At 62.8% G+C, this 109,487-nt stretch carries 115 protein-coding genes and 1 tRNA gene (1 of these 116 running past the window's edge); 60 read left to right on the top strand and 56 right to left on the bottom strand.

What is annotated here, in order from left to right; translation table 11 throughout:
• Nucleotides 1–56 precede the first annotated feature (56 nt).
• The 6 genes from P1M51_RS01715 to P1M51_RS01740 all read left to right on the top strand — a co-directional run bounded on the left by P1M51_RS01715 (nucleotide 57) and on the right by P1M51_RS01740 (nucleotide 7,784).
• Nucleotides 57–1,625 carry a hypothetical protein gene (locus tag P1M51_RS01715; protein ID WP_276246462.1) on the top strand — a complete coding sequence of 523 codons (1,569 nt, stop codon included), beginning with the start codon at nucleotides 57–59 and terminating at the stop codon, nucleotides 1,623–1,625.
• Between the two features lie 69 nt (nucleotides 1,626–1,694).
• Nucleotides 1,695–2,609 (top strand): hypothetical protein, encoded by a 915-nt coding sequence (locus tag P1M51_RS01720; protein ID WP_276246463.1) that lies wholly within the window; start codon nucleotides 1,695–1,697, stop codon nucleotides 2,607–2,609.
• Between the two features lie 162 nt (nucleotides 2,610–2,771).
• Entirely contained in the window at nucleotides 2,772–5,096 is a 2,325-nt protein-coding gene (locus tag P1M51_RS01725; RefSeq protein ID WP_276246464.1) for a polysaccharide biosynthesis C-terminal domain-containing protein, read from the top strand.
• Nucleotides 5,096–6,160: a DUF1616 domain-containing protein gene (locus P1M51_RS01730; protein ID WP_276246465.1), complete on the top strand. Its 1,065-nt coding sequence runs from the start codon at nucleotides 5,096–5,098 to the stop codon at nucleotides 6,158–6,160. Before P1M51_RS01725 ends, P1M51_RS01730 begins: the two co-directional genes overlap by 1 nt.
• Entirely contained in the window at nucleotides 6,160–6,735 is a 576-nt protein-coding gene (locus P1M51_RS01735; RefSeq protein ID WP_276246466.1) for a metal-dependent hydrolase, read from the top strand. The genes P1M51_RS01730 and P1M51_RS01735 overlap by 1 nt, the downstream gene beginning before the upstream one ends.
• A gap of 50 nt (nucleotides 6,736–6,785) precedes the next feature.
• Complete coding sequence (locus tag P1M51_RS01740; protein ID WP_276246467.1) at nucleotides 6,786–7,784, top strand: glycosyltransferase family A protein; 999 nt, start codon at nucleotides 6,786–6,788, stop codon at nucleotides 7,782–7,784.
• A gap of 6 nt (nucleotides 7,785–7,790) precedes the next feature.
• Here the strand turns inward: P1M51_RS01740 and P1M51_RS01745 are convergent, their stop codons facing one another.
• On the bottom strand, nucleotides 7,791–8,432 hold the full coding sequence (locus P1M51_RS01745; protein ID WP_276246468.1) for an HAD family hydrolase: 642 nt from the start codon (nucleotides 8,430–8,432) through the stop codon (nucleotides 7,791–7,793).
• Between the two features lie 81 nt (nucleotides 8,433–8,513).
• Here P1M51_RS01745 and P1M51_RS01750 point away from each other — a divergent pair, with 81 nt between their 5' ends.
• Nucleotides 8,514–9,563 (top strand): hypothetical protein, encoded by a 1,050-nt coding sequence (locus P1M51_RS01750; RefSeq protein ID WP_276274803.1) that lies wholly within the window; start codon nucleotides 8,514–8,516, stop codon nucleotides 9,561–9,563.
• Between the two features lie 109 nt (nucleotides 9,564–9,672).
• The gene (locus P1M51_RS01755) at nucleotides 9,673–10,707 is read left to right on the top strand and encodes a hypothetical protein (protein WP_276246470.1); all 1,035 of its coding nucleotides are present in this window, start codon (nucleotides 9,673–9,675) and stop codon (nucleotides 10,705–10,707) included.
• A gap of 33 nt (nucleotides 10,708–10,740) precedes the next feature.
• Here P1M51_RS01755 and P1M51_RS01760 read toward each other — a convergent pair whose 3' ends face one another.
• Genes P1M51_RS01760 through P1M51_RS01780 form a run of 5 tightly spaced genes read right to left on the bottom strand, consistent with a single transcriptional unit; the run spans nucleotide 10,741 to nucleotide 17,020 of the window.
• A complete protein-coding gene (locus P1M51_RS01760; protein ID WP_276246471.1) occupies nucleotides 10,741–12,726 on the bottom strand; it encodes a DUF2206 domain-containing protein in 1,986 nt (661 codons plus the stop codon).
• Complete coding sequence (locus P1M51_RS01765; RefSeq protein ID WP_276246472.1) at nucleotides 12,719–13,648, bottom strand: glycosyltransferase; 930 nt, start codon at nucleotides 13,646–13,648, stop codon at nucleotides 12,719–12,721. Before P1M51_RS01765 ends, P1M51_RS01760 begins: the two co-directional genes overlap by 8 nt.
• Nucleotides 13,645–14,664 carry a DUF354 domain-containing protein gene (locus P1M51_RS01770; RefSeq protein WP_276246473.1) on the bottom strand — a complete coding sequence of 340 codons (1,020 nt, stop codon included), beginning with the start codon at nucleotides 14,662–14,664 and terminating at the stop codon, nucleotides 13,645–13,647. Before P1M51_RS01770 ends, P1M51_RS01765 begins: the two co-directional genes overlap by 4 nt.
• On the bottom strand, nucleotides 14,664–15,668 hold the full coding sequence (locus P1M51_RS01775) for a glycosyltransferase family 2 protein (RefSeq protein WP_276246474.1): 1,005 nt from the start codon (nucleotides 15,666–15,668) through the stop codon (nucleotides 14,664–14,666). The genes P1M51_RS01770 and P1M51_RS01775 overlap by 1 nt, the downstream gene beginning before the upstream one ends.
• Before the next feature lie 2 nt (nucleotides 15,669–15,670).
• A complete protein-coding gene (locus P1M51_RS01780) occupies nucleotides 15,671–17,020 on the bottom strand; it encodes a nucleotide sugar dehydrogenase (protein ID WP_276246475.1) in 1,350 nt (449 codons plus the stop codon).
• A 428-nt stretch (nucleotides 17,021–17,448) separates the two neighbouring features.
• Here P1M51_RS01780 and P1M51_RS01785 point away from each other — a divergent pair, with 428 nt between their 5' ends.
• From P1M51_RS01785 to P1M51_RS01800, 4 genes are all read left to right on the top strand, one after another.
• Nucleotides 17,449–18,087 carry a hypothetical protein gene (locus tag P1M51_RS01785; protein WP_276246476.1) on the top strand — a complete coding sequence of 213 codons (639 nt, stop codon included), beginning with the start codon at nucleotides 17,449–17,451 and terminating at the stop codon, nucleotides 18,085–18,087.
• A 377-nt stretch (nucleotides 18,088–18,464) separates the two neighbouring features.
• A complete protein-coding gene (locus P1M51_RS01790) occupies nucleotides 18,465–19,898 on the top strand; it encodes a hypothetical protein (RefSeq protein ID WP_276246477.1) in 1,434 nt (477 codons plus the stop codon).
• A 320-nt stretch (nucleotides 19,899–20,218) separates the two neighbouring features.
• Complete coding sequence (gene glmS, locus P1M51_RS01795; RefSeq protein ID WP_276246478.1) at nucleotides 20,219–22,036, top strand: glutamine--fructose-6-phosphate transaminase (isomerizing); 1,818 nt, start codon at nucleotides 20,219–20,221, stop codon at nucleotides 22,034–22,036.
• A 27-nt stretch (nucleotides 22,037–22,063) separates the two neighbouring features.
• Nucleotides 22,064–23,752, top strand: a complete 1,689-nt coding sequence (locus P1M51_RS01800; RefSeq protein ID WP_276246479.1) for an asparagine synthase-related protein — start codon at nucleotides 22,064–22,066, stop codon at nucleotides 23,750–23,752.
• 24 nt (nucleotides 23,753–23,776) lie between these two features.
• Here P1M51_RS01800 and P1M51_RS01805 read toward each other — a convergent pair whose 3' ends face one another.
• From P1M51_RS01805 to P1M51_RS01830, 6 genes are all read right to left on the bottom strand, one after another.
• Nucleotides 23,777–24,226: a pyridoxamine 5'-phosphate oxidase family protein gene (locus P1M51_RS01805; RefSeq protein WP_276246480.1), complete on the bottom strand. Its 450-nt coding sequence runs from the start codon at nucleotides 24,224–24,226 to the stop codon at nucleotides 23,777–23,779.
• Nucleotides 24,223–24,660 (bottom strand): universal stress protein, encoded by a 438-nt coding sequence (locus tag P1M51_RS01810; RefSeq protein WP_276246481.1) that lies wholly within the window; start codon nucleotides 24,658–24,660, stop codon nucleotides 24,223–24,225. The genes P1M51_RS01805 and P1M51_RS01810 overlap by 4 nt, the downstream gene beginning before the upstream one ends.
• Nucleotides 24,661–24,702: 42 nt before the next feature.
• The gene (locus P1M51_RS01815; protein WP_276246482.1) at nucleotides 24,703–24,903 is read right to left on the bottom strand and encodes a hypothetical protein; all 201 of its coding nucleotides are present in this window, start codon (nucleotides 24,901–24,903) and stop codon (nucleotides 24,703–24,705) included.
• A gap of 46 nt (nucleotides 24,904–24,949) precedes the next feature.
• Nucleotides 24,950–25,267 carry a cupin domain-containing protein gene (locus tag P1M51_RS01820; RefSeq protein ID WP_276246483.1) on the bottom strand — a complete coding sequence of 106 codons (318 nt, stop codon included), beginning with the start codon at nucleotides 25,265–25,267 and terminating at the stop codon, nucleotides 24,950–24,952.
• 378 nt (nucleotides 25,268–25,645) lie between these two features.
• A tRNA-Ile gene (locus P1M51_RS01825) sits at nucleotides 25,646–25,719 on the bottom strand.
• Between the two features lie 58 nt (nucleotides 25,720–25,777).
• Nucleotides 25,778–26,302 carry an FxsA family protein gene (locus P1M51_RS01830; RefSeq protein ID WP_276246484.1) on the bottom strand — a complete coding sequence of 175 codons (525 nt, stop codon included), beginning with the start codon at nucleotides 26,300–26,302 and terminating at the stop codon, nucleotides 25,778–25,780.
• 76 nt (nucleotides 26,303–26,378) lie between these two features.
• Between P1M51_RS01830 and P1M51_RS01835 the strand changes: the two genes are divergently transcribed.
• Together P1M51_RS01835 and P1M51_RS01840 are read left to right on the top strand one after the other, a co-directional pair.
• Nucleotides 26,379–27,995 (top strand): DUF255 domain-containing protein, encoded by a 1,617-nt coding sequence (locus P1M51_RS01835; RefSeq protein ID WP_276246485.1) that lies wholly within the window; start codon nucleotides 26,379–26,381, stop codon nucleotides 27,993–27,995.
• Between the two features lie 59 nt (nucleotides 27,996–28,054).
• The gene (locus P1M51_RS01840) at nucleotides 28,055–28,858 is read left to right on the top strand and encodes a TrmB family transcriptional regulator (protein WP_276246486.1); all 804 of its coding nucleotides are present in this window, start codon (nucleotides 28,055–28,057) and stop codon (nucleotides 28,856–28,858) included.
• Here the strand turns inward: P1M51_RS01840 and mptA are convergent.
• Together mptA and P1M51_RS01850 are read right to left on the bottom strand one after the other, a co-directional pair.
• On the bottom strand, nucleotides 28,855–29,793 hold the full coding sequence (mptA, locus tag P1M51_RS01845; protein WP_276246487.1) for a GTP cyclohydrolase MptA: 939 nt from the start codon (nucleotides 29,791–29,793) through the stop codon (nucleotides 28,855–28,857). The genes P1M51_RS01840 and mptA overlap by 4 nt on opposite strands.
• Nucleotides 29,794–29,843: 50 nt before the next feature.
• Nucleotides 29,844–30,668: an NAD(+)/NADH kinase gene (locus P1M51_RS01850; RefSeq protein WP_276246488.1), complete on the bottom strand. Its 825-nt coding sequence runs from the start codon at nucleotides 30,666–30,668 to the stop codon at nucleotides 29,844–29,846.
• 111 nt (nucleotides 30,669–30,779) lie between these two features.
• Between P1M51_RS01850 and P1M51_RS01855 the strand changes: the two genes are divergently transcribed.
• The 3 genes from P1M51_RS01855 to P1M51_RS01865 all read left to right on the top strand — a co-directional run bounded on the left by P1M51_RS01855 (nucleotide 30,780) and on the right by P1M51_RS01865 (nucleotide 33,090).
• Nucleotides 30,780–31,865, top strand: coding sequence for a KaiC domain-containing protein (locus P1M51_RS01855; RefSeq protein WP_276246489.1), 1,086 nt, complete (start codon nucleotides 30,780–30,782; stop codon nucleotides 31,863–31,865).
• A gap of 199 nt (nucleotides 31,866–32,064) precedes the next feature.
• Nucleotides 32,065–32,499, top strand: coding sequence for a hypothetical protein (locus tag P1M51_RS01860; protein ID WP_276246490.1), 435 nt, complete (start codon nucleotides 32,065–32,067; stop codon nucleotides 32,497–32,499).
• A gap of 126 nt (nucleotides 32,500–32,625) precedes the next feature.
• A complete protein-coding gene (locus P1M51_RS01865) occupies nucleotides 32,626–33,090 on the top strand; it encodes an ester cyclase (protein WP_276246491.1) in 465 nt (154 codons plus the stop codon).
• A 9-nt stretch (nucleotides 33,091–33,099) separates the two neighbouring features.
• Here the strand turns inward: P1M51_RS01865 and P1M51_RS01870 are convergent, their stop codons facing one another.
• Both P1M51_RS01870 and P1M51_RS01875 read right to left on the bottom strand, forming a co-directional pair.
• Entirely contained in the window at nucleotides 33,100–33,528 is a 429-nt protein-coding gene (locus P1M51_RS01870; protein ID WP_276246492.1) for a universal stress protein, read from the bottom strand.
• Nucleotides 33,529–33,571: 43 nt separating this feature from the next.
• Nucleotides 33,572–35,362: an ATP-binding protein gene (locus tag P1M51_RS01875; protein ID WP_276246493.1), complete on the bottom strand. Its 1,791-nt coding sequence runs from the start codon at nucleotides 35,360–35,362 to the stop codon at nucleotides 33,572–33,574.
• A 79-nt stretch (nucleotides 35,363–35,441) separates the two neighbouring features.
• Between P1M51_RS01875 and P1M51_RS01880 the strand changes: the two genes are divergently transcribed.
• A complete protein-coding gene (locus tag P1M51_RS01880; protein ID WP_276246494.1) occupies nucleotides 35,442–35,783 on the top strand; it encodes a hypothetical protein in 342 nt (113 codons plus the stop codon).
• Here P1M51_RS01880 and P1M51_RS01885 read toward each other — a convergent pair.
• Nucleotides 35,777–37,015 (bottom strand): DNA double-strand break repair nuclease NurA, encoded by a 1,239-nt coding sequence (locus P1M51_RS01885; RefSeq protein ID WP_276246495.1) that lies wholly within the window; start codon nucleotides 37,013–37,015, stop codon nucleotides 35,777–35,779. The two genes, P1M51_RS01880 and P1M51_RS01885, sit on opposite strands and share 7 nt — an antisense overlap.
• Before the next feature lie 43 nt (nucleotides 37,016–37,058).
• Nucleotides 37,059–37,973 (bottom strand): sodium:calcium antiporter, encoded by a 915-nt coding sequence (locus P1M51_RS01890; protein WP_276246496.1) that lies wholly within the window; start codon nucleotides 37,971–37,973, stop codon nucleotides 37,059–37,061.
• A gap of 95 nt (nucleotides 37,974–38,068) precedes the next feature.
• Here P1M51_RS01890 and gpmI point away from each other — a divergent pair, with 95 nt between their 5' ends.
• Entirely contained in the window at nucleotides 38,069–39,583 is a 1,515-nt protein-coding gene (gene gpmI / locus P1M51_RS01895) for a 2,3-bisphosphoglycerate-independent phosphoglycerate mutase (RefSeq protein ID WP_276246497.1), read from the top strand.
• On the opposite strand, the gene P1M51_RS01900 is transcribed toward gpmI, so the two are convergent.
• The 3 genes from P1M51_RS01900 to P1M51_RS01910 form a co-directional block, all read right to left on the bottom strand.
• The gene (locus P1M51_RS01900; RefSeq protein ID WP_276246498.1) at nucleotides 39,584–40,792 is read right to left on the bottom strand and encodes a hypothetical protein; all 1,209 of its coding nucleotides are present in this window, start codon (nucleotides 40,790–40,792) and stop codon (nucleotides 39,584–39,586) included.
• A gap of 79 nt (nucleotides 40,793–40,871) precedes the next feature.
• Complete coding sequence (locus P1M51_RS01905; protein ID WP_276246499.1) at nucleotides 40,872–42,401, bottom strand: amidohydrolase; 1,530 nt, start codon at nucleotides 42,399–42,401, stop codon at nucleotides 40,872–40,874.
• 37 nt (nucleotides 42,402–42,438) lie between these two features.
• Nucleotides 42,439–42,945 carry a GNAT family N-acetyltransferase gene (locus P1M51_RS01910; RefSeq protein ID WP_276246500.1) on the bottom strand — a complete coding sequence of 169 codons (507 nt, stop codon included), beginning with the start codon at nucleotides 42,943–42,945 and terminating at the stop codon, nucleotides 42,439–42,441.
• Between the two features lie 80 nt (nucleotides 42,946–43,025).
• On the opposite strand from P1M51_RS01910, the gene hmgA reads away from it, so the two are divergent.
• Nucleotides 43,026–44,237 carry a hydroxymethylglutaryl-CoA reductase (NADPH) gene (gene hmgA / locus P1M51_RS01915; protein ID WP_276246501.1) on the top strand — a complete coding sequence of 404 codons (1,212 nt, stop codon included), beginning with the start codon at nucleotides 43,026–43,028 and terminating at the stop codon, nucleotides 44,235–44,237.
• Nucleotides 44,238–44,349: 112 nt separating this feature from the next.
• Complete coding sequence (locus P1M51_RS01920; protein ID WP_276246502.1) at nucleotides 44,350–44,478, top strand: hypothetical protein; 129 nt, start codon at nucleotides 44,350–44,352, stop codon at nucleotides 44,476–44,478.
• Here the strand turns inward: P1M51_RS01920 and P1M51_RS01925 are convergent.
• Complete coding sequence (locus P1M51_RS01925; protein ID WP_276246503.1) at nucleotides 44,473–44,994, bottom strand: DUF5817 domain-containing protein; 522 nt, start codon at nucleotides 44,992–44,994, stop codon at nucleotides 44,473–44,475. The genes P1M51_RS01920 and P1M51_RS01925 overlap by 6 nt on opposite strands.
• Before the next feature lie 78 nt (nucleotides 44,995–45,072).
• Between P1M51_RS01925 and P1M51_RS01930 the strand changes: the two genes are divergently transcribed.
• Nucleotides 45,073–45,414 (top strand): cupin domain-containing protein, encoded by a 342-nt coding sequence (locus tag P1M51_RS01930; RefSeq protein WP_276246504.1) that lies wholly within the window; start codon nucleotides 45,073–45,075, stop codon nucleotides 45,412–45,414.
• Between the two features lie 158 nt (nucleotides 45,415–45,572).
• Here P1M51_RS01930 and icd read toward each other — a convergent pair whose 3' ends face one another.
• On the bottom strand, nucleotides 45,573–46,826 hold the full coding sequence (gene icd, locus P1M51_RS01935) for an isocitrate dehydrogenase (NADP(+)) (protein WP_276246505.1): 1,254 nt from the start codon (nucleotides 46,824–46,826) through the stop codon (nucleotides 45,573–45,575).
• Nucleotides 46,827–47,006: 180 nt separating this feature from the next.
• Between icd and P1M51_RS01940 the strand changes: the two genes are divergently transcribed.
• From P1M51_RS01940 to map, 3 genes are all read left to right on the top strand, one after another.
• Nucleotides 47,007–47,900 carry an isoaspartyl peptidase/L-asparaginase gene (locus tag P1M51_RS01940; protein ID WP_276246506.1) on the top strand — a complete coding sequence of 298 codons (894 nt, stop codon included), beginning with the start codon at nucleotides 47,007–47,009 and terminating at the stop codon, nucleotides 47,898–47,900.
• Nucleotides 47,901–48,024: 124 nt separating this feature from the next.
• Entirely contained in the window at nucleotides 48,025–48,147 is a 123-nt protein-coding gene (locus tag P1M51_RS01945) for a hypothetical protein (protein WP_276274804.1), read from the top strand.
• A 37-nt stretch (nucleotides 48,148–48,184) separates the two neighbouring features.
• Complete coding sequence (gene map / locus P1M51_RS01950) at nucleotides 48,185–49,075, top strand: type II methionyl aminopeptidase (protein ID WP_276246507.1); 891 nt, start codon at nucleotides 48,185–48,187, stop codon at nucleotides 49,073–49,075.
• 58 nt (nucleotides 49,076–49,133) lie between these two features.
• Here the strand turns inward: map and P1M51_RS01955 are convergent, their stop codons facing one another.
• Complete coding sequence (locus P1M51_RS01955; protein ID WP_276246508.1) at nucleotides 49,134–49,334, bottom strand: hypothetical protein; 201 nt, start codon at nucleotides 49,332–49,334, stop codon at nucleotides 49,134–49,136.
• A gap of 280 nt (nucleotides 49,335–49,614) precedes the next feature.
• Between P1M51_RS01955 and P1M51_RS01960 the strand changes: the two genes are divergently transcribed.
• Complete coding sequence (locus P1M51_RS01960; protein ID WP_276246509.1) at nucleotides 49,615–50,157, top strand: HIT domain-containing protein; 543 nt, start codon at nucleotides 49,615–49,617, stop codon at nucleotides 50,155–50,157.
• Between the two features lie 54 nt (nucleotides 50,158–50,211).
• Complete coding sequence (locus P1M51_RS01965; protein ID WP_276246510.1) at nucleotides 50,212–51,141, top strand: cation diffusion facilitator family transporter; 930 nt, start codon at nucleotides 50,212–50,214, stop codon at nucleotides 51,139–51,141.
• Between the two features lie 12 nt (nucleotides 51,142–51,153).
• Here P1M51_RS01965 and P1M51_RS01970 read toward each other — a convergent pair whose 3' ends face one another.
• Nucleotides 51,154–52,407 (bottom strand): tRNA (N(6)-L-threonylcarbamoyladenosine(37)-C(2))-methylthiotransferase, encoded by a 1,254-nt coding sequence (locus P1M51_RS01970; RefSeq protein ID WP_276246511.1) that lies wholly within the window; start codon nucleotides 52,405–52,407, stop codon nucleotides 51,154–51,156.
• 57 nt (nucleotides 52,408–52,464) lie between these two features.
• Nucleotides 52,465–53,613 carry a thiolase family protein gene (locus P1M51_RS01975; protein WP_276246512.1) on the bottom strand — a complete coding sequence of 383 codons (1,149 nt, stop codon included), beginning with the start codon at nucleotides 53,611–53,613 and terminating at the stop codon, nucleotides 52,465–52,467.
• A gap of 259 nt (nucleotides 53,614–53,872) precedes the next feature.
• Between P1M51_RS01975 and P1M51_RS01980 the strand changes: the two genes are divergently transcribed.
• Nucleotides 53,873–54,142 (top strand): hypothetical protein, encoded by a 270-nt coding sequence (locus P1M51_RS01980; protein ID WP_276246513.1) that lies wholly within the window; start codon nucleotides 53,873–53,875, stop codon nucleotides 54,140–54,142.
• Between the two features lie 19 nt (nucleotides 54,143–54,161).
• Here P1M51_RS01980 and deoC read toward each other — a convergent pair whose 3' ends face one another.
• Nucleotides 54,162–54,806, bottom strand: a complete 645-nt coding sequence (gene deoC / locus P1M51_RS01985) for a deoxyribose-phosphate aldolase (RefSeq protein WP_276246514.1) — start codon at nucleotides 54,804–54,806, stop codon at nucleotides 54,162–54,164.
• A gap of 72 nt (nucleotides 54,807–54,878) precedes the next feature.
• Between deoC and P1M51_RS01990 the strand changes: the two genes are divergently transcribed.
• The 5 genes from P1M51_RS01990 to P1M51_RS02010 are packed head-to-tail and all read left to right on the top strand — an operon-like array spanning nucleotide 54,879 to nucleotide 59,907.
• Nucleotides 54,879–55,838, top strand: coding sequence for a ribose 1,5-bisphosphate isomerase (locus tag P1M51_RS01990; RefSeq protein ID WP_276246515.1), 960 nt, complete (start codon nucleotides 54,879–54,881; stop codon nucleotides 55,836–55,838).
• A gap of 42 nt (nucleotides 55,839–55,880) precedes the next feature.
• Nucleotides 55,881–56,705: a DUF63 family protein gene (locus P1M51_RS01995; protein ID WP_276246516.1), complete on the top strand. Its 825-nt coding sequence runs from the start codon at nucleotides 55,881–55,883 to the stop codon at nucleotides 56,703–56,705.
• A gap of 39 nt (nucleotides 56,706–56,744) precedes the next feature.
• The gene (locus P1M51_RS02000) at nucleotides 56,745–57,620 is read left to right on the top strand and encodes a carbohydrate kinase family protein (protein WP_276246517.1); all 876 of its coding nucleotides are present in this window, start codon (nucleotides 56,745–56,747) and stop codon (nucleotides 57,618–57,620) included.
• A 39-nt stretch (nucleotides 57,621–57,659) separates the two neighbouring features.
• Nucleotides 57,660–58,385 carry a nucleoside phosphorylase gene (locus P1M51_RS02005; protein ID WP_276246518.1) on the top strand — a complete coding sequence of 242 codons (726 nt, stop codon included), beginning with the start codon at nucleotides 57,660–57,662 and terminating at the stop codon, nucleotides 58,383–58,385.
• A gap of 37 nt (nucleotides 58,386–58,422) precedes the next feature.
• A complete protein-coding gene (locus P1M51_RS02010) occupies nucleotides 58,423–59,907 on the top strand; it encodes an HPP family protein (protein WP_276246519.1) in 1,485 nt (494 codons plus the stop codon).
• Here P1M51_RS02010 and P1M51_RS02015 read toward each other — a convergent pair.
• A complete protein-coding gene (locus P1M51_RS02015; protein ID WP_276246520.1) occupies nucleotides 59,904–61,073 on the bottom strand; it encodes an NAD-binding protein in 1,170 nt (389 codons plus the stop codon). The genes P1M51_RS02010 and P1M51_RS02015 overlap by 4 nt on opposite strands.
• Nucleotides 61,074–61,196: 123 nt before the next feature.
• Here P1M51_RS02015 and P1M51_RS02020 point away from each other — a divergent pair, with 123 nt between their 5' ends.
• Genes P1M51_RS02020 through P1M51_RS02030 form a run of 3 tightly spaced genes read left to right on the top strand, consistent with a single transcriptional unit; the run spans nucleotide 61,197 to nucleotide 63,923 of the window.
• Nucleotides 61,197–62,444: a potassium channel family protein gene (locus P1M51_RS02020; protein WP_276246521.1), complete on the top strand. Its 1,248-nt coding sequence runs from the start codon at nucleotides 61,197–61,199 to the stop codon at nucleotides 62,442–62,444.
• Entirely contained in the window at nucleotides 62,441–63,601 is a 1,161-nt protein-coding gene (locus P1M51_RS02025) for a TrkA C-terminal domain-containing protein (RefSeq protein WP_276246522.1), read from the top strand. The genes P1M51_RS02020 and P1M51_RS02025 overlap by 4 nt, the downstream gene beginning before the upstream one ends.
• 43 nt (nucleotides 63,602–63,644) lie before the next feature.
• A complete protein-coding gene (locus tag P1M51_RS02030) occupies nucleotides 63,645–63,923 on the top strand; it encodes a ubiquitin-like small modifier protein 1 (RefSeq protein WP_276246523.1) in 279 nt (92 codons plus the stop codon).
• Here the strand turns inward: P1M51_RS02030 and P1M51_RS02035 are convergent.
• Nucleotides 63,910–64,815, bottom strand: coding sequence for a GNAT family N-acetyltransferase (locus tag P1M51_RS02035; RefSeq protein WP_276246524.1), 906 nt, complete (start codon nucleotides 64,813–64,815; stop codon nucleotides 63,910–63,912). The two genes, P1M51_RS02030 and P1M51_RS02035, sit on opposite strands and share 14 nt — an antisense overlap.
• Nucleotides 64,806–66,047 (bottom strand): Glu-tRNA(Gln) amidotransferase subunit GatD, encoded by a 1,242-nt coding sequence (gatD, locus tag P1M51_RS02040; protein WP_276246525.1) that lies wholly within the window; start codon nucleotides 66,045–66,047, stop codon nucleotides 64,806–64,808. The genes P1M51_RS02035 and gatD overlap by 10 nt, the downstream gene beginning before the upstream one ends.
• An 86-nt stretch (nucleotides 66,048–66,133) precedes the next feature.
• On the opposite strand from gatD, the gene P1M51_RS02045 reads away from it, so the two are divergent.
• A complete protein-coding gene (locus P1M51_RS02045; RefSeq protein ID WP_276246526.1) occupies nucleotides 66,134–66,610 on the top strand; it encodes a hypothetical protein in 477 nt (158 codons plus the stop codon).
• Here the strand turns inward: P1M51_RS02045 and P1M51_RS02050 are convergent.
• Nucleotides 66,607–67,269, bottom strand: coding sequence for a metalloregulator ArsR/SmtB family transcription factor (locus P1M51_RS02050; protein WP_276246527.1), 663 nt, complete (start codon nucleotides 67,267–67,269; stop codon nucleotides 66,607–66,609). The genes P1M51_RS02045 and P1M51_RS02050 overlap by 4 nt on opposite strands.
• 615 nt (nucleotides 67,270–67,884) lie before the next feature.
• Between P1M51_RS02050 and P1M51_RS02055 the strand changes: the two genes are divergently transcribed.
• A complete protein-coding gene (locus P1M51_RS02055; protein WP_276246528.1) occupies nucleotides 67,885–68,694 on the top strand; it encodes a helix-turn-helix domain-containing protein in 810 nt (269 codons plus the stop codon).
• Between the two features lie 53 nt (nucleotides 68,695–68,747).
• On the opposite strand, the gene P1M51_RS02060 is transcribed toward P1M51_RS02055, so the two are convergent.
• Nucleotides 68,748–69,368 carry a DUF1405 domain-containing protein gene (locus tag P1M51_RS02060; RefSeq protein WP_276246529.1) on the bottom strand — a complete coding sequence of 207 codons (621 nt, stop codon included), beginning with the start codon at nucleotides 69,366–69,368 and terminating at the stop codon, nucleotides 68,748–68,750.
• A 115-nt stretch (nucleotides 69,369–69,483) separates the two neighbouring features.
• On the opposite strand from P1M51_RS02060, the gene P1M51_RS02065 reads away from it, so the two are divergent.
• The 5 genes from P1M51_RS02065 to P1M51_RS02085 all read left to right on the top strand — a co-directional run bounded on the left by P1M51_RS02065 (nucleotide 69,484) and on the right by P1M51_RS02085 (nucleotide 74,054).
• Nucleotides 69,484–69,825, top strand: coding sequence for a DUF5802 family protein (locus P1M51_RS02065; protein ID WP_276248455.1), 342 nt, complete (start codon nucleotides 69,484–69,486; stop codon nucleotides 69,823–69,825).
• A gap of 31 nt (nucleotides 69,826–69,856) precedes the next feature.
• Nucleotides 69,857–70,741, top strand: coding sequence for a Vms1/Ankzf1 family peptidyl-tRNA hydrolase (locus tag P1M51_RS02070; protein ID WP_276246530.1), 885 nt, complete (start codon nucleotides 69,857–69,859; stop codon nucleotides 70,739–70,741).
• Nucleotides 70,742–70,789: 48 nt separating this feature from the next.
• A complete protein-coding gene (locus P1M51_RS02075; RefSeq protein ID WP_276246531.1) occupies nucleotides 70,790–71,806 on the top strand; it encodes a DUF1611 domain-containing protein in 1,017 nt (338 codons plus the stop codon).
• Nucleotides 71,803–72,840 (top strand): dipeptide epimerase, encoded by a 1,038-nt coding sequence (locus tag P1M51_RS02080; RefSeq protein WP_276246532.1) that lies wholly within the window; start codon nucleotides 71,803–71,805, stop codon nucleotides 72,838–72,840. The genes P1M51_RS02075 and P1M51_RS02080 overlap by 4 nt, the downstream gene beginning before the upstream one ends.
• 197 nt (nucleotides 72,841–73,037) lie before the next feature.
• The gene (locus P1M51_RS02085; RefSeq protein ID WP_276246533.1) at nucleotides 73,038–74,054 is read left to right on the top strand and encodes an NAD(P)-dependent oxidoreductase; all 1,017 of its coding nucleotides are present in this window, start codon (nucleotides 73,038–73,040) and stop codon (nucleotides 74,052–74,054) included.
• 9 nt (nucleotides 74,055–74,063) lie between these two features.
• Here the strand turns inward: P1M51_RS02085 and P1M51_RS02090 are convergent, their stop codons facing one another.
• The gene (locus P1M51_RS02090) at nucleotides 74,064–75,899 is read right to left on the bottom strand and encodes a threonine--tRNA ligase (protein ID WP_276246534.1); all 1,836 of its coding nucleotides are present in this window, start codon (nucleotides 75,897–75,899) and stop codon (nucleotides 74,064–74,066) included.
• A gap of 228 nt (nucleotides 75,900–76,127) precedes the next feature.
• Between P1M51_RS02090 and thrS the strand changes: the two genes are divergently transcribed.
• On the top strand, nucleotides 76,128–78,050 hold the full coding sequence (gene thrS / locus P1M51_RS02095) for a threonine--tRNA ligase (protein ID WP_276246535.1): 1,923 nt from the start codon (nucleotides 76,128–76,130) through the stop codon (nucleotides 78,048–78,050).
• Nucleotides 78,051–78,132: 82 nt separating this feature from the next.
• Nucleotides 78,133–78,594 carry a hypothetical protein gene (locus P1M51_RS02100; RefSeq protein ID WP_276246536.1) on the top strand — a complete coding sequence of 154 codons (462 nt, stop codon included), beginning with the start codon at nucleotides 78,133–78,135 and terminating at the stop codon, nucleotides 78,592–78,594.
• Nucleotides 78,595–78,637: 43 nt separating this feature from the next.
• Here the strand turns inward: P1M51_RS02100 and P1M51_RS02105 are convergent, their stop codons facing one another.
• Nucleotides 78,638–79,675: a hypothetical protein gene (locus tag P1M51_RS02105; RefSeq protein WP_276246537.1), complete on the bottom strand. Its 1,038-nt coding sequence runs from the start codon at nucleotides 79,673–79,675 to the stop codon at nucleotides 78,638–78,640.
• Between the two features lie 45 nt (nucleotides 79,676–79,720).
• On the bottom strand, nucleotides 79,721–80,539 hold the full coding sequence (locus P1M51_RS02110) for a PspA/IM30 family protein (protein WP_276246538.1): 819 nt from the start codon (nucleotides 80,537–80,539) through the stop codon (nucleotides 79,721–79,723).
• Between the two features lie 55 nt (nucleotides 80,540–80,594).
• On the opposite strand from P1M51_RS02110, the gene P1M51_RS02115 reads away from it, so the two are divergent.
• The 4 genes from P1M51_RS02115 to P1M51_RS02130 all read left to right on the top strand — a co-directional run bounded on the left by P1M51_RS02115 (nucleotide 80,595) and on the right by P1M51_RS02130 (nucleotide 84,134).
• Complete coding sequence (locus P1M51_RS02115) at nucleotides 80,595–81,191, top strand: alpha/beta hydrolase (protein WP_276246539.1); 597 nt, start codon at nucleotides 80,595–80,597, stop codon at nucleotides 81,189–81,191.
• 68 nt (nucleotides 81,192–81,259) lie between these two features.
• The gene (locus P1M51_RS02120; protein ID WP_276274805.1) at nucleotides 81,260–82,900 is read left to right on the top strand and encodes a CTP synthase; all 1,641 of its coding nucleotides are present in this window, start codon (nucleotides 81,260–81,262) and stop codon (nucleotides 82,898–82,900) included.
• Nucleotides 82,900–83,817 carry a glutamine-hydrolyzing GMP synthase gene (gene guaA, locus P1M51_RS02125; RefSeq protein WP_276274806.1) on the top strand — a complete coding sequence of 306 codons (918 nt, stop codon included), beginning with the start codon at nucleotides 82,900–82,902 and terminating at the stop codon, nucleotides 83,815–83,817. The genes P1M51_RS02120 and guaA overlap by 1 nt, the downstream gene beginning before the upstream one ends.
• Complete coding sequence (locus P1M51_RS02130) at nucleotides 83,817–84,134, top strand: CTP synthetase (RefSeq protein WP_276246542.1); 318 nt, start codon at nucleotides 83,817–83,819, stop codon at nucleotides 84,132–84,134. Before guaA ends, P1M51_RS02130 begins: the two co-directional genes overlap by 1 nt.
• A 12-nt stretch (nucleotides 84,135–84,146) precedes the next feature.
• Here P1M51_RS02130 and P1M51_RS02135 read toward each other — a convergent pair whose 3' ends face one another.
• The gene (locus P1M51_RS02135; protein WP_276246543.1) at nucleotides 84,147–84,818 is read right to left on the bottom strand and encodes an MBL fold metallo-hydrolase; all 672 of its coding nucleotides are present in this window, start codon (nucleotides 84,816–84,818) and stop codon (nucleotides 84,147–84,149) included.
• Nucleotides 84,819–84,908: 90 nt separating this feature from the next.
• On the opposite strand from P1M51_RS02135, the gene P1M51_RS02140 reads away from it, so the two are divergent.
• Nucleotides 84,909–85,358 carry a pyridoxamine 5'-phosphate oxidase family protein gene (locus P1M51_RS02140; protein ID WP_276246544.1) on the top strand — a complete coding sequence of 150 codons (450 nt, stop codon included), beginning with the start codon at nucleotides 84,909–84,911 and terminating at the stop codon, nucleotides 85,356–85,358.
• On the opposite strand, the gene P1M51_RS02145 is transcribed toward P1M51_RS02140, so the two are convergent.
• Nucleotides 85,355–86,173, bottom strand: coding sequence for an aldo/keto reductase (locus tag P1M51_RS02145; protein ID WP_276246545.1), 819 nt, complete (start codon nucleotides 86,171–86,173; stop codon nucleotides 85,355–85,357). The two genes, P1M51_RS02140 and P1M51_RS02145, sit on opposite strands and share 4 nt — an antisense overlap.
• 101 nt (nucleotides 86,174–86,274) lie before the next feature.
• Between P1M51_RS02145 and P1M51_RS02150 the strand changes: the two genes are divergently transcribed.
• A complete protein-coding gene (locus tag P1M51_RS02150; RefSeq protein ID WP_276246546.1) occupies nucleotides 86,275–86,592 on the top strand; it encodes a cupin domain-containing protein in 318 nt (105 codons plus the stop codon).
• Here the strand turns inward: P1M51_RS02150 and P1M51_RS02155 are convergent.
• Entirely contained in the window at nucleotides 86,589–87,287 is a 699-nt protein-coding gene (locus P1M51_RS02155; protein WP_276246547.1) for a 5-formyltetrahydrofolate cyclo-ligase, read from the bottom strand. The genes P1M51_RS02150 and P1M51_RS02155 overlap by 4 nt on opposite strands.
• Before the next feature lie 45 nt (nucleotides 87,288–87,332).
• The gene (locus P1M51_RS02160; RefSeq protein ID WP_276246548.1) at nucleotides 87,333–87,815 is read right to left on the bottom strand and encodes an SRPBCC family protein; all 483 of its coding nucleotides are present in this window, start codon (nucleotides 87,813–87,815) and stop codon (nucleotides 87,333–87,335) included.
• Nucleotides 87,816–87,959: 144 nt separating this feature from the next.
• Here P1M51_RS02160 and P1M51_RS02165 point away from each other — a divergent pair, with 144 nt between their 5' ends.
• On the top strand, nucleotides 87,960–88,409 hold the full coding sequence (locus P1M51_RS02165; protein ID WP_276246549.1) for a DUF6884 domain-containing protein: 450 nt from the start codon (nucleotides 87,960–87,962) through the stop codon (nucleotides 88,407–88,409).
• Between the two features lie 5 nt (nucleotides 88,410–88,414).
• Here the strand turns inward: P1M51_RS02165 and P1M51_RS02170 are convergent, their stop codons facing one another.
• The 3 genes from P1M51_RS02170 to P1M51_RS02180 all read right to left on the bottom strand — a co-directional run bounded on the left by P1M51_RS02170 (nucleotide 88,415) and on the right by P1M51_RS02180 (nucleotide 90,092).
• The gene (locus P1M51_RS02170; RefSeq protein WP_276246550.1) at nucleotides 88,415–89,059 is read right to left on the bottom strand and encodes a molybdenum cofactor biosynthesis protein B; all 645 of its coding nucleotides are present in this window, start codon (nucleotides 89,057–89,059) and stop codon (nucleotides 88,415–88,417) included.
• A gap of 51 nt (nucleotides 89,060–89,110) precedes the next feature.
• Nucleotides 89,111–89,557 carry an ester cyclase gene (locus P1M51_RS02175; protein WP_276246551.1) on the bottom strand — a complete coding sequence of 149 codons (447 nt, stop codon included), beginning with the start codon at nucleotides 89,555–89,557 and terminating at the stop codon, nucleotides 89,111–89,113.
• Between the two features lie 88 nt (nucleotides 89,558–89,645).
• Nucleotides 89,646–90,092: an ester cyclase gene (locus tag P1M51_RS02180; RefSeq protein ID WP_276246552.1), complete on the bottom strand. Its 447-nt coding sequence runs from the start codon at nucleotides 90,090–90,092 to the stop codon at nucleotides 89,646–89,648.
• A gap of 137 nt (nucleotides 90,093–90,229) precedes the next feature.
• On the opposite strand from P1M51_RS02180, the gene P1M51_RS02185 reads away from it, so the two are divergent.
• Nucleotides 90,230–91,273: a zinc-binding dehydrogenase gene (locus tag P1M51_RS02185; protein ID WP_276246553.1), complete on the top strand. Its 1,044-nt coding sequence runs from the start codon at nucleotides 90,230–90,232 to the stop codon at nucleotides 91,271–91,273.
• A complete protein-coding gene (locus P1M51_RS02190) occupies nucleotides 91,273–91,557 on the top strand; it encodes a hypothetical protein (RefSeq protein WP_276246554.1) in 285 nt (94 codons plus the stop codon). The genes P1M51_RS02185 and P1M51_RS02190 overlap by 1 nt, the downstream gene beginning before the upstream one ends.
• Here P1M51_RS02190 and P1M51_RS02195 read toward each other — a convergent pair whose 3' ends face one another.
• Nucleotides 91,558–93,141, bottom strand: coding sequence for an acetolactate synthase large subunit (locus P1M51_RS02195; RefSeq protein ID WP_276274807.1), 1,584 nt, complete (start codon nucleotides 93,139–93,141; stop codon nucleotides 91,558–91,560).
• 99 nt (nucleotides 93,142–93,240) lie between these two features.
• Between P1M51_RS02195 and P1M51_RS02200 the strand changes: the two genes are divergently transcribed.
• On the top strand, nucleotides 93,241–93,354 hold the full coding sequence (locus P1M51_RS02200; protein WP_276246556.1) for a rubrerythrin-like domain-containing protein: 114 nt from the start codon (nucleotides 93,241–93,243) through the stop codon (nucleotides 93,352–93,354).
• A gap of 31 nt (nucleotides 93,355–93,385) precedes the next feature.
• On the opposite strand, the gene P1M51_RS02205 is transcribed toward P1M51_RS02200, so the two are convergent.
• From P1M51_RS02205 to P1M51_RS02225, 5 genes are all read right to left on the bottom strand, one after another.
• Complete coding sequence (locus P1M51_RS02205) at nucleotides 93,386–94,783, bottom strand: NAD-dependent succinate-semialdehyde dehydrogenase (RefSeq protein WP_276246557.1); 1,398 nt, start codon at nucleotides 94,781–94,783, stop codon at nucleotides 93,386–93,388.
• 56 nt (nucleotides 94,784–94,839) lie between these two features.
• A complete protein-coding gene (locus P1M51_RS02210; RefSeq protein WP_276246558.1) occupies nucleotides 94,840–95,541 on the bottom strand; it encodes an SDR family NAD(P)-dependent oxidoreductase in 702 nt (233 codons plus the stop codon).
• A gap of 172 nt (nucleotides 95,542–95,713) precedes the next feature.
• Nucleotides 95,714–96,307: an NUDIX domain-containing protein gene (locus P1M51_RS02215; RefSeq protein ID WP_276246559.1), complete on the bottom strand. Its 594-nt coding sequence runs from the start codon at nucleotides 96,305–96,307 to the stop codon at nucleotides 95,714–95,716.
• Nucleotides 96,308–96,330: 23 nt separating this feature from the next.
• Nucleotides 96,331–97,263, bottom strand: coding sequence for a diacylglycerol kinase family protein (locus P1M51_RS02220; protein ID WP_276246560.1), 933 nt, complete (start codon nucleotides 97,261–97,263; stop codon nucleotides 96,331–96,333).
• Nucleotides 97,264–97,446: 183 nt separating this feature from the next.
• Nucleotides 97,447–98,343 (bottom strand): diacylglycerol kinase family protein, encoded by an 897-nt coding sequence (locus P1M51_RS02225; RefSeq protein WP_276246561.1) that lies wholly within the window; start codon nucleotides 98,341–98,343, stop codon nucleotides 97,447–97,449.
• Between the two features lie 54 nt (nucleotides 98,344–98,397).
• Between P1M51_RS02225 and P1M51_RS02230 the strand changes: the two genes are divergently transcribed.
• Nucleotides 98,398–99,105 carry a CehA/McbA family metallohydrolase gene (locus P1M51_RS02230; RefSeq protein ID WP_276246562.1) on the top strand — a complete coding sequence of 236 codons (708 nt, stop codon included), beginning with the start codon at nucleotides 98,398–98,400 and terminating at the stop codon, nucleotides 99,103–99,105.
• On the opposite strand, the gene P1M51_RS02235 is transcribed toward P1M51_RS02230, so the two are convergent.
• Nucleotides 99,102–99,515: an Lrp/AsnC family transcriptional regulator gene (locus P1M51_RS02235; protein WP_276246563.1), complete on the bottom strand. Its 414-nt coding sequence runs from the start codon at nucleotides 99,513–99,515 to the stop codon at nucleotides 99,102–99,104. The two genes, P1M51_RS02230 and P1M51_RS02235, sit on opposite strands and share 4 nt — an antisense overlap.
• A 104-nt stretch (nucleotides 99,516–99,619) precedes the next feature.
• On the opposite strand from P1M51_RS02235, the gene carA reads away from it, so the two are divergent.
• Together carA and P1M51_RS02245 are read left to right on the top strand one after the other, a co-directional pair.
• Nucleotides 99,620–100,690 (top strand): glutamine-hydrolyzing carbamoyl-phosphate synthase small subunit, encoded by a 1,071-nt coding sequence (gene carA / locus P1M51_RS02240; RefSeq protein ID WP_276246564.1) that lies wholly within the window; start codon nucleotides 99,620–99,622, stop codon nucleotides 100,688–100,690.
• Between the two features lie 105 nt (nucleotides 100,691–100,795).
• Complete coding sequence (locus P1M51_RS02245; protein ID WP_276246565.1) at nucleotides 100,796–101,707, top strand: prenyltransferase; 912 nt, start codon at nucleotides 100,796–100,798, stop codon at nucleotides 101,705–101,707.
• Here P1M51_RS02245 and P1M51_RS02250 read toward each other — a convergent pair.
• The 4 genes from P1M51_RS02250 to P1M51_RS02265 all read right to left on the bottom strand — a co-directional run bounded on the left by P1M51_RS02250 (nucleotide 101,701) and on the right by P1M51_RS02265 (nucleotide 106,527).
• Nucleotides 101,701–102,411, bottom strand: coding sequence for a DUF547 domain-containing protein (locus P1M51_RS02250; RefSeq protein WP_276246566.1), 711 nt, complete (start codon nucleotides 102,409–102,411; stop codon nucleotides 101,701–101,703). The two genes, P1M51_RS02245 and P1M51_RS02250, sit on opposite strands and share 7 nt — an antisense overlap.
• Nucleotides 102,412–102,451: 40 nt before the next feature.
• Nucleotides 102,452–105,538 carry a carbamoyl-phosphate synthase large subunit gene (carB, locus tag P1M51_RS02255; RefSeq protein WP_276274808.1) on the bottom strand — a complete coding sequence of 1,029 codons (3,087 nt, stop codon included), beginning with the start codon at nucleotides 105,536–105,538 and terminating at the stop codon, nucleotides 102,452–102,454.
• Between the two features lie 134 nt (nucleotides 105,539–105,672).
• Nucleotides 105,673–105,900: a hypothetical protein gene (locus P1M51_RS02260; protein WP_276246568.1), complete on the bottom strand. Its 228-nt coding sequence runs from the start codon at nucleotides 105,898–105,900 to the stop codon at nucleotides 105,673–105,675.
• A gap of 96 nt (nucleotides 105,901–105,996) precedes the next feature.
• A complete protein-coding gene (locus tag P1M51_RS02265; protein WP_276246569.1) occupies nucleotides 105,997–106,527 on the bottom strand; it encodes a DUF5815 family protein in 531 nt (176 codons plus the stop codon).
• Between the two features lie 91 nt (nucleotides 106,528–106,618).
• Here P1M51_RS02265 and P1M51_RS02270 point away from each other — a divergent pair, with 91 nt between their 5' ends.
• Nucleotides 106,619–106,885 (top strand): hypothetical protein, encoded by a 267-nt coding sequence (locus P1M51_RS02270; protein ID WP_276246570.1) that lies wholly within the window; start codon nucleotides 106,619–106,621, stop codon nucleotides 106,883–106,885.
• A 4-nt stretch (nucleotides 106,886–106,889) separates the two neighbouring features.
• Here the strand turns inward: P1M51_RS02270 and P1M51_RS02275 are convergent, their stop codons facing one another.
• The 3 genes from P1M51_RS02275 to P1M51_RS02285 are packed head-to-tail and all read right to left on the bottom strand — an operon-like array spanning nucleotide 106,890 to nucleotide 108,835.
• Entirely contained in the window at nucleotides 106,890–107,081 is a 192-nt protein-coding gene (locus P1M51_RS02275; RefSeq protein WP_276246571.1) for a hypothetical protein, read from the bottom strand.
• 38 nt (nucleotides 107,082–107,119) lie between these two features.
• On the bottom strand, nucleotides 107,120–107,527 hold the full coding sequence (locus P1M51_RS02280) for a hypothetical protein (RefSeq protein ID WP_369685077.1): 408 nt from the start codon (nucleotides 107,525–107,527) through the stop codon (nucleotides 107,120–107,122).
• Nucleotides 107,528–107,572: 45 nt separating this feature from the next.
• Nucleotides 107,573–108,835, bottom strand: coding sequence for an NAD(P)/FAD-dependent oxidoreductase (locus tag P1M51_RS02285; RefSeq protein ID WP_276246573.1), 1,263 nt, complete (start codon nucleotides 108,833–108,835; stop codon nucleotides 107,573–107,575).
• Between the two features lie 121 nt (nucleotides 108,836–108,956).
• On the opposite strand from P1M51_RS02285, the gene P1M51_RS02290 reads away from it, so the two are divergent.
• Nucleotides 108,957–109,487, top strand: the 5' portion of a protein-coding gene (locus P1M51_RS02290; RefSeq protein WP_276246574.1) for a DUF6149 family protein. The gene runs 60 nt beyond the window's last position; only the first 531 of its 591 coding nucleotides appear in the window; it begins with the start codon at nucleotides 108,957–108,959; the stop codon falls past the right edge of the window.

A 109,487-nucleotide genomic window follows, 5' to 3' on the forward strand; every position in this document is an offset into this window, starting at 1 on the left:
CTGCTCCACTCATACAGCATCTAGCAGTCCGGAAAGCAATCATCTACGGGTTATCAATGACCACGCGCGACACGAACCACACAGCCGACACGACTCACGAATCGAACGACTCCCACACGAAACTTGGCCGACGAACCTTCCTTGGTGCGGTCGGGGCAACCGCAGCCGGCGCTTCGCTTCTTGCAACGGGAACCGCACGCGCTCACGACCACTGGGACGACGACTACGACCGTGTCATCGACATGGTCGAAGATGCGGGAGCCGACAACACAGGTAACGAATCGATTACCCCGAAACTCGAACAGTACGCGGCGAACGACACCTTACTCAAATTCCCACCAGGTCGGTACTTCATGGACTCGCAGTTCCGGTTTACCGACTTCCGGCACTTCGGGATGATGGGCGACGACGCGACGCTCGTCCCGGCGAACTACCACAACTTCGACGGGCCACAGTATCGCCTGTTCCGCCTCGGCGTCGATTACGACCCCGGCGTCGACCTCCGAATCCAGGGGTTCGACGTCGACCTGCGGGCGGACGATACCGGCATCCGCGTCATCGAAGCACAGGTCAAAGATGGGCTGTTCGTCGACGACATCACCGTCGTCGGCCAGCACGACTCGGGGACGTACGGCCCCGGCCTGTTCAACGTCCTCGACCCGGACGGCAAGGGTATGGTAAAGCGGTTCCGCGCCAACTACGGTGGGGCGTTCTCCGCGAACACGCCAGGCGACATCTGGCGCGGCCCATCCGGTCTCATGACCACCCGCCAGCACAAAGGCCAAATCGAGTACAAAGACTGCGAACTGGATGACTGGCCAGATAACGGCCTTTACGCCCTGACGAACGGGCGAGTCATCGTCAACGGCGGGCGCTACGCCAACAGCGAGGCGGCGAGCATCCGTCTCGGCGGGACGAACAATCTCGTCACGGGGGCGCGAATCGTCGTGAACAAACAGCGTCCAGAGAACCAGAACCAGCGTGGCATCCGCCTCGACGAAGGACCGGGGAACGCCGTCGTCAACACCGACATCATCCTCGACCGGCCGAACGGCCACGCTATCACCGTGATGAACGACTGTGAGGACGCGTACCTGCGAAACCTCGACATCAGAATCGGCAACGAAATCAACCACGGCATCGTCGTCCAGTCGAAAGCCGGGCCGACGAAAATTCTCCGTTCCGACATCAACATCAACCGCGGTGGCAACGCGATTCAAATCAACGGTGACAACGCCGGCAAAGTCCACTGTGAGTATCTCGACATCACGGGGGAGGCAGACGGCGATTCTTGGCGACACGCGATTCGCTGCAACCGCAACGACTGCGAGTTCCGCGTCGTCAACGTGAACCAGCAGGGGACGAACAAGCGCCGTGCGATAGTGATAAACGGCAACGACAACCTCGTCTACCGCGGGAAACAGACCGCGACGCACATCCCAATCGTCGTAAACGGCGAGGGAACGTGGATTGAGCGCATCGACTCCCAGTCCTCCGAGGACCAGCGCGCAGCGAAACTGAACGACCAGAGTTCGAACGTGACCCTGAAACACAGTCACATCAAGCGAGGCATCTGGGACAAGGGCTGTGACGGACTGCGAATGTACGGCAACGACACCAGCTAACACGGCCCTTCCGGTTTCACCTCGTTTATGCGGCGAATAAGAAAGGTGGTCGCTAGAACAGTCCCCACTATGCAGAAGTCCGCACTGACGAACCGCATCCGACGCGGCCTGAACGAGCCCCATCTGGTCGTCCGTGAGTTGAACAAGTACTACTACCGCTCGCGAAAGCGCAAGGGCAAGAACGTCGGCGTCGAGATGTTCGAGGAGGACTGGGACAACCTCATCATTCTGGACGCGTGTCGCTACGACACCTTCGCCCAGCGCCATACCCTCCCCGGCACGCTGGAGCAGAAGAAGTCGAAGGTCAGTTCCACCATCGAGTGGCTCGACACCTATCTCGACGGCGCAGACCTGCGTGACACGGTGTACGTCACCGCGAACCCACAGCTCTATCGCAAGCGCGACCGCGTGGACGTCCAGTTCCACGCCGTCGAACACATCTGGCAAGACGACGGCTGGGACGACGAGTTCCGCACCGTCCGCCCCGAAACCGTCGCAGACCGGATGAAACAGGCCGCAGAGAAGTACCCCAACAAGAAGATTGTCGGCCACTTCATCCAGCCCCACTACCCGTTCATCGGCGAGACGGGACAGGAGCACATGGACTTGGACAGCCTCGACTTCTGGAATCGCGTGCTGAACGGCGAGGTCACGCTCGACGACGAAATCCTCTGGCAGGCCTACGAGGAGAACTTCGACATCTGTATGCCAATCGTCGAAGACCTGCTCGAAACGCTCCAGGGCAAGACCGTCGTCACGGCAGACCACGCCGAGATGATCGGCGAGCGCTCCTCGCCCATCCCGATGAAGGAGTACGGCCACCCCACCGAACTCCACACGCCCGAACTCACCACGATTCCGTGGCACACCTACCAGAACGGGGAGCGAAAAGAGGTTACCGTCGGCGACAGTGATGAAGAGAGCGCCCGCGAAGAGACGGCAGATGTTGTCGAACAGCGGCTACAAGACCTCGGCTACGCGTAACCCCCTATTACTTTAGGGAGGCCCCTAAGGGGCAACCGCCCAACCTTAACCCCCGTATAATAAACACCCCGTGAATACAAGCGAGAAGCGAATGACCCCTGGCGTCCGCCGAACCAGTGTGCGGGCCCACCTCGAAGACCCCACCGTAACGAAGGTGATATCGTGCAACGCAGCATCCTGAGCGGCTTTCTCTCGGTTTTCGGCTCCAAGGTCTTCATCCTGATATTGGGCCTTGTTACCACGCCTATCCTCTACCGGCTGATGGGACCCGCCGAGTACGGTGAGTACGCGTTCGTGCTCTCGATTTTCATGATGTTCATGATCTTCGTGAGCTCGGGCGTGGCTGACGGGGTCCGCAAGTACATCCCCGAGGAACGCCCTATCCAAAACTGGAGTGGCCACGTCATCGGCTTCTACTTCCGAATGGGGCTCATCCTCGCGCTCGGTGGCGGCGGCCTCCTCGTCCTGTTCGCCGAGAGCGGCCTCGTCGGCCGCTTCTTTGGTGACGACCTCGTTCCGTACTTCTACGTCCTCGCGCTCCTCGTGTTCGTCGCGCAGTTCCGGACGTTCGTTCGCCGGACGCTCATGGGATTCGGCCTCGAGAAGTACTCAGAACCGCTCAAAATCCTCTACGAAGTCTCGTTCGTCGCCATCGCTATTCCGGCTGTCTACTACGGCTATGGTGTGATGGGCGCACTCGGTGGGCAGGTGCTCGCGAGTGCGATAGTGATGTTCATCGGGTTCATCGTCGTCCATCGGAAGAGTTCGTTGGTGTACGCCGTTCGGCGCGCGCCGGAGGGCTTCCCGTGGCGGGAACTGGTCGCGTTCAACTCGCTGTCTATCGTGCTCATCTTCTGTCTGATGTCTCTCTACCACATCGACATTCTCCTGCTCGGTGCACTGACAACCAGTACAGACGTGGGCCACTACAAGGCGGCGCTCAAGCTCGCCGAGTTCCTGTGGTTCGTCCCAACCTCGATACAGATGGTGTTCGTACACTCGACCTCGAAACTGTGGTCGCAAGGCCGGACTGGACAGATTTCCGAACTCGCGGCTCGCGCGACGCGTTACACACTGCTCCTGACCGCCGTCATGGCGCTCGGGCTGTACTCCATCGCGCACATCGCGGTTCCGGTGTACTTCGGTTCCGAGGCGACACCAGCGGTCGAACCGCTGTTGCTCCTCCTGCCCGGGGCACTCGGCTTCGCGGTTGCCCGCCCCATCCTCGCCATCGGCCAGGGGAAAGGCGACCTGAAACTCCCGATTCTCGCCACGGCGTCGGCGGCGGGTATCAACCTCGTCCTGAACCTCATCCTCATCCCCCGGTTCGGCATGCACGGAGCGGCCATCGCGACGAGCACCGGGTACGCGTCGATGTTCGTGTTCCACATCTGGTCTGCCCGAAAAATCGGATTCAATCCACTCTCTGACGCCCGCCTCGGCCGGGTCGCACTCACGACGGTTCTCGCTGGCATACCAATCCTCGCGTTGCCGGGGTACATCCCACAGAACCTCGTCCCGTTCGTCTCCGGCGACATCGTGACGCTCATCGTCGTTCCGCCGGTGGGACTCGCCATCTTCCTCACGTTCGCGTTCGTCACCGGCGCACTCGGCATCGGCGAGGTACTCGACATTCTCTCGTCTGCGCTTCCCGGTGGCCTCGCCACACCGGTCGTGAGCCTGCAAGAACGCTATGCGAACCGCGGTCGGTTGTTCGCTGACGACTCCATCCAGTACGTCCTCGTGTTCCTCGGGATGGTGCTGTTCATCTCCGGTATCGCCTTCGCAGTCATGGGACCGGACCTCAGCCCGACCGATGGCCCAGAGGTGAGCGTTCCCGGACTGAACCAGACCAACGAGAGTACGATGGCAACCTCCCAGACCCCGACGACTGGCGGCGATACGACCGCCGGCCAGCAGACCGGAACGTCCGACCAGGCGACCACGACGGCAGGTGATGGAACCACGACCGACGGCGGTGGCGGAACGACAGCGACGACCACGGACACCACCACGACGGACGACGGCACCATCACCGAGGAGCCAACGGACGAACCAACCGATGAACCGACGGACGAACCGACGGAGGAGCCAACGGACGAACCGACGGAGGAACCAACCGAGGAGCCAACGACGACGACGACCGAAGAACCGACGGCTACCACCACGACCGCGACGCCGACCGAGACGCAGACGCAGACGTCGACCACTTCGACGGCGATTATCACGTCAGCTACGGAGACTACGACCGAATCCACCTTGACGTCGACCACGAGCACCACCGAATCCACGTCGACCTCAACCACCCAGTCCACGTCAGAATCCACCACCGAAAGTGGTGGCTCGACGACGACAGCCGCCGCGTTCTCCGTTCCTGTGGGTATCGGCCTCACCACGTTAGGATTGGGAGTGCGTCGCATGCGCCGCGAGGACGAGGCGGCTTACGGCCCCGATAATAAAGGTCGAGAGGAGTCTGGTGACAACTGATGAGTGAGACGAGAACGCCGTTTCCGTTCGACCTGTTGCTGGTCGTGGGGCTCACGCTCCTCGCCGACGCCGCCATCCTCGTCGTCGGTGTGACCGGCACGCTCCGCATCCTCGTGGGCCTGCCGCTCATTTTGGTGCTCCCCGGCTACGCCATGGTCGCGGCCCTATATCCGGGTCGCGTCCCCGAGGAAGGATCACAGGAATTCGACAACCCCTCGAAGGGGCTCCGGAAACTGCCCGGAAACTACGGGATGAGCCCGATAGAACGCATCGGCCTTTCGGTTGTAGCGAGCGTCGCCCTCGTTCCGTTTGTCGTCTTCGTGCTCAACTTCGCGTGGACCATCGCCGCAACGCCGATTCTGCTCGGCGTGAGCGTACTGACGCTCCTCCTCGCGTTCATCGCGCTGGCCCATCGCCTCATGCTGCCCGCAGAACGGCAGTACCGTCCCTCCCTCGGAATGCGTGCCGACGCGCCGAGCCACACCGGCTCCCACCGCGACAGTCGGTCGAAACTCCCGACCATCCTGCTGGCGGTCAGCCTGATTCTGGTCGCCGCGAGTGCGGGCTACGCCGCGACGGTTCCCCCGCAATCTGAAGAGTTCTCCGCGCTCTACTACGCGTCCGTGCCGACGGGACAATCAGAGGAAGCACCCGGACCGTTCGCCGCCGGCCAGGCGGCGGAGGTGCCAATCGGCATCAACAACGAGGAGGGCGAAGAGGTGACCTACACCGTGGTCGGCGAACTCCAACGGGTCGAGCAGGCCGACAATGGTGAGTTGCAGGTCGTAGAGGAGGAGGAACTCGTCCGCCAAGAGATAACCGTGGGAGACGGCCAGAACGCCACGCAGAATCTCACGGTAGAGCCGTCACTGACCGGCGGCAACCTCCGCATGGCGTTCTACCTCTACAAGGGCGACGTGCCACAGAACCCGAGCGAGGATAACGCCTACCGCAGCATCCACCGCTGGGTGACCGTAAACGGCGGCGGCGCGGACCTCGAACCGCCCGCTTCGCCGGGGTCACAACAGCTATCAGCGCAGCCCAGTTACGCTCGCCCAAGCTAATGTGGCCGTGGGAACACCTCGCCTTCGCGTACCTTCTGTACTCGCTTTTCGCGCACACCGTCTACCGTCGCTCACCTGACGGTGCAGCGGCGTTCCTCGTCGTGCTCGGCTCACAGGCCCCTGACCTCGTGGACAAGCCCCTAAGCTGGACGTTCGGGCTGACGCCGACGGGCCACGGCTTCATGCACTCGATTCTCATCATGGGGCCGTTGCTCGCCGGAGCGCTGGTGCTCACGAGCGGGCGGACACGCAGGCTGGTCGCCGCCTACACCATCGCACACTTCTCGCACCTCGTAGGTGACCTCATCTACGAGCCACTGCTGCTCAATGAACCATTAATTCTCGGGCGGGTGCTCTGGCCGGTGGTGTCGCTTCCAGCCTACGGCACCGACCAGGGTGGCCTCGTCGGTCGCGCAGCGGTGTACTTCGTCCGCTGGATCGGTCACATCGCCTCGCAGGGACTCACGCCGCTGGTCATCTTCGAGTTCGCGCTGGTGTTCGGCGTCATCGCCCTTTGGCTGTACGACGGGGCACCGGTGCTCTCTGACCTGATTCGCTACGCTCGCGCTGAGTGACCTTAATGCCCCGATAATAACGGTGGCAGAGCGTCTGCCTTCGAACACTGATGCCCACCGTAAGCGTCGTCATTCCAACTTACAACCGCAGCGAAGAGGTCACACACGCCATCGACAGCGTCCTCGCGCAGACCTACGACGACTTCGAGTTGCTCGTCGTCGACGATGGCTCGACGGACGACACGGAGGAAGTCGTCACGAGTTACGACGACGACCGCGTGAAGTTCATCGAACACGAGGAAAACCAGGGTGCACCTGCCGCCCGAAACACTGGTATCGAGCACGCAGAAGGCGAGTACGTCGCCTTCCTCGACTCCGACGACGAGTGGCTTCCCCTGAAACTCGAACGACAGGTGGACTACCTGCGCTCGAAAGGTGACGACTGGGTCGCCGTCTACTGCGACGTGGACATGAAGACGAAGGGCAAGAGCGGCCCGTTCCGCTCGATTGCCGCTGCGATTCTCTCGAAATCCGACCCCGACACGCCGAGCGAAGGCGGCGACGAACTCGTCGAAGAAGTGCTCGCAGACCGCTTACACACGAGCGCCGGCTCGACCCTCATGGTTCGCACCGACGTCGCCCGCGAAATCGAGGGCTTCGACACGACCTTCCGCCGGTTCCAGGACCCCGAGTTCCTGATGCGCGTCCTCCGGAAGGGGAAACTCGCCCACGTCGCAGAACCGCTCGTCGTGCGTCACGAATCTGGCGACCCGCCCGCCGACGTGGTGCGCGAAGCAGACGAGAAGTACTTAGAGAAGTTCTCCGACGTCGTCGACGACCTCGAATCGAAGGGCCACGACGTGCGCGGCAGCCACAACCTCGTCCTCGCAAAACTCTACCTCGACGAGGGTAACATCACGACCGGTATTCAGTATCTCGTCCGGTCGAACGCCCGCCCTCGCCACTACCCTGGCGTCCTCTGGTCTGCACAGAACGGCGTCCGCGAGAACGGACAGGGCAAGGCCATCCTCGCCGCGGGTGTCGGCTTAGTCGCGTTCCTCGCCATCCTGTTCGTCGTCCTTGGGAGCAGTTCCGAAACCGAAAACTGACCGACGCTATCCGAACACGCCGACGAGGGCTGCGAGGCCGTCCAGCCCTCGTACTTCGACGGGCAATTCTGCACCGCCGTCCACGAAAATAGGCATGAATCCGGCCTCGACAGCGGGACGCATGTCGGCATCCTTGTCGTCGCCGACCATGACGTACGCCTCGGCCGGGATCCGGTCTCGCGCCGTCTCGAACATCGACGGGTCCGGTTTGTGGGCACCCACGTCGTAGGAACAGACGACGGCATCCAGATACTCGTCGAGTCCGTGACGGGCGAGTTTTCGTTTCTGGACGTGAGTGACGCCGTTGGTCAACACGCCGAGTCTGTGGGTTTCTGAAAGTGCGTCGAGAATGTCCGTCGCGGCCCGTGCCGGTTTCGTCGCCTCGATTTCACAGTCCAGCCACGCCGCGGCGAGCGTCTCGGGCGACTCGTTCAGATTTGCGTGTTCGATGACGGCGGCCATCCCCGCCTCGTAGGGGTTCGGGTCGAAGTTCTCGAAGGCGTCGAAGAATGCCTGACTGCGAATTTCGTGCCATTCAGGTTCACAGCGCCCGACGGTGCGCTCGAATGCGTCGGTCACGATGCGCTGGTAATCGCCGTCGAACTGCAACAGCGTCCCATCCAAATCGAAGTACAGCGCTTTTTCCATACCGGCGAATCTCGGGGCAGGCGGGAAAGAGTTGGGGACGACAGAAAACTTATACGAGCGTATTGTTGATTCGACAACCAGATGCCCGCTCCTCCCACGCGTCGCCGCCTTCTCTCTGCGTGTGTTGGCGCACTCTCCGCGGCGCTCGGTGGGTGTGCCGGCGCATTCCAGGAGTCAGACTCGACGCCCGAGACGAGCACGCCGACGCCGGTTCCCGTCCCAACCGACGAACTCACGGAGACGCCGGAACCGACTACGGAGACGCCAGAGCCCACGAACGAATTCTACCGGTCCATCAAAATCAGGCTGCACGAGATTACCGACGAACAGCTCGGCATGATGGCGACGACGCGCCTCACGACGGTCGGCCCCGAAACGACGGCCCTGCTTTCGCGCATCATCGACAACGGGCCGTTCACGGAAACCACCCTTCGTGGTCCGCTCGTGAGAAAACGCGTGTTTGTCTCGCGGGACGAAACTGGCTACATGGTGACCGCAACCGAACAGGCGCGGACGCAGGTGACAGGCTACTCGTTCACGCTCGATTCGGTGACCACCTGCGGACGCGATGACCAGTGGGACGACTGGCCGGGCAAAGCGGATGCGGTGGCGTTCGAGAACCTCCCCGAGGTTGACCAGCAACTATTCACGCGCCTCGGTCGGGGGCGATTGGAGGAACAGTCCTGTTTGAGTTCGGGGTTCGTCCACGTCTTCGACTCGGCGGCCGAGGCCGACCAGTCCCAGTTCACGGGGGCTGAACGAACCACCGTCGAGTACGACGGCGAGTATTACTGGGTCGATTTTCGCGGAACGCGACCCATCGACGAGGTGTCGTACCGTTACGCAGCGGAGGAACTTCCCGCGTACTCGTCGGCCGCACTGGGCCATGCCGTCGAACCCTACGTGGTCTCCTACGTAGACCCCGACGCGCTCCCAGAGCCAGAGCGCGAGATATACACTGACCTCATTGCGAACAATCACTACGAAGCGACGAATCCCATCCCGGATGCCGTGGGGGAGTTGCGCTCTCGTTTGACCGCCAAGGGCAGGTGGGGCACCCCGCCGTATGCCTTCTTCTCGCCGGACGAGGAGACGTTCTATAGTGTTCACCTGACCGAGACGGTCTCGTGATGGCTGTGGCACACTCGCAGGCGGAGCGCACAAAACCCGGCGCTTGTAGGCGATTTAAGACGTTCTGCCTTCACAAAACTTATTCTGAAGTGTAACCGAATTATCATCCTTGAACCCGCGCTCTCGCCGCTCCCTCCTGACTACCTGTGCGCTCGCCCTCTCGGCCGGTCTCGCGGGCTGTTCCAGCCTCTCTTCAACTACCAACCAAACGCCGTCTGGGACGACGGTCACACCCGCTCCCGTCCCGACTGACGACCCGACTCCCACTGAGACGCCGACGAGCACACCCACTGCCACTCCGGAATCGCTCTGGCTCCACTTGCGCGCGACGCCAGTAACCGAGACGGAACTCAAGGCCGCCCTGTTCTGGGAGCTCGACGAACTGAACGCCGCGAACAGCGACCTCGCCGCGTCGATTCTCGAGGTGGGCACCGTCGAACATTCCGCGAAGGACAGTTCCGTGCTCGGTCCCGTCACGTTCGTCGAGAACGATGAGACGTACTACCGAATCGAGCGGACGGACGTTGCTGAGCCTGCACCGCTCGAATTCGCCATCGGATTCACCGTCGTTTCTTGCCCCGAATACGAGGGCGAATATCCTGGTGTGGAGAACGTCGAACCTGCTCCGCTCTCGTCGCTCTCGGCGGCGGACCAGCGAATCCTCCCCGAGAAATTCTTTTCCTACGATTCCGATGGAAGATGCGGGTCGTTCACATTCTGGCACGAGTTCGAATCCCACGAAGCGGCTGACGAGTCGGTGTTCACCGCCTCAGAACCGTTCTACCTCTCGCATAAAGAAGAGGTTATTCGCGTCTCTTCAGAACCGGCGAAGTACGCGATGAAATATCCGCGATATCGCTACACGGTGGCCGCACAATCTGACTCTCCCGCGGATTTCGAACTGCCCGACTCCGTCGTCGCGAACGTCGACCTATCGTCACTCTATAGCCCTGAACAAGAACACCTCAAGACGTTGCTCGAAGCCGGGCACCTCCGCGTCGAAGACGAATCAGAGAACTCGGTCGGGGTGAGCCACCTCATCAACCGTCTGACTCGGGGTGACCAGCAAGGGCCGGAGAAACTGTTCTACTTCACAGCCGAGGAGTCGTACTACGAATTCGACTTCTGGTACACGCAGTGGTGAGAAAAGGCGCGCGAATCGACGACCGAATGACGCCTATATCGCGCCGTTCGAACAGAGCATGACGTCTCCGTTCGAGTAGAGGTTGTCCATCCCCGTGCGACAGAGTCGCTCTGGCGGGATGTCGCGAATCGTGGCCACGCTCGTGTTACTGCCTTCCGGGAAGTTCCGGAAGAACGTCGCCTTCTCGCTTTGCGCCCCGCGATACATCACCACGTCGTGGGTGACGGGGTCGGTGTCGTTTATCGTGGCCGCGCCGGCCATGTAGGTGTCAGACCTGAAGAACACCGTCTGGTACGGATGGTCCGTGTAGATCACCTCGTTGGGCAGAATCTCCTCTGAGTCAGGCCGTCCGGTCATCGTGCCGACGGTGTGGACGGCGTCGAGTTCCTGTTCGGTGTACGAGAGGCGAGCGCGGTTGTCGTCGAACACCGGGTTGTCGATGGCCCCGTGGCTGGACATGAGCATCATCCCCGGGAACACGAGGACGAAGATGAGCATGACCGCCACCACGACCTTCGGGTAGAGGTTGAACGACATGTGGCGCACGCCGATCGCGCCCATGATTGCGAGTGGTGCGTAGAGGAACGCGAACCACCGCTGTGGGATGAAGTTCCGAATCCCGAACATCGGCAGGCCGAGCACGAACACGAGCATGATGACGCTCGCGATGAGCAGGGTGAACACGGAGTGGCGAGAGCGTTCGCGCCGGAGGACGTAGAGACAGCCGACGATGGCGACGAACAGCAACAGCAGGAAGCCGACGGTGTCCACGTACTGGGCGATTTGTTCGATGAGGGTCGGCCCCTCGCCCGCGACAACCCCACTGGCCCCGCCACCGCCGCTCGCCAGGTTCAGGAACCCAGCACTGTCGGCGACGGTTTCTCTGAGGTAGTTGAGGACGGTTTCGAGGAACGAATTCCCGCGATACGGCGTGAACGACCACATGAACGTGATGAACCCGGCGTCGAACACGAGCAGGCCGGAGAGGTTCACCGCGGGGGTGAAACTCACCACGTCGGGGCGGACGGGGGTCGGACTGAACAGGTCGATGCTCAGGATGACCTGGGCGACGACAGCGGCCCCGATGACCACCATCATGATGAACGACGACACCTGGTGGGTGAGGATGAGCGCGACGCTGAAGAACAGCAAGAGCGCAAGGTCCTTCAGTTCGTGTTCGGTCTGCATCACCCGAACCATCGCGTAGAGAACACCGAGGAACAGCAGGAGGCCGTGACTCGTCGGAATGAGGTGCATACCCCACTCGATGACGTAGTCGCCGATGCCGTACATCACGGCGGCGAACAGCGCCCACCGCGTTGCCACGAGCAGGCGCGTCGTCATGTAGATGAGCAGCGCCGCGAACGGCATCGCGAGACCGAGCGAGAGGTAGAGCGCGTCACGCAGGGTCACGTCGAAAAGGATGGCGACGCCGGCCACCAGCAGGTGGAAGAACGGCGCGGCGAAGTGCTTGTTGTCGCTAATCGCGCTGAGACTACGCTGTTCGTAGACTGGCCGGGCAATCTGCTCCATGTGGGTCCAGATGTCGATGCCGATGTAACCCGGCGAGGTGAACAGCGCGGCGAGACGGAGCACGCCCACGAACGCCAAAATCTGGATGAGCATCCAGCGCGGACGCAGGTCTGAATCCGGCGCGAACAGCACCTGAATCAGAATGAGCGTCCCGATGACGGCCGACACGTCCATGAACAGGCCGACGCGTCCCCCGAAGATGGAGGCAATCATGATGAGCGCGGCGATGCCGGTGAACACCACGCTCGGGAGGAGTCTGGCGATACCCGGCGGGAGCGTCGGGTGGCCAACGGTCTCTCCGCCCTCGAATCGCAGGGTCAGGAGATAGAGGATACACGCCGTCCCGAGGACGAGCGGAATCGTTTTGATGTAAATCTGGGAGGCGAAAAACCGCAGCGGGAACAGCAGTATCGCCATCAGCAGGCCGAGGACGGCCGCGTCTCTGTCGAGGTGGCGGTAGGCCAGCATCCGGCGGAGTCTACCCATGGCGCACCTCCACCATCGGACAGGTAACGTCGTGATAGACCGAGAGCAGACGGTCGGTCATCTCGTCGATACTCAGACAGTCGATGGTCTCGCGGCCGTCAGAGCGGTCGCCGGATTCTGCGACCTGCTGGATGCCGGCCACGAGTTCGTCGTCGGTGTCTGCGACGATGCTGTTCGCCACCGGTTCGAGCACGTCGCGGGCGAACCCGACGTCGGTCGAGACCACGGGCACGTTGCACGCCGCGGCCTCTTTGACGACCATGGGTCCACTCTCGCGTTTCGAGGTGACGAGCAACAGGTCGCTCGCGTTGAAGTAGTACGGCATCTCGTCGTAGTCAACTCCTGAAATCGGTCTGAGGGTGACGTCACCCTCTGTGGCGTCGACCACTCGCTTCGCTCGCGAGTAGTCTTTCACGTCGCGCTCGGTGTCGTATGGGAACAGGGCGACGGTTTCGTCTGCGTCCCAGCCGAGTTGCTCGCGCGCCTCGGCCTGGTCGATGGGCCGGAACAGGTCGGTGTCCACGCCGAACGGAATCACGGTGTGGTCCACGTCGAGTCGCTTTGCGAGGGTCTTCGAGGGTACTACCACGGCGTCGGCGCGGCGGGCGCACTGTTCTGAAAGTTTCTGGAGCCACGTCGGCCCCATGAGGTCCGTCCCCCAGAACGTCAGGACGACGGGCCGCCGAGGCTGGGCGAGCGCGAACGGGGCGGTCAACCCGAAGTTCGCGTGCACGACGTCGGCTCCAGAGAGCGAGGCGCGAAGCACCTCGGGGACGTATTCGGCGAACTCGCGGGGGCCGCGGCCGCCGGTTTCGGGGCGTGGAATCGGGTGGACGGGGGCGGCAACGCCGCGAGATTCGAGTCCCTCGACTTGCTGGTCGAAAAATGGCCGCGGGGTCGTCACGAGTTGGAGAGCCTTCATGCAGTCACCTCCTGAAGGTGGTTCAAAATCACGTCGGTCGTATCGACCTTGTCCGCGAGAAGCGTCTCGCGTTTTGTTGCCCAGTCGTCGTCGTTTTCGAGGATGGAGACGGCCTGTTCGAGTGCCTGTTCGTGGCGGCCGTCGCCGTTGCAGTTGAACAGGAGGCCGTATTCCTCGTCGAGTTCGTCTGTGTAGCCCATAGTGAGGGTGTTTACGTAAACAGCGGGCGTGCCGAGGACCGCACTCTCCGCGGCCATCGTCGCGCCCTCGCCGATGAAGAGGTCGGCCGCGCCGAGCAGGTGGTGAATCTCGTGTGGCTCGACCGAAATCTGCTTCTCCCGCAGTGATTCGGGGAAGTCGCCTTCGGCGGTGATGACGACGTCTGCGCCTGTGGCTTCGAGTCGGGAGACGACTTCTTCGACGTCGTCGAAGCCGCCATTGCCCACGTCGTGGGACGCGCCCCACTCGACGAGGCGGAGGACGACGAGTTTGTCGTCCGTCTCGGCTACTTCGGGGACTTTCGACTCGTCTACCTCGAATCGGTCGGGGTGGAGATAGGCGAGTTCGTGGTAGCCCGGATAGCGTTTCTGGTGGGGGCCGATCGTGTCGCGGTAGCAGTCAGGGGTCGCAATGCGGTGGGCGAACGGATAGGCGAGGCCCTTGATGATGGCTGCGTGTTCCGTGTCGTAGAACACGAGGCTCTTCGCGCCGACGAGTCGGGAGACGTGCGCCGCGGCCACCCCGCCGATGGCGGTGATGACGTCGGGCTGAATCTCGCGGGCTCGGTTGAGCAGACGGGCCTCGTAGACGGCCTGGACGCGGGCGAGCTGTGAGAGGCCGCTACCCGCGCCGGCGAGCACCTCGTGGTTGATGTCGAAGCGGTCTAAGAGCGCGAGGGCCATCTCTTTGTCCCGGGCGAAGACGTGGACCTCGTGGCCCTCGGCTTCGAGTTCCGCGATTGCGTGGCGGAAGAAGTGTACGTGGGCCGGGTGCTGGATGGTGACCATCACGCGCATCAAGCGGGCACCTCCAGGTGTTCGTTGGCCGCGTGGTCGAAGCTAATCGCCAGCAGGACGAACAGCGTCGCGAACAGCCCCGACACGATGGTCGTAGCGAACGCCACCAGTGCGGAGCCAACCGTGAACAGCGTTACGAGCGTTGCGACCAGCAGAACGCCGGTCAGGCCGATGGTGGCCAGCCCGGCGAGGTAGAACAGCGCCAGCGGGTGAAAGCCCGTGACGAGGTACTTTTTCTTCAGGCGGCCGAGGAAGTTCCGGAACAACATTCCCGACACCTTCGGGATGTAGGAGCCGTAGTCGATGGAACTCTCCTCGTCGCCGTACTCTGCGGGCATCGCCACGTCGGCGACCCGCATGTCGTGGACGTTCAGTCTGACGAGCAACTCGTTGCAGTAGCCGTAGTACTCGTACAGGCTCTGGATGTCCACGGCGTTGAGTGCGTCGTGGCTGATGGCGGTGTAGCCGTTTTGCGAATCGGCGATTTGCCAGTAGCCACTCGCGATTTTGGTCAGAAACGAGAGCATCACGTTTCCGATAAGCCGGAAGCGAGGCATCGCGTCGAGGAACGCCGGCTCTGCGAGCCGGTTGCCCTTCGTATAGTCTGCCTCTCCGGCGACGATAGGATCGAGAAGGTCGGTGAGTCGGTCGGGGTCCATCTGGCCGTCGGCGTCCAACGTAGAGGTCACGTCGACGCCGTCTTCCAGTGCCCGGCGGTAGCCCGTCTTCAGGGCACCGCCGGCCCCCCGGTTGATTTCGTGCTGTATCGGGACGACACGACGGTCGAACGCGACGCCGCCGTCTGCAACAGGTGCCGTTTCGCGGTCGGCGCTGTTGAGGCGGTCTGCGGCCTCGCGAATCTCCGTCCAGGTTTCGTCGGTGGAGGCGTCGTCGATGGCGTAGATGCGGTCTACGTACTCGGGGATGCCGTCGATGACGTCACCGACGAATCCCGCTTCGTTGTAGGCTGGCACGACGACGCCGACCGTGTGCCCCCGATACATTCTCAGACCCTCCGGAACGTGAACTCCAGGCCGTCTGCGTCCGCTGGGTCGAAGAAGTTGTCCACGTCGACGATGACGGGGGTACCGCTCATCTGACCAACTATGTCGGGTAGGTCGATGTCCGTGAACGCCGTGTGACCCGTCGTCAGCAGAACGCCGTCGATGTCGCTGAAGTCTAGTTCTTCCTGGATGTCGATGCCGAAGGCATCACGCATCGCCTCGGGTTCCGCGTGGGGGTCGAACCCGGAGATGTCGATCTGGTACTCGTCTAAGGCCTCGATGATCTCCTTTACCTTCGAGGTGCGGATGTCTGCGACGTCCGGCTTGTAGGAGAGACCGAGGATGAGGATGCGGCTGTCCTTCAGGACTTTGCCGCTCTCGTTGAGCGCCTTGATGGTCTGGTTTGCGACGTGTGCCGGCATTCGCTCGTTGACCTCGCGGCCAGTGAGCGTCAGGTCGGGGGAGACACCCTCCTGTTCTGCGCGGTAGGCGAGGAAGAACGGGTCCACTGGGATGCAGTGGCCGCCGACGAGGCCGGGGCGGTAGTCGTGGAAGTTCCACTTCGTTCCGGCGGCTTCGAGCACCGCGTGGGTGTCGATGTCGATTTTGTCGAAAATCATCGCCAGTTCGTTTACGAGGGCGATGTTGATGTCACGCTGGACGTTCTCGACTGCCTTCGCGGCCTCTGCAGTCTCGATGCTCGGGGCCTTGTGGATGCCAGCATCGACGACGGTACCGTAGAGTTCGGCGAGGTCGTCGCGAACCGCGTCGTTCTGGCCGGAGACGATTTTCACGACCTGCGCGAGGCCGTGTTCTTCGTCGCCGGGGGTGGCGCGTTCCGGCGAGTAGCCGACGAAGAAGTCCTCGCCGTTTCGAAGTCCGGATTCCTCTTCGAGAGCGGGAACGACCACGTCGCGGGTCGCGCCGGGGTAGACGGTCGATTCGAGGACGACGGTCGTGCCGGGGGACATGTGCGTGCCGACGGTCCGGGCAGCGCTCTCGACGAAGTCCAGGTTCGGGTTCTTCAGGTCGTCGATGGGCGTCGGGACGGCGATGGTGACGTACTGGGCCTCGTTGATCGCCTTCGGGTCGGTCGTGAAGGTGACTTCACTCCCCTCGATGGCGTCGTCGCCGAGGTCGCCGGTGGTGTCCGTGCCACCGTTCAGGGTGTCTACTTTCTGTTCACTGATGTCGAAGCCGATGACGGAGTGACCCGCCCGGTCGAACGCGACGGCGAGTGGCAGACCCACGTAGCCGAGGCCGACCACGGCGATGGTCGCTCCGTCTGCGATGTCCGTGCCCTCTGTGGCAGCTGACTGCTGAATCTCGAGGTCGTCGATGGTGGAATTCATGATTATGCGGTTTCGGGGGTAGACTCACCGGTTTCGCCGGGTGAGCGGCGGCGTTTGAGCGCGAGTACGATTCCGACCACACCGATGATGGCCAGGAGTTTTCTTGGGGGTTTCATAGTTCTCGATCTCCCGAGCCGGGGGCGACCCAGCTTTCGGGCTCTGTTCTTCGCTCAAGCAGCTAACCTCCTTATTATACGGCAGCTAAGGCCCTGGCTGTGTGATTGCGTACCGTGGCTTTGCCCCCCCGTAAGCGCCAGTTCAGCTGGGAGGTAGCAAATTTTGCCGCCAAAACGGTGCAAACCTCAAATCCTGGGGTTATGAACGCTTAGAAACGGTTTTACAACCGAATTAAACGCTTGAAACCCGACGTAACCTACTGCAAACACCGGCTCCCTTTATCATGTACTCTCCAGTAAGCTTGAGCAACCATGAGCACCCAACCCCACGATGCAGAATCCGGCGCTGCGGCCGATATCGCAGACGTTGTGACAGCGCCCGTCGAACCGTTGTCGAAAGACGACACGTTCCATCTCCTCCAGAACGAGCGCCGTCGAATGGCACTCGCGTACCTGAACCAGCAAACGGGCACCGTCGAGATGCGTGACGTGGCAGAGCAGGTGGCCGCGTGGGAGAACGACACGACGGTCCAGCAGCTCCACTCTGACGAGCGCCAGCGCGTGTACATCGCGCTCTACCAGACCCACCTCCCCAAGCTCGACGACTCCGGCGTCATCAGCTACAATCAGAGCCGCGGTCTTATCGAGATGACCTCCCACGTTGCCGACCTCTGTGAGTACATCGACCTCCCACAGGTCGACGACGCGCCCTCAAGCTCCGCGGCTCAGACCGCTGACGCCACAGACGCAGACGCAGCCCAGCCAGCCTACGACCTCGAATGGAGCGACTACTACCTCGGGCTCTCGGGCGTGAGCACCCTCGCGCTTCTCGCCTCCGCTGCCGGGTTCATTCCGGCGACGATAATCCCTCAATTTGCGATAGTTGTTCTCGTCGTGGCCGCCTTCACCCTGAGTGCGGCGGGGCAGGCGTTCCTCGCTCGAACCGCATAACCGCTGGCGATTTGACGGCTCTCCGCCACATCTTTTGTATCCACTAATCATTAAATTCTACCTTTCTTATATTTTCCAAAAGACTAATACAGCAGACAGACCTTCTCTTATCTGTGACCGTCGGGGCTCCCAGACGAAATATATTAACCTACCTCTCTCATCTATCCAGTATTAAGGCCGTTCCCACACGGGGTCATAACCCGGCACATTTGGAAGCCTCGGCCACCGTTACGTGGATACGAGTACGAACATAATGAGCCACTATTCACGACACTCCGGCTGCACCGCATCGGGTGCCAGGAGCGTCGGGTACTGGTCGGCAAGCGGACAGCGAGACGGCTCACGGGTAGCCCGTCTCACTGGAGGGCAGCCCGGGTATGAAAACTGAGCAACTCCGACGAGTGCTGGTTCTTTTTGCTGTCTGTCTCGTTTTCGCTTCCGGACTGGCAGCCCCCGCAGCGGCCAGTACGCACGCCCTTCCCGGCGTCGAGATAACGAACGTTTCCCACGGTGGCGGCGGCATCATCGAGACGGACAACGGAACGACGTACGTCTGGCAAGATGGCGCCCAATCGCTCGACGTAACGTTCACGCCATCGTCCGAGGTGAAGAGCTATCGCGTCTGTGTCTCCCACGTTGCGAGCGACGGAACCTCGACACAACTTGCCTGTAAGGACAAGTCCACGAGCGCAGAAGAGGAGACGCTCTCGCTTTCGTACGACAGCCTCCCAGAAGGCGCAACGGGCGCGGGGTCGCTCAAAATCGACCTCTACAACATCCAGTCGTTCGACCGAGAGAAGGTCGATTCGAAGTCCATCTCCACCTACGTCCTCGTGAAAGCCGCAGACGAGGACGGCGACGGCCTGACGAACCAGGAAGAGGTCAAAATGGAACTCGATTTCATGACGGCCGACACCGACGGTGATGGGCTCGACGACGGGGTGGAAATCGCCGATTACCAGACGGACCCAGCGACCGCAGATTCCGACGAGGACGGTGCCCGTGACGGCATCGAAGTCCAGCGCGGAACGGACCCGACGGACCCCGATTCTGACAACGACGGCGTTCTCGACGGCGAGGAACTCGAAGTCACTGACCCACTCGATAACGATACTGACGACGATGGCCTGAACGACGGTAAGGAGGACTCCATCGGGACTGACCCGACCCGAGTCGATACCGACAGCGACGGGCTGGACGATGCGGCCGAAGTCGAAGCACACACCGACCCACTCAACGGGGATTCAGACAGTGACGGCCTCGACGACGGCGCGGAAGCCCGTCTCGGCACGAACCCGCTTTCGCCCGATACCGACGACGACGGGCTCTCAGACCGCACGGAAATCGACTGGGGGACCGACCCGCTCAACGGGCTCACCGTCTGGTTGCTCGGTACCGGAACACTGCTCGGTCTCGGCGGTATCGCGGGACTCGTGTGGTGGCAACGCGACGAGGTTCTTCCGCCGAGCAACCCCGTGCAACGGCCACTCGACACGGCTGTCCCCTCAGAAGTCGCAGACGTGAGCGACGACGACCCGGAACCACTCGTCGAACCGGCAGCCGAGTCAATTCCGGACACGGACCTGCTGCCCCCAGAGCAGTACATCAACCGTCTGCTCACCCAGCGAGGCGGCCAGATGAAGCAGACGGACATCGTCGACGAAACCGGCTGGTCGAAGGCGAAGGTCAGCCGCGAGCTCTCGAAGATGGAGGAAAACGGCACCATCAGCCGATTCCGCATCGGGCGCGGCAACATCGTGACCCTCTCTGGCCACGAACCGGAGGCGGCGAAGTCCCAGGTCGAAGACTGACGGCGGCCCTCAGTCGCTCGGAATCACACACTTGTCCACATTTCAGGCCACTTTCGCCCGCGAGTGGTAAGCTTAGATGATAAATAAACCGCTACTTAGCCGGTGTATAGTAAGGGAGGGAGAGTTTCATCGATAGGTTACGGGTCGCCCGCTGGCCCCATCCAACCCATGCCCATGAACTCATCCAATCCATCCATGGACCGAAAGCCAACCACCGCCACGACTGCGGTTGCCGCCTCGCAGCACGCCTCCACGTGGCTCTCGACGACAGCGCAATCGGTACAGCCAATTGACCTTGCTCACGGTGGGAGGGCCGGATAATGTGCGGTATCATTGCCCGCATCGGCCGAGACGATGCATTCGACGAGATTCTGACCGGCCTCGAGAACCTGGAGTACCGCGGCTACGACTCCGCCGGTATCGCGATCCAGAACGGTACCGGCATCAAAATCCGCAAGGAAGCCGGTGAAATCTCCGAACTCAAGAACCTCATCGGCAACAACGCACCGAACGGGAACGCCGGTATCGGCCACACGCGCTGGTCGACCCACGGCGAACCAACCCAGAGCAACGCCCACCCTCACGAGGACTGCACGGGCGACATCGCCGTCGTTCACAACGGCATCATCGAGAACTACGAGACCCTGCGAAAGGAGCTCAAAGCGAAAGGCCACGAGTTCACGAGCGAGACGGACACCGAGGTCATCCCGCACCTCATCGAGGAGTACAAGGCAGACGGCCTCACCACCGACGAGGCGTTCCGCCAGACCGTCGCCGACCTCGAAGGCAGCTACGCCATCGCGATGCTCCCCGAGGGCGAGAAGAAGATTTACACCGCCCGTCAGGGGTCGCCGCTCGTCGTCGGTATCAGCGACGGCGAATACTACATCGCGTCAGACGTCCCGGCGTTCCTCGACTTTACGGACCAGGTAATGTTCGTTGAGGAGGGCGACGTCGTCATCGTCGACGAAGACGGCGTTTCCGTCACTGACCTCGCTGGCAACCCCGTCGACCGCGAAATCGAAGAGGTCGAATGGGACGCAGAGGACGCAGAGAAGGACGGCTACGACCACTACATGCAAAAGGAGATCTTCACGCAGCCAGAGGCCCTCGCGAAGACCATCAAGGGTCGCGTGGACGTAGACAACGAGCAGGTCACCTTAGAGGACTTCCCACCAGGTACCTTCGAAGACGTCGACCACGTCCAGTTCGTCGCCTGCGGGACCTCCTACCACGCCGCGATGTACGGTGCCCACCAGCTTTCGGAGGGCGGCGTCCACGCCCAGCCGTTCCTCGCGAGCGAGTACAACGGCCAGTCGGAACTCCTCACCGAGGATTCGCTAGTCATCGCCGTCACGCAGAGCGGTGAGACGGCGGACACGATGAGCGCGCTGCGCCTCGCAAAGGAGTGTGGCGCTCGCACCCTCGCCGTGACGAACGTCGTCGGTTCGTCTGCGGCCCGCGAGGCGGACGACGCGCTGTTCATCCGCGCCGGCCCGGAAATCGGCGTCGCCGCGACCAAGACGTTCTCCTCGCAGGCCGTGACGCTCACGCTGCTCGCAGAGCGCGTCCTAGACGACGTTCCGAACGCCCAGCCGACCGACGACCGCAAAGAGCTGCTCAAGGACATCGACGCGCTTCCGCGCCACATCGACCAGGTGCTGGAGACGACGCGCGCAGCCCACCTCATCGAGGAATATGTTGGCGACGAGTCGTTCTTCTTCATCGGCCGTGGCCTCGGCCACCCGACGGCCCTCGAAGGCGCGCTCAAGTTCAAGGAAATCACCTACGAGCACGCAGAGGGCTTCGCAGCGGGCGAACTCAAGCACGGCCCGCTCGCGCTCGTGACCGACAAGTCGCCCGTGTTCGCCATCCTCACGGGCAACAAGGACGAGAAGACGATTCAGAACGCAGAGGAGGCTGCCGCCCGAGGCGCGCCGGTCATCACCATCGGCAAACAGCCGGGTGAGGACGTCGCAGTCGCAGACGCCCACCTCGCCGTTCCCGACACCCACCCGAAACTGTCGGCGCTGCTCTCTAACGTTCACTTGCAGTTGCTGTCGTACCACATGGCGGCGATGTTAGATCGCTCCATCGACAAGCCGCGCAACCTCGCAAAGAGCGTCACGGTCGAATAACCCACAGGTCTCTCAGGAGGGATTACAATGAAAAAAGAACTATTCGGCGTGTTCGGCGACCGAGAAGACTTCACGCGGTACCGCTCTGAGTACGAATTCGACCGCGTCGTAAGCGGCGAGGTCGTCACAGTCGGCGTCAGGGACATCGGCCTCGGACTGGATGGCCGAACGTCCATCTACAGCGGCGACGACGGTGTCTGCGTCATCTGGGGTGAAGTGTTCCCGCCACACCCGATTTCGAAGCCGCCGGCAGAGTGGCTGTTAGAACGGTACGCCACGGACGGAGACGAGGCGTTCGACGAGATAAACGGCTCGTCGGTCGTCCTCATCGAACACGACGGCGAGGCAAAGGTCGCCGTCGACACCATCCGCTCGTGGGAGGTGTTCTACACGGATTCGCCCGGTCTCCGCGTGTTCGGGACGGACGCCTCGCAGGTAGCGCGACCGATTCAGACCCCAGAGGTCACCCAGAAATCGCTCTACGAGTTCCTGCACCTCGGATTCGTCCTCGACGGGCGGACGGTGTTCGACCAGCTCCGTCGGGTTCCCTTCGACGGCTACCTCACCGAGACGGGAACCGAAACCCTCCGGCGGTTCGTCTACGAACCCGAGGAGTTCGACTACGTGGAGGAACTCGCCCGCAGGCTCAGACGGGCCATCCGTCGGCGCTCGCACCTGCCGGGTCGCAAGGGCCTCCTGCTCAGCGCGGGCTACGACTCCCGGTGTATCCTCTCCCAACTGCCGGAAATCGACGAGACGTTCACCATCGGCACCTCCGGGACGCCCGAAGTCGAGGTGGCAAAGCGCCTCGCAGACCAGTACGGCGTCGGACACAAGGTCCTCGAAACCAACGACAAGTACCTGAACACCGGCGACGAGATTATCAAGCACACGAACGGCGTCAAAGAGTCGCTACACATCCACCACGGCGGTTACGACGACGAGATGCAGGTTGATACCGTGTTCCACGGCTTGCTGTTCGACACCCTCCTGCGCGGGCACTTCCTGCCCCGCGACGGCATCGAAATTCTCGGCAAGACCGTCCCACGCGAGCGCCTCGACCCCGACCCACAGCCAATCGAACACCTCGCGACCACCCTCGGGATGTTCAGCAACAACCAGAATCTGGACCTTTCGGGCGCGTCGGTGGCCGCAGACGACGCCTCGACGTTCATCCGCGAGCAGATTCGCTCTGAGTTCGGGCGCTTCACCGACCGCTGTGAGTCCGTCTACGACGCCATCGAACTGTTCACGGTCCGCGCCATGCCGACGCAGGCGTTCCACACGCACCTCGCGTCGAACTATCTGGACGCGTTCATCGCCGCGGACAAGGAACTCATCGAGTGGCACTTGAAGACGCCGCCCGAGCATCGAAACGAGCAGACGTACCTGAAGGCGCTGCGAAAACTCGACGACGAGATGCTGAAACACCGGCCGCCGGACCGCCCGCACGACTCCTCGCAGCTGAACGAAGTCGAGACGTTCATCCGCCGCGTCGTCCCCGGCCTCGAAGCCGCTGGCAACCCGTGGCCCGACCGCAACGACGTGTACAACCAGTACAACTTAGACCAGAAACTGTTCCCCGGCTACAAGTCGGTCCACTCGCTGCCAGTGCGGATGAAACTCCGCATCAACGACGTCAGTCGGTGGATGCGCCTCTCGACCAGTGAATCTCAGCTGACCCCCGAAGAGGTCATCAGCCCACCCCGCGTCTGATTTTGCGGCCTGCGTACCCGTGTCTCACACCGCGTCAGCCATGCGTTCGCTGTAGTCCCACGAGTAGACCTTGTCCGACGCAATCGCGATACGCACCTCTTCACGGTCGTCTGCGAGCAGTCGCTTCGCGAGTGAGGAGTCCGTCCCACCGAGATAGCGCTCGATGAGGCGCTTCAAGAGGGATTTGTCGGCATCTTCTGTGAGCGTCGCTACGCCCCGACCTCGCACGCCGTGATACGGCGGTTCGTTCGTCGATATTTCGAAGGCGACCTCGGGTGCGGCTTCGAGGTACCGGACGACCTCCGCGTCGCGGCCGGTCGCACACAGCAGTTCGCCGTCCTCGTAGCTGAACCACAGCGAGAGCATCCAGAGGTCGCCACGCGGCGTGGTGCAGGCGAGGCGAAGGGGAACTGTGGTTTCTGCGAGATACGATTCGACTTCCGCTTCGGTCCACGCTCCGGCGAACGTCGTCACCGGACGACCACCACCGGGGTCGGAGACCGCCGCGTGACCGATTCGGCGACGCTTCCGAGCAGGATTCGCGAGACGCCCTCGCGTCCGTGGCTTCCCATGACGACCAAATCGAACCCGTGCGTGTCGAGGTAGTCGAGAATGGTGCGACTCGTCGGCCCGACGACCGAATCGTGTTCGATTTCGCGGTCGTACTCGGCGGCAATTTCGTCTGCTTGCTCGAGGAGAGCCGTCTCGGCCGCACGTGCCTCTTCCATCCACGCTTCCCACGTCCCGGGGGCTTCACCCCACCCGCCGGGATAGCTCTCACTCGCTCTGAAATCGATTACATGGAGCGCGGTGATTGCCGCGTTCGGATACTCCACCAGCGCGTGGCGCAGGGCCTCCACAGCAAGGGGTGTGCCGTCAGTCGGGACCAGAATCGTCTCGATGGCCATACCACCTGTACGCCCCGCAACAAGATAGCCGTCACCGCGGGGTCACGGTCGGCGCTTGACCGGCAGCGGCATCTCGCGCAGCAAGACGAACAGCAGGCCGAGACTCACGAGTCCGACGAGGAAGAATTCGATTCCCGGTACCGTCCCCTCTCGAAGCCACACCAGTGCGTCCTCCCAGAGAAGCAGCACGGAGAGGACGAGAAACAGCGCCCAGACCGCCCACCCGAAGGTTCCTGAGGCCATAGGTGTGCCTACGCGGGGTCGGTATTCGTAGGTTGTGGTCGGTAGGTTATAGGTAGTCCTCTCGAGGTGGAGCGAACACGTCGATGACGACCCCGGATTCGAGGATTTCGTACGAATGCTCGACGCCACCGGGAATCGAGTAACTGTCCCCGGCTTCGAGAAGCTCGTCGTACTCACCAAACTGGAGGCGATACCGCCCCGAGACGACGTACCCGCTCTGCTCGCTGTCGTGGCTGTGACGGGGCACGTCTTTCCCCTGCTTGAAGTGCATCTTCGTGACCATCGAATTCTCGCCGATTGCGAGTACCTCGAAGGTGGTCCCCCGGAACGATTCCGCCCTCGCGTCTTCGGCTTTGACTATCATTTCGGCTCATCGAGAACTACGAGTGATGAGGCGATAAAACGGCTCGCAGCCCGCCTTGCAATGACGGCTTGCACAGAAAGGCCGTGACTACATCTGTTCGAAGAACGACTAGACTGTATGTCGTATCAAACGACGCTCGGGTGGTCACTCATCAGCTCTGGTCTCGTTACACTTCTGCTTCTGGTGCTACCGGGCGACTCGCTGTGGTGGGGAATCGGGTTGTTACTGGCGGGCATCGCCGTGTTCTTCGCGAGGCGGTAGCTGTGCGGGTCGGTTTTCGGGGAGCATAGAGCGGCGGCTCAGGCGTGTAGTGTTCCGAAAGTTAGGTGGCTGGGGAGTTTCAGGCCCAACCACCATGGCGACGAATGTCGCCCGTAGTGGGCCAACGCGGATTTGAACCGCGGACCTCCCGGTTATCAGCCGAGCGCTCAACCTGACTGAGCTATTGGCCCAGGTTGGCGCATTTTATCGTTGCGCGGTGTTGTGTTTAAGCGTTTCTTTTCTCCAGCCCTATGGGGAGTCGTGACTACCCGTGCCGCGGCGCTCGTCGTCGGCTTCGCTTTCCACTGAGAACCCGTCCACATCGACGGTATCGTCGTCGTAGTCGTCGTCCTGGTTCGGGAACCCGCCGGTGTAGACGTTCCCGGTGACGAAGCCGTTGACGCGCTTGTCGAGGTACGGCGTCACGAACCAGCGTTTGACGGCCATCCGAATCGGGATGCGCGTGAGGGGGATGATGAAGATGAAGCCCACGAGGTCGGTTACGATGCCCGGCGTGAGCAACAGCGCGCCCGCCACGAGCAGGAGGCCGCCGTCCAGCAGTTCGTCGGTCGGTGGCGTTCCGCTCTCCAGTTTGCGGGAGATCTTCCGCAGGGTGTGGCGACCCTCTGCTCGCACGAGGAGCATTCCGATGAGGGCGGTGAGCACGACCAGTGCGACGGTTGCGACGCCTCCGATGCGTCCGGCCAGCAGGACGAGGAGCATCGCGTCGAGCACGGGAATCAGCAGCAAGACGGCTGCAATCCGCAGCAACATGGTTCGCCCTAACGGTGGCAGCGTGAAATACTTGCGGATGGGAACCCATTTCCCCGACCCTTCCCAAGCCCCGCGCATGGACGACCCTGCAGTCGAGACGCTGGTCGAGTGGCGCGAGTGGGGCCCGGACGCCTTCGCCGAGGCCGACGACGCGAAAAAACCCCTCTTGCTCGCGCTCTCGGCCACGTGGTGTGACTGGTGTCACGAGATGGACGCCGCGACGTACGCAGAACCCCGCATCGCCGCCCACCTGAACGACGGCTTCGTGCCGATGCGCGTTGACGTTGACCGCCAGCCGCGCATCCGCGACCGGTACAACATGGGTGGCTTCCCTTCGACCGTGTTCCTCACTCCGGAGGGGAAGCTCATCTCGGGGGCGGGCTTTCTCGACCAGGACGGGATGCGACAAGTGCTCGACAGCGTGCGCCGGACGTGGGACGGGAAGGGCAATTCAGCCGGGCGCGTTCCGCGTGCGCTCCAGGGCGCGGACACGCCTCACGCGCCGCTCTCGCCGAACGTCGAGGGTGAACTGTTCGCCCAGCTCGCGGGCGAATTCGACGAAGAACACGGCGGCTGGGGCGAGAGCCCGAAGTTCCCACTGGCCCGCACCATCGAATTCGCGCTCAAGCGCGAGCAACAACAGGCCATCCGGACGCTCGACGCGATTCAGGCCCACCTCTACGACGACTTCGACGGCGGCTTCTTCCGGTTCGCGGAGAACGCAAACTGGAGCGACCCCCACCGCGAGAAGGTCCTCGACGTGAACGCCGCGCTCGTGCGCACCTTCGCGACGGCCTACCGATACACGGGTCACGAGGAGTACAAGGAGACGGCCGAAAAATCGGCTGAGTATCTCGTGACCACGCTCTGGAATGGCGACGCCTTCGCCGGCAGCCAGCGCCCGAGCGACGAGTACTACACTCTCCCCATCGAGGAGCGAACCGCCGACAAACAGCCACAGGTGGACGAGACGGCGTTCGCAGATTGGAACGCCCTCGCAATCGACGCCCTGCTCACGCTCTACGCGGCGACGGGCAACGAACAGGCAAAGGCCTTCGCAGAGCGCGCCCTCGACTTCCTCACCGAGTCACTCGTCGACGAGGACGGCGCTGTCACGCACTTCGACGACGACACGAGCGAAGTCGGCCTGCTCGCAGACCAGGCTCGGGTGCTCGACGCGCTCACGACCGCGATGCAGGTGCTCGGCGAGTACGAGGACCTCGCCCGCGCCGTCGCCGACTACACTATCGAACACCGCCGCGATGGGACCTCCTTCCTCGACGGTCCCACAGACGGTCTCGGCCTGCTCTCCGCGCCACTGCGCCCGCTCGACGCGAACGCGGAGTTCGCAGACGCTCTGCTCGACCTCGCGATTCTCACCGGCGATGAGTCGTACAGAACCGTCGCCCGGGAGGCGGTCGAAGCGTTCGCCGGGGCCGCAGACCGCATGAGCGTGCAGGTCGCGGGCTACGCGACGACTGCCGCACGCCTCACCGACCAACCGCTCACCGTCGATGTTGGCGCGGTCGGGTCGCCGCTCCACCGTGCCGCCCTCCAGTTACCCGACCACGAAAAGGTGGTCATTCCGAACGCGGACGTCGAATCGGGAACCGCAACCGTCACACTCGACGGAACGTCCACGACGGTCGAAACCCCGGACGAGTTGCTGGCTGCCGTCGCCACGGATGAATAAAACGAACCGGAGTAAACTGCCCCTTCGTTTATAATCCCTCCCGATAAATCGGTGTGTATATGGCGAGTCTTAGAGATCTGGGGCTGTCTGAGTACGAAGCGCGGGCGTACCGGGCGCTGTTGCAGACCGGCCCAACCACCGCGAAGGAACTCTCCCGGGCGAGTGACGTGCCGATGGGTCGCATCTACGATATTCTCAACAGCATCGAGACGTACAATCTCGTGCGCTCACAGAGCGCGAGCCGGCCGAAGAAGTACGTCGCCGTCGAACCCTCGACCGCCCTCGACCGCCTGCTGGAGGACAAGAAACGCGAACTCGAACAGAAAAAAGACCAGTACGAGGGCATCGTCGACGACCTCGTCGGCGAACTCGACGCCGCAGAACCGGTCGAACAGACCTTCTGGACGGCCGCTGTCGGCCCCGAAAAGACCCTCGACCTGCTGCTCGAACGACTCGCGGCCGCAGACGAGTCGATTATCATCGTCGCCTCCACGCTCAGCCAGCAGTTCGACATCGGCGAAGTCGGCACGCTCGTCGTCGAACAATTGCAGAAAGCCCTCGACCGCGGCGCGACGGTGAAGGTGCTGATGCGCCCAGAACTCGTGGACCTGCTGCCCGAATCGGTCGGCGAGCACTACGCGGCGTCCCTCTCTGCGCACCCTGATTTCGAAGTCCGGACGAGCGCCGACGTGAGCGGGACGTTCAACATCATCGACGGCACGGAAGTCGTCATCGAGGTTCCCCACCCCTTAGACCAGGAAGAAATTTTCGCGATGATAGACCTGAAAGACCGGGAGTTCGCGACGGGTATCACAGAAGAGTTCGCCCCACGGTGGAAGCAAGCAGAAAACCTCTCGTTTTAGAATTCGCCGTTCCCGTTGATTTCTGCCCGCAGCGTCCCCATCTCAGCGACGCGTTCTGCATGGGCGTTGTGCTGGTGGATGGATTCGTCGTTCGACTGCTTCATCGTGACCACCGTTCCGTCGGGGAGTTGGTCGAACTGTTTTACGACACCCTCCGCCATCGCGCGGACGCAGTCCTCTACGAACTTCGCATCGGCGTGGGCCTCGTAGGTCATGTGGTCTTCGTCCGGGCGTTTTGCGAGGTTGTAGATGCGGGCACTCATCGAATCGCGAGCGATTTCCACGATGTCCATCAGGTCTACCTTCGGCGCGTCACGACACTTGACCGTCAGGGTAGCGTGGCCGCGCTGTGAGTGGCCCGGCTGGGGGACTTCAGAGAGGAACGCTTCGATGGTATCGTCGTCGACGGCGAGTTGTCGCAGCGTCTCTCGCGCTCTCGATTCTGACATCCCCTGCGAGCACGGACACACCGTCATGCCGACGACGTGTGCGCCGATCTCCTCGAAGGTTTCCTCCTCGGTGGCTTCTGCAGAGGCGATGATGTCGATGACGCTCTGGGTTTCTAAGTTGCTCGCCGGCGTGTGGTCACGGATGACGAGTTCCGCCTCCATATGAACTTCAGCACGGGTCGTGTACTCGTGTTTCTGGAGGAGGCGCTCTGCGGCGTCGCCACAGACGTCTTCGACGCGATAGGCCGGTTCGCTCACCGCCTGTTCTAACACCTCGTCGATGACCTCCATGTTTCTCGACATGTCTGCACCCTTTCGCCAACTGGGAAGGTCGACGAAAACTGAGAAATCCGCCATCAGTACGATCGGGCGCTTGTTAGGACGGGCGAGTTTGACGAGTTTTTCGACGCCAGTGACACCGACGCGGTTCAGCCCGACGGTGACGTCAGGACTGGTTGCCTGCACGTCAGGCAGTTGATGGGCCATTGGACGCCTAGAGAACCTGCGCGTGATTATGGGTTACGGAAGGCGACACATTAGTCGAGTTTTCCGAGCGCTTTGAAGAAATCGAGCGGCGGGCCGGCCACGTGCATCGGCGTGTCCGCGACGGTCACGCTGATTGTTGCCGGTGGCGTGACGTATTCTTTCGTCCGTCCGTCGCTGATAACCACCGCCGTATCCGCGCCGTCGACGCGGATGTCGATTTCGCTCGCGAGGTCCGTCACGAGCGGGGGCATCGGCTCTGTCGCGCACATCTCTGTCACGACCAGCCCCGACACTGACGGGTGGACGAGTGGGCCGCCCTCGCTCAGGTTGTAGGCGGTCGAACCGGTCGGCGTTGAGACGAGCACGCCGTCCGCGTGCCCGCCGGTGTACAGCGACCCGTCGATTCTGACCTCCACGTCGAGTCCTTGTCCGTGGCCGCGCTGTTCGCCCTGCACGACGACTTCGTTGAGCGCGGGTGGCAGTTCCCAGCCGTCTCCTCGCGCCTGGAGTCGCGGAATCGATCGCGTTCGAATCTCGCCGGTTTCGCGGAACGGTTCGACCTCGTTCAACACGGCATCGACTGCTTCCTCGGGCGACACCGCGTTCAGAAAGCCCACCTCGCCGAGATTCACGCCCACGACCGGCGTGTCTTCTGCACCTCGGGCGGCGAACAGGAACGTCCCGTCGCCGCCGATGCTCACGACGAGGTCACAGTCGCGCATCGCGGGGATGTCGTGACCCTCGATGTCGAGGGCGGCGGCCATCTCGTGGTCCACCCAGACCGTTACGCCGATGTCGAGGAGGCTCTCGCGAATCTCGTCGGTGAGCGACGCCGCCCGCGGATTGCCTCGCTGTCCGACGATACCGACTCTCATATGTGGCGATTCGTCTGGCGGTGTAAAAACCTGCCCACGTTCGGGCAACATTAATCAGGCATGGGCGCAAGGTTCTGATATGTCAACGCGGCCAGTCCGGAGGCGAAGTTCGTGAGCGACGACGAACAGCCGACTGACGCGGCAGACGACTGGTTCGAACGCGGCCTCACAGACGACGAGAAAGAATCAGCAGACAAAGGAGTCACCGCCGACGAAGATTCATCAGCCGAGGACGACGACGCGGAATCGGTCTTTTCGAGCAGTAGTCCCACCGGTTTCGGCAGCGACGGTGAACCCGACGATTCGGCATCCGGCTTCGGCTTTGGCGACGAGGAGCCAGCCGGCTTCGACGACTTCGGCTTCGACGAGGGGGAGGACTTTGGCATGGGAAGTGACCTGTTCGATGACGACTTCGCGAGCGCGTTCGCCAGCGCGCCCGGTCCCGACGGTTCCGGCGGCTTCGGCGGGACTGACTTCGAGGACGAGGCCTTCGAGTCGAACATCCCGCGCATCGACATCGGCATCCTCGGGTTGGACGACATGATTCAGGGAGGCGTTCCCGAGAGTTCGCTGATGGTCACCATCGGGAGTGCCGGGACGGGGAAGACCACCTTCGGCCTCCAGTTTCTCCACCACGGCCTCGAAAACGGTGAGAAAGCCATCTACATCACGTTAGAGGAGAGTCGGAGGCAGGTCATCAACACCGCCGTCGAGAAGGGCTACGACTTCGACACCTACATCGAGGAGGGCAGCCTCGCCGTCGTCGATTTAGACCCCGTCGAGATGGCAAACAGCCTCGACAACATCCGCTCTGAACTCCCGAAACTCATCTCTGAGTTCGGTGCCTCACGATTCGTCCTCGACTCCGTCTCCCTCCTCGAGATGATGTACGACCAGCAGGCAAAGCGCCGCACGGAGATTTTCAACTTCACGCGGGCGCTCAAGCAGGCCGGCATCACCACCATGCTCACGAGCGAGGCCAGCGACGACAACCCCTACGCCTCCCGCCACGGCATCGTCGAGTACCTCACCGACGCCGTGTTCATCCTCCAGTACGTCCGCCCCTCCGACTTCCGAGAAACCCGCCTCGCCGTCGAAATCCAGAAGATACGCAACGCGAACCACTCCCGCGAGACCAAACCGTATGAGATTACGGGGAGTGGCATTAGTGTGTATCAGCAGGCGAATATCTTCTGAACGCATCTTTTTGCTGCGAGGGGTCGCTACGCGACCCCCGTTTGCAAAAACTTGCATGAAAAAGGCCGAGAGCGACACCGTCGCTCTCGGGTGCCCTACTTGCGGGCTACCGCAACCGCACCGCAACTGAACACAACCGTTGGAAAGGAATCCGGAGCAGCGCGAGACTTTTTATAGCAATGCGCGAGCAACGTGTGGTATGAAGCGCGGTCGCCTCACGAGCGTGGCTACTCGAAAACCGATGCAGATAGCCGTCGTCGCGGGTCTCGCCCACGCTGTGGTGGTCCTCTGGGGGCGGTCGGCACTCGGCATCTACACGCCTGTGTTCGACCTCTTCTTCCCATGGGCTTTTATCGGTCTCACGCTCGTGGGAGGGGTGGTTACATACTCAATCCTCGAAATGCGACTCTACTCGCCGGCCATAGGAGTAGGTGTACTTCTGGGTTGGGCGGTCCTCAGCCAGTGGTACTACCTGCGTGGGTTAGACGGCGCAGTCTGGGCAACTGCTCCGCAACCACTCTACTTCTACATCACACTCTGGCCACTCCCACTGCTCGTGTGTTTCCTCCTTGCGAGACTGGAACGAATAGGCCGAGACCGATTGCGTATGCGCCGCGACTCAACTGTGGACTGACTACCCAATCGAGACAGCCCCCGAGACGCTCTTTCCGGCCTGAATTACGAATATCGTCTTGGCCGTCGAATCTAGTGGTACGTCTCCGGCAGGGGATTCGTCGCCGAGAGACGAACGAGGGAAAACATGGCAGTTTCAACAGCGGCACAGAACAAGGAACTCGTAGAGCGCACGCTCGACGAATGCTGGAACAAGGGCGACTTCGACGCACTTTCGGACCTCTGCCACGACGATATCCGCGTCCTCGACGACGACGGAAACACGGTGGCGCACGGCCCACAGGAGTTCCAGAAACACGTCGAAGCGTGGCGGACGGCCTTCCCGGACTTCAAGGTCGAAACGAAAGAACTCGTCGCCGAAGACGACACGGTCGTCGTGCGCTTCATGGAAGAAGGCACGTTCAAAGACAAACTCACGCGCGGCGAACTGATGGGGATGGAACCGACCGGCAAGCACTATCGCTCGTCGGGCGTCGCGTTCCACCGTATCAAGGACGGCAAACTCGCCGAGTTCTGGGTCATCGACGACAGCCTCAACTACGCACAACAACTGGGCGTCCTGCCCGACGACCTCTCTTCGGTCGGAAGCTGACCACCTTTTTTAGCGAACGATGGTTACCGGAAGTGGCGACCGCCTGACGACAGATTCAGCAACGCTCCCGAGCAGAATCCGCGACACGCCGGTACGACCGTGACTTCCCATCACGATTTGGTCGAACTCGTTGTCCACAGCGAAATCGACGATTTCGTGTGCGGGCCGTCCCACGACCGTCTCCGTATCTACGCCGCGGTCGTACTCTGCGGCCACGTCGTCGGCTTCGAGGAAGATGTCTTCTGCGATGCCTTCGGCGCGTTTGTACCACTCCTCTGCGTAGCCCGGCAGCGACGCCTGTGGACTGAACCCGGTGTCGATTGGGTTGATGACGTAGAGGACCGTGATGTCCGAACTCGGAAACTCCTTCAACCCAAAGCGGAGCGCGTGGGCGGCTTGTTCAGAGCCATCCATCGGAACCAGCAGACGCTTTCCCATAGTGGCTGATACGGTACCACACCTCAAAAACACTCCTCAGAAATCAGGCCCCGCGACCGTGACGCGTGAGACAGGTCGAGAGGCCGATGAGTTCGACTGGTTCAGAGTTGTCCGGCGAGTAGACGACCATCTGCCCTTTCTCCATGTACGGCACCTTCTTCTCCAGATTCGCGGGGATGTTCACGCTCTTGATGGCGTCCTCGTCACCCAGGTTCAGCACGATCTTCGTGTTCACTTGCTTGAACACGGGTTCGGCGATGTCCTGTGGGTCCTGCGTGATGAGGAAGAGGCCGAGGCGCTCTTTGCGCCCCTGTTTTGCCGCCTCGGTGAACTTGCCGATGACCTTCCGGGCCTGGGCGCTCTCCGCGTCGGCGAGGAAGTTGTGGGCCTCGTCCATCCCGACGACGAGCGGCGTCTCCTTGATGCGGTCGTACTGAGCGTCGTTCGAGAGCTTCTGGTCGATGAGTAGACTGGCCACCGCGAGGACGACGACCTCCGTCGCCCGACTGTTGTTGACGTGATAGGTCGGGACCACCGTCAGGCCGCCGGGGCGGACGAGGCGGTGAATCTGCTCCGTAATCGGTTCTGCGTCCTGGTCGAACACGCTGTCGAAGGCGGGAGAACGCACCCGTCGGTGGACCGCGTCGAACGTGGCCTCGTGGACCCGCCCGCTCTCGTCTAACTGCTCGCGGAGCGCCGTGTCGTCGAGAAAGTCGAGAAAGCCACGATACGTGTGCTCGCCCGCCGTGCGGAAGTAGCGGTCGAGCAGGAAGTCGAGTGCGTTGTACTGGTTGTCGTTGAGGCTGCCGCCGGCCACCAGCCAGCGGTTGCGCCGGACGAGCGAGAACGGGATGGTGAATTCGACTTGCTCTGCGCGGTGGTGGTCTGCGGCGTAGGTGGACCCCTCGACTTTCGGGACGAATGCGATGGTGTCGTCGTGGCCGCCGTGGGCGACGTTCTCGCGCTCACATCGCCGGGCGAACTCCTGCGTCAGTTTTGGGTTGTCGTCGTGCATCTGGGCGTACTCGTCCTGTGGGTCGAACTGGACGACGGCCATGCGACGCTCCTGTGAACTCCCCGCCTCGACGGGGTAGGTACGCTCCTCGCTCAGATACTGGCGCAACACGTTCTTCGCGCTGTGGGTCTTCCCGGACCCGGTCCCTCCGGCGATGAGCGTGTGGCGGAACACGAGCGGGTCGCCCGCCTCGTAGTCGTCTTTGACCCGGTAGTCGATGGTCGGGGGCTGGGCGCTGGTACGTACCTTCTCGCCGCCGACCGAGAGGTGGCCGAGGAAGACGCCTTCTTCGGGGATTTTGAGGCCGGTCTTGATTTCTGTCTGGTCGGTTGCCTCGCCGACGACAGTCTCGGGTTTCGGCACGCGGTCTGCCATCCGGCGTTTCAATTCGCCGTCGTCCTCGTAGAGGATGGCGATGGGTTCGAGCGTCGCCATGAACTTGTAGTCGTGTTCGTCGATGCCAGAAGAGCGCATCGCGCGGCGGGCGTGAATCTCCGTCGCGTCGTCTGTGTGGTACTCCTGGGCGTATTCGAGCGTCGTAATTCGACAGAAGAGGCGTTCGCCGTCCGGATACGAGACGAGGAGGTACTTCCCGATGCGCACGTCAGAGCGATTTGCCGCCGTCACGTAGGCCCTCAGACACGTCTCGTCGCGTTCTTCGCCAATGGAGAGGCCAGCGGACACCGCGAGCGTCCCGATTCCCCGGTCGGGACCCACGCCGTCTACGGAAACGGCTTCGAAGTCGCGCTCTGTGGCCGATGTGGCGTCGACGTCCCCGTCGTCGGGGTCGAAGTCGTTGAAATCGCCGAGGTCAGTCATGGTCCGTACATCGAACCGGTCCCACAAACCCGTTTCCCACCGCGCCTCCCTTTTACGTCTAGAGAACCTAGCATGTTCTATGCTTCTCATTCGCGGGCACGCTGGCGGCACGACGCTGACCGGGACGCTGTACGAGCGCGGTGAGCGTCCGCCAAAATATCGTGGGGCGCCGGACGACGGCGCGCCCTACGTCTGGGTCTGTGACTCCTTCTACGAAGTCGAAAGCGGCGGACAAGTGCAGAAAATCAACGACGAGGAGCGCCGCGTCGCCTTCGAAGCCCCGACGCCCCACGGGTTCGAGACCCGCGAGGAGGCGATTCTCGCCGCCCGCGAACACCTCCGCACCCAGTTCGCCCGCGTTGGGCTCTCCTCTGGAGATGTCGAAATCGAGATTTCGAAAGTCAGACCCGAAGATCAGTAGTCGAGACCCCAGCGCACGTCGTCGTAGGTACGCTCGCGGTCCGCGTCGAAGGTTCGTTCGAGTTTCTGTTTCAGCGACTCCTTTTCCTGACGGTTGATGCGGGCGAGTTCGTCTGCCTTGTCGATGACCTTCGGCGGGCCGCGATTTCGCGCGACCTCGCAGAGCACGTGCATCGTGAGGCGCTCGCGCAAGTCTTCGTCGCGAGTGAACGCGTACGGTGCTTCGACCTTGTAGACGAGGTCCTGTCTCGGGTCGTAGACGATGAAGAACGTCACCTCGTACTGCTCGGGGTCGAGGTTTCGCTCGATGTTGAGTGCGTCGCCCGACGCCGAAAACATCCCGTCGGACCCACCCCGCGAGACGAACCAGTTGGTGAACGTGAGGCAGTCGGTGAGCCGCTCGCCGTCCTCGCGGCGTTCGAGCACTTTCGAGAAGAACGCGGCGTCGTTGACCCACGGAGCCTCTGCCTTCCCCCGGACGGCGTTGGTGATGGCCTTCGTCGAGGAGTTTTTCACGAACCCGATGAGGGGAACCTCGCGATTTGCGAACCGTTCGACGAGTTCGACGTAGTTCGCGACCACGTCGCGGGGTCGTTTGTCCTCGATGAGGAGGTCTCTGAGTTCGGGGTCGCGGTTCTCCCAGTTCAGCAGGCCTTTCGGGTAGATGGGGCCGTCTAAGACGAGCAAGTCAGAGACGACGTCAGATTGCGTCAGGGCGTGTTTGCTCTCTGCGAGGTAGAGGGCGAGTGCGTGAACGACCGCTCCCTCGTAGCGATTGACCCGAGGAACTTGGAACAGGCGGGCGCGACTGTACCCCTCGTCGAACATCGACCACTCCTCGTCGAACCGTCCCGCGGCGTCGTTCGTGTGGACCGTGGCGACCATCGTCCGGGCGCGGTGGAGGTCTAAGTCCGAGGGAACCGCACTCATCGCCGCCTGGGCGACGTCGATGACGAGGCCGTTTTTGAACGTCGTCGGGTTGATGGTTCCCGAGTCGATGCCGTGGCAGGACTCGAACTCGTCGTCACAGAGGGCGACCTGGGCGACGTCGATGCGCTTTCTGGCCACCTCGTCGAGCGGTTCCAAGACTTTCGTGGTGCCGTCCCAGAGGGGGTCTAAGAACTCGTTCCAGACGGTTTCTGCGAACGCCCGGTGGTCGCTCGCGTCCACGTCCTGCTCGATCCGGCGGGCCAGGTCGGCGATGCCGTCGAAGTGAACCGGGTCGAGGGTCATATCCGCTTCATCTGCACCCCGGACGAAAAACACCGGGTATTCGTCACGAGAGCAGGAGGCTCGCCGGGTAGAGGAGCAGGCAGACGATGGCCTCTCGCCGCCCGAGGCCGCGCCGCCAGTACATGAGCGCGAGGACGAGTATCGAGACGACGAGCATGTAGGTGAGCGACGTCGAAATCCCCACCGTGTCCACGCGGACGGTGGCCACGAGCGCGCCGACACCGAGGGAGAACACTGGGTCGGTGATGTTACTTCCCAGCAGAGCCCCGACCGAAATCCCTCCGTCACCGCGGTAGGCGGCGATTCCGGCGACCGTAATCTCCGGGACCGTCGTTCCGAGCCCTGTGAGCAGGCCAATGAGGTACTCGGAGATGCCGACCAGTCGCGCCAGTTCGACGGCGTTCGTGACCATGACCTGTCCGCCGACAACCACGAGGACGAGACCGGCGAGAATCCAGGGCACGGTCTGGCGCGGGGTCTGCCGTTCGACCGTCTCCTCTGCAATCTCCGCCCCGCCGACGTTCGAGTAGAGGATGTAGATGAACTCGACGTACGCGAGCATCATCAACACGCCCTCAGAGAAGGTGAGTTGTCCGTCGTCGACGGCGAGTATCATGATGACCATCGCGAGAACCATTCCGCCGCCGTAGACGAGCACCTCTCGGCGGGTGGCCACGATGGGCGCAATCAGCGCGACGATGCCGATGGCGAGGGTTATCTGGGCGATCTCCGATCCGACGATGTTGCCGACGACGATGTCGCCCGCCCCGAGTCGCGCCCCCACGATGGAGGTGACCATCTCGGGGACGGACGTGCCAATGGAGATGACCGTCACGCCGATGAAAAACGGCGAAACACCATAGTAGAGCGCGAGATTGCTGGCTTCGGCCACCGCCCGCGACGCCCCGTAGACGAGCATCGCGAGGCCGGCGAGAAAGAGGAGAATCTCGATTAGCATCGCTGGCGCCCCACCATGGAGACGTGTACGTCAGGAGACGCGTTATCCCTTCGCCGACCAGAGGGCTATTTAGGTTGGCCCGAAATTCCACGCACATGAACGGGGCGCTCATCATCTTAGACGGCTGGGGAATCGGCGACCACGACCGCCTCGACGCCGTGCGAGGCGCGGACACGCCGAACTTCGACCGACTCAAAGCGACTGGAGCCTACGGCGAACTGACGGTCTCGGGCCGCCGCGTTGGCCTCCCAGACGGTCAGATGGGGAACAGCGAGGTCGGCCACTTGAACATCGGGGCCGGGCGGGTCGTCATGCAGGAGTTTACGAGAATCGAGGACGCCATCGTGGACGGGTCGTTCGCGACGAATGACGCCATCCAGGCCGCGTTCGACCGTGCTGAGGAATCCGGGGGGCGCGTCCACCTCATGGGCCTCGTCTCCGACGGCGGGGTCCACTCCGCGCAGTCGCACCTCCACGCGCTCATCGACATCGCCGCAGCCCGCGGCGTCGAAGCGGTCACCCACGCCTTCACCGACGGCCGGGACACCGCACCGAAGGGTGGCCGCCAGTTCCTTGCCGACCTCGAAACCCACGTCGAACAGGCCGGAACCGGGCACGTCGCCACCGTCACGGGCCGGTACTACGCGATGGACCGCGACCAGAACTGGGAGCGCACCCGCCGGGCCTACGATGCCATCGTCAACCGGGACGCCCCGCACACCGCTGCCTCCGCCGTCCAGGCCGTCGAAGCCTCCTACGAGCGGGGGGACACAGACGAATTTGTCGAACCAACGCTCGTAGAGGGCGGAGCCGCCCTCGAAGCGGGCGATTCGGTCATCTTCTTCAACTTCCGCTCTGACCGGGGCCGGCAACTGACTCGAATGCTCGCGGCCATCCGCCCCGAGTGGGAGTTCGAGACGCACCCACCGGAGACGTATCTCGTCACGATGACGGAGTACGACAAGACCTTCGACGTACCCGTCGCCTTCCCGCCGAACCAGCCAGAAGACACGCTCGGCGAGGTGCTCGCGGCGGCGGGCCTCACCCAATTGCGCATCGCCGAATCTGAAAAATACGCCCACGTCACCTACTTCTTGAACGGCGGGCGTGAGGTCGAATTCGACGGCGAGATTCGGAAAATCATCCAGAGTCCGGACGTGCCGACCTACGACTTGCAGCCGGAGATGAGCGCGAGGGAAGTGACCGACACGGCCATCTCCGTCATCGAGTCCGACGACCCCGACGTGCTCGTGTTGAACTACGCAAACCCGGACATGGTGGGGCATACTGGCGACTACGAGGCGGCGGTCGCAGCGGTCGAAGCCGTAGACGCACAACTCGGTCGCCTCGTCGCCGCCATCCAGCAGGCGGGCGGCCACGTCCTCATCACCGCAGACCACGGCAATGCAGACGACATGGGGACGCCAGACGACCCCGACACGGCGCACACCCTGAACCCAGTGCCGCTCATCTATCTCTCGCCAAATAACACCGACGGTGGCCGTCACGTCGTCGCAGATGGTACGCTCGCGAACGTTGCACCGACCCTGCTCTCGCTCATCGGCGTGGAGAAACCGGCGGCCATGACTGGCGCGTCGTTGCTCGAATAATCACTCGAAGTAGCGTTTCACTCTGGACGCCGTCTCCTGATTTTCCACCATGTGGAGGTCTTCTATCGTCACGTCTCCCGGGTGAGTCCCGAGCAAGTCCTCGATGATGGACGCAAACTGCGCGTCCACCTCCTCGCCCATCCCCTTTGCTTTGGCGCGAACCCAGGCCTCTGACACCCCGTCGAGCAGCACGTCGCGGGGGTTCGGTTCGCCGAGTTCGCCCCGGCCATCGACCCGGTCGATGAGGTCCGCGATGTTCAACACGACGGTGTTGGTCACTTCGGGGTCGTTCGCGTCGATGGCGCTGTCGAGCAACGAGAGCAGTGCCTCCCAGCAGTGGGGTTCGAGGCGGTCGGCGTCCGCGGCAACGCCACAGAAGTAGGCGAGCGACCGAACGCCCTCGACCGCCGGCCGTCTGAGCGAGGCTTTGAGCGCGTTGGTGGTGAGTTCGACCTCCGCGTCCACGATGGCGTGGAGCACGTCGTCCGCGCCGGATTCGACGGCCTGCACCGCGATGCGATTCCAGTAGTCGAACAGCTTGTGGATGCTTCCGGCGGCGGCCACCTGCTCTGCGTCGGCAACGTCGCCGTACTGGGCGAGAATCTGTGCGGTGGCCGACTTGAGGGCGGCGACCGCCTGTAAGGCACCGTAGTGGTCGCGGTTGTCGAGGGAGGTCTGGGCAATCTGGAAGATCTCGAGCGCGGGATTGCGAGCACCGCGTCCCTCCTCACGTCGCCGCGTGGCGAAGGTGCGGTAGCGATCGAACGAGACGCGGTCGACGAGGTCAGTGAGCACCGGCTCGGGGTCGAGAAAGGAGAGCAACCGCCCCTCCAGTTTGAGCAGGCTGAGAAAGCTGTAGCCAGCGGTTCCGACGCCCGCCGCGACGGCGCTCGCTCGCAGCGCCGGTCCCGAGAGGTGTGGAACCATCCCGAACAGGGCGAGCGCGACGAGAATCGAGGTCCCAAAGCGAACCAGCAGCCGACTGAACACGCGGTCGCGATAGAGGTCTGCAAGCAGCGGCGCACCCCGACTCGACGTTATCTGGACGGACAGCAACGAGACGGAGATGACGATGGCCAGAAACGACGCCTGCATGAGCGCGAGCAGTTCGAACAACCGACTTGTGGCGAGCGTCGGGTAGGCAACCGAGAGCAGGCCCATCCCGACCGCGACCACCCCCGAGACGGCCATTCGATGAATCCGGTCCATACGTTGCGTGGGTCGTGTCCCTGTATAAAACTCCGCCCGCGCGGAACCGAACCAACAGCCAACGCGGTGTCGAATCGCGTTACCGGTCGTCGTACACGACCTCGCCGTCCACAATCGTCATCGTCACGTCGATGTCCTCGATGGCCTCCGGGAACTCCCACGGCGACTCGTCGAGGACGACGAGGTCTGCCCACTTTCCGTTCTCCACGGTTCCCAGTCGGTCCTCGTCGAACCCGGCGTAGGCCGACCCGATGGTGTAGGCGCGGAGGGCCTCGGTAACTGAGAGTCGCTGTGCAGGGTCGGGCGCGTTTACCGCCTGATGGACGCCGAACAGGGGATTCAGCGGCATACAGTCAGAGCCGAAGGCGAGGGGCACGCCAGCCTCGAGGAGGTCTGCGTAGCGGTTCGTCTGTCGGCGTCGTTCCTCGCCGAGTCGCGAGTCGTAGAGGCCGCCCTCGTGGGCCCAGCGCAGGAAGTTCGGCTGGACCGAGGCGACGACGCCGAGGTCGGCGAATCGGTCGATGTGTTCGTCGCTGAGCAGTTCTGCGTGTTCGACGCGGTGGCGTGCACCCCCTGGGTCTTCGGTGAGTTCCTCGTACGCGTTCAGAACGGCCGAAATCGCGTCGTCACCGATGGCGTGGGCGCAAAACTGGAACCCGGCCCGGTTCGCGAGTTTCACGTTCGTCCCGAGTTCCTCTGGTTCGACGACCCACTGGCCGGTCGAATCGCCGTCTGCGTAGGATTCGGAGAGTTTCGCCGTCCGCCCGCCGAAACTGCCGTCGGTGTAGGATTTGATGGCTCCTGTCCGCACCAGGTCTGAACCGTGGTTCGTCCGGAGGCCGGTTTCGATGGCGGCGTCCAGATGGTCAGTCCAGTAGTTGAGTCGGACGCGAAGAGTGAGTTCGTCGGCCAATTCGAGGTCGCGGAACACGCCGGGGGCGGTCGAGTTGCGAACCATGTCGTGGACGCCCGTCACCCCGAGGGCGTTCGCGTGGTGCTGGGCTGCCGTGAGCAGGTCGTGCATCTCCGCCGCGTCGGGTTCCGTCGCCTCGAAAATCACGTCGAGGGCGGATTCGACGACGACGCCGGTCGGTTCACCATCTTCTGCGAGCACGTCTTCGTCTGGCATCGCAGAGAGGAACTGGTCGAGCGCGACGGAGTTGAGCGAGGCGACGTGTAAATCCTCGCGGAAGGCGGCGACGGGGCGGTCGGTGCTGACCTCGTCTAGGTCCTCGCGGGTGAGGTAGCGCGATTCGTCCCACTCGCTTTCGTCGTAACCGTAGCCGAGAATCCACCCTGCATCGCGGGCGGATTCAGAGAGCAGGTCGATGCAGTCTGCGGGACCGTCTGCCTCAGCCAGGTCGGCGTGGACGAGTCGTCGCCCGACCATGTTCAGATGGGTGTGGGCGTCGATAAAGCCAGGGAGGACGACCCGGCCGTCCAGGTCGACGACTTCCGTTTCCGTCCCCGTGAGAAAGTCGAGTTCGTAGGCCCGGTCGACGCGAACGATGCGTCCGTCGCGAATGGCCACCCCGTCTGCCGTTTCGTCGGGGTCCGTGAGCGTGTGTACTGCTCCGTTCGTGAGAATGAGGTCGGCGGCCGCTGTCATACCCAATCCTCAGTGGCCGGGGCGATAAAAAGTCGGGCTAGGCGAGTGCTTTCGCGTAGACGACCACGCTCGGGGTCGCCCCCGTGAACAGGTCCGCCTCTTTGGTGCTCACGCGTTCGAACCCGCGCGCCTCGTAGAACTGCCTCCCTACGTCGTTCTCCTCGAACACTTCGAGGCGCAGCTTCGTCATGCCGCGGTCGGTGAGCGTCGATTCGATGCGGGAGAGCAATTTCGTCCCGACGCCGTCGCCCCAGTGGTCGGGGTGGACGTAAATCGCGTAGAGTTCGCCCTCGCCCATCTCGTCGCTCGGCCCACCAGAGGCAAAGCCGACTACTTCGTCTCCCTCAGCAACGTAGTAGGCCGTCTCCTCGTTCGAAATGTAGCCTTCGAGTTTCTCCGCGTCGTACCACGCCGCGAGCATGGCGTCGACCTCGTCTTGCCCGACGATGTCCACGTACGCGGCCTCGTAGGCCGCGCGGCCAATCCGCTGGATGGCGGGTACGTCTGCCGATTTCACGGGTCGAATCGTCACGTCGGAGGACATAGGCTGTGTGACACGAGCCGACACCAAAAGCCTACGGGCGAAGCGCAATCGTTACGCACTCGGCCCGATATGCAGGAGACATGACCGAGCCCGGAGACCTCGTCGCCCGCGTCCGTGACGGGGAGATTCGACTCCACGAACTCGAACAGCACGCCGACGCGGACACCGCGGCCGCCGCCCGCCGCCAGTACGTAGAAGACGAGACTGGGGCTTCGCTCGCCGCGGTCGGCGACTACGGCTTCGACGCCGAGGACGCGAAATCCGCCATCGAGAACATGGTCGGAGCGATTCAGATTCCTCTCGGCGTCGCCGGCCCCGTCCCCATCCACGGCGGCGCGGCAGACGGCACGTTCTACCTCCCATTAGCCACCACCGAAGGCGCGCTGCTCGCGAGCGTCAATCGCGGGCTTTCTGCCATCCGGACAGCGGGCGGTTCGACCGCTCGCGTCATCAAGTCGAAGATGACCCGCGCCCCCGTGTTTCGCGTCCAGGATGTGGCCGAATCTGTCGAAGTCGTCGAGTGGGTGCGGGCGAACGAAGGGAAACTGAAGGCCGCGGCTGAGGAGACGACGAGCCACGGCGAACTCGTAGACGTCACGCCGTACGTCGTCGGGGACAACGTCTTCCTGCGCTTTGGCTACGACACGAAGGACGCGATGGGGATGAACATGGCCACCATCGCCACTGAGGCTGCCTGCGTCCTCGTCGAAGAAGAGACGCCCGCCTCGCTGGTCGCGCTCTCTGGCAACATGTGTACGGACAAGAAACCGGCCGCCATCAACGCCATCGAGGGGCGGGGGCGAACCGTCGTCGCGGACGTGCGCATCCCCCGCGAACTGGTCGAAGAGCGATTCAAGACCACGCCCGAGGCCATCGCAGAGGTCAACACCCGCAAAAACCTCGTCGGGAGCGCGAAAGCCGGCAGCCTCGGCTTCAACGCTCACGCTGCGAACACGGTGGCCGCGATGTTCCTCGCGACGGGCCAGGACGCAGCACAGGTGGTCGAAGGCTCGAACGCAATCGTCACCGCAGAGGCCCGCGAGGACGAACTGTACGCGAGCATCAGCCTCGCCAGCCTCGAAGTCGGCACCGTCGGCGGCGGGACGAAACTCCCGACGCAGGCGGAGGGCCTCGACATTCTCGGTCTCCGCGGCGGGGGCGACCCACCAGGCGCGAACGCCGACGCACTGGCGGAAGTAATCGCGACTGGTGCCCTCGCTGGCGAACTCTCGCTTCTGTCTGCTCTGGCCTCGAGACACCTGTCTTCGGCACATGCCGAGTTGGGTCGCTGACCAGTTTCACTTTCACTCCGCTTACGGCTCCTGTTTATTGTACCTCTCTCGAAATTGAAAAAATAGCGCCCGTCGGCGAGCACCGGCGGGCGTTCCCACTCGAGGTACAACCATGTCCGACCACACCTGTTCCGACCAGCCGGCGGCATCGCGCGCCTACCGCTTACTGCGTCTCGTGAAGATTCTACTCACGATTATCGCCACCATCGTCACCATCTGGCAGACGATAGGACAGCTATAGCACTCGATAGACGCCCCGACTCTCGCTCACGTCGCCCGCCTGAACGAGTCGCGAAAGCGCCGTCTCGACGTAGCCCCGTGAGACGCCTCGCTGCTCGGCGAATTCGACGACGTCCGCCTCTGTCGGCGCGTCGAGTTCCGCGAGCGCCGCGAGCACGATGTCCTTTTTGCTCATCGACTCACGGGTCGCCGTCGCCTGTTCGCCCGCTTCCGTAATCGCCGTCGCGTCGAGGCCGGAGCCTTCGAGGTACTCCTCGTCAGAGACCATCGCCTCGTCCGTGTACGTCTCCATCTCGGCGAAGGTGTCCACGTTGGCGAAGGCCTCTGCCTCTCCCTGTCGATTCGCGAGCATCTGCGCGCGGTGCTGGCGGGCTTCGTTCGGGTCGTCGGTGGTGATGAACTTCTTCAACTTCTTGTACTGCAGGCGCTTGCCACAGCTCGGACAGTTCGTCGTCTTCGGGCGTCCCTCGACGACTTTCAGCGCGCCACAGTTGCTACAGCCGACGACCGCATACATACGCTTCACCACTCGCCCAGGGCAATTGAATCCACCGCCCGGGCCACGCTTTTGCCCGTCGGAATCGTCTCTCAGCCTATGGAGTCCGTGTCACTCTCCGACAGCGAAATCGTCGAAGCCGTCGATGGCGTCCACCTCGCACAGATGGCTGCAGGCGAGAAGATGAGCATCCAGCACTTCCACATCGAACCCGGCGCGTCCGTCCCGGAACACAGCCACCCCCACGAACAGACGGGCTACGTCACGAAGGGCACGCTCACCTTCCTCGTCGGCGGCGAGGAACGCTCGATTTCAGCCGGCGAGTCCTACGTGATTCCCGGTGACGAACCCCACGGCGCGGAGAATCGCGGCGACGTGCCGGTGGACGGCGTGGATATTTTCAGCCCGCCGCGGCTGGACGTGCCGTGGCTGGAGGGGTGAGATACCGCGAAGCGACTGTTCACTCCTATTCCTTGCCGTCGACTGTCGCCCTCGACTTCGACGCAGCCAGAGCACTGAATCGGACGTACCGTCCCGTACGTCGAAACCGAGGGCTCGCTACGCGTGAAAAATAGAGAGAAAATCGAAGGTCTATCGGCTTACGCCAGGTTCTCTATCTCTTCGACGATGACGTCGGCGAACTCGCTGGTCGCGAGTTTCTTGCCACCTTCGATCTGGCGGTGCAGGTCGTAGGTGACGCGGCCCGTAGAGACGGCCTCTTCGACGGCGTCGCGGACGAGCTGTGCGGCGTCCTTCCAGCCCATGTAGTCGAGCATCAGTCGGCCCGAGAGGATGAGCGCGGTCGGGTTGACCTTGTCCATGCCGGCGTACTTTGGTGCGGAGCCGTGGACTGGCTCTGCGAGACAGAGTTTGTCACCGAAGTTCGCACCGGGGGCGATGCCGAGACCGCCAATCTGTGCGCCGGCGGAGTCGGACATGTAGTCGCCGTTCAGGTTCATCGTCGCGACGACGTCGTACTCGTCGGTCCGGGTCAGAATCTGCTGGAGCATGTTGTCTGCGATGCGGTCCTTCACGACGATTTTGTCCGCTGGGCGCTCGCCGTCGTACTCTTCCCAGAGTTCGTCCTCGGTGATGGTGACGTCGCCGAACTCCTCTGCTGCGAGTTCGTAGCCCCAGTCACGGAAGGCACCCTCGGTGAACTTCATGATGTTGCCCTTGTGGACGAGGGTGACCGAGTCGCGGTCGTTCTCGATGGCGTACTCGATTGCCTCGCGGACGAGGCGCTTGGTCCCGAATTCGGTGATTGGCTTGATGCCAATGCCGACGGGGCCGTCGTGGATGATGCCCTCTTTGCCCATCTCGTTCTCGACGAAGTCCTTTACCTGCTGGACCTCGTCGGTGCCCGCCTCCCACTCGATGCCCGCGTAGACGTCCTCCGTGTTCTCACGGAAGGTGACCATGTCCATCTTCTCTGGGTGCTTGACCGGCGACGGAACGCCCTCGATGTAGTAGGTCGGGCGCACGTTCGCGTAGAGGTCGAGCTTCTTGCGGAGCGCGACGTTCAGCGAGCGGAAGCCAGCGCCGACGGGCGTCGTGAGTGGGCCCTTGATGGCGACACGGAATTCCTTGATTGCCTCGACGGTGTCGTCAGGAAGGTTTTCGTCGTACTTCTCGCGAGCACTCTCGCCTGCGTAGACCCGCATCCAGTTGATTTCGCGCCCGGTTGCGTTCGCGGCTGCCTGCAGCACCTTCTGTGCTGCTGGTCCGACGTCGGTCCCAATCCCGTCGCCGTGAATAATCGGGATGATGGGGTTGTCGGGTACCTTGAGTTTGCCGTCCTCGACGGTGATTTTCGCACCGTCTTCCGGAACGTCGACCTTCTCGTAGCTCATAACACTGTAGGCTCAGGTTACCACAGTAAAAGGCCTGCTGTTTGCGGTCCGCGGCGAAAAAGCGAGCGAGGGCGTGGTCAAATCCCCGGTGCGTTTATCAGAATTGGTGGGGCTGCGGTTCGAACCGCGCCAGTCGCCGGACCGATACCACCAAATGGCGCGCCCCACCTGAGAGAACCAATGCACGTCATCGTCCACGGCGGCGCGGGAAGCGCCCCCGACGAACCCGAACTTCGCCAGCAGGTCCTCGACGAAGCGGCAGACGCGGGCGCAGCGACCACCGACCCCGTTTCCGCAGTCGTCGCGGCCATCAACGTCCTCGAATCGTCGTCCCGGTTCAACGCGGGCGTTGGCGGCGCGGTGCAGTCAGACGGCGTCGTCCGCACCGACGCGGGCATCATGACCGACGAGTACGAGGCGGGAGCGGCCGCCGCGATGCCCGGCGTCGAACACGCCGTGGACGTGGCGCGGGTGGTCATGGCAGAGACGCCCCACGTTCTCGTTTCGGGTGTTCACGCGGTAGACCTCGCCGATGCCTTCGACATCGAGACGGACGTGGACCTCTGGACGGAGAACTCGCGGAAAAGGTGGGATACACTCGAAGCCGTCCCCGAACACACGGACCTGCGCGGGCAACTCGACTGGATAACCGACAAATTCGGAGAAGGTAGCGGTGCTGAAATCGAGCCGAACCAATGGGACCACGACACCGTGGGCGCAGTCGCCGTCCACGAGGGCCGCGTCGCCACGGCCACCTCGACCGGAGGCCGCTGGCTCGCGCTCGCCGGTCGCGTGGGGGACGTTCCGCAAATCGGGAGTGGGTTCTACGTGACGCCCGCTGGCGGCGCGAGTGCTACCGGGGCGGGCGAAGACATCGCGAAAGTCACGCTTACCCGGCGAGCAGTTCAATTGCTCGAAGCGGGACACGAGCCACAGGAGGCGGCGAACTCGGCAATCGACGAACTCGCAGAAGCGACCGCGAGCGAAGCCGGAATCATCGTCCTCGACGCGGACGGCAACGCCGGGAGCGCGTTCAACACCGAGGCGATGCAGGTGAGCCGGGCGAGCAAATAGTCGGTTCAATTCGGAGAAATGTGCTCGACAACGGCGCTTGCTTTCAGCTGAAACTCCGCTGACTGAGACGTTCGACGAACGACGAGAACTATTTTTATTATCGACGAATTCCATACGTTCTTCAATGGCTCAGTTGACCATTGAACGAGGGGAACAGCGGACAGCGTGCCCAGACTGTGGGGGCGCGCTGCTCAACGTGCAGGGGTTGTTGACGTGCCACGACTGTTCGTGGGTCGAGGAACAGTAGTCGCAAACCCTTTGCATCATTCCGGCCAAGTGCCGGTATGAGCGACATCGACCTTTCTTCTGAGAAATACGAGAAACACCGCGAGGCAGGTAAGATTCTGGCCCAGGTGCGAGACGAGACGGCGGACAAAGTCGACGTCGGCGTCGGCCACCTCGAAGTCGCCGAGTACGCGGAGGACCGTATCCGCGAACTGGGCGGGAAGCCGGCGTTCCCCGTCAACATCAGCATCGACGAGGAAGCCGCCCACGCGACGCCGAAAATCGACGACGAGTCGGTGTTCGGCGAGGAGATGATCAACCTCGACATCGGCGTCCACGTCGATGGCTGGCTCGCGGACACCGCGATTACCGTGGACCTGTCCGGGCACACCGAACTCAAGGAAGCTCCGGAGCAGGCGCTCGAAGCCGCGCTCGACCTCGTCGAGCCCGGGGTCTCGACGGGCGAAATCGGGGCTGAAATCGAGGACGTCATCAAGAGCTACGGGTTCAATCCCGTAGTGAACCTCACGGGTCACGGCCTCGACCACTGGGAGCAACACACCCAGCCAACCATCCCGAACCGCGCCGTCTCGACGGGCGTCGAACTACAGGTCGGTGACGTGGTCGCCATCGAACCGTTCGCAACCGATGGCAGCGGGAAGGTTCACGAAGGAAGTAAAGAACAAATTTTCTCACTCGAACACGAGCGCCCGATTCGCAACCGCCAGGCTCGCGACGCGCTCGAACAGATAACGACCGAGTTCAAGACCCTGCCCTTCGCGACGCGGTGGCTCGACACCGACCGCGCCGAGATGGCGCTGCGCCGCCTGAAGCGCAACGGCATCGTCCACGGCTACCCGGTGTTGAAGGAAGCAGACGGCTATCTCGTCAGTCAGAAGGAACACACGGTCATCGTCACGGAAGATGGGTGCGAGATTACCACTGCGTAATCTCGCCCGGATGGAGGAATGAGGGGGGAAGGCCGCGATATCTGCGGGGGAGGCCGTGTTACGCGTTGTTCATCCGCAGACTCGTCTCGTGCCCGCAGTTCAGACACGTGCTCACGCGGTAGGGCTCGCGTGAGAACTTCGCGTTTTCCGGTTTGTCGCTCTCGGTGAGGAGCTTCAGCGCGACTTTGTGGGGAGTTGCGCGACCGCACGCGTCGCAATCTTCGGTCATGTCACCGGGGGTTCGGTTCTGGGTTGACATCGTAGTTCGTACTGTGCTCGGAGGGAGCATAAAAACCCCAATCTGTTGCACGTCGTTTCAGACGGTTTTTCGCCATACGGGGGTCGAATTGGGTGAACGAACGTTTCTAAGCGTTGTAGAGCGTTCACAACCCAATCTAAGCGTGTTTTGGGGGTGATTAAAGAACCTATGGTCGTAATAGTTTTATAGGGGTTGCTTGCGTGTGCAGGTGACACCCAACAACCGCCGTACGGGCGCTGTCTGCCGTAGATTTAACCGTTTTCGCGGAGCACCCTGCGATATGGACCAGCTCTTCGCTCCGTGGCGAATCGAGTGGATCAAACGCCCGGACAAAAACGAGGACGTGGATGGGTGTGTCTTCTGTGACCTCCCGACCCGGGGGAACGCCCGGGAGAATCTGGTCGTCGCGACCACCGACCACTCGTTCGTCCTGCTCAACAACTACCCCTACAATCCGGGTCACGTGATGGTCATTCCGCGAAAACACACTGGCGACTACGGCGACCTCACCGACGACGAACTACTCGACCACGCCCGACTCAAACAGCGTACCTTCGAGGCACTGGAGGTGGCGATGGGCGGGGTCCAGGGATTCAACGCCGGGCTCAACCTTGGCCCCGCCGCTGGTGGGTCAATCGGCGACCACCTCCACACCCACGTCGTCCCCCGGTGGGGTGGCGACACCAACTTCATGCCCATCGTGAGCGACACCAAGGTCATCGTCGAGGCCCTGGACGAAACCTACGACCACCTCCACGACGCCTTCGCCGAACAGGACGGAACCCGGGTCAAGCGGGAGAACGGCCCGGTCGTCATCGAGTAACACGCCACGCAAACGGCGAAGCCACTTTACGCTCCCATCGCCAAACTCGACTCCATGTCCCGCACCGCCGCCGTCCGCCGGGTTGGCCTCGTCGTTCTCGGGGTGAACCTGCTTCTCGTGGTCGCGAAAGCGGCGGTGTGGTACGTCACTGGGTCGCTCGCCGTCGGCTCTGAAGCGGTAAACAGCCTCGCGGATGCCGTCTACTCGGCGGTCGTCCTCGGTGGGCTCTATCTCACGACCCAGCCTCCTGACTTCGAACACCCCCACGGCCACGAGCGCATCGAGCCGTTCGTCTCGCTCGTCATCGCCATCGGCATCTTCGTCGCGGGGGTGCTCATCCTCGCGCGGTCGATTACGACCGTCGCCGCCGGGACCACGAGTCCCCCCGCCGGCCCAGCGGCAATCGCCGTCCTTTCGGGGGCGGCGGTCATCAAATTCGGGCTGTATCGCTACTGCATGGACGTGGGGTCGAAGTACAACTCGCCCGCGGTCACGGCGACGGCGCTCGACAACCGCAACGACATCCTCACCGCGAGCGCTGCACTCGCCGGGGTCATCGGGGCGTCGCTTGGGTACCCGCTGCTCGACCCGCTCGCGGCCGGGCTCGTCTCATTCGGCATCCTCTACACGGGCGTCGAAATCGTCCGTGACAACGTGGCCTACCTCGTCGGCGCGGCCCCGCCTGAGGAGTTACGCATCGAAATCCTCCGGCGCGCGCTCGCCCACCCGCAGGTGTCGGGGGCCCACGACGTCGTCGCCCACTACGTCGGGCCGGAAATCGACGTGAGTCTCCACATCGAGGTCGAAGGTGACCTGACGCTGATGGAGGCACACGACATCGAGACGGCTGTCGTCAATTCGATTCGCGACATCGCACAGGTGGACGACGTGTTCGTCCACATCGACCCGAAGGAACTCGGCGAGTGGAAAGAAGACGACGAGACGAACCGCTTGCTCAGGCGCTTCGACGGCGGAAAATCCTGAATTAATCGGTGCTTACAGCGGCTTCCCGAAGGCGTAGACGGTCTGGTGACCCGTGACTTCGACGTCCACGAAGTCGCCGGGTTCGATGCCGTGTTCGGTGGCGTTCTGGACGATGATTTGCCGGTACGCCGGGTCGCGACACTTCACGGAATCGCCTGTCCCCTCTTCGACGACGAGACAGTCGCGCTGGACCGTGCCGACCATCGCCTCGTAGGCCTCGCCGACGATTTCGTGTTTCGCGGTAGACATCTCCTTCGAGCGTTCCTTCTTCAGGGTTCCACCAAGGCCCTTTAGCTTCGCAGCGTCCGTGCCGGGGCGCTTCGAGAAGCGGGTGATGTTCACCTTCTCGGGGCGCGTCTCGCGCAGGAGCGCCATGCTCATCTGGTGGTCTGCGTCCGTCTCCGTCGGGAACCCGACGATGAAGTCGGTCGAGAGGGTCCAGTAGTCGAGATACTCGTCGAACGTCTCGACGACTTCGACGTACTCTTCGACCTGGTGCTGGCGGCGCATGTCGCCGAGCACGTCGTTCGACCCACTCTGGACGGGGGCGTGGAGGAAGTTGTAGAGCTTGTCGTGCTTTTCGAACACCTCGGCGAGTTCTTCCTGAATGCCGTGGACGCCCTTCGGGTTCGCCATCCCGACACGGACGCGGAAGTCGCCCTCAATCTGGCAGATTTCGTCGAGCAGCGTGTGCAGTTGGCGTTCGCCCTTGTCCCAGCCGTAGACACCTGTGTCCTGGCCGGTGATTCGAATCTCCTTCGCCCCTGCGTGGACGAGCGCGCGGGCCTTGCGGACGTTCTCTTCGACGGAGGGAGAGTCGATTTTGCCCGTCGCGAACTTCGTGATACAGTACGAGCAGTTGCTCATGCAGCCACGGGCGATAGGCAGGATGCCGATGACGCCATCGAGAATCGGTTTCGAGTCGGGCGTCGGCGTCGGACACTCGCCGTTCAAGACGGCCGTTGGAACCTCGTCCCAGTGGAGAATCTGTGCTTCGATGCCGGCGTTTTGGAACTCTTCGCCCTGTGCGAGCGCCATACAGCCCGTGACGATGAGGTCTGCGGTCGTAGACTGGAGTTCCTCCGCCCGCCGAATCATGTTGCGTTCGGTCTTCTCGACGACCGTACAGGTGTTGAGAATCGCGACGTCGGCGTCCTCGGGGCCGTCTGCGCGATAGTGTCCCCCGTCGCGGAGCGCCTGCTCGATGAGGCGGCTCTCGCCCTGATTGGAGGTACACCCGTACGTCTCGATGTGATAGCGGGCCATTCGCTTGCGGACGCTAACGCCCGGGCAGGCAAAAGCGCGACGGATTCGACGGGACGCTCAGACCCGTTCGACGATGGTGGCGATTCCCTGTCCGAAGCCGATACACATCGTACAGAGGCCGTACCGTCCATCTGTCCGCTCCAGTTCGTGAACCAGTTTCGTGATGAGCGCCGCACCAGTCGCGCCGAGCGGGTGGCCGTGGGCGATTGCGCCGCCATTGACGTTCGTCTTGTTCCAGTCTGCACCCGTCTCCTCGAGCCACGCGAGTGCGACGGAGGCGAACGCCTCGTTGACCTCGAACAGGTCGATGTCGTCGATTTCCATGTCCGCCGTTTCGAGAACCTCCTCCGTCGCCGGAATCGGGCCGGTGAGCATGGTGATGGGATCTACGCCCACGACCGTGGATTCGACGATTCGCGCCATTGGCTCCCAGCCGTGTTCTTCGGCGGCTTCCTCGCTCGCGAGCAAGAGCGCACTCGACCCGTCGACGATACCTGAGGAATTCCCGGCGTGAAGCACGCCATTGCCCTCTTCGCGGAAGGAAAGGGGCAGACCACCGAGTGTCTCCTGGTCGGTTCCGGGTCGAGGATGTTCGTCCGTTTCGAGGGTGACCGGCTCCCCGTCGACTTCCGTCTCGACGGGCACGAGTTGGGAGTCGAACCGGCCTTTCTCGTTCGCCTGCCCCCAGCGCTGTTGGGAGGAGACGGCGAGACGGTCTACGTCCTCGCGGGAGAAGCCCCACTGCGCTGCGATACGCTCGGCGCCCTCGCCCTGCGTCGTCAATTCGTCGAAGTGCTGGAAGTAGGTGTCCGTGACCGACTGCCCGTCGCTCCCGAGCGGGACGCGAGTCATGTGTTCGACGCCACCCGCGACGAGCACGTCGTGCATCCCGGACATGATGTTCGCGGCGGCGAAGTTCACGGCCTGCTGGCCGGAGCCACACATGCGGTTCAACTGGACGCCGGGGACGCCGTCACCCCACCCCGCCACCATCGGCGCGAGGCGACCGATGTTCAGTCCCTGTTCGTCGACCGGGGTGACACAGCCGTAGATGACGTCCTCGATTAGTGTCGGGTCGAAGTCGTTGCGCGATTCGAGGGCTTCGAGGGGTTTCGCCGCGAGGTCCTGCGGATGGAGGTCCTTGAGCGACCCGCCGCGCTTGCCGAACGGTGTGCGAACTCCATCGACGATGACAGCGTCTTGCATAGACGTGTCTACGAGCTAATACCTGCAAAACGGTTCGGCCGGAGTGGCCCGGGGTTACATTACTCGCCGCTCCCAGTCATCGGATTCGATTTGCGTAATGCTGAGCAGAAAACATATATTCTGATGTTGACATTCTCAATTAATGCGTTTCTCAATTTCGAGACGTTCGGTGCTGGCCACTTTTGGAGCTGTCTCCGTCACTGGATGCGTTTCTCTCGACTCACTTTCCTCCTGTTCGGAGGGGACAGACAGCATCCGCGTGCAGAACATCTACGATTACGATACGTACAGCGGTCCAGCCAACCCCATTGAATTTGATACCCTCACCGAGGAAGAACAACGAATCGCCCGCACCACCGTCAATGAGGGCGAATACGAGGTGTGCCACTCCAGTTCTGACGCGATGCAACGCCTCATCGACAGAGCGTACGAGCACGTAGAACAGCAGGAGGACGATTCTAGTGTCTATTTCCACTACAACGAACTCTACGAAATCGGCATCTACGTGCTCGATGAGAAGATACCGTGAGAGTCGCCGTCGGTGACGATTACTCTTGTACTGCGAGGAACGATTCCATGATTGCCACACCAGAAGACGCGCCGATGCGCTCTGCGCCCGCTTCAATCATCGCCTTCGCCTCGTCCCAGTTGCCGACGCCGCCGCTCGCCTTGACGGGGAGGTACTCGGCCATCAGTTCGACGTCAGGGACCGTCGCGCCGCCGTCTGCGAACCCGGTCGAGGTTTTCACGTAGGCCGCGTCCGCCTCTTTCGCCAACTCGCAGGCTTTGTGTTTCTCCTCGTCTGAGAGCAGAGCCGTCTCGATGATGACCTTCACGGGGAGGGGGACGGCGGCGACGACTTCCGCGATGTCGTGGCGGACGGCGTCGTACTCGCCGGCCTTCAGTCGGCCGATGTTGATGACCATGTCAATCTCGTCTGCGCCTGCGTTCCAGGCGTCCTCGGCTTCGTCGCGTTTGGCGGTGGTCGTGTTCTGGCCGTGGGGGAACCCGACGACGGTGGCGAGCGTGAGGTCGGGGGCGTATTCGCTCGCTTCGTCGATGTAGCACGGCGGGATACAGACGTTCATGCCGTACTTCTGTGCGTCGTCGAGGACGGTTCGCACGTCGTCGAAGGTGGTCTCCGGCCCGAGGACCGTGTGGTCGATCATCGAGGCGAGACGGGCTGCGTTCATAACACACCACAATATCTGCCGGAGTAAAAAACGCCCCATCGACTTTTCCGCTCCGGGAGCCAAGTATGTGACATGAACGCGCCTGACACACTTCACGGGGAAGTGACGGAGACGGCCACCGCCATCGCGGAGATGGAAATCCGCGGGGCGGCCACCATCGCGGGCGCTGCTGCCCGCGCGCTCGGGGCACAGGCCGCGGCGAGCACTGCGAGTTCGCCCGAGGAGTTCCGCTCGGAGATGCGCGTCGCTGCCCGCGTCCTCCACGACACCCGACCGACGGCGGTCAGCCTTCCCAACGCCCTCCGGTACGTCCTGAACGACCTTCACGGCGACACGGTCGAAGACCTGCGAGCGACGGTGGACCGCCGCGTTACCGCCTTCCTCGACCAGCTAGCCCACGCCCAGGACGAACTCGGGCGCTTCGGCGGCAACCGCCTCCGGGACGGCGACACCATCATGACCCACTGCCACTCCACTGACGTGGTGGCCTGTGTCAGCGCCGCCGTCGAGGAGGGAAAAGATCTCACTGCATACGTACGCGAGACCCGACCCCGCAACCAGGGCCACATCACGGCCCACGAACTCGCCGAACTCGGCGTGGACGTGACGCTCATCGTGGACAACGCGGCACGCCATTACCTGAACGAGGTGGACCACGTCCTCGTCGGTGCAGACAGCATCGCCGCCGACGGGTCGGTCATCAACAAAATTGGCACCAGTGGCCTCGCCGTAAACGCCCGCGACATGGGCACACAGGTGATGGTTGCCGCCCAGACCATCAAACTCCACCCGGCGACGATGACGGGGCACACCGTCGAAATCGAGGAGCGCGACGCCACGGAGGTCATCTCCGAGGCCGACCGCGCCGAAATCGGGACCATCCGCGTCGAGAACCCGGCGTTCGACGTAACCCCACCGCGATACGTTGACGCCATCGTAACCGAACGCGGCCAGTTCCCGCCCGAGAGCATCGTCATCCTCATGCGCGAACTGTTCGGCGAGCGCGTGACGAACCCGTGGGAATCGCCCTGAGAGACCGCAACGGGTTTACTCTTCCCGGCCGCGATTTTCGCTATGGTACTTCCGGACGGCTTTTCGATTCCACCGCTCCCCGTACTCGTGGTTCTCTTCGTCGCCCTTCTCGCCGTCGCGGGCGCGCTCTACCGACGAAAACCGCCGGTCACGCGGAAGGTCGTCGTCGCGTTCGCCCCGTGGATGGTCGTGGGGTCGAGTCTCTACGTCCTCTACCAGATAGAGGGCCTCCCGCAGGCGATTGCACCGTTTTTCAGTTCTCCGACCGTCTACGGTTCGACGTTCGTCATCGCCGGGGCTATCTGGGCGCTCGTGGCGGGGCGACCTGCAGACGAGTGGTCGCTGCGTGCTGCACCCGGCCTCCTCGCCGCAACTGGACTCCTCGGCGTCGTCCTCGTCGCGGGCGCGACCCTCGCCATCGGCAGTTCATCAGGACTCATGCTGTTCTGGCCGGCAGTGGGTCTCGTCGTCTCCGTCGTCCTCGCGACGCTTGTCTGGGCCGGCGTGCGCGTCGGTCTTCCCGACATCACGAAGACGACGGGAAGCGCGGGCGCACTCGTCGTCTTCGCCCACACGCTCGACGGGGTTTCGACCGCCGTCGGCATCGACGCACTCAACTTCGGCGAGCAGACGCCACTGTCGCGGGCCATCATCGAGTTCGCCGCCGCGTTACCAACCGCCGAGGTGCTCGGAACCGTTTGGTTGTTCGTCCTCGTGAAAATCGCCCTCGCGACCGTCGTCGTCACCTTCCTCGCCGAATCGGTGCGCGACCGACCCCGTGAGGGTTACCTCCTGCTCGCGCTGGTCGCCGCCGTGGGCCTCGGTCCCGGCGCGCACAACCTGTTGCTGTTCACCGTCCTCGGGTGAGCAGACTTTTTTGTGACGGCCCCCGAACTGAGGCTGGAAATGCCTCGCGTCATCTGTGCCGGTCACGTAAACTGGGACCTGACATTGCGCGTAGACCGCCTCCCCGAACCCGACGGCGAGGCCCTCATCGAGTCCCAACGCAGGGCCGGCGGCGGCAGCGCGGCGAACACGGCTGTCGCGCTCACCGGGCTCGGCACCGACGTGGGCCTCATCGGCAGCGTCGGCACCGACGAGAACGGGCGTGACGCACGCGAGGAACTCACCAACGCAGGCCTCGACCTCTCACACTTGCTTACTGTGGCGGGCGAAACCGCGGTCAAGTACCTCATCGTGGACCCGACGGGCGAGGTGATGGTGCTCGGAAACAAGGGGGCGAACGAAGCCGTCACACCCGACGACGTAGACCCCGAGTACGTCCGAAGCGCCGACCACATCCACCTCACGAGCCAGCGCCCCGACACGGCCGCCCACATCGCCCAACTCGCCGCCGAGGCAGGCATCCCGGTCAGTTTCGACCCCGGTCGCCGCGTGGTCGACCGCGACTTCTCGGCCACGCTCCCGCACGTTGATTACCTCCTGCTCAACCGATACGAAGCCGAGCAAGCCGAGGACAAGTTCGACCTCGACACCCCAGACCGCGTCGTCGTCACCAAGTTCGGTGCGGGCGGGGCACAACTCATCACGGACGGTAAACTCGCCTCTCACGCCGGGTTCGACGTCGAAACCACCGATTCGACCGGGGCGGGTGATGCGTTCGCTGCGGGGTTCATCCACGCACAACTTGCGGGTAAACTACTTCCTGCGTCACTCGAATTCGCTGCGGCGTGTGGCGCACTCGCCAGCCAACAGTCCGGGGCGCGCACCTCGCTCTCTCCAGCGCGCGTCCGAGCGTTCCTCGCCGACCACGAGGCGTGAATCCGCCGTATTTTTGCCGTCGCCTCGTGAACTGCGACTATGGCAAAACAGCCCCACCTCCTCGTCTCCGAAGGCGACGTCCACGACATCGCGCTCATCCCCGGCGACCCGGGCCGCGTAGACCGCATCGCGAGCCAGTGTGAGAACGTCGAACTCGTCGCCGAGAACCGCGAGTACAAGGTCGTAAACGCCGAGTTCGAGGGCCGAGAACTCACCATCTGCTCGACAGGGATTGGCTGTCCATCCGCCGCCATTGCCGTCGAGGAACTCTCTCGCGTCGGCGTCGAGACGTTCATCCGCGTCGGCACTACCGGCGCACTCCAGCGCGGCATCGAAATCGGCGACATGATTGTCGCGACCGGGGCGGCGAAAAACGAGGGCACCTCCAAACGCTACGAGGACGTCGAATTCCCCGCCGTCCCCGACTTCGACGTGCTCTCGGAACTCGTGAACGCCGCCGAGGCAAACGACGAAGACGTTCACGTCGGCCCAATCGCCTCCGACGACGCGTTCTACGCGGAAACCGACGAGTTCGTCGAGGCGTGGGAAGCCGCGAACCTCCTCTCCGTCGAGATGGAAGCTGCGGCCGTATTCACGCTTGCCCGTCGCAAGGGCCTTCGCGCCGGCGCAATCTGCACCGTCGACGGCAACCTCGTCGAGGGCACCCAGAAGGGCGAAACCGAGGGTGAGGAACTCCCCGACAAGGCGAAGAACAACGTCGAGCGCGCTATCCGCATCGCGCTCACGGCGACCACCTCCCTGTAAGGAAACGCCTTTCTCACTCACTTTCGAACGTGCGGCCATGCGCTCTCAGGTGCGCCGCCGCCTCTCCACCTACTACGCTCGCCTCCAGCGCCTCGAACGCCGCCAGATGCGCGACCTCAGGCGCTGGATGGAGGGCACCCGAAACCTAATTCATCTGACGGTTATCATTCTCGTCCCGCTGCTCATCGCTCTCGTCACCGCCATCTCGAACTCGGTCGCCCAACTCTCCTTCCTGCTGTTTCCGCCACTCGCCGCCGGGACCTACACCCTCTTTGCCGACCCCGAAGGCAAGTATTCGAAACCCGGGAAGTTCGTCGCCGGACTCACCATCGGCGCGCTCTGTGGCTGGGTCGCCCTCGAGATCGCGGTACTCGGCTTTCTCGAAATGCCGCCGACCGGGCGCTCCGTCAGCGCGACGAGCGCCGCCATCGGCATCTTCCTCACTGGCGTCGCGACGTGGGTGTTCGACATCGAGGAACCCTCCGCGTTTTCAACCGCCCTACTCGCGCTGGTCACCGGCTCCACACAGCTCGATTACGTCATCTCCGTCGCCCTCTCGAGTTCGCTCGTCGCGCTCGTGTTCGTCTTCTGGAAAGAGCAGTTCTACCACCGCCGCGCCCGCTATCTCTACCAATCGACGAAGGGTGACGACCACGTCCTCGTCCCGATGCGCGGAGAGGCACAGGTCGCCACCGCGATGTTCGGAGCCCGCCTCGCCGCCGCCCACGACGCCGGAAAGGTGGTGTTGCTCGATATCGTGGACGACGCAGCCCTCGCCGAGGCGGAAGCCCAACTCGTCGACGAACGCGACGTGACCGCGCTCACAGAGGAGGCAGACGAGGAATCCATCGCAGAACAGGCCGAGACGAAAGCCGCTTCCGAGGCCGCGACGCGCCTCGAAGCCCGCGCCAATCGTCTCAAGACGAAAGTCGGCGTGCCCGTCGAAGTCGTGGTCGCGGTGGACGGCAACACCCCCGCCCAGACGGTCATCCAGACCGCTCGGTCCACCAACTGCGACCTCATCGTCTCGCCGTACGAAGAACGTCACGGGGCGCTCTCGCCGTTCATCCGGACCCTGTTTCGCAGCGAGGTGGACGTGGCGGTTCACCGTTCGAGCGGTGGGCGGTCGCGCTGGCGACGCATTCTCGTTCCCATCCGCAGCCCGAGCGACGTGGGCCACGCCATGATCGACTTCGCGCTGCGGCTCACCGGGCGGACGGGACGGGTGAGCGTGGCCCACTGCATCACCGCCCGCGAGCAGCGCCGGGAGGCTGAGAATATGCTCGCTGACCTCGTCGACGCCTTCGAGGGGAATCTGGAGACGCGCGTCTCGCGGTCGAAGATAGAGGATTTCCTCACGGCGAACGCCAGTCAGTACGACCTCGTCTTCCTCGGGGCGAGCACCGACCGGTCTGCGGCCTCACGGCTCATCTCCCCGCCGACGTTCGAGCGGATTCAGGACCTCGACTGCGACGTGGCCATCGTCGATCGGGGTAAACACCCGCTCCCGACGTTCGATTAGACGTTATTGTTCTTTTCGTCTACGTCGAGGATGCGGTCTGCGAACGCCTCCATGCCCCGCTGACCGAGGGCGGACTGGACGAGCAGGTGGCCGCCGATGACCGCCGGACTGATGACGGTGTCCGCACCGGCGCGTTTCAGTTTCTGGATGTTCTCGCGTTCGGTGGCGGCGGCGACGATGTTGATGTCGGGATTCAACTGCCGCGCGGTGAGAATCGAGAGGGCGTCCTCCGCGTCGGAGTTGGTCGCCGCGACCACCGCCTTCGCGCGGTCGATGCCGACGCGTTCGAGGACGGGTTCGTCGGAAGGTTCACCGGTCAACACCTTGTAGCCCCGGTCTGAGAGGTCTGTGGTGTGTTCCTTGTCCGGGACGACGACCACGAACTCGGAGGTCGTCTGCAGTTCTTCTAAAATCGGTTCGGTCAGTTCGCCGTAGCCGAGGACGACGACGTGGTTTTCGAGGGTTGCGAGTTGTGATTCGCTCATGATACCAAGTGCTCGTGAGAAGCGCGCTTCGATGGCGGGGCCGAGGACGGACCCGAGGGCGATTGCGAAACTGGCGGTGCCGATGACGATGACCGTCATGCCGAACAGACGGGCGACGGGCGTCGCGGGGGAGGCGTCACCGTAGCCGACCGTGCTCGCGGTTACCAGGGTGAAGTAGAAGGCATCGACGAGGTTGTTGATGCCGGTGAACTGCTCGCGCAGGGCGAACGTCCCGACGGTGCCGTAAATCTGCGCCCCGACGATGGCGGCGACCGCCCCGAGTTGGGTCGTCGAAAGCGAAATTTCCTGGGTGAATCGCTTTCGGTGAAGCCCGACGACGGGGAGTGCGAGCAACGAGAGCGCCACCAGCGGCAGCGACAGCGAGTTCGACTGGAGGAGGCCCTGTGCGGCAGTAAGCGGCAGCAGCACCATCGTCAATATCCACCCGGCTTCGAGCCCCCGCCTGAGGCCGAGCACGCCGACGAGCAGGAGGAATCCGGTCAGTGCGCCCGTGAACCCGGCCGTCTCCTGGACAGCGTCGGGGACGTAGGGACTGAGCGGTCCCGGCACGACCGTCGGCGTCGCGATGTTCGCCACGCCAGTCGCGAAGGAGAGCAACGCCACTGCCAGTGTCAACAGGATGGCGATGCGGGTGCTGAACCAGGCGCGCCTCCGTTCCATACACGTGTCTGGTTCCGTGATAGTATATAAACCTCCCACTTCCCATACTCGTTGGCGGCGGTACAACCACTCGTTACTCGCGGGTTCCGGTACTGGTAAAGTCCCTCCGTGTGTGGGTCAATTATGGTTCAGTCGTTTCCGATTCAGGTGCTTCTCGGCATCTATCTCGGACTTTTGACGGGGATAATCCCCGGCCTCATCGCGTTCACGCTGGGGTTCGTCTTCAAGTATTTTACCGGGGTGACGCTACCCGGGTTCGGTGTGGTGACCCTCGGAGTCGCCATCGCGGGCATCAACGGCGGCCTGCTCGGCCTCATCGACCCTACCATCGGGAGTTCGCCCACGCTCCTCGTCGCCGCCATCGTGGTGATGATGGTGACGCTTTACACCCACTCAATCGGCGACAAACTCGGCGCTGAATTCCCAAAGCGACTCTCACTCAAACGCCTTCGCGAGCAGAAACTCTCCCAGGACGTGTTGAACCGGGTCGGGGTTCGCGGCGAGATTCAGATAGACATCGTCGGCCCAGTCGGCGACATGGAGGGCTATCCGCCGCTCTCGACCGACCTGCGGACGGCGATTCAGGAGTCGAAACTCTCCTTTCCCCACGACCTCCCGCTCTCTGAACTCGAAGCGCGCATCGCAGACCGACTCAAGAACGACCACGACCTCGCCGACGTGGCGGTGACGGTCGATTCACAGGCGAAAGCGAGCGTCAACGCCGCCCCGCCGAGTGGCAGCCTCTCTCGGCGCGTCCCGAAGGGAACCCGGGCGGTATCGCTCGATGCCCTCGTTCCGACCGGCATCGTCCGTGGGGACGAGGTAGAACTCAGGACGACCGCCGGGACAGTCACGGGACCGGTCGTCTCCGCGCAGTCCACCGAAGGCGGTGAGCCGGCGAAACCGGCCGCCGAGGTCACCGACGGCGGCGAAGACGCCGCGACGCCCGCACCGGCCCCCCACGCGCCGACGACGACCGGCGGCGACGGACGAATCACCGTCGCAGTGGAGCGTGCAGCGGCGAAGCAACTCCTCGGCGTAGCGTCCGGGCGCGTCGTGACGAACGCCCGAGGGACGCGCAGAGAGTACGAACTCGTCTCGCTGTTGCGCCGGGCGGGCAAACGCTTCCAGAAAATCAGCGTCCGTGCGGCCGGCGAACTCGACGGCCACACCCTCGGCGACGTCGGGGTACGAACTAATTACGACGTGGCCGTCCTCGCCGTGAAACGTTCGACGAAGGCCGAGACGAACGGGTCTGCTCGCGGCTGGGTGTTCGCGCCGCGGGGTGAAACCATGCTCGCGGCCGGTGACGAACTGTTCGTCGTCGGGACGCGCGACGCGCTCGCGTCGTTCAAGGAGGTGGCGGCGTGACGCTCGTCGAAAATCTCCTTCAGTCGGTCCTTGCATCTGCGGTTTCGGTCGTCGGGATGGGACTGCTCGGCCTCGCCGGTGCGCTGGCGCTCGCGTTCGTCTACCGCTGGTACTCCCGCCAGAAGTCCCCGCGAAGCGTCGCCATCCTCGTTGGCCTCTCTGCGGTCTCGCTGTGGCTAAACACTGACTTCGCGCTCAAGCAGGTCATCACCGACGGTAACCTCGCTGACCTCCAGACGAACGCCATCGTCACCATCGCTTCGTTCATCGCCGGTGGCATCGGAGCCTCTATCGGCCATCAGATCGGCGACGACCTCGCGGTTCGATTCTTCGCCATCTCGGGAGTCAAGGACCTGAACCGCGAGATGAGCCAACTCGTTCAATCAGTTGGGCGGACGATTACGGTCACGCTCCCCGAGGAGATTCACGACATCGAGGGGTACGACCCGGCCGACGACGCGACCAAGGAGAAACTCTCGGGTATCTCGCTCGTGTTTCCGCGGAAACTCACCGTTGGCGAACTCAAGAGTCGCCTCGTCTCCCGGCTCAAAGAGGACTACAGCGTCGGCCACGTGGACATCGAACTGGACGAGAGCGGCACCGTCACCTTCCTCGCAATCGGGAGTCGGGCCGCCGGCCTCGGGCCGACGCTTCCCCCGGGAAAAGTCGCCCTCGCCATCCACGCAGACCCCGCCCACGGCGCGAGCGCGGGCGACCTCGTGCAAGTGTGGAAGCCGGGACCGGAACCCGAACTCGTGACCGCGGCGGAACTGCGCGCTCGCGTCGAAGACATCGTCACGCTCGTCGTCGATGCGGGCGACGCAGATCTCCTCTCTGCGGAGGAGCAGTACCGCCTCATCACGCTCCCCTCCGAACCGCTCCCCGACCGCGAGTTTGCCTCGCTGCTTCGGGCCGCGGACGAGACCATGGGGGCGATTGCCGTCCACGAGTCGAGTGCCCTCGTCGGCACGATGCTCGGCGACCTCGACTCGACCATCGTCGCCATCAAACCCCAGTCAGGCGGCGTGAGCGCGATTCCGTCGCGCAGCCACGTCCTCGAAGCGGGTGACACTATCTACGTCATCGCCCGCCCGGAGGAACTGCGGCGGCTCGAAGCCGTCACCGGCCCATCGAAACAGCAGACGCCGGCCGAGTGAATTCCGGCGAGGCTTTTTCTTCTCGCGGGAGAGACCCACAGACATGCAGTGGAAACTCTTCGCGAATCTCGCGGAAGCGGCTGGCGAGAAAGAGCCGCCAGTCGATGCACAACCGGGTGACACCCTCGGTGACGCGCTCTCCGCCCTCGTCTCTCAATACCCAGCGCTCCGGGACGAACTCTTAGACGAGGAGGGCAACCTCTACGACCACATCCGCGTCCTCAGAAACGGGCGCAGCCCATTCGTGAAAAACGACGGCCTCGATACCGTGTTAGAAGAAGGCGACGAACTCGCCCTGTTCCCCCCGGTCAGTGGCGGGTAGTCAGGTCGGCTTCGAGGACGAAGTCGGGTTCTTTGTGGATTTGCACCCGAGCGGCGGCCGCATCGCTCACGTAGCGAACCGTTTCGGGGACGAGGACGCGCGTGCGGTCTACCCCCTGCGCGGCAGCGTCGGCACTGAGCGCGGCGAACAGTGACCGCGCCGCATCGACGTCATCCCACGCACCGACGCCGTATTCGGCGTAGGTGTGGGTCTCTCCGTCGTCGTTGGTGTGCTCGTAGGTTCGATTCCGGTAGGCCATGGCGACCGTGCCCTCGTCTTGGACGGCGAAGACGGCATCCTCCTCGAGGGTTCTGAGTTTGCCGAGCGTGAGCTCCGAGAGGGCCCACGACTCGTTGAAATCGAGGCTGAGTCCGGCGAGGTGCGTGCGAGCAGCCGAGCGATTCCAGTAGCTCCACGCGGCTTCTGCGTCGTGGGTGACGGTCATGGTTGGCGTGGCGTCCGCGTCGGGTTCTGGTTTCACGAAGCGGAACTCGGTCGCCGGTTCGAAGCCGACGGCCCGCGACTGGCCAAGTCCACCCATATTCCACGAGTACACCATGTTGCGGGCGACGGTCGCGCCCCGCTCTGCGGCCCAGTCGAAGAACGCCTCGGAGAGCCGTCGGGCGATTCCCTGCCCGCGGAACGCCGGATTGACGCGCATCCCCTGCCCCCAGGCTTCGTGGTCAGAGAGCATGACCCCCTGCGTGAGGCCAGCGATGTCGGCGCCAGCATCGACGACGAACGTCCGTCGGGTGTCACTCTCTGCTTCGACCCAGCGCTCGATGACCCACGGGATGTGGTCGTCGACGCCGTGGTCGTCCCACGTTTCCTGTGTAAACGCGACGATTGGGTCGACGTCAGACTCGCGTATTGGTCTGACCGTCAGTTCCATGGGACCGACCGCTCGGTTATCTCGCCGGCGAGCGGCGTCTGCATCGTCCCGACGACGTCGTCGGTATTCGCGAGCGCCCACATCAGCTTGACCTTGGCCGTGCCGGGGAGCATGTCCTCGCCCTCGACGACGCCCGCGTCGAGCAGGTCGCGGCCGGTGTCGTACACCCGGTCGCAGACGCGCCCGGAGAGACACTGGCTGGTCATGACGACGACGGTTCCGTCCTCGACGAGGTCGCGGATGTGCGGAATCCAGTCGGTGTGGACGTGGCCGAGGCCGGTTCCCTCGATGACGACGCCCGCTTTCCCCTCCAGGACGTCGAGGAACGCCGGGTCCATCCCTGGGGTGAATTTGACTAGTTCCACGTCGGTTTCGATGTCCGGGGCGATGGCGAGGTCGCGCTCGCCGCGTTTCGTGTAGTCGCGTCGGAAGGTGAGTTCCTCCGTGTCGTAGTCGATTTCGCCGAGGGGCTTCGCCCCGATGGTCTGGAAGGCGTCGCGCCGGGAGGTGTGGTTCTTCCGGACGCGCGTGCCCTCGTGGAGCGCGCAGGTGGTGTCGCTCTCGGTGGCGTGCATGCAGACGAGCACCTCCGCGCAGTCGCTTTTCGCGGCTTCGACCGCACAAACAGCATTCATCACGTTGTCGGAGGACGGCCGGTCAGCAGAGCGCTGACTGCCGGTGAAGACGATGGGGACGGGCGTCTCTATCATGAAGGACATCGCGCTCGCGGTGAACTGCATCGTGTCGGTGCCGTGCATAACCACGACGCCGTCCGCGCCGTTCTCGATTTCCTCGTAGATGGCGTGGGCGAGGTCCTGCCAGACATCTGACGTCATGTTCTCAGAGAGGATGTTCGCGACGACGCGCCCGCGGTAGTTCGCCCGCCCGGCGAGGTCGGGAACTGCGCGAAGCACGTCTTCTGCGTCGAACTGAGCGGTTACCGCGCCGGTGCGGTAGTCCACCGTAGAGGCGATGGTGCCGCCGGTCGAGATGAGGGCGATGGTCGGGAGGTCCTCGTCGAATTCGACTTCCGACACCTCGCTCGTCTCGCCGGGCTCGATCTGATAGACGTCAGATTCGAGCACTTCGACCTCGGCGTTGTCGCGGGCGATACCGACGTTGTAGCCGCCGTCTAGCTTGACGACGAGCGTCTCCTGGGTGGTCGACGGCAGCAGCACACCTTCGTAGGTCTGCTCGCCGCGTTCGACGCGGACGCGGTCCCCTGGGTTCATACGCCTCGCTACCGCGTGACTGGACTTGAACCCTGCCATCTTTCTCCCACCAAACACCCATATTCGCCCGCCACGAACCACCAGTCATGGCAGAGCGTACAGAAGAACTCACGCGGACGCGCACGACGCGCGAATCGGCTGCGTCGGCCCCGGACACCACGAGTGAGGAATCGAGCGGCGGCCTCGTCTCTCGACTGCGTCCCCGCCGCCCGCGACTGTCGCGGCTCTTCGACCCGAAATTCTTCCTGCTCGCCCTCGTGGCGACGCTCGTCGGTCTGTTCGCCGGCGGATTTACGCCGCTTGGCCCGATTGGCAGCCTCGCGGGCCTCGGCGTCGCTGCGTTCCTCCTCGGCATGCTGGCCGACGAACGGCGTTACCTCGAGGTCGGGGCCGCGGGCGCACTCGCCTCCGGCGTGAGCGCGTTGCTCACCAATCTGTTTCTGTCGGCCGCCGGGTTTGGCGTCCCCATCGCACTTTTCGGCGCGAGCGCGGGACTCGGCATCGCAGTCGTCGGGTTCTACGTCGCCCGTGACCTGAAAAAGGGGTTCTCGAAGGAGCTTTAGCCGGCTATCTTCCAGACGTCGTTCTCGACGTACACTAGCCCGCGGTCTGCCATCTGATAGAGTGCGTCTTCGACAATTGGGTAGGGCGCTTCGACGACGGTGGCCACCTTCGCGGTGGTGTCTGCGCCGCCCGCCATCGCCCGCAAGATGTCGGTGAACAGCCGGGCGTTCGCGTCGCCAACGTACTCGGAGAGACGGTCCATCACCTCGGTGAGGCGGCCCTGCACCCACCGCTGGGCCATCGACAGCTCGCTTTCGAGCTGTTCTAAGTTGTTGAGTTCCGCGGCCACGTCCGCGAGCGAGGCCTCGCCGTTCGTGCTCGTCGTCTTCACGTTGAGCGTGAGGTGGCGACAGGTCGTCTTCATGTCGAGGCTCGAACTGGCGGGATAGGCACTCTTCGTGCCGAAACTGTACGGCGAGACGTTGACCTCGAGCCGGAGATTTCGCGCGATGTGGAAGTACTTCCGGCGCTGGTCGTCGGTTCGACTCTCGACGAGTCCCGCGTCTTCGAGTTTCCGGAGGTGGTCGATGACTGCCTTCGGGCTGACGCCGAGGTACTCACTAATCTCGGTGACGTAGCACGGCTTGCGTGCGAGCAATCGCAGGATGCGCCGGCGATTTTCGTTTCCGAGTAAGTCGAGTAAGGCAGCCGAATCCATTAGCTTCCCTTTAGCAGTCTGTGGGCAAAAGGATACCTCACTGGAAACGAGCGTCAATTGACGAGTTTACGTTGTAACCCGTCTCTTATCCATCCAGTATGAAACCACGGTACACGCCGTGTCACCCTACTGAGAAACGACGTGGCGTGTACCGAGAAGTGGCTCCGGCCCCCCATCGCAAAGTGGATACCCCACGCTCGACAACCTGTCGAGTCGCGTACCTGTGACCTGGTACGCAATACATAGAGACGGGCTGTCAGGGTAAGACTTTGTTTCACCCGATTACGGATTTTACGTAATGTCGTGACAGCTGTAGCGTTGGGACTCGCCTCTCAAAATCGCTAAAATGGGGGAGGGGGGAGGGAGTTGCTCAGATATCGGTACGGCGGCTGGGGGTTGGGCCTCCCAGCCACGTACCACCTTGGTATTCTCTTCGGGGGGTAAAGAACATTGTGTGATTTTCTGGGTGAATCCCTCCAATCAAAACATCTCGTGTTGATTTTCGCGGTAACTCGAACCCATCTGAAAACCGGACAAAATCACCCTCCTCTTATTGCAGTCGGTCCTGTATGTTATATAGAAGCCTGGCCGTGTGGTCAGGCAATGGTCGGGCCCATGACCGAAAGCACGAATCCAAATACAGCCGTCGACCTGTTACAACAACTCGGACTGAAAGAGTACGAAGCTCGCTGTTTCGTTGCCCTCACACAGTTACCGACTGGCACCGCGAAAGAAATCAGTGAACTCGCTGATATTCCTCGCACGCGCGTCTACGACGCCATCAGAGTCTTAGAGGCAGAGGGACTGGTCAGCGTTCAACACGGCAGTCCGCGACAGTTTCGTGCCGTCTCTGTTTCCGAAGCAGCGGAGACGCTTAGATTGCAGTATCTCGACCGAATCGAATCGCTCGAACGGACGCTCAACAATCTCAGCAAGCCGGAAGCCAATTCTGATACCGAATCTGCGGAGGTGTGGACGCTCAACAGTCGGCATGCCATCGAATCTCGGACGCTCGAACTCATCGACGAAGCAGAATCCGAAATCGTCCTCGTCCTCGCGGACGATGCGATGCTCTCTGACCCACTTTTCGAGCGCCTCAAATCGGCAAAAGACCGCGGCCTCGACGTCATCGTCGGCGGCTTTTCTCCGTCGGTTATCTCGAGGCTCTCCGACGAATTGACGATGATTAGCGTGTTCGAGTCGGAGCTCGACTGGCTTACGGGACAGCACGTAGCCGGTGAGGCGGCGGTCGGTCGCCTCCTTCTCACCGACAAATCGAACCTCTTCGTCAGCTCCATTCAGGGAGACATGAGTCAAACTGGGAACACGACCGAGGAACACGCTGTGTTCGCGAGCGGACTCACCAACGGACTGGTCGTAATCGCGCGCCGACTCATCTCGACGGGACGAAACTCGCTGGACTAGTCGCACATCGTATCCATCTGTCACACCGTCGTTTCTTGCGACTCCCCACGTCGTCACCGGGCCGTGGCGTCGTATCGGTCGAACGCTCGCGAGGCAAGCCAGACCGTTCCGACCGAGAGCAGGACGGTCACGAGGGGCAGGACGATGCCAGGCTCGTAGCGAAGCGGCGGGTAGAGTCCGAGCCCGTAGTCGATGTAATCGTTGACGAGGAGTGCGCCGAGCGCGGCCAGAAGCGCCCCGCGAGTCGTCTTTCCGTAGTGGGGGATGAGGTAGGCTTCGCCGACGAAACCGAGGTGGGTGAGGATGATGCCGAAGTAGGCCCACACTTCCGGGAAGTACAGCGAGAAGCCAAGATTTAGCGCGATGGCCGTCCAGATGCCGTACTTGACGAGCCAGACGAACGCGAAGGTGTGGAGGTAGGCGAGCGCGAGATTCTGTGGTGCGTCGTCGAGTCGCCGCCCGAGGTTCGGGACGAGCACCACGAGCGAGAGCGTCGCGAGGAACACGGCGGTCGGCGAGTCGGTGTAAAACGGCCAGAGGAACGTCGAGACGCCGGGCATCGTTTCGACGTAGAACCGGATGCCGACGAGGATGGCCACCGCGTTGGCGAAGACGAGCCACGTCAGGCTGGGAGCGTTTTCGAGATAGTAGCGGGCGTAGCGCTCCGGAATCATAGTCTGGCCTCCGGGCCGCGGAATGAAAGGCGTGTCGTGTGCCGTGTTTGCACGTCGACATAAATCTGCTGGCAAACGCTTATCACCAAAATTGTGCTATGTTACCATGTACCAAATGTTCGAGCGATTCTCAAGTGGCTACTACGTCGGCCAGTTGTACGTCGAACCGTACGACGGTGACGTGGCGCTGATGCACCAGTCCCAACACGAGCGAGTGAACGAACAGGTCTACGCGACGGCGGGAGTCGCCCGCGCGGACTACCCGCTCGTGATGAAACTCGGTCATTGCCACTTCTCGGTCCACGCCGACGCGGGCGTGCCGGAGTACTCGCTGTTCGTCCCCGAGTCGCTCAATCGGGCGGTGGGACTCGAAAATCCACCCGAACGCCGGGAGGTCTGGCTTGCCCGGGCCAATCGCGCCCAGCAGTTGCTCCGCATCGCGGGCGCAGTCGCCTGATTTTAAGAGGCTCCCCCGCTTTGTTCGACCGATGTTCGACGACCTGCTCGGCCGCACGGAACTCAAATCACGCATCGAGGAACTCGAAGAGGAAAAACGCCACCTCGAACGCCAACTCGAGGCCGAGCAGGACCGCCGCGCCGACGCTGTGAGCGCCCGCCAGACCGCAGAAGAGCGGGTCAACCGCCTCGAAGACCGTATCGCGAGCCTCGAAGGCCGCCTCGACCAACCCGACGAAGAGCGATCGCTCGCCGTCCGCCGCGAGGAGCGACTTCGCGGCGACCGCCTCGAGGAGGTGCTCTCACGGCTCGAATCCGTGCGGACAGGTCCCGAAGGGGCGCTTTCTGCGGTCGTCACGGAATCGGTTCCCGAAGACGTATCCGACCTGCTCGACGACCGGGCGGCGCTGGTCTCGCAAGCCGTACCCTGTGTCTTCTTCGGCGACGACGCGGGTCTCGTGAGCGTCGTCCTCGAACCGCCGCTGGTCCCCGACGAACGGACGACGTGGGACGACCACTTCGCGTTCGACCGGGCGTGGTTCGAACCGACCGGGACGTTCGCCTTCGCGCTCGTCCGCTCCGACCTGTTCGCCCTCGGGGAGTACGACGGCCGCGAGCGCGTCTCCCTCACCGGGTTCGAAACCGACGTGAAGAGCAACCACTCGAAAGGTGGCTTCTCGCAGGGCCGATTCGAGCGCATCCGCGAGGGACAAATCGCAGACCACGTCCAACGCTGTCTCGACGCGGTCGAGCGAATCGACGCAGACCGCCTCATCGTCGTCGGCGAGCGCACCGTCCTCGGGAAATTCAAAGAGCACGCCGACGCGACCCGGACGGTGGACGCGACGGGCGACCCCGAAACCGCACTGGACGATGCGTTTCGGGACTTCTTCACGACGCGCCTGTCAACCATCTGAGTCTCCGCCTCCGCGAGAATTAAGGGACCCCTCACCAGACGTGTGGGTATGGATATCGCGCTACTCGCACACGAAAAGTTTCCTGACGACGCGAAGACCGCACTGGGCATCCTTCGCTACTCCGACGACAACGTGGTCGCCGTCTTAGACCGGGATAGCCCGGGCACCCGCGTCCACGACACCACTCCCGACGTACAGGACGCACCCGTCGTCGCGAGCATCGACGACGTGGAGGCCGACTACGACGCTCTCGTCATCGGCATCGCCCCAATCGGCGGCGGGTTCGACGACTCGTGGCGCGACGACGTTCGCACGGCACTCAAAGCGGGCAAAGACGTGATTTCTGGGCTCCACTACTTCCTCGAAGAGGACGAGGAGTTCGCTCGACTCGCGGAGGAAAACGGCGCAGAACTCTGGGACGTGCGCAAACCTCACGACGGCCTTTCGGTCGCCAAGGGCATCGCGGACTCCGTGGATGCCGAAGTCATCCTCACGGTCGGCACGGACTGCTCGGTGGGCAAGATGACCGTCTCGCTCGAACTCGCTCGTCGCGCACAGGAACGGGGCATCGACGCCGAGTTCATTCCGACCGGGCAGACCGGCATCATGATCGAAGGCTGGGGCAACCCAATCGACCGGGTCATCTCTGATTTCACCGCGGGCGCGGTTGAGGAGATGATTTTAGAGAAGGGCAATGACCACGACTACCTGTTCGTCGAAGGGCAGGGCACCATCATCCACCCCGCCTACTCCGCGGTCACCTGTGGCATCCTCCACGGGTCGATGGCGGACAAACTCATCCTCTGTCACGCCTCCGGGCGCGAGGCAATCCACGGCTACGAGTCGTTCGCCCTCCCTGACTTCCAGACGTACAAGAATCTCTACGAAGACCTCGCTCGGCCCGTCCACCAGACCGAAGTCGTCGCCGGGGCACTCAACACGCGCTCCATCAAAGACGACGAGGAGGCGGCGTCGGCGGTCGAGGCCTACGCAGACGCCATCGACGCGCCGGCACAGGACCCGGTCCGATTCGACCCAGACACCATCCTGGACGAAGTGCTATGAGCCTCGACGCCTCCTTCGAACGCGTCGCGCTGCCGCTCGAAAACCCGTTCACCATCGCCCGCGGGACCCAGGAGGTCGCGGAGAACGTCATCGTCCGTATCGAGGACGACGAGGGCACCGTCGGCGTCGGCGGGGCCGCCCCGTCGGAGCACTACGGTGAGACGGCCGCGACGGTCGAAGCCGTCATGCCGGACCTGCTCGCGGTGGTCGAAGAAGTCGGCGACCCACACGCCCTCGACGAAATCGAGCGGAAGATGCAGGCGCGAGTGAACCGCAACCCGGCGGCCCGCGTCGCCGTGAGCATCGCGCTCCACGACCTCGTGGCAAAACGTGTGGACCTCCCGCTCTATCGCTACTGGGGACTCGACGCAGACCAGGCCCCGGACACGTCGTTCACTATCGGTATCGACACGAAGGAGACGATGTACGAAAAGACGCGCGACGCCGTCGAAGCCGGGTACGAAATCCTCAAAATCAAGGTCGGCACCGACCGCGACGAGGAGATAATCGAGACGGTTCGCGAGGCAGCCCCTGACGCGACGATTCGCGTGGACGCGAACGAGGGCTGGACGCCACGGAAAGCAGTGGAAATGTGCCACCTCCTCGCCGAGTACGACGTCGAGTTCGTCGAACAACCGGTCCCCGCGGAAGACCCCGAGGGCCTAAAGTTCGTCTACGAACGCTCGCCGCTGCCCATCGCCGCCGACGAGTCGTGTATCACGCTCGCGGACATCCCACAAATCGCAGACCGCGTGGACATCGCGAACCTGAAGCTGATGAAGTGTGGCAGCCTCCGCGAGGCACTGCGGATGATTCACACCGCGCGGGCCCACGGCCTCGAAGTCATGCTTGGGTGTATGATCGAATCGAACGCCTCCATCGCGGCGGCGGCGCACCTCGCTCCGTTGCTCGACTATGTTGACATAGACGGGTCGCTGCTGCTCGCCGAGGACGAATATGACGGCATTCCGATGCCAGCAGGCGTCCTCGAATTCGACCCCGCCCTGCCCGGAACCGGCGCTCGTCGGTCGTAACCCCTCGCGTTCATCTTACGTTGGTTACAATTCCCGCAAGTCATTCCACGACGCTGTCATCACTCCTGTAACTTGTTGATAATGTCATGTCCTGTGAGTAACACTGGTTATAGTTTGCTTATAGGCCGCCTTCCTGAACATTTCAGGCAATGTGAGAAATGTGTGCGTTTTTATATATGCGTCCCGAATGAGCGGGTATGCACGTCTTCATGGCTGGGGCAACCGGTGTTCTCGGTCGGAGACTGGTTGCCGAACTCGCCCGGGAGGGCCACGAGGTGTACGGCCTGAGCCGTTCTCCTCGAGGTGACGAACTGGTCCGCGCTGCGGGCGGAGAGCCATGCCGCGGCGACGTTCTCGACTACGAGTCGCTGTGTATGGCCGCCGCAGGGGCGGACGTCATCGTGAACGCCGCGACGGCCGCGCCGAAAACGCGTGACCCGACCTCGGAAGACTGGGCCAGAAACGACGAGGTACGACGCCAGGGCACGCAAAATTTGACCGCCCTCGCGAGTCGGGTCGGCGCAGACCAGTACGTCCACCAGAGCATCGTCTGGGTGGCGAGACGCGAAGACGGCGGGCCGTTTTCCGAGGAGGACGACTGGAATCCCACACCGCACACGCAGGCGGAAGCGGACGCAGAACGTCTCGCGATCGACGCTCGCATGGCGTTTGGCTACGACGTGACGATTCTTCGCTGTGGATGGCTGTACGCCCCGGAAGCGACCCACACGCAACTCATCGCGCAGGGTTTGCTCGCCGGTGAGATGCCCATCATCGGTAGCGGGCTGTTCGGACGCGGGGACGCCCACCTGTCGTGTCTGCACGCGGAGGACGCTGCCCGCGCGTTCACGACCGTCATCGACCGCCGAACCGACGGCCTCTGGCACGTCGTCGACGACGAAGCCGTTACCACCGCGAACTACCTGATGGAGTTCGCCCGCCTGCTCGGCGCGTCGAAGCCACGGCGGGTGCCGGCGTGGCTGGCGAAATACACCACCGGCACGGATGCAGCACGCTTTTTCAGCCACTCGATGCAGACCACGAACGAACCATTTTGCGAGGAAACCGGCTGGCGGCCCCACTACGGTTCCTACCGCGACGGGCTCTCGCAGGTCGTCCGCGACTGGGAGCAAGACGGGACGCTCAACGAGCGCCACGGAAGCGCCGAGTGGGCGGGCGAGAAAGCGGAGAGCGTCCTCTGGCGGACCGCCTGAATCGCCCGCCTACGCGCCGGTAAAGTGCGGATGACCGCTGACGTGCGCCGGGAGATAGCGAGGCCGCCGGGGACGCTCGCCGATTTCGTCGTCGACCAGTTCGTGAAGCTCGTCGAACGACAGTGACACCTCGTCGCTCGACTCCCGGCGGTTGACCTTGAACGCGCCAGCTTCGAGTTCGCGGTCACCGACGACGACGTAGTAGGGGACCCAGTCGCGTTCTGCCTTCGCGATGCGCTTTCCGACCGTCTCGGAACGCTCGTCTACGTCCGCCCGAATCTTCGCTTCGGCGAGTCGCGCGACCAGGTCGTCGCAGTAGTCCACGTGGTCATCGCTCACCGGGATGAACCGAACCTGGGTCGGCGAAAGCCACGTCGGCAGACGCGGTACGTCCTGGGTCGCCGCGTGTTCGAGCAGTGCAGCCATCACCCGTTCGATGCTGCCACTCGGCGAGTAATGCAGGATGTTCGGGTGGTGGGTCTGTTGGCCGTCGCTGTACTCGATGCCGAACCGCGCTGCGCTCTCGACGTCAATTTGCACCGTCGGGTTCTCGATGGGGCGGCCGAGGCCGTCGATGACGGCGAAGTCGATTTTCGCAGACCAGTAGTGGTGACGCTCGGGGAGCAGTTCGAGAAGGACGGGTTTTCCCAGATCAGCGACGACCGATTCGACCCACTCGCGGTTTTCGTCGTAGAACTCGCGGGTCATGCGGAACGCGCCCTCGTAGGAAACGCCCAAATCGCCGCCCGTCGCGTAGCCAAGTTTCGCCTGCTTTTCGAACTCGACTTTCGCCTGTTCGATGTCCTTCGTCGCGGTGTGCATGTCGGGCATGGTGAACGCCCGCTGGCGTTTGAGGCCCATCACCTCGCCGCGCTGTTCGCGCCGGAAGGAGTAGGTGCTCAGCTCGTAGATTCGCAGGGGGAGGTCGTTCGCCGAGATGTGCATGTCGCGCATGATGGAGAACTGGCCGAAGCAGGCGGCGAATCTGAGCATCATACGCCGGTCGCCGGACTCGAAGCGGTACTGTCGCTCGCCGAACTTCTCTGCGTGCTCGCTAATCGAGCGTGCGCCCAAATCGTACATGATGGGCGTCTCGACGGGCATCCCGCCGTAGTCGATGACGAGGTCGGAAACGTACTGCATGAGCGAGTCACGGACGAGTTTGCCCCGCGGGTACCAACGGAGGTTCCCCACGTCTGAGAGTTCGTCGTAGCCGACGAACTCCTTCTCACCCATCAGTGCGAAGTGCGGCGGTTCCTGGCCTTTACTCGCGGTGACGCCCTCGACTTCCGCGGCGATGAGCGCCTGGAAGTCCTCGCTGAACTGGGCTTTCGATTCGACCGGGTCGAGCAGGTCGCCGTCGGGCGTGCAGACGTACCACTCGCTCGGTTCGCGCTCCTCGGCCGCTTTTTCCTCGTCGCGGTGGGCACTGACGTGGCGCGAGAGTTCGGAGAGCGGGTGGCCCTTACAGGAGATTTCGAACGCCTTGTACCACCCGAACGGTGCGCGAAGCAGTTCGTAGTCGTCTTTCAGTTCGGCTTCGAGTTCGCGCATGACGCGCTTTGCGACGTCCGGTGGCGCGAGGTCGTCGCTCAGGTGGGCGTAGGGATACAACACCACCTTGTTTGCGTTCAGTTGGCTCGTGACGTCGCGGAGTTCGGCCGCGGCGTTTTCGACGACGCCGGAGACGCTCTCTGCGTCCCCCGATTCGACGCTGATGAAGACGGTGACGCAGTCGTCCATGCGCCCCTCCATGGCGACGCCGTCGGTTTCTGCGATGTCTCTGCCGGCCTCCTTCTTCGCTTCGAAGGAGAGATGGTCTGCGTGGATAAACAGGAGTTTCATTCGATTTGTTGGGTTGGATACGTGGATGTGGAAAGTCGTGGCAAACGGCAAGCCAGCGGCACGGCTACTTAGAAGGAGGCGAGTCCACGTGTTGTCCCGAACAACACACTCATAGCTAAGCAGACTTGACCCCACCAGATAAACCTGTCGTGGACTGACACGTACTCACACGGCCGATTGCGTCCGCGTCTCAACACACTTATTTTCCGTCTCTTTCTTACCTCGGCCATGAGCGAAATCGTCGTCACGTTGCCCGACGGTTCCGAACTCCACATGGAGTCGGGGTCGACCGTCGAAGACGTGGCATTCGAAATCGGACCCGGACTCGGCCGAGACACGGTCGCTGGCGTCGTAGACGGTGACCTCGTGGACAAGGACACCTCCCTGACCACGGACTGCCGCCTCGTCATCGTCACCCCACAGAGTGACGAGTATCTCACCGTCCTCCGCCACACCGGTGCGCACGTCTTCGCACAGGCCCTCCAGCGCCTCCACCCCGAAGCCAAACTCACGATTGGCCCGTGGACCGACGACGGTTTCTACTACGACATCACTGGCGTCGATTTAGACAGCGACGACTTGCGCGCAATCGAGGCCGAAGCCGAGAACATCATCGCAGAAGACCTCGATGTCGAACGCGTCGAACTCTCCCGCGAGGAGGCACTCGAGCTGTACGCGGACAACCCGTACAAACGCGACATCCTCGAAACCGAAGCGGCGGGCGACGACACACTCTCCTTCTACGAGCAGGGCGAGTTCAAAGACCTCTGTAAGGGCCCTCACGTCGAATCGACCGGCGAAATCGGCGCGTTCAAACTCTTAAACATCTCTTCGGCCTACTGGCGCGGCGACGAAGAAAACGATACCCTCACTCGCGTCTACGGGACGGCATTCAAATCTGAGAAGGACTTGGAAAAATTCTTAGAACAGCGCGAGGAGGCCAAAGAGCGCGACCACCGCAAACTCGGCCGTGAACTCGACCTCTTCTCGATTCCCGAAGTCACCGGCCCCGGCCTCCCGCTGTACCACCCGAACGGGAAGAAAATCCTCCAGCAGCTCGAAGGCTACGGCCAGTCGCTGAACGAGAACTTCGGCTACGACTACGTCGAGACGCCCCACCTGTTCCGGACGGAACTCTGGAAGCAGTCCGGTCACTACGACAACTACGTAGACGACATGTTCCTCCTCGACGTCAACGACGAGGAGTACGGCCTGAAGCCGATGAACTGCCCCGGCCACGCGACCATCTTCAAGCAGGGGTCGTGGAGTTACCGCGACCTCCCAGTTCGTTACGCAGAGAACGGGAAGGTCTATCGCAAGGAACAGCGCGGCGAACTCTCCGGGCTCTCCCGGGTCTGGGCGTTCACCATCGACGACGGCCACCTGTTCGTCCGCCCCGACCAGATTAAATCGGAAGTCGAAGACACGATGGACCTCATCTTCGAGGTGCTCGAAACGTTCGACTTAGATTACAAAGTCGCCCTCGCCACTCGCCCCGAGAAATCCGTCGGCAGCGACGAAATCTGGGAGCAAGCCGAGACGCAACTGAAGACCGTCCTCGACGACTCGGCCATCGACTACCGCCTCGAAGACGGCGATGGCGCGTTCTACGGGCCGAAAATCGACTTCTCGTTCGAGGACGCCCTCGGCCGGGTCTGGGACGGGCCGACGGTCCAACTCGACTTCAACATGCCGGAGCGCTTCGACCTCACCTACACCGGCGAGGACAACGAGGACCACCGCCCGGTGATGATTCACCGCGCCCTCTACGGCTCCTTCGAGCGCTTCTTCATGGTGCTCATCGAGCACTACAACGGCAAGTTCCCAACGTGGCTCGCCCCAGAGCAGGTGCGCATCCTGCCCGTGAGCGACGACAACATCCCGTACGCGAAGGAACTCAAACACCGACTGGGCGACTTCCGTGTCACCATCGAGGACCGCTCGTGGACGGTCGGTCGGAAGATTCAGCAGGCCCACACCGACCGCGTGCCCTACCAGATTATCGTCGGCGGCGAAGAGGAAGCAGACCGCACCATCTCCGTGCGCGACCGAAAAGAGCGCGACCGCAACGACGTGCAGTTAGCCGACTTCAAGGCGCATCTCGAATCCGAACAGGAAGAGAAGCGGCTGGAACCGGATTTCCTCGAGTAAATCAGCCCAGTCGCAGGCACGTTTATCCTGTTTCCCCCCGAACCTCCACTTGTCTGGCGACCCCGCCACGACGTGTATTGCGTTGCAATTTCCAACCGTAACAGGGTCAAATCTAGAAGGGAAGGAGTACCACCTGCCGCGGGACTTCGAGGGGGAGTTGAACCTCGTGTTCGTCGCCTTCCGCCGCGACCAGCAGGCTGACGTGGACTCCTGGGTACCGTTCGTCGAAGATTTATGCGCCACCCACGACGGGTTTCAGTACTACGAACTGCCCGTCCTGAGCCGCAGTTACCGGCTCGTCCGCCCGTTCATCGACGGCGGGATGCGCGCGAACATCGAGGACGTGAACACACGCGAACGCACGATTACGGCGTACATCGACAAACGGCCGTTCCGCTGGGAACTGGAAATTCTCTCGGAACACGCGATGCACGCCTTCCTCGTCACACGGGACGGGGAGGTCAGGTGGCACGCGCCCGGGCCGCTCACGGCCGGAAAGGCGGACGAACTCGAAAATCTGCTTCGAGAACCGGTCGCCGCCTGAGCCTGCGGGTCTGTTGCTGGGGTTCGGACGCCAACCGACCCGCTCAGTCGCCACCCGTTTTGTGACTCCCCTCCGTGTCCCGGAGGATGAACGAGCCAATCGAGAGCGTGTGCTTCGCCACCGTCGCGATGCGCATGACGAACGCGAGCAGGATGACGAACGGGACGATGGAGATGGCGGAGGCCGCGCTCACGACCCAGACGAGGTTGTCGAGGCCGAGGAACGTGCCCATCACGGAACTCGAATCGAGGTAGATGATGGACACCGTGGCGACGATGAGCGCCGGGATTGCGGAGTACATCATCGCCCGAGAGAGGTTGATGAGTTCCCACTGGAAGTAGAGCGTCTTGAAGTGCTCACGGGCAGGTCCGAAGAAGGTGAGGGCGTCGCGGAGTTTCTGGAGGGCTTCTGAGGCCTCGTCGTTGAGTTTGTCACCGTACTGGTTCTGGATGCGCCGCGCCTCGTACACCTTCCACGAGTAGTTGTAGTCGAGTGCCGCAGAGAGGACGTCGAAGGTGCCGAACTGGGCCTCGTCGAGCTCTTCTGTGACCTCGTCTGCGTTGCCGGTGACGCTGTCTGTAAATCGAGTGATGTGGTCGCGTTCGTCGTCATTCACGTTCCCGTCGAGGGCGTCTTTGAGCTCCGCTGCGTGCTTTCCAGAGAATTCGATGATGGTCTTGAGAAAGCGCGAGGGTTCTGCGGGGCTGACCTGCACGCCGAGGGCTTCCTCCACGTCGGTCTGGAACTGCATCGCGCCCTCCATGCGGTCTCGCTGGTCGCCGATGGGGCCGAGTTCCTGTGAGAGGACGAGTTGGTTCAGCGTCACCACCAGCGTCACGCCGGTGATGATGGCGGTGACGAACGCCTGAAACAGCGTCTCAGTCGGGTCCTTGCTCGACATCGTCTTTCGAATCAGGGTGGGGTCGAGCGCCCCGAGAATGACGAGTGTCACGAAAAAGGCGACTAACAGCAGTCCGGCGACGAGCCAACGGTTTGCGCCCATGAGAAACCAGAGTTTCACACGGCTTTCCGGGACACGACCCCGCATCGTGTCACTCGGCTCGTCAGTTCCATTGCTCATGCAACGAGGAATACTGGCGCGGCAAAAGGGTTGGTGGCTACCCGGTTAGTTTTCTTCTTCTTTGATGTCTTCGAGTTCGGCTTCGACTTCGGGATCCGTCGTCTCCGCTTCTGTCTCCGCTTCCGTCTCTGCGTCCATCTCGGTTTCCGATTCCGCCTTCGGCGTGGACTTGCCGGCTTCGGCCTTTAGCGTCTCCAGTTCGGCCTCGACTTCGTTGTCTGTCGAGAGCGATTCGAGTTCGCGGTCGATGGAGTCCTTGTCGGAGAGTGCGTCCTCGAACGCGCCGGTCTCTTCGAGTTCGTCGAGCGCCTCAGCCCGGGCCTCCATGTCGTCGGTACGTTCGCGGGCGCGGTCGATGGCCCGTGAAACGTCCTCCATCTCCTTGCCTGCGCCGGTCATCGCCTCGGAGACGCGGGTGCTCGCCTCTGCGGCCTCGTAGCGAGCCTTGATGGTCTCCTTCTGGGTGCGGAACTCCTCGATGCGGTTCTGGAGTTCGTTCTTCTTCGAGACGAGGTTGTCCTGGGTGTTCTGCAGATTGGCGATTTGGCCCTCCAGTTCCTCAATCTGGGTCATCTTCTGTTTTTTCTTCTCCAGGGCCTGCCGCGCGAGGTCGTCGCGATCCTGGTTGACCGCCTCGCGTGCCTGTCGGTTGTGCTTCTCTACGTTCTCCTCCAATCGACGCTTCTGGATTTCGAGGCGCTTTTTCTGCGTCGTGAGGTCTGCGATGCCGCGTTTTACGTCCTGTAGCTCGTCGCGCATCTGCTCGTAAGAGTAATCGAGCGTCTCAGTCGGGTCCTCCACCCGATTGAGCAGCGCGTTGATTTTAGACCGGATGACGTACGACATGCGCGCGAAGATTCCCATGGGTGCTATTGGCCATGCGCGGCCTTAAAAACTCTCACCACACTAACACTCAATAATGACAGGCGAACCCGTACTCATCCCTGGCGCCAGAGACGTTCGCGCGACTCACGACACCGTCCCCGACGCGACGAGCGTCGTCGTCGCGTGCCCGCCACACCCCCAGCAGGGCGGCAAACGAACCGACTCACGGCTCACCGCCGTCTCCGAGGAACTCGCCGCTCAGGGTATCGCAACGCTCCGATTCGACTACGGCGCGTGGGACGAAGGCCGCGGCGAGCGCGAGGACGCCCGTAACGCCGTCGCGTGGGCGCAGGACCACTACGAACACGTTGGTCTCTTTGGCTTCTCCTTTGGCGGCGCGATTGCCCTGTTGACCGCGGCGGGTCGCGATGACCTCGCGGCCGTGAGCGCGCTCGCACCCGCCGGTGCGCTCCCTGCGGGCCTCGACGTGGCGGCGTCGCTCTCCGACATCGCAGCCCCCACGCAAGTGGTGTTCGCCTCGCGTGACACGACGGCGAACTGGGAGCCAGTCGTCGAGCGGGCGCGCGAACTCGACTTCCGCGTCGACGAGATGAGCGCCGACCACTTTTTCATCGGGCAGAAACAGAAGGTCGCCGCGCTCGTCTGCGACTTTCTTGTTGCACACCTGTAGTGTGGGAAGCCGTCTCGGTGGCTCGGACGCTCCGAAATGGTTTTGAAGAACGATTGCGGACAGACAGTATGCCGACGGAACCCGAAACGGATTACGACCCGACTCTCGGGAACAAGTTCATTTTCGTTACCGGGGGTGTGATGTCCGGACTCGGGAAGGGTATCACCGCCGCCAGCACCGGCCGACTTCTCTCGAACGCTGGGTTCGACGTGACCGCGGTCAAAATCGACCCGTATCTCAACGTCGACGCGGGGACGATGAATCCCTACCAGCACGGCGAGGTGTACGTCTTGGAAGACGGTGGCGAAGTGGACCTGGACCTGGGTAACTACGAACGTTTCCTCGATATCGACATGACGTTCGACCACAACATCACCACCGGGAAGACCTACAAACACGTCATCGAGAAGGAGCGCGCCGGGGACTACCTCGGGAAGACGGTCCAGATCATCCCGCACATCACCGACGACATCAAGCGCCGCATCCGCGAGGCCGCAGAGGGCCACGACATCTGTATCGTCGAAGTGGGCGGCACGATTGGCGACATCGAGGGCATGCCATATCTCGAAGCCCTCCGCCAGTTCGTCCACGAGGAAGAAGAGGAGGACGTTCTGCTCACGCACGTCACGCTCGTCCCGTACTCGAAAAACGGCGAGCAGAAGACGAAACCGACCCAGCACAGCGTCAAAGAACTGCGCTCGATTGGCCTCCAGCCAGACATCCTCGTCGGGCGCTGTGAGACGAAACTCGAACCGGCGACCAAGGAAAAAATCGCGCTCTTCTGTGACGTTCCGACGGAGGCCGTCTTCTCTAACGCCGACGTCGAGGACATCTACCACGTCCCGCTGATGGTCGAAGAGGAAGGACTCGACGAGTACGTGATGGAGCACCTCGCCATCGCGGACCAGGCCATTCCGAAGGGCGAGCGCAAAAACGAGTGGCGCGACCTCGTGACTCAGGAGACCTCCGGGTCGGTCAAAATCGCGCTCGTCGGGAAGTACGCACTGGAAGACGCCTACATCTCGATTCACGAATCGCTCAAACACGCCGGCCTCGACCAGGGCGTCGACGTGGACATCCTCTGGGTCGATTCAGACGAGATGGCGGAGGACCACATGGAACGACTGCACGACGCGGACGGCATCGTCGTCCCCGGCGGCTTTGGCTCCCGCGGAACGCAGGGCAAAATCAAGGCCATTCGCTACGCCCGCGAACACGACATTCCGTTCCTCGGTCTCTGTCTCGGGTTCCAACTCGCCGTCATCGAGTACGCCCGCAACGTCCTCGGACTCAACGGCGCAGACTCGACGGAGATGGAACCGGAGACGCCACACCCGGTCATCGACCTGTTGCCCGAACAGTACGACTTAGAGGACCTCGGCGGCACGATGCGCCTCGGCGCACACGAGACTCAAATCACGCCGAACACCCTCGCGAGCGAGGTGTACGGCGGGACGTCGTGTGTCGAACGCCACCGCCACCGCTACGAGGTGAACCCGAACTACATCGACCAGCTCGAAGCCGACGACCTGACGTTCTCAGGCAAGGCGAACAACCGGATGGAGATTCTCGAACTCGCGGGTCATCCATACTTCTTCGGGACGCAGTTCCACCCCGAGTTCAAGTCCCGTCCCGGTCGGGCGAGTCCGCCGTTCGTCGGACTCGTGAAGGCAGTTCTCGCTGAGCAGGAATCGGAGGTCGAAATCTGATGGTAAACGTAGACGAATTCATCCCGGAAGCAGAGGCAGAGATTCGAGACGAAGTCGGCGACGGTCACGCCATCATCGCCCTCTCGGGCGGTGTGGACTCCTCGGTCGCCGCGACGCTCGCCCACCGCGCCGTTGGCGGCCAACTCACCCCGGTGTACGTGGACACTGGGCTGATGCGCAAAGGTGAGACCGAGCAGATTCGCGAGACGTTCTCGTTCATGGAGAACCTTCGCGTCGTCGAGGCACAGGACCGCTTCCTCGACGCGCTCTCCGGCGTCACCGACCCCGAGGAGAAGCGCGAAATCATCGGTGCGCAGTTCATCCGCGAGTTCGAGACGGTCGCCAAAGAGGAAGAAGCAGACTTCCTCGTTCAGGGGACCATCTACCCGGACCGCATCGAATCCGACGGCGAAATCAAGTCCCACCACAACGTCGGCGGCCTCCCGGACGTGGTCGATTTCGACGGCATCGTCGAACCCGTCCGCGACCTCTACAAGGACGAAGTCCGCGAGGTGGCCCGCGAGCTCGGTCTCGAATCGGTCATCGCAGAGCGAATGCCGTTCCCCGGCCCCGGCCTCGCCGTGCGCGTCATCGGCGAAGTCACCCACGAGAAGGTCGAAGTCGCCCGTGAATCGACGTTCATCGTCGAAGAAGAACTCGAAGCCTACGAACCGTGGCAGGCGCTCGCCGCGGTCATCGGCAAGGCGACGGGTGTCAAAGGAGACAACCGCGTTCACGGCTGGATTGTGGCCGTGCGCTCGGTCGAGAGCCGTGACGGCATGACTGCCCGCGCTCAGGAACTCGACTGGGAGACGCTCCAGCGCATCCAGTCGCGTATCACGGGGTCGCTCGACAACGTCTCGCGCGTGGTCTACGACGTAACCCACAAACCGCCTGCGACCATCGAGTACGAATAATGAATGCAATCGTCGTCGGTGCCGACGAGTACGCACTCGGTGACGCCCTCGAATCGATGGGCGTCTCCGTCACCTACGTCGAAGGGTTCGCGAACCGCCCCGCGCTCGAAGACGCGGGTATCGTCGACTGTGACCTGTTCGTCCTCACGGACGTCTCACAGGCCACGTCGATTCCGGTCGCAAAGGACATCAACGACCAACTCCGGGTCGTCGTCTACGCGGACGATTCGGTCCCCGAGTTCGTCCGCGGTCGGTCTGCGCTCATCATCGACCCGGACCTGCTCTCCCCGGAGACGGTCGCAGAAGAACTCGTCTGAGCGAATTCCCGTTTACAGCGTCGCAGCGAGTCTGTCCAATCGCTTCGCCCCGTCTTTGAGAAATGGCACGCCGTGGCCCATGGCAGCGACGTCGAACTGGGGCGCGCGGTGGGCGAGCGCCTTGATGCTTCGTTCTACTTCCACATCGTCGTAGCTGAGCAGGTATGGCGACGGTTCGAGACGGCCGTGTCGTTCGACGACGAGGTCGCCGAGGAAGGCGGTAGAGAGCGTCTCGCTCACGTAGGCGACGTGGCCGGGGGTGTGCCCCGGCGTGTGGTAGGCGGTGAAACTCCCGAGTTCGTCGCCATCTGCGACGAGTTCCACCTCCGGGACCTCCTTGAGCACGGGAGAGGCGAGGCGCTGGAGGGCCGCTTTGCGATTTCGCCATCGTGGCCGTTGCTCGCCGCGCAGGAAGGGGGCGTCGCCCTCCCCGATGTAGATGGGGGCGTCGAGGTCGACGAGGCGGCCGAGCGTCCCGACGTGGTCCATGTCGTAGTGGGTGAGCAACACGCGGTCGATCTCCCGCATCGCATAGCCCGTGGCCGCCACTTCCTTGCGGAGGGTCTTTGCGTCCCACGGATTGCCCGTGTCGATGAGCGTGAGGGCGTCGCCGTCGGCGACGAGGTAGGCGTTCACGCCGCGGAGGTCGAACCACCAGCACTGCTGTGTGAGTCGATTTGCCATTAGTGTTCTCGACGCGCTCCACCGCCGAGGGCGTTTCGCCCGACGGGTCGGTTTATTCCGTCCGAGCGCGAATACGGAGTGGGGAGTAGCATGTCATCTGAAGAATTCATCGAACAGGGTGGGACGATGACCGACACTGAGATTGACTTTTTCCTGCGCAGCCAGGGCTACGGTGTCCTCTCGCTGGCCGCCGGCGACGAGGCTTACGGCGTGCCCGTCTCGTTTGGGTACGACGGCGACCACCTGTACTTCATGTTCCTGCAACTGGGGCCGGAATCGCAGAAACTTTCGTACGCGTCGCGGACGCACACGGCGAGTTTCCTCGCCTATCAGGTCAACTCGAAATTCGACTGGCAGAGCGCAATCGTCACCGGGACGCTCCGAGAGATCCGTGACGACGAGGTGACCCACGCTCGCGACACGATGGAGCAAAACGCCTGGCATCCGAGCCTGTTCTCCGAGGCCGACCCGATGGGCGGCCCCTACGGGTACGTCCTCGACATCGAGTCGAAATCCGGACGGAAGGGGCAGGACGCCTAACCCGCGAGGAACCCACGCAGGGTTCCGGAAACCGTCTTCGCCGTGGAGGGGCGGCCAATGCGTTCCATCTCGTGGTCGGTGAGTTTGAAGTCGAATACCTCGAGGTTATCCTTCAGGTGAGGATACGACGACGCCTTCGGAATGGCGACGACGTTGTCCTGCTGGATGAGCCACCGCAGGGCGACCTGTGCCGCCGATTTCTTGTAGCGAAGCCCGATGCCAGAGAGCGTGCTGTCGGTGAGCAGGCCCCCGTGCAGGAACGGGCTGTACGCCGTCAGCACGACGTCGTGAATCTGGCAGTACTCGACCAGCGCCTGTTTTCGGTCGAACGGCGTGTAGCGCACCTGATTCGTCAGGATGGGTTCGAGCGATTCGTCACGGGCGGCCATGAGCTGGGCCTGACTGAAGTTGCTCACTCCGATGTGGTGGACGACGCCCTCTTCCACGAGGTCGTTCATCGCGTCGAGGGTTTCGCGCAGGGGAACCAGCGGGTTCGGCCGGTGGATGAGCAAGCAGTCTACGTACTCGGTATTCAACCGGGCGAGGCTCGCGTAGGTCGATTCTTTCACCTTCTGCTCACTCAGATTCGTCGGCGAGAGTTTCGTGACGAGGAAGACGTCCTCGCGGTCCACGGTCGAATTGTTGATGGCCGCGCCAACCTGTCGCTCGTTTCGGTAGTTCTGTGCAGTGTCCATGTGCCGATAGCCGAGGTCCAGCGCCGTCTCGACCACCCGACGGCAGGCGGTTCCGCGCAGTTGCCACGTTCCAAGCCCAATCTTCGGGACCGCTGCCCCCTGTGCCACCACGTATTCCATGTCCTGAGACACGCTGCCCACGGACGTAACCGCTTTTTCGTCCAAACGGAGTGTCACGCACACGCGAACGAACTAAGAACCGTCCGGCCCTTGCGTCGGGTATGTCACTCGACCGATTCACGAAACCCGAACCCGACGTGGGCGAAGTCCAGACCGAGGAACTCGTCGTCTCCGACGACGCGCTCGTCAAACTGTTCGCCCTCGGCCCCGGTGCGGAACTGAAACCACACCCACACGATTCGTCCTCGAACGTCTTTCACATTCTCGAAGGCACGATAACCGTGATTCAGGACGACGAAGAAGAGGAAATCGAGGCTCCCGGCGTCGTTTTCCACGACCGGGGCGTTCTCCACGGCGCGCGAAACGAGACGGACGAACCAGTCTACTTCACGGCCACGCTCGCGCCGTTCCCGAGCTAACGGAATCGCTGGAGGACGGGAATCTCTTCAATGCGGTCTGCAGAGAGCAGGCCCCAGTCGATACCCGCGGGTTTCCGCCCGTGCTCGGGGCGAATCTCCCGCTCAGGAGTCACGATGAGGTCCATGGACACGTCGTGGGCACCGACTTCGACGGCCTCGTCGACGATTTGGCGTTCGTGAACCGTCGTGACGACGGGCGTGTCGTCGTCCACGAGTCCGAGTTCGCGGAGGATGGCGTACTCCAGGTCGCTGTACCCCTCGCCCTTCCCGATTCGTGCGCCCGTCTCGGTGACGGCGACGCTTCCGGAGACGATGAGGCCGATACCGTCGATTTCGTCGGGGCTGACCTGCGTGCCGTACTCGTCCATGTGCGAGATGGCGGCGGCGCGGTCGGTATCCTCGATGGTCGCCGGATCGAGGCGGACGAAACACTGCTCGTCGCGCAGGCGCGGGACGGCCATGTAGACGAGTTTCCCCTCGGCGAGTGCCCGCCGCCGGACGGGGAGCTGTGGTGAGTCGGGGTTCGCCTTGATGACCGTCGCGTCCTGCCACTCGGAGGTTTCAGCGAGTCGGTCTGCCGCCTCGCGTGCGCCGTCGAAGTTCGGAATCCGCCCGTGTGGCGGAAACGGAAATCGAGCGATTCCCTCTGCTTCGAGGGCGTCCCAGACGCGCTCGCGGAGGGCCTGTTTGTCCATGCACGTCTTTCCGCCGTCACCGCAAAAACAGTTGGCAGTCGGCGGTCAAGGCGCGTCCGTCGTCGTTTCCGCCTCGTATCCCTGCTCAGCCATCCGCTTCAGATTCGCGAGCGTGTCGGCTAAACCGCGTTTCATCGACCGATTGACGAACAGGGCTTCGACGATGCGCCCGACTGGGCGAATCCGGGGCAGGAATTCGTATTCGATGGACTGGTGGACGCGGGTGGCATCACCGACTGGTTCGAAAGTGGCCGTAAGCACCGGTTGCATCACGCCGAGGTCGCCTTCGTGGACCTGTCGGGTCGGCCGGTCGAACGCGGTTATCACCCACTCGCTTTCGTCTTTTATCGGGCCGACACCACCGTACTCGCGGTAGATGGTCCCCTTACCGACGGGGCCGTCACTGACGTAGGTGACTCGGTCTGTGAACGCCGCGGACAGTTCCGCATAGCGGTCCACGTCACTGTATACCTCCCAGACGTACGCAGGCGGGGCCTGAACAGTCGTCGATGCTTCTACCCGTGCCATAGTAAATAGTACGTTGGGGCAGACGATATCGTTTGTGAGGTATTCACACGCAATGTAGTAGAATCGGCTGAAATATCTCCGGAGAGTGACTGTTTGGGCAGTCACAGGCTAGATTTTTACTACTCGCTCCCGATGGATTAAAACATGGCATCCATTGCGATTGTCCATGGGGGTGCAGCACAGCGGGGTGGGACTCGGTCTGCGTGCGACCAGTATACGGCAGACCACTTTCAGACGTGCCGCGAGTACGCAGAGGCAACCTGCGACTCGTGGGTCATTGTCTCGGCGAAACACGGGGTTATCCACCCGAACAGGCAGATACAGAGCTACGACGTCACCCGCGCGGATTTCGACCCGTTCGAGGAGATGCAGTGGGTAAAGCGCATCCAGCGTCAACTCGGTGACGTGCTGTTCGACCAGTACACCAGTCCGCAGTTCTCGCGCGTCGTCGTGTTGACCGACGACTACCACACCGCGGCACTCGACCCGGTGTTCAAACAGGCGACGGGTCGCGGAGTCGCCGTCGAAAAACCGTTCGAAGGTCGCTACGACGAACCGGTAGAATCGGTGCTCAAACAGCCGGTTCCCCGGTAGCGAACCTACGCGTCTCTTTTTGCGAGGCCAGCGAGGTGGCCCACTTCCGGGACGATGACTTCGTTCGCGCCGAGACATGCGGCGTTCTCGCTTCCTGGCAGGGCGAACACGGGGACTCCGTCGGCGATACCTGCGGCTGCGCGGGTTCCGACGACGCGGGTGCCGATCTCGTCGAACGAGAGCCGTCGGAACAGTTCGCCGAAGCCAGGGAGTTCCTTCTCCATCAGCGGCGAGATAGCCTCGATTGTCACGTCGTCGGGCGTCACACCAGTCCCGCCGGTGGTCACCACGACGTTCACGTCGTCGCGGCCGACGAGGCGGTCTACGGTCTGTTGAATCCCATCGAAGTTGTCGTCGATGAGTTCGCGGGTGGCGACGGTGTGCCCTGCGCCTTCGAACGCCTCGGCTATCGCGTCACCCGCGGGGTCGTCGTCGAGCGACCGAGTGGTGGACACGGTGACGATGGCGACGCCGACCGTCTCTACGTCGTGGTGGTGGTGACCGTGTTTGTGGTCGTCATGGCCGTGCGTGTGGGCGTCGTGTCCATGTTCGTGGTCGTCGTGACCGTGCTCGTGGTCGTGGCCGTGTCCGTCGTGGTGTGATTCGTAGTCGTGTCCGTGTCCCGTGTCGGCGTTCTTCTGCTCGGCCATGGCTGGGTCTACTCGTCTCGGTACAAAAACTATCGGGGCAAAAAGTGGCGATTAGCTCCCCGTCTCGTCCGGGATGGCGCCCATCTGGCGCATCATCCCCAGCACGTCGAAGTTGGTCCAGACCTCTGTGACCTGTCCGTCTACGATACGGTCGATTTCGATACCCGTTACCTCGACGTGGTTGCCGGAGGCCGGAACGCCGGCGAGCTCGCCGTCGTGGGTACCGACTGCCTTCCAGCGCGTGGCCACCATGTCCCCTTCGGAGACGATGTCTTCGATGGTCACATTGAGGTCGGAGAACGCCTCACGGTACTGTTTTACGTTCTTTGTGAACCCTTCGCGTCCGTGAATCGATTCCGGTTCTGTCGGATTGTGTTCGACGTACGATTCTGCGATAATCTCGTCGACGACGCTGTAATCACCCGTGTTCAGCGTGTTCCACAGTTTTTGGACAATCTCTTCGTTCGATGCCGCTGGGCGCGTTGCTTTGCTTGCCATTTCCCTCACCCAGTACATGCTAGGTCGTTTCAGGCGATAGACTCGTATGCGTGATTCTGTGGACGTCAAAAAAGGCTGAACTTCTCCGTCAGCTCCCCATCTCGTCTGGAAGTGCCCCCATCTGTTGGAGCATGCCGAGACTGTCGAACTGGTTCCACGCCTCGACGACCTTGCCGTCCTCGAAGCGGTCGATTTCGATGCCCGAAATTTCGACGGGCTTGTTCGTCGGCGCGATTCCGCGCAGGTCACCCGTGTGCTTCGCGTTGAGGCGCCATCGAAGGGCTACTTCGTCGCCTGCGGCGAAGATGTCCTCGATCGTCAGGTCGATGTCGGAGAACGCTGCTCGCATCTCCTCTATGTTCGCGCGGAAGCCGTCGCGGCCGCGAATCGGTTCTGACTCGAAGGCGCTGTGTTCGACGTAGTCGTCTGCGACGTACTGGTCTACGAGGCTGTAATCGCCGTACGTTCCCGTTTCCCAGAGTGCTCGCACGATGTCGGCGTTCGATTCGAGTGGGCGTGTCGCTTTACTTGCCATTTCCTTCACCCAGAGAAACGTATGCGTCGTCAGGAAATATCGTGGTATGCTATCCCACGATGACTGTCCGTAGACCCGACCTGTCATCGCTTTCCGCAGACCGTACTGTTTTGCCCCCCCGCGTGCCTTGCTGTCACATGAAGGCGGTACACTTCGACGAACACGGCGACCGCGACGTACTGCAGTATGGCGAACTCCCGGACCCCGACCCGGCCCGCGACGAAGTCATCGTAGAAATGCGGGCAGGTGCACTCAACTTCCTCGACGTGTGGACACGACGGGGCCTTCCCGGCCTCGACCTCGAGATGCCCCACATCCCCGGCAGCGACGGCGCGGGCATCGTTCATGCGGTGGGCGAGGACGTGGCCAGATTCGAACCGGGCGACCGCGTCGCGGTCACGGCGGGTCTCTCCTGTGGCGTCTGTGAGTTCTGTCGCGATGGCGACCCCTCGCTGTGTGAGGACTTTGGCGTCCTCGGCGAGCACACCCGTGGCGTCCACAGCGAACTCGCCGCCGTGCCCGCGGAGAATCTCGTCCCCGTCCCCGAACACGTCTCGTGGGAAGTCGCGGCGGCCGCCCCGCTCGTCTTCCAGACAGCGTGGCGAATGCTCATCACGCGCGCCGAACTCGAACCCGGCGAGAAAGTGCTCGTACTCGGGGCCAGCGGCGGGGTGGGTCACGCCGCGATTCAGATTGCGAAATACGCCGGTGCGGAGGTGTTCGCCACCGCTTCCAGTTCCCAGAAACTCGAACTCGCCGCAGAGTGTGGCGCAGACCACGTCCTCAACTACGAGGAGACGGACTACGCAAGCGAAATCTACGAACTCACCGACAAGCGTGGCGTGGACGTCATCGTCGACCACGTCGGCGGCCCGACGTGGCAGGATTCGATAAAGAGCCTCGCGAAAAACGGCCGCCTCGTCACCTGTGGAGCCACCCTCGGACGCCACCCGCAGACGGACTTAAATCGCATCTTCTGGAACCAACTGCAGATTCTCGGGTCGTCGATGGGGACGCCCGGGGAAGCCGACGACGTACTCCCGCTCGTCTGGGACGGCACCTTCCGCCCGCACATCCGCGAGGTGCTGCCGATGAGTGAGGTCAAACGCGCCCACGAGATGCTCGAAAATCGCGATGGATTTGGGAAGGTTGTAGTCGTTCCGGACTCCCAGTACAATTGATGGCCGACGACCGCTACGTCCACGACCCAGCGGCGTTCGACAGCGAGGACGAAACCGCCAGCCAGCAGGCCGAAGACAGGGATTTCAGCTGGCGAGGCTGGATTCTCGTGGGCGTCGTCGTCGTCTCGTTTCTCGTCATTCCGGGGCTGATTCTCCTCTTACCAGCGGCCGAAGACTTCGTCGTGAGCCTCGGCCTCTCCTACCGCGACACCTACCTGTTTCTCCCGCTCATCCCGGCGTTCCTGCTCGGGACGCTCGCCGTCTGGGCGACGACTCGTCCCTGACTACCGGGAGTAAGGCACTTCCACGAGTGCCATATCGTCGGACGGAACCACTCGTTCGAGTGTCTCTTCGAGTTCGTCCCACGTCGCCGGTCGATAGGCGTCGATGCCGAAACTCTCCGCGAACCTGACGAAGTCGGGATTCGTGAGGTGCGTGCCGAAGGAATTGCCCGTGTGTTCTCGCTGTTTTCGCGAGATGAGGCCGTAGTCGTTGTCGTTGAACAGCAGTATCGTAAACCCACAGTCGAGTCGCGTCGCTGTCTCGATTTCTGCGGCGTTCATCAGGAAGCCGCCGTCGCCCGTCGCGGCGACGACGTTCGAATCGACGGCGAGGTCTGCTGCTACCGCGCCGGGAACGGCGATGCCCATGGTCGCGAGGCCGTTCGAGATGATGGTCGTGTTCGGTTCGTAGGCGGGGAAGTTCTGTGCGATGACCATCTTGTGGTGGCCCACGTCCGAGATGAGCACGTCCGCCGGGTCCATCGCTTCGCGGAGGTACGGGAGGGCTCCCGCCACGCTGAACCCGTCGTCTGCGGCTGGTTTCGTGAGCACCTCGTCGATGATTGCCGCCCGTTCTGCTGCGTACCAGTCGTCGTCCGTCGAACAGGTGTCGAGATGGTCTCCGAGCGCGCGCAGGCCGGCTGTGATGTCACAGACGAGTTCTACGTCCGGATTGTAGTGTTCGTACACCTCCGCCGGTTCGTGGTCGAGGTGGACCACCGCCTTGTCGAGACTGTGATTCCACTTCTCCGGGTCGTGTTCCGCGATGTCGTAGCCGATGGCGAGGATGGCGTCCGCCCGCTCGATGACGGCGTGGGCCTCGTCGTTCGACCCCGAGTCGAGGGTCATGAGCGAGTGGTCGTCGTCGTCAGAAATCGCCCCCTTCCCCATGTAGGTGGCGACGACTGGAGCGTTCGTCTTGGCGACGATTTGCTGGAGGACGTCCCCGGCGTGCGTGCGCACGGCTCCGTTGCCGGCGAGAATGAGCGGTCTGTCGGTTCCACAGAGCAGTTCAGCCGCGCGCTCGACAGATGCTGCGTCCGGGTCGGGCCGCCGGATTCGCTCGCGCTGTTCGAGGGGCGTCGCATCCGTGGCCTCCCCCGCGACGTCCTCGGGGAACTCGAGGTGGGTCGCGCCGGGTTTCTGATACTCGGCGAGTTTGAACGCCTTGCGAACCGACTCGTTCACGATTTCTGGTTCACCTATCTGCGTGTTCCACTTCACGACGGGTTCGAACATGTGAACGATGTCGAGCGCCTGATGACTCTCCTTGTGGAGGCGCTCGCGCCCGCCCTGCCCCGTAATCGCGACGAGCGGACTCTTATCGAGGTGGGCGTCTGCGACCCCCGTGAGGAGGTTCGTCGCCCCCGGGCCGAGCGTCCCCATGCAGACGCCCGCGTGGCCGGTTAGTCGGCCGTGGACGTCGGCCATGAACGCTGCGCCCTGTTCGTGGCGCACTGGGATGAACTCGATCGACGAATCCGCGAGCGAGAACAGGACGTCTTCGAGTTCTTCCCCCGGCAGGCCGAACACGTACTCCACACCCTCTACCGCGAGACACTCGACGAGCAAGTCGGAGGCCTTCATGAGTCGTTATTCACATCACTGCGCCATCATTCCACCGGCTGGGAGAGTCTGCCCGTAGTCTACGAATAATTATTACCTCAAACTGAGTTATGTTACCACATGGCACAAACATTTGAGTGTATGGACTGTGGTCACCGCATGGAGGCCACCACACGCACGCCGTGTCCCGAGTGTGGCGGCGTCATGCAGAACCTCGCGGTTCGCCGCGAGTAAATTTTGGTCGGTTTCCCGACCGCTTTTTCGACTATTCGGAGAGTGAAATCTCCGCGTCGCCGTCTGCGTCCTGAATCCACATCGTCTTGCGGTTGACGAATTCGAGGATGCCGTCCCGCGAGAGTTCGCGCCCGTAGCCGGAGTCTTTGACGCCGCCGAAGGGGATACGCGGGTCGGATTTTACGAGTTCGTTCACGAAGACGCACCCGGCCTCGATGCGGTGGCCAACGCGTTCGCCGCGTTCGAGGTCACTCGTCCAGACGCTCGCGCCGAGACCGAGGTTCGTGTCGTTGGCCACGCGAATGGCTTCTGCCTCGTCTCCGACTTTGAATACAGACGCGACGGGGCCGAACACCTCTTCCTCGGCCGCGGGCGACCCGTCGGGCACGTCGGTCAACACCGTCGGTGGGTAGTAGAAGCCGTCACGGTCCATCGGCTCACCGCCGAGTTCGACGGTCGCCCCGGCCTCGACGCTCTCTGTGACCTGCTCGTGGAGGTCCTCCATGAGTCCCTCACGCGCCTGCGGGCCGATGTCGGTATCCTCGTCCATCGGGTCGCCGATGGTGAGCGATTCGAGTTCCGCTTTGAATTTCTCCATGAACTCGTCGTAGACGGCTTCGTGAACGATGAACCGTTTCGCCGCGATACACGACTGTCCCGAGTTGATGGTACGCGCACGCGCGCCGACCTTCGCGGCGGTGTCCACGTCCGCGTCGTCGAGGACGACGAACGGGTCGCTCCCGCCGAGTTCGAGCACTGTCTTCTTCAAATTCTTGCCCGCGTTCTCGGCCACCGACCGGCCGGCGGCCTCGCTCCCGGTGAGCGTGACGGCCGTGATTCGCTCGTCTGCGATGATGTCCGCGACCTGGTCCGACCCGACGAGCAGCGTCTGGAAGACGCCCTCGGGGTAGCCTGCCTTGCGGAACACGTTCTCAATGGCCTGTGCGCATTCGGGGACGTTCGAGGCGTGTTTGAGCAGCCCGACGTTCCCGCTGGTCAGGTGCGGGGCGGCAAACCGGAACACCTGCCAGAACGGGAAGTTCCACGGCATCACTGCGAGGACCGCCCCGAGCGGCTCGTAGGAGACTTTCGACCGGGCGTGGGGTTCGCTGCCGATGACTTCGTCCTGGAGGTGTTCGCCCGCGTGTTCTGCGTAGTAGTCACAGACCCACGCGCACTTTTCGACCTCGGAGACGGCGGCCGTAATCGGTTTGCCCATCTCCCGGGTCATCATCTCTGCGTACTCCTGTTTGTTCTCCCGGAGCACCTCCGCGGCGTTTGCGAGCAACTGCTGGCGTTCGAGGATGGGGACGTCACGCCAGTCGTCGAACGCTTCCTGCGCGTTGTCGAGGGCTTCGTCGACCACGTCGTCCGTGTCCTCGGAAATCGGTTCGAGTGCTTCGCCAGTGGCCGGGTTGACGCGCTGCATACGTCACGATAGGGCAAACAGACGGGTAACTTTGATGGCGAACGAAGGTTCCGAAACTACCAGTCGATGACTCGACGCGACCGCCAGAACCGCCCAGAGGGGCCGCCGGGGGCGAACCGCGCCAGCCACGCCGGGGTGTCTGCGCCCTCCGCGACGCTGCGCGAGGCCCCCGGCCCGCCCATGTCGGTGCGCACCCATCCGGGACAGACGGCGTTGGCCATCAACCCGCGACGGTTGTACTCGCCGTGGAGGTACGCTGAGAGCCCGTTAATCCCGGCTTTCGAGATGCGGTACGGGCCATATCCACCAGACATGCCCTCGCCGAGTGCGCCCATCCCAGACGAGACGTTGACGATGCGCGGCCCCTCGGTTTCGAGCAACAGTGGGAGCGTGGCGCGAGCGACCAGCACAGCACCCCGAAGGTTCACCGAGAGCGTCTCGTCGATGGTCTCAATCGACTGCTCGTGAAGCGGCCTTCCCGTTCCAACCACGCCGGCGTTGTTCACGAGAATATCGAGTTTCCCGTGCTCGTCTCGAATTCGCTCTGCAGCCGCCTGAATCTGGTCGTCTGCGGTCACGTCGAGCAGAATTGGGTGCTGGTCTGGCGCATCTACGTCGGCCACGTCCCGCGCCCCGGCGTAGACGGTCGCGTCGTGACTTGCGAGCACCGCCGCTACCTCCTCGCCGATGCCGCGGCTCGCCCCCGTCACGAGTGCGACCTGTCCGTCGAGTGAATCGTAGAGTTCGACGCCGTCCATGGCTGTGAGAGGCGCGGAAGCGAGAAAAGGCTGTGGCGGAGGCGGCGCTGTTGAATGTTAGTAAACGTCGATTGCAGAACCGTCTTCGTGCGAGCACGGAGTGCTCGCAACCCTTTTTCGGGCGCGTTTTTCGCGCGAGCGTTTATGGCTCGCGCCCAAAAAGGTGCAGGTGCTAGTTGAAGTCCCGCCGCATCGCAATCTCGAACCACGGGCAGAGACGGAGCTGGCGGTAGAATCGTGGGTTCTCGTGCAGGTACTCGTAGGGGACCCACATCAGGCCGGCCACTTCCTCGTCGTTCACGTCGAGGCTTTTGTCTTGGAGGGTGCACTTGAGCACCGAGCAGACTTCCCATTCGAGACCCTCGTTCTCGTAGTAGCGTTTGTATTCGAACTTGTCCGTGACCCGGAGGTCGTCGTACTGGTCGGGCGTGATGCCGAGTTCCTCTTCTAAGCGTTCGCGGGTGGCTTCTTCCTGGGTCTGGCCCTCGACGGGGTGGGAGGCGACGGTGCCGTCCCAGTAGGTGTCCCAGAGGCGCTTGTTGAAGGCGCGCTGTGCGAGCAGAATGTTGCCGTCGCCGTCGAAGACGAGCGCGGTGAACGCGCGGTGTCGGATGCCGTCGCCGGTGTGAGCATCGAGACGGTTTACGAGTTCGAGTTCGGTGTCGTCCTCGTCCACTGCGATAACGTCCTGCATCGCGTTTTTGTGGAGTTCACCCGTAGACTCGCCCTCCGCCTCAGATTCGGCCGCAGATTTCGTCGTACTCATGCTGATACAGACAACGACCCCTTTCAAACACCCTTCGGATTCGGTCGGGTGCCCCACTCCTCCGGGTTGGGGTCGTAGGTCGGCCCGACGTGGAATCGCATCTCGCCGCGGCGACTGCGCGCGGACAGTTTGTTCAGTTTCAGCATCTCTCCGTCCAGACTGAAGTGGACCGGGTCGCCCTCGTGGGTCAGGCGCAGTTGGGGAACTTTGATGCGCGTCAGATGGGAGGCTCCGCGCTGGAGCAGGCGGTCTGCGGCCCCGCGGGTCAGGTAATTCAGCGTCGGCGCGCGCTTGATGATGACGACGTTCATCAGGCCGTCTTCCATGTTTGCCTGTTTGACCTGCTCGCCGGGGAACCGCCGGCCGTTGCCGATGAGAATCATGATTGCTTCCCCCGACCAGAGCACGTCGCCGCCCTCGCTCGCTCGCACGTCGATTTTCAGGCCGTCGAAACTCTGGGTCTTCTCCAGCGTGTTCAGGACGTACGCCATCACGCCGAGGCGTCGCTTCTGCTGGGGCGTGGTCGCGGCGCTCGCCTCCGCCGTGACGCCGGCGACACAGGAGTTAATGAACGGGCGCTCCTCCGCCCACCCGAGGTCGAGGCTGCGGACGTTCTTGCTATCCAGCACCTCGAAGGCGTGCGGGACGCTCTTGATGCCGATGTTGTCCGCAAAATCGTTCCCTGTCCCTGCTGGAACCACTCCCATCTCCACGTCGGAGAGGGCGTTCGCTTCGTCTACCCCTCGAACCACTTCGTTCAGCGTGCCGTCCCCGCCGCAGGCGACGACCATGTCGGCCTCCTCTGCGGCCTCCTTTGCGAGGGTGTGTGTCTCACCTTTCTTCGTGCTGTTCCACACCTCGTACCCCCGTTGCTCCCCGATTTCTGCGGCGCGTTTGCTGCGCTTTCGGTCGCCGCTGTTGGGGTTTCGGACGATGATTCGCCGCGCGTCGCTCATGGGCAGACATTGGACGCGGAGGTGATAGGTTTACTCCCGGAATCGCCGGACGATTCGGTACGCGACGTAGCAAAGTGAGAGGGTGACGGCCAGTGCGAGAATTGCGATGAATTTCATTTTGGGGGCAATTGCGAGGGTGACCATACGCGCACCTCGTCGTCGGTAAAAAAACCGAATTCCGTCCTACGCGTCTTCTGGAACCGGTTTGTACCCCTCGCCGACGAACACCGAGAGCGCCTGTGGCAGCGTCTCGATTGTCAGGCGGTCGGTTTCGAGCATCTCGCCATCCAGACTGAAGTGGCCAGTCCCATCTAGCACTGAGACCGTGAGCGATTTCGTCTTCAGGCGGTGGATGTGGTCTGTCTCGCCGCCGAAGAAGCGCGAAATCGCCGCCTCGCCCATCAGTTCGGCCGTCGGTCGTTCCTCGGCTATCGTCACGTCGAGCAGGCCGTCTTCGACGTTCGCCTGCGTCCCCCCGCTCGCGGGGAACCGGCGGGCGTTCCCGATGAGTGCGACGACCGCTTCGCCCGCCCACGAGTCGGCTACTTCGTGGTCTGTCTCGATGACGAGGCGCATTCCCTCGAACGAGTTGATCGTCTGGAACGTCGTGAACACGTAGGCGAGGACGCCGTACTTCGCTTTCATCTCGGGTGTGGTGTTCGCGCTCGCTTCGGCGGTCAGGCCGAATACGCAGGAGTTCACGAACGGGCGGCCGTTCGCGAGGGCGAGGTCGATTTTGCGGGCCTCGCCGCGCTCGATCACGTCGAAGGCGGTTTCGATATCCGTAATCCCAATTTGCCCGGCGAAGTTGTTCCCCGTCCCACAGGGAATCACGGCGAGTGTGGTGTCTTCGAGGGCGTCGGCTTCGTAGAGGCCGGCGACGACTTCGTTGACCGAACCGTCGCCGCCGCAGGCAGCGACGATTTCTGCGTCGGGGCCGAGCGTGCGGGCGAATTCTTTGGTGTCGCCTTCCTCATCAGTTTCGTAGAGATCGAAGCCGTGCTGGTCGGCGAGTTTTCGGATTTGGGCGACGTGGTTCCCACTCCCGCTGTTCGGGTTGCAGATAAGTACGCGGGACATTGACCGCTATCACGCGCCAGAAGACAAAAGGGCTGTTGGCCCTACGAGAAAGGTGTGTACGCCATCGACCTCCACTCTCATACCCGATTCTTTCACGGTCATCGTAATCTCGGCGATGCCTTCGACCCGATTGGGGTTCGCCTGCTCACGAAGGCGGCCTCGATGCGAGGGCTCGACGCGGTGGCGACGACGAACCACGACTACTACACGCCGTTCGACACGGGGTCGGTGGACATCCTCCCTGGCATCGAAGTCTCTTCTTCTCAGGGACACATCCTTGTCGTCGGGCCAGACCCGCCGATGGAGACGATTCCCGGGGAACTCACACCCGAGCAGGTCGTCGATATCGCCCACGAACGCGGCTGTGCGGCCATCATCGCCCACCCCTACCGCAACAGCACGGTCCGTGACGTGAAAGCGGACTTCGACGCCATCGAAATCAATGGCAAACATCCCCGAACCCACGAGTGGGTGCGTCGCCTCGCGCGCAAACGTGATCTCCCGCTGGTCGGTGGCTCGGACGCACACTATCCTATCGAAGTTGGCCGCGCGTACACGAAAGTCGATGTGGAAGAACCGACGCCAGAGAACATCGTCGCGGCCATTCGTGATGGCCGGGTCGAACCCCACGTCTCTATCAATTTCATCAACCGACTCGCCCACCGAGGGTACAAACTCACGCACGGCGCGAAGGGCTGGATGACGCCCCCCGACGCTTCCTCGCCCGGCATCGGCGACCCGCCACAGGAATCCGACAACTAGCCGAGGCGCTCGTCGAGAATCAGTCTCGTTTTCGTCCGCACGACTTCGTCCATCTCGCGGGCCTGTGTGATGAGTTCGTTTACCCCCTGCGTGTCTGCGGCGTCCACGATGAGGACGATGTCCTCCTCGCCGGACACCTGCCAGACGAAGTCGACCTCCTCCCATTCGGCCATCTTGTCCGTCACCGTGCGCGTGTCCACGTCCACGGCAACGCGCACCTCAATCATGGCCTTGATGTTCCCCGTCCGGGTGGTGACGGTGAATCGCTCTATCACCCCGTCTGCGAGCATCCGCTCGACCCGATTTCTGACGGTTCCTTCGGAGGTACCCACCTTCGAGGCGATCTCCGTGTAGGGCGTCCGGGCGTCGTGTCGCAGGATGCTCAGTATCTCTCGGTCAAGCGCGTCCATCGTGAGATTAGCACCTACACCGTGGCAACACTTGACGATTACGAAATTCGTAGCGATTCTACGAAAGTAACACTTATGGTGGGGGCTTTCGTACGCATCTCGTAATGTCGGACGCCTACGTGGCACTGGAGGGCGGTCGCGTCGTTGAGGCGCGGTCGCGTGCTCCTGGACAAGCCCGCGGGGAACTGGTTTTCACAACAGCCTATACCGGTTACGAGGAGAGCCTCACGGACCCCTCTTACGAGGAACAGGTCCTGACGTTCTCGTACCCACTCATCGGTAACTATGGCGTCCGAGCGGAGCGATTCGAGTCCGACCGGGTCCACCCTCGCGCCGTCGTCGCCCGTGAGTTGACCGACGACGTCGCCGAGTGGCTCGCCACCGAAGGCGTGCCCGCGGTGGACCACATCGACACACGCGACCTCGTCATCACTATCCGTGAAGGCGGGGCAATCAAGTGTGGCATCTCCGCCGGACCCGACGCCTCCCCGGAGAAAGCACTCGAAGCACTCGACGAGTGCAAGGGGATGAGCGAACACACTGACATCGGCGCGCAGGTGAGCGTTACCGAACCGAAAGTCGTGAACGCAGACGGCGACGGCCCCTCGGTCGCACTCGTCGACTGTGGCGCGAAGGGGAGCATCATCGACTCGCTCGCAGAACGCGACGCGAAAGTCACGGTGCTGCCCTACGACGCGACGCCGGAAGACGTGACCGCGGTGGACCCGGACATCCTGTTCATCTCGAACGGGCCGGGCGACCCGGCGAACTTCACGGACGCCCAGGCGCTCGTCACCGAGTTCGTGGGCGACCTGCCAATCGCCGGCATCTGCCTCGGCCAGCAGGTCGTCGCGGGCGCGCTCGGCGGCACGACCGAGAAGATGGCCTTCGGCCACCGCGGCGTGAACCAGCCGGTGCTCGACCTCGAGACGAAGCAGGTCGTCATGACCACGCAGAACCACGGCTACACGGTCGCAGACCCCGGTGACACCCTAGACGTGACGCAGATTAACGTGAACGACGACACGCCTGAGGGACTCGAAAACGAGGAACTCGACATCCTCACCCGGCAGTATCACCCAGAGGCCCACCCTGGCCCACACGACACGCTCGGCTTCTTCGACGACGTGCTCGCGATGGCGAAGTCAACACGTCGCCTCGTCACCTGCGACTGAGCTGAACATTCTTTCCGTTTTTCGCCGTACTGAGTGCCAACACTCTCGAATTTTGGAGATTCCGAGATTCGAAGGCGATATTTACCCGTACACAGTTCCCCCGATATGGACCGCGCTCCGTCTACCATCGCGTGGGCCGTCCTCGCGATGAGCCGTCCCTCCCACCTCTTGCTCGTGGCGTGGGTGTACGCCCTCGGCGTAGCCATCGCGTACGCGAGCGGCGCGGCGTACGACCCGCGCACGCTCGTCGCTGGCCTCGCCGCCCTCCTCCCCGCCGCCGCGAGCATCCACTACGTAAACGAGTACGCAGACCACGAGACGGATGCGCTGACGACGCGTACCCCGTTCTCGGGCGGAAGCGGAGCGCTTCCGAGAACTGGCCTCACGCCGAAGCTCGCGTTGTCTCTCGCCCTCGGGACGCTCCTCGTCGGCGTGGTGGTCACTGGCTACCTCTACACCGAGGAGTTCCTCTCGCGGCCCGCCGTCGGCCTGCTCGCTCTCGGGGCCCTCCTCGGGTGGGCGTACTCGCTCCCGCCGGTCGCGCTCGCGTGGCGCGGCCTCGGCGAACTCGACACCGCCGTCGTGGGCGGCCTCGTGCTCCCGCAGTACGGCGTCGCCGTCGCCGCGGGTGGCCTGAGCCGCACGGCGCTGCTCGCCACGGTCCCGTTTTCCATCCTCGTCTTCGTAAACCTGCTCGCCGTCATGTGGCCCGACCGCGAGGCGGACGCCGAGGTCGGCAAGCGCACGCTCGCCACGCGCCTCTCACCGCGGTGGCTGCGACGCCTCTATCTCGGCGGCGTGCTCGCGACGTTCGTGGCGCTCGCGGCGTTCACGGGCGGCGTCCTCCCGCGACCCGTCGCGCTCGCAAGTTACGCCATCGTTCCGCTGCTCGCCTGGGGGGCCAGCACGTACACGAAAACGGAAAATCCACTCCCGACGGTGCTCGCGATGGTGGTCCTCGCCGTCGCCCAGGGCCTCGCCTGGTTCCACGTCGCGGGCTTCTACCTCATCTACTGAGACTGTTCTGAGAAGTTGTTGCGCGCCATCGTCCAGTCCCAGTCGCTGTACTGCAACCGAGGCCGGTCGGTTCTCGGAACGACGCCGAATTTGTGCAGGAGGTCGTAGATGCCCGCCTTTCCGCCGAAGTCGCCGCGAAACCACAGCATGACGCGCGGGATGCGGGCGAAGCCCTTCTCTGGGTAGTGGCGGACCTCCATTTCGAGGGAGTGAGCCGTCGCCCGGTCCAGCGCTTCGTCTACTGTTTCGGGGTCGTAGCTTCGTATCGGCGGACAACTCTTCGCCCCACAATTCAACGCGAAGTGGATTCGCGGGTCGCGTGCGTCGAGTCGGTGTCGTTTCTCGAAGCCACTCGCAAACGGGTTGGGAATGTATCCGAGACCGTACTTCGTCTGTGAGCGCCGGAGAATCCCGTGTTCGACGTCGTCCAGGGTGAGGCTTTCGCCAGCCACGCAGAACGTCTCGGTGCCGAAGAACGCCCTTCGATTTTCGAAGGTCGCTGGCGTTTCTCGAAGCCAGCACTGGACGATGGCGTTGTAGACGTTCAGCCAGAATGCGAGTTTGTGGTCGTCGTCGGCTAGGCGCTCGTCCAGCGTGGTTCCAGAGAGCGCACAGAGGGCCTCGCGGTATCGACCGCGGGCGTCGCCACTCTTTACGGCTTCGAGAAACTGCTGTGAGAGGACGATGGGGTCCGTGGCGACCATCACTGCCCGTAGGTCGCCGGGCCTTTTCTACGTTGGGCGGTTATTCGCCCCAGTTGCGCACCTGCTTTGGGCGCTTCTCGACGGCGTCTACGTCGAGTGGGTCGTCGCGGGCCGCGAGCGCTTCGAGCACGGCGTTCGCGCTCTCTGCGGTGGAGTAGTACGGCACGTCTTCGGTGACGGCCTGCTGGAGCGTCGCCACGTCGTCTGAGATGACGAGGTCGACCTCGCCGTTGCGAATCGCGGCAGGCGCGTCGTCGAACTCGGCCACGTCGTAGAAGGCGTCGAAGCCGTCTACGTCGAGGTCACAGACGACGGTCCCGCTCTCGGGGAGTTCCTGTCCGGCGGCGGACTGGGCCTTCTCGTAGGCCTTCGGGAACGAGCGCGCAGAGCCCATCACTTCGCCGGTCGATTTCATCTCCGGACCGAGCCGTGGGTCGCTTCCTTCGAGGCGGTCGAATGGGAGGACGACCTCTTTCACGCTCACGTGCTCTGGCACCTGCTCTTCGACGCCGAGTTCCGGGAGCGAGCTCCCGGCCATCACCTTCGCCGCGAGCTTCGCGATTGGGACGCCCGTCGCCTTCGAGACGAACGGGACGGTGCGCGAAGAGCGTGGGTTCGCTTCGAGGACGTACACCTCGCCGTCTTTGACGGCCAACTGGACGTTGAGCAGGCCTATCGTTTCGAGAGCGCGCGCAATGTCCGTCGTCACCTCGCGGACGCGCTTCAGGAGGTCGGTATCGAGCGAGCGCGGCGGAATCATACACGCGGAGTCGCCGGAGTGGACTCCCGCCGTCTCGATGTGTTCCATGATGCCGCCGATGAGGACGTTTTCGCCGTCTGCGACGGCGTCCACGTCGAGTTCCACTGCGCCATCGAGGAACTGGTCTACGAGAATCGGCTGGTCCGGACTCACGCGGACGGCCTCCTCGATGTAGGTCTTCAGTTCCTCGTCGTCGTAGACGATTTCCATCGCGCGGCCGCCGAGCACGTAGCTCGGACGGACGAGCACCGGATAGCCCAGGTCGCGAGCGAGGTCGAGCGCCTCCGCCTCAGAGCGCGCCGTGCCACCCTCTGGCTGGGCGATGTCGAGGTCGTCCATGAGCGCGTTGAAGCGGTCGCGGTTCTCCGCTAAGTCCATCGCGTCGATGGAGGTGCCGAGAATCTGACAGTCTAAGCCACGACGTTCGAGTTCTTCCTCCAGTGGGTGACCGACGTTGACGGAGGTCTGGCCACCGAATTGGACCATCACGCCGTCCGCGTTGGTGCGTTCGACGATATCCGCAATCTCCTCTGCGGTAATCGGTTCGAAGAACAGGCCGTCAGAGGTGTCGTAGTCCGTGCTCACCGTCTCCGGGTTGTTGTTCACGACGTGGGCGTCGATACCCATCTCGCGCAGCGCGCGGACGGCGTGAACCGCACAGTAGTCGAACTCGACGCCCTGCCCGATGCGGATGGGGCCGCCGCCGACCACGACGACGCTCTCTACGTCCTCGTCTACTTGCACCTCGTTGTGGCGCATCGAACTGATTGGGTCGCGAGCGGAGTAGTAGTACGGCGTGCTCGCGGCGAACTCACCCGCGCAGGTGTCCACCTGTTTGTAGGTGCGTTCTGGGGCGACGGTTTCGACTTCGTCTACGCCGACACCCGCAATCTGTGCGACCTGTGCGTTCGTGTAGCCGGCCTGTGCGGCCTTCGCGAAGTCGCCATTCTGGGCGGCGACGGTGGCCTCTGCGATGCGTTCGAAGCGTTCTACGTACCACTCGCGGATGCCCGTGAATTCACAGATTTGCTCGGTTGTGTAGCCCCGCTCGAACGCCTCGAAGATGGCGAACGGGCGGTCGGGAGACGGGGCGATGAGGTAGTCGGTTTCGAGTTCGTCGTCTGAAACCTCGGCCCAGTCTGCGCTCGGTTCGTACTCGGTCGAGCGAAGCGCCTTGAGGAAGCTCTCCTCGAAGGTGCGCCCGATGGCCATTGCCTCGCCCGTCGACTTCATCGCCGTGCTGAGCGTGAAGTCCACCTCGGGGAACTTGTCCTTGGGCCAGCGCGGAATCTTCGTGACGACGTAGTCGATTGCCGGTTCGAAGGCGGCAGTCGTCTCGCCGGTGATTTCGTTCTCGATTTCGTGGAGGCGCTTGCCGAGGGCGACCTTCGCGGTCACGCGGGCAATCGGGTAGCCCGTTGCCTTCGAGGCGAGCGCGGAGGAGCGCGAGACGCGCGGGTTCACTTCGACGACGCGGTACTCCCCGCCGGGCGTGCCGTCGTCGTGCCACGCGAACTGGATATTACAGCCACCCTGAATGCCGAGTTCGCGGATGACGTCCAGGGCCGCGGTGCGCATCTCCTGGTGGCCTTCGTCGGGGATGACCTGACTCGGGGTGACGACGATGGACTCGCCGGTGTGGATGCCCATCGGGTCTAAGTTCTCCATGTTACAGATGATGATACAGGAGTCGTCCGCGTCGCGCATCACTTCGTATTCGAGTTCGATCCAGCCGGCGATAGACTCGGTAATGAGCACCTCGTTGTTGCGCGAGAGGCGCAGGCCCTTGCGCGTGCGCTCTCTCAGTTCGTCCATCTCGGAGACGACGCCCGACCCGCTCCCACCGAGGGTGTAGGTCGTGCGCATGATGACGGGGAGGCCCCCGACCGCATCGACGGCGGCTTCGAGTTGGTCGATGTCGTCGATGGTCTCAGAGCGCGGCACTGGTTGCCCAATCGACTCCATGCGCTGTCTGAACAGGTCGCGGTCCTCGGTCGCGTAAATCGTGTCGAGGGGTGTCCCCATGATTTCGACGTCGTACTCCTCTAAGACGCCTTCCTCTGCGAGTTCTGCGGTGACGTTGAGTCCGGTCTGTCCGCCAAGCCCGGCGATGACGCCGTCGGGGCGCTCCTTGCGGATAATCTCGGTGATGGCGTCAGTGGTAATCGGTTCTAAGTACACTGCGTCTGCCATCTCCGGGTCGGTCATGATGGTTGCCGGGTTGGAGTTAACCAGAACAACTCGGGCTCCTTCTTCCTGTAGCGCGCGACAGGCCTGTGCGCCGGAGTAGTCGAACTCCGCTGCCTGTCCAATCTGAATTGGCCCACTCCCGATCAAAAGAATCGTCCGGTCGGCTCCGTCGGTCATTGGTTATTCGGGCCAAGTCCGTACATCGTAATAAGTCCGACGATAAATTACGAATCCCGAAGCCAAATTTCGAATTTCGAACTATACGGTTGCGATGGTCGCCACTCTCCGTGTTCCGCCGTCTCAGGGTTCATTCAGGCGAGATCCGAGAGGCGATAGCGATAGGGCTGGCCCTCGATGACCTCGATGTCACCTCGCTGGGCGCGCCGGCCGAGCACCGTCGCGACCCTGTGGGCACTCTCTATTTCTTCGCCGTGGTCCGCGAGTATCGCACAAATTTCCTTCGCCGTCAGTGGTCCCTCAGGCTCCACCTCAGCCAGCACTGCGCGAATTCGCTCGAAGTCACCCCCCTCTGGTTGCATACGTCAGAATACGGGTTCTTCATACAAAATTGCTAGTCACACCGGTAGTGAAACCGATACGACTTATCATCTGTCAAAAATAGGAGGAAATAAACGTCAAACCGGCTGGTCGGTCGCCGAGTGGAAGTCGCGTTGGCTGCGATACTCCTCGACAAATTCGGCCACGTCGAACGAGAGCATCTGTTCTTCGAACTCGCTCATCGCAGAATCGTCTTCTGCGTGGCTCACGGCGTGTTCCATGAGTTCGATGATGAGTTCGACCACGATTTCGTGGAGGCGTCTGTCGTCGAAGTGGCTCACCCAGAGCATCGAACAGCCCAACTGGCCGTCGTTCGAGACGTCCTTGCTCACGACCTTCTTGGGGAACTCCTCTTTGACGATGCCCATCATGTGGAGCGTGCCGAACTCCGCCCCGGAGGCGGTGTCGATGGTCTCCTGTAGGACCGCTTCGAGGAACTCGGGGACGAATCGACCAAGCGGGTGGACGTCCATCACGATGGCGTGAACCTCGCCGCAGTCGCAGGTAAACTCACGCATCCCCATGTCGAATTGGCGAACGTCCACCGACTCGCCACAGGCGAGCGTGAGGCTGGCGTCCCGGCTTCCGGGCACGCGCGGTTCTGACATGGGCGTTCGTTGGACTTTGGGACTTTTAAACGCCGCGGGTGCGAGTTGCCTCACCCGAAACTATTTGTTTGCTGATAGCATCGACCACGGCATGCTCGGGGTGCGCAACCTGGTTGCGAAAACGACACACCGATGCTCGCTCTTTCTGGACGAACACTGGGCGTTCAAGTACTACGTCGTCCCAATCGTGCTGATGGCGAGTGTCCTGTTCGCCCTCGCGCTGGGTGCATCCAGGCTCACCTCGGCTCAGAGTCTCGAACTAGTGGCCGCGTTTCTGGTCGTCTGCTTCGCTGTCGCGGCAAGCGGGGTGCTTCTCGAAAAGGGACTTTCCTGGGTCGGAACGCGAAGACAACGATGACGACTCACGAACCGGCGTAAAAGCGCACCAGCCCGCACGCGGGGCAGACGTAACAACCGACGTACTTTCCTTTTAACTGGAGGACGTTGCCGAGGATGCCACCGTCCGTGTCCACGCGGATGCCGTCACCCTCGTAACTCGTTCTGTGCTCCGACTTCTCCATCGCCACGTCGCAGTCGGGATAGGTGCGAGCCATCGCCTTCGACTTTCGAAATCGCGGGAATACGTCTTCTGTCAGGGCCAGTCGTCGCGGACTGGTTCTTCTGTCTCCGCTTCCGGCTCGTCTTTCGCGAGCGGCCACCCGGCGGCCTCTGCGGCATCTTCGACGTGGAGGAACTCCCACTCTAAGCTCTCGGCGAGTGCTCGGTCCTCGTCGTTCGTGCTGACGAAGACGTGGCGCGGGGTGTCGAACTGGCGTTTTACGTTTTCCAGACTCTCTTCTTTCCCGCGTGGTCCCGAGAAGAAGTCCTGGCGGATGCGGTTCTTGCGCGTGAAATTCGTCACGACGTACGTCGGTTTCTCGGAGACGACGCCCACGTACTTGCTCCAGGTCCGAGCGTCGGCGAACGCCTCCGATGGCGCAGCGAGCTCTTTCAAGGCTTCGAGCTCGAACGCGAGTGTCATCTCACCGTCGGTACTCATATTCTGCATTCAGACAGCGCGGGCGAAAACGGCTTCGGTTGGGTACTACTGTTCGGTCGGCGTCGCGAGTTTTTCTGGGTCGAACATCTTCTCCATGAGGATGTCCTTCTGGTCTGCGACGACGGCCTGCTCGCGGATGAGTTTCTTGTACTTGCCCTGCGGCGAGAGGTCGCCGATGAGGACGCCGCCGACGATTTTGCCGTCCTTGAACGCGAGACGCCGCCACTCGGTGTCCGAGTACTTCATCTCGGCTTCGTCGTCGCCGAGCGTCGGGTGGCCAAAGGAGAGGAACGGGAAGTCGAAGTGGGTAATCGAGTACGAGGAGACCCAGCGGAACTCTTCGAGTTCGTCCTCGCTCGGTTCGCCCTCCGCCTCCATGACCATGTTCTTCCCGGCGACCATGCCCTGCTGTTTCGCACTGCCCCACGCGCCGTTCTGGGCGTACTCCTCTAAAATCACGTCGTAGAAGCGCGTGATGTCCCCGGCGGCGTACACGTCCGGGTCCTCGGTGCGCATGTACTGGTCGACGACGATACCGTCGTTGAGTTCGAGACCGGATTCTAAGAGGAGTTCCGTGTTGAAGTCGAGGCCGATGGCGATGCCGACGAAGTCGCTCTCGTAGCGCTCGCCGTTCGGGTCGATGGTGGCGACGACCTTGCCGTCGTCGTCGGTTTCGAAGCGGTCGACGCCGGACTGGAAGACGGGGGTCACGCCGCGTTCGTCGAGCGCGTCGTGGATGATTTCTGCACCCTGCTCCGAGAGGGCGTAGCGCCACCAGGCGTTCCCGCGCATGAGGTAGTTCGCGTCGACGCCCTGGGCCGCACAGATGGCCGCGAGGTCGATGCCAAGCAGACCGGCCCCGATGACGGCGCCTGTCTCCGCAGTCTCCGCGTGCTCGCGGATGTTGCGGGCGTCCTGGAAGGTCCAGAAGTGGTGGATGCCCTCGGCATCGGAGTTCTCGACGGGGAGTTGCGTGGGGGTGCCGCCCGTCGCGAGGAGGAGTTTGCCGTACTCGATGGTCTCGCCTTCGTGGGTAACGAGTTCTTTCGCCTCGCGGTCGATTTTGGTGACGAGCGTGTTGAGTTTGAGCGTGATATCGCGCTCGTCGTACCAGGTCTCGTCGTGGATCGAGATGGGGGCTTCGGGCAGTTTGCCCTTCGCGAACTCTTTGGTCAGAATGCGGTTATACAGCGCCTCACCCTCATCAGTGACGACGATGATTTCCGCATCCGGTTTTTCCTGCCGGATTGTCTCGGCTGCGGAACTACCCGCAATCCCGTCGCCGATGATGACGTACGCCTCGGTCATGGCAGGAAGGTTCGTTTCGGGGGTTAATGTGAATTGCTATCTTCGTGACCTGCCAATGCGGTCACAGGCGAGCGCGTGTGCGGGCGAGAGATTTTAACTGACCAGTCCTAACCCCTTCCCGATGAAACTCCGTCAGAACGTTCGCCACTTCGCCGCGAAGCAGGCGCTAACCATGCCCGTCGTCGGTGAGGTCGTGTCGGGGAAACTCGTCGACCTGCACACGGGCATCTTCCTGAAGAAAGCAGATGAGGCGCACCGCGAGGCGCGTCGCGACCACTTGGATGCCTTCTTCGACGCGACGATGGACTCCTACGTCGCCGGGTTGAACGCTGGGTTCCCCGAGGCCGAGGCCCGGGAAATCACGCACATCCAGGCCAACTTCGACTTCTTTAACCACGGCTGGACCGAAATGATGGAGATTCCCGGGGACGAACTCGAAGCCCACTACCGGCGCTACGAGACGTTCTTCAAGCAGTACGACATCACCATCGACGACCCGCTCGGCGAGTTCGCCCCGCCAACAGGTGTCCCCGAGGCCCCGAAGACCCTCTCGAAACTCGAAACCGCCGAGTACGAGATCGCCATCGCTGGCTTCGCAGACGACGTGTACGTAGAGGATGGAGCGGGCGAACTCAGAAAGGGTGGCGATACC

It is taken from the genome of Haladaptatus sp. QDMS2, from assembly GCF_029338295.1.
Lineage (GTDB): Archaea > Halobacteriota > Halobacteria > Halobacteriales > Halococcaceae > QDMS2.

Excerpts from the sequence above, each read along its gene's own strand:
- P1M51_RS01715 (WP_276246462.1), top strand. The coding sequence starts at position 57 with ATGACCACGCGCGACACGAACCACACAGCCGACACGACTCACGAATCG.
- P1M51_RS01720 (WP_276246463.1), top strand. The coding sequence starts at position 1,695 with ATGCAGAAGTCCGCACTGACGAACCGCATCCGACGCGGCCTGAACGAG.
- P1M51_RS01730 (WP_276246465.1), top strand. The coding sequence starts at position 5,096 with ATGAGTGAGACGAGAACGCCGTTTCCGTTCGACCTGTTGCTGGTCGTG.
- P1M51_RS01735 (WP_276246466.1), top strand. The coding sequence starts at position 6,160 with ATGTGGCCGTGGGAACACCTCGCCTTCGCGTACCTTCTGTACTCGCTT.
- P1M51_RS01740 (WP_276246467.1), top strand. The coding sequence starts at position 6,786 with ATGCCCACCGTAAGCGTCGTCATTCCAACTTACAACCGCAGCGAAGAG.
- P1M51_RS01745 (WP_276246468.1), bottom strand. The coding sequence starts at position 8,432 with ATGGAAAAAGCGCTGTACTTCGATTTGGATGGGACGCTGTTGCAGTTC.
- P1M51_RS01750 (WP_276274803.1), top strand. The coding sequence starts at position 8,514 with ATGCCCGCTCCTCCCACGCGTCGCCGCCTTCTCTCTGCGTGTGTTGGC.
- P1M51_RS01760 (WP_276246471.1), bottom strand. The coding sequence starts at position 12,726 with ATGGGTAGACTCCGCCGGATGCTGGCCTACCGCCACCTCGACAGAGAC.
- P1M51_RS01765 (WP_276246472.1), bottom strand. The coding sequence starts at position 13,648 with ATGAAGGCTCTCCAACTCGTGACGACCCCGCGGCCATTTTTCGACCAG.
- P1M51_RS01770 (WP_276246473.1), bottom strand. The coding sequence starts at position 14,664 with ATGCGCGTGATGGTCACCATCCAGCACCCGGCCCACGTACACTTCTTC.
- P1M51_RS01775 (WP_276246474.1), bottom strand. The coding sequence starts at position 15,668 with ATGTATCGGGGGCACACGGTCGGCGTCGTCGTGCCAGCCTACAACGAA.
- P1M51_RS01780 (WP_276246475.1), bottom strand. The coding sequence starts at position 17,020 with ATGAATTCCACCATCGACGACCTCGAGATTCAGCAGTCAGCTGCCACA.
- P1M51_RS01785 (WP_276246476.1), top strand. The coding sequence starts at position 17,449 with ATGAGCACCCAACCCCACGATGCAGAATCCGGCGCTGCGGCCGATATC.
- P1M51_RS01790 (WP_276246477.1), top strand. The coding sequence starts at position 18,465 with ATGAAAACTGAGCAACTCCGACGAGTGCTGGTTCTTTTTGCTGTCTGT.
- glmS (WP_276246478.1), top strand. The coding sequence starts at position 20,219 with ATGTGCGGTATCATTGCCCGCATCGGCCGAGACGATGCATTCGACGAG.
- P1M51_RS01800 (WP_276246479.1), top strand. The coding sequence starts at position 22,064 with ATGAAAAAAGAACTATTCGGCGTGTTCGGCGACCGAGAAGACTTCACG.
- P1M51_RS01810 (WP_276246481.1), bottom strand. The coding sequence starts at position 24,660 with ATGGCCATCGAGACGATTCTGGTCCCGACTGACGGCACACCCCTTGCT.
- P1M51_RS01815 (WP_276246482.1), bottom strand. The coding sequence starts at position 24,903 with ATGGCCTCAGGAACCTTCGGGTGGGCGGTCTGGGCGCTGTTTCTCGTC.
- P1M51_RS01820 (WP_276246483.1), bottom strand. The coding sequence starts at position 25,267 with ATGATAGTCAAAGCCGAAGACGCGAGGGCGGAATCGTTCCGGGGGACC.
- P1M51_RS01830 (WP_276246484.1), bottom strand. The coding sequence starts at position 26,302 with ATGTTGCTGCGGATTGCAGCCGTCTTGCTGCTGATTCCCGTGCTCGAC.
- P1M51_RS01835 (WP_276246485.1), top strand. The coding sequence starts at position 26,379 with ATGGACGACCCTGCAGTCGAGACGCTGGTCGAGTGGCGCGAGTGGGGC.
- P1M51_RS01840 (WP_276246486.1), top strand. The coding sequence starts at position 28,055 with ATGGCGAGTCTTAGAGATCTGGGGCTGTCTGAGTACGAAGCGCGGGCG.
- mptA (WP_276246487.1), bottom strand. The coding sequence starts at position 29,793 with ATGGCCCATCAACTGCCTGACGTGCAGGCAACCAGTCCTGACGTCACC.
- P1M51_RS01850 (WP_276246488.1), bottom strand. The coding sequence starts at position 30,668 with ATGAGAGTCGGTATCGTCGGACAGCGAGGCAATCCGCGGGCGGCGTCG.
- P1M51_RS01860 (WP_276246490.1), top strand. The coding sequence starts at position 32,065 with ATGAAGCGCGGTCGCCTCACGAGCGTGGCTACTCGAAAACCGATGCAG.
- P1M51_RS01865 (WP_276246491.1), top strand. The coding sequence starts at position 32,626 with ATGGCAGTTTCAACAGCGGCACAGAACAAGGAACTCGTAGAGCGCACG.
- P1M51_RS01870 (WP_276246492.1), bottom strand. The coding sequence starts at position 33,528 with ATGGGAAAGCGTCTGCTGGTTCCGATGGATGGCTCTGAACAAGCCGCC.
- P1M51_RS01875 (WP_276246493.1), bottom strand. The coding sequence starts at position 35,362 with ATGACTGACCTCGGCGATTTCAACGACTTCGACCCCGACGACGGGGAC.
- P1M51_RS01880 (WP_276246494.1), top strand. The coding sequence starts at position 35,442 with ATGCTTCTCATTCGCGGGCACGCTGGCGGCACGACGCTGACCGGGACG.
- P1M51_RS01885 (WP_276246495.1), bottom strand. The coding sequence starts at position 37,015 with ATGACCCTCGACCCGGTTCACTTCGACGGCATCGCCGACCTGGCCCGC.
- P1M51_RS01890 (WP_276246496.1), bottom strand. The coding sequence starts at position 37,973 with ATGCTAATCGAGATTCTCCTCTTTCTCGCCGGCCTCGCGATGCTCGTC.
- gpmI (WP_276246497.1), top strand. The coding sequence starts at position 38,069 with ATGAACGGGGCGCTCATCATCTTAGACGGCTGGGGAATCGGCGACCAC.
- P1M51_RS01900 (WP_276246498.1), bottom strand. The coding sequence starts at position 40,792 with ATGGACCGGATTCATCGAATGGCCGTCTCGGGGGTGGTCGCGGTCGGG.
- P1M51_RS01905 (WP_276246499.1), bottom strand. The coding sequence starts at position 42,401 with ATGACAGCGGCCGCCGACCTCATTCTCACGAACGGAGCAGTACACACG.
- P1M51_RS01910 (WP_276246500.1), bottom strand. The coding sequence starts at position 42,945 with ATGTCCTCCGACGTGACGATTCGACCCGTGAAATCGGCAGACGTACCC.
- hmgA (WP_276246501.1), top strand. The coding sequence starts at position 43,026 with ATGACCGAGCCCGGAGACCTCGTCGCCCGCGTCCGTGACGGGGAGATT.
- P1M51_RS01920 (WP_276246502.1), top strand. The coding sequence starts at position 44,350 with ATGTCCGACCACACCTGTTCCGACCAGCCGGCGGCATCGCGCGCCTAC.
- P1M51_RS01925 (WP_276246503.1), bottom strand. The coding sequence starts at position 44,994 with ATGTATGCGGTCGTCGGCTGTAGCAACTGTGGCGCGCTGAAAGTCGTC.
- P1M51_RS01930 (WP_276246504.1), top strand. The coding sequence starts at position 45,073 with ATGGAGTCCGTGTCACTCTCCGACAGCGAAATCGTCGAAGCCGTCGAT.
- icd (WP_276246505.1), bottom strand. The coding sequence starts at position 46,826 with ATGAGCTACGAGAAGGTCGACGTTCCGGAAGACGGTGCGAAAATCACC.
- P1M51_RS01940 (WP_276246506.1), top strand. The coding sequence starts at position 47,007 with ATGCACGTCATCGTCCACGGCGGCGCGGGAAGCGCCCCCGACGAACCC.
- P1M51_RS01945 (WP_276274804.1), top strand. The coding sequence starts at position 48,025 with ATGGCTCAGTTGACCATTGAACGAGGGGAACAGCGGACAGCGTGCCCA.
- map (WP_276246507.1), top strand. The coding sequence starts at position 48,185 with ATGAGCGACATCGACCTTTCTTCTGAGAAATACGAGAAACACCGCGAG.
- P1M51_RS01955 (WP_276246508.1), bottom strand. The coding sequence starts at position 49,334 with ATGTCAACCCAGAACCGAACCCCCGGTGACATGACCGAAGATTGCGAC.
- P1M51_RS01960 (WP_276246509.1), top strand. The coding sequence starts at position 49,615 with ATGGACCAGCTCTTCGCTCCGTGGCGAATCGAGTGGATCAAACGCCCG.
- P1M51_RS01965 (WP_276246510.1), top strand. The coding sequence starts at position 50,212 with ATGTCCCGCACCGCCGCCGTCCGCCGGGTTGGCCTCGTCGTTCTCGGG.
- P1M51_RS01970 (WP_276246511.1), bottom strand. The coding sequence starts at position 52,407 with ATGGCCCGCTATCACATCGAGACGTACGGGTGTACCTCCAATCAGGGC.
- P1M51_RS01975 (WP_276246512.1), bottom strand. The coding sequence starts at position 53,613 with ATGCAAGACGCTGTCATCGTCGATGGAGTTCGCACACCGTTCGGCAAG.
- deoC (WP_276246514.1), bottom strand. The coding sequence starts at position 54,806 with ATGAACGCAGCCCGTCTCGCCTCGATGATCGACCACACGGTCCTCGGG.
- P1M51_RS01990 (WP_276246515.1), top strand. The coding sequence starts at position 54,879 with ATGAACGCGCCTGACACACTTCACGGGGAAGTGACGGAGACGGCCACC.
- P1M51_RS01995 (WP_276246516.1), top strand. The coding sequence starts at position 55,881 with ATGGTACTTCCGGACGGCTTTTCGATTCCACCGCTCCCCGTACTCGTG.
- P1M51_RS02000 (WP_276246517.1), top strand. The coding sequence starts at position 56,745 with ATGCCTCGCGTCATCTGTGCCGGTCACGTAAACTGGGACCTGACATTG.
- P1M51_RS02005 (WP_276246518.1), top strand. The coding sequence starts at position 57,660 with ATGGCAAAACAGCCCCACCTCCTCGTCTCCGAAGGCGACGTCCACGAC.
- P1M51_RS02010 (WP_276246519.1), top strand. The coding sequence starts at position 58,423 with ATGCGCTCTCAGGTGCGCCGCCGCCTCTCCACCTACTACGCTCGCCTC.
- P1M51_RS02015 (WP_276246520.1), bottom strand. The coding sequence starts at position 61,073 with ATGGAACGGAGGCGCGCCTGGTTCAGCACCCGCATCGCCATCCTGTTG.
- P1M51_RS02020 (WP_276246521.1), top strand. The coding sequence starts at position 61,197 with ATGGTTCAGTCGTTTCCGATTCAGGTGCTTCTCGGCATCTATCTCGGA.
- P1M51_RS02030 (WP_276246523.1), top strand. The coding sequence starts at position 63,645 with ATGCAGTGGAAACTCTTCGCGAATCTCGCGGAAGCGGCTGGCGAGAAA.
- P1M51_RS02035 (WP_276246524.1), bottom strand. The coding sequence starts at position 64,815 with ATGGAACTGACGGTCAGACCAATACGCGAGTCTGACGTCGACCCAATC.
- gatD (WP_276246525.1), bottom strand. The coding sequence starts at position 66,047 with ATGAACCCAGGGGACCGCGTCCGCGTCGAACGCGGCGAGCAGACCTAC.
- P1M51_RS02045 (WP_276246526.1), top strand. The coding sequence starts at position 66,134 with ATGGCAGAGCGTACAGAAGAACTCACGCGGACGCGCACGACGCGCGAA.
- P1M51_RS02050 (WP_276246527.1), bottom strand. The coding sequence starts at position 67,269 with ATGGATTCGGCTGCCTTACTCGACTTACTCGGAAACGAAAATCGCCGG.
- P1M51_RS02055 (WP_276246528.1), top strand. The coding sequence starts at position 67,885 with ATGACCGAAAGCACGAATCCAAATACAGCCGTCGACCTGTTACAACAA.
- P1M51_RS02060 (WP_276246529.1), bottom strand. The coding sequence starts at position 69,368 with ATGATTCCGGAGCGCTACGCCCGCTACTATCTCGAAAACGCTCCCAGC.
- P1M51_RS02065 (WP_276248455.1), top strand. The coding sequence starts at position 69,484 with ATGTTCGAGCGATTCTCAAGTGGCTACTACGTCGGCCAGTTGTACGTC.
- P1M51_RS02070 (WP_276246530.1), top strand. The coding sequence starts at position 69,857 with ATGTTCGACGACCTGCTCGGCCGCACGGAACTCAAATCACGCATCGAG.
- P1M51_RS02075 (WP_276246531.1), top strand. The coding sequence starts at position 70,790 with ATGGATATCGCGCTACTCGCACACGAAAAGTTTCCTGACGACGCGAAG.
- P1M51_RS02080 (WP_276246532.1), top strand. The coding sequence starts at position 71,803 with ATGAGCCTCGACGCCTCCTTCGAACGCGTCGCGCTGCCGCTCGAAAAC.
- P1M51_RS02085 (WP_276246533.1), top strand. The coding sequence starts at position 73,038 with ATGCACGTCTTCATGGCTGGGGCAACCGGTGTTCTCGGTCGGAGACTG.
- P1M51_RS02090 (WP_276246534.1), bottom strand. The coding sequence starts at position 75,899 with ATGAAACTCCTGTTTATCCACGCAGACCATCTCTCCTTCGAAGCGAAG.
- thrS (WP_276246535.1), top strand. The coding sequence starts at position 76,128 with ATGAGCGAAATCGTCGTCACGTTGCCCGACGGTTCCGAACTCCACATG.
- P1M51_RS02105 (WP_276246537.1), bottom strand. The coding sequence starts at position 79,675 with ATGAGCAATGGAACTGACGAGCCGAGTGACACGATGCGGGGTCGTGTC.
- P1M51_RS02110 (WP_276246538.1), bottom strand. The coding sequence starts at position 80,539 with ATGGGAATCTTCGCGCGCATGTCGTACGTCATCCGGTCTAAAATCAAC.
- P1M51_RS02115 (WP_276246539.1), top strand. The coding sequence starts at position 80,595 with ATGACAGGCGAACCCGTACTCATCCCTGGCGCCAGAGACGTTCGCGCG.
- P1M51_RS02120 (WP_276274805.1), top strand. The coding sequence starts at position 81,260 with ATGCCGACGGAACCCGAAACGGATTACGACCCGACTCTCGGGAACAAG.
- guaA (WP_276274806.1), top strand. The coding sequence starts at position 82,900 with ATGGTAAACGTAGACGAATTCATCCCGGAAGCAGAGGCAGAGATTCGA.
- P1M51_RS02130 (WP_276246542.1), top strand. The coding sequence starts at position 83,817 with ATGAATGCAATCGTCGTCGGTGCCGACGAGTACGCACTCGGTGACGCC.
- P1M51_RS02135 (WP_276246543.1), bottom strand. The coding sequence starts at position 84,818 with ATGGCAAATCGACTCACACAGCAGTGCTGGTGGTTCGACCTCCGCGGC.
- P1M51_RS02140 (WP_276246544.1), top strand. The coding sequence starts at position 84,909 with ATGTCATCTGAAGAATTCATCGAACAGGGTGGGACGATGACCGACACT.
- P1M51_RS02145 (WP_276246545.1), bottom strand. The coding sequence starts at position 86,173 with ATGGAATACGTGGTGGCACAGGGGGCAGCGGTCCCGAAGATTGGGCTT.
- P1M51_RS02150 (WP_276246546.1), top strand. The coding sequence starts at position 86,275 with ATGTCACTCGACCGATTCACGAAACCCGAACCCGACGTGGGCGAAGTC.
- P1M51_RS02155 (WP_276246547.1), bottom strand. The coding sequence starts at position 87,287 with ATGGACAAACAGGCCCTCCGCGAGCGCGTCTGGGACGCCCTCGAAGCA.
- P1M51_RS02160 (WP_276246548.1), bottom strand. The coding sequence starts at position 87,815 with ATGGCACGGGTAGAAGCATCGACGACTGTTCAGGCCCCGCCTGCGTAC.
- P1M51_RS02165 (WP_276246549.1), top strand. The coding sequence starts at position 87,960 with ATGGCATCCATTGCGATTGTCCATGGGGGTGCAGCACAGCGGGGTGGG.
- P1M51_RS02170 (WP_276246550.1), bottom strand. The coding sequence starts at position 89,059 with ATGGCCGAGCAGAAGAACGCCGACACGGGACACGGACACGACTACGAA.
- P1M51_RS02175 (WP_276246551.1), bottom strand. The coding sequence starts at position 89,557 with ATGGCAAGCAAAGCAACGCGCCCAGCGGCATCGAACGAAGAGATTGTC.
- P1M51_RS02180 (WP_276246552.1), bottom strand. The coding sequence starts at position 90,092 with ATGGCAAGTAAAGCGACACGCCCACTCGAATCGAACGCCGACATCGTG.
- P1M51_RS02185 (WP_276246553.1), top strand. The coding sequence starts at position 90,230 with ATGAAGGCGGTACACTTCGACGAACACGGCGACCGCGACGTACTGCAG.
- P1M51_RS02190 (WP_276246554.1), top strand. The coding sequence starts at position 91,273 with ATGGCCGACGACCGCTACGTCCACGACCCAGCGGCGTTCGACAGCGAG.
- P1M51_RS02195 (WP_276274807.1), bottom strand. The coding sequence starts at position 93,141 with ATGAAGGCCTCCGACTTGCTCGTCGAGTGTCTCGCGGTAGAGGGTGTG.
- P1M51_RS02200 (WP_276246556.1), top strand. The coding sequence starts at position 93,241 with ATGGCACAAACATTTGAGTGTATGGACTGTGGTCACCGCATGGAGGCC.
- P1M51_RS02205 (WP_276246557.1), bottom strand. The coding sequence starts at position 94,783 with ATGCAGCGCGTCAACCCGGCCACTGGCGAAGCACTCGAACCGATTTCC.
- P1M51_RS02210 (WP_276246558.1), bottom strand. The coding sequence starts at position 95,541 with ATGGACGGCGTCGAACTCTACGATTCACTCGACGGACAGGTCGCACTC.
- P1M51_RS02215 (WP_276246559.1), bottom strand. The coding sequence starts at position 96,307 with ATGAGTACGACGAAATCTGCGGCCGAATCTGAGGCGGAGGGCGAGTCT.
- P1M51_RS02220 (WP_276246560.1), bottom strand. The coding sequence starts at position 97,263 with ATGAGCGACGCGCGGCGAATCATCGTCCGAAACCCCAACAGCGGCGAC.
- P1M51_RS02225 (WP_276246561.1), bottom strand. The coding sequence starts at position 98,343 with ATGTCCCGCGTACTTATCTGCAACCCGAACAGCGGGAGTGGGAACCAC.
- P1M51_RS02235 (WP_276246563.1), bottom strand. The coding sequence starts at position 99,515 with ATGGACGCGCTTGACCGAGAGATACTGAGCATCCTGCGACACGACGCC.
- carA (WP_276246564.1), top strand. The coding sequence starts at position 99,620 with ATGTCGGACGCCTACGTGGCACTGGAGGGCGGTCGCGTCGTTGAGGCG.
- P1M51_RS02245 (WP_276246565.1), top strand. The coding sequence starts at position 100,796 with ATGGACCGCGCTCCGTCTACCATCGCGTGGGCCGTCCTCGCGATGAGC.
- P1M51_RS02250 (WP_276246566.1), bottom strand. The coding sequence starts at position 102,411 with ATGGTCGCCACGGACCCCATCGTCCTCTCACAGCAGTTTCTCGAAGCC.
- carB (WP_276274808.1), bottom strand. The coding sequence starts at position 105,538 with ATGACCGACGGAGCCGACCGGACGATTCTTTTGATCGGGAGTGGGCCA.
- P1M51_RS02260 (WP_276246568.1), bottom strand. The coding sequence starts at position 105,900 with ATGCAACCAGAGGGGGGTGACTTCGAGCGAATTCGCGCAGTGCTGGCT.
- P1M51_RS02265 (WP_276246569.1), bottom strand. The coding sequence starts at position 106,527 with ATGTCAGAACCGCGCGTGCCCGGAAGCCGGGACGCCAGCCTCACGCTC.
- P1M51_RS02270 (WP_276246570.1), top strand. The coding sequence starts at position 106,619 with ATGCTCGGGGTGCGCAACCTGGTTGCGAAAACGACACACCGATGCTCG.
- P1M51_RS02275 (WP_276246571.1), bottom strand. The coding sequence starts at position 107,081 with ATGGCTCGCACCTATCCCGACTGCGACGTGGCGATGGAGAAGTCGGAG.
- P1M51_RS02280 (WP_369685077.1), bottom strand. The coding sequence starts at position 107,527 with ATGAGTACCGACGGTGAGATGACACTCGCGTTCGAGCTCGAAGCCTTG.
- P1M51_RS02285 (WP_276246573.1), bottom strand. The coding sequence starts at position 108,835 with ATGACCGAGGCGTACGTCATCATCGGCGACGGGATTGCGGGTAGTTCC.